This is a genomic window from Streptomyces sp. NPDC040405, assembly GCF_055595765.1.
Map to the genome: position 1 here is coordinate 131,262 of NZ_JBVIVI010000012.1, position 95,922 is coordinate 227,183.

Below are 95,922 nucleotides of genomic sequence, written 5' to 3' on the forward strand. Positions count from 1 at the left end.
TGGCGGACGCCACCCGCAGCAGGTCGATATGACCGCGCGTGGTGAGCAGGGCTGACGTAGACATGCCCTTGAAGCTAGCCAGCGCGTCCGACCTGGGTCAACGCCGTCTTGCCCCTCGGACCTTTGTTGCGGGAGTTTTACCACAGCACGTACGAGGATGGAGTCATGGCAACTTTCCGCACCCACACGCTCGACATCACCACCGGCACCTCGGAGACCGTCGCCGACCTCACCGCCGACTGCGAGGCGTATCTGCGCGAGGTGGCCCGGGGCGCCGACGGCCTGCTCAATGTGTTCGTCCCGCACGCGACCGCCGGTATCGCGATTCTGGAAACGGGTGCGGGCAGCGACACCGACCTCCTCGCCGCCCTTCGCGACCTCCTCCCCGCCGACGACCGCTGGCGCCACCGCCACGGCTCCCCGGGCCACGGCCGCGACCACGTCCTCCCGGCCATCGTCCCGCCCCACGCCACCCTCCCGGTCGTCGGCGGCACCCTGGCGCTCGGCACGTGGCAGTCGGTGTGCCTGGTCGATACGAACCGGGACAATCCGCGCCGTCAGGTCCGGCTGAGCTTCCTGGGCTGACGGCCGGACCGCACCCGTTCATGACGTGGCCGTCTCGCGGCTGCAGGGTCAGTGCTGGAGCGCGGCCTTGAAGACCACGATGACCAGGCCGAGGAGCAGGTTGGCCGCGCTGGCGATCAGGACCATACGGCGCGGGGCGCCGACGCGGACGGCGGCCACGGCCGCCCAGCCGACCTGCCCCGCCAGCGCGACACCGAGCGCCAGCCAGGCCGCGCCCTCGACCCCCAGCCCGAAGAGGGGACTGATCGCCACGGCGACGGCCGGTGGAACGGCCGCCTCGAGGATGGGCCGCTCGTCGGCGCACACGCGGCGGACTTCCTCCCGGCTCCCGGGCTCCTGCGCCATCCGGGCTCCGAAGAGGCGCGAGAAGACGTGCGCGGCCCAGAACACCACGCCCGTACACAGCAGGAGCAACACGAGTTCCAGCCGTGGATACGAGCCGAGCGTGCCCACACCGGCCACCACGGAGGCGGCGAGCAGCGAGCCGTACACCGCGCCGCTGTAGTCGACGTACGCGGCACCGGTCGGCGGCCTGCTCCGGGCATCATGCGCGGGGGGCTGGTGGGTCACACCCCCAGGGTCGCCGAGCGGGCCGCGTTCCGCATGGTCTACGCCGCCCGGCGGATGAGGTCGGCGGCCTTCTCCCCGATGGCGAGGGTCGCGGGGGTCGTGTTGACGGAGACGATCGTCGGCATCACTGACGCGTCCACCACCCGCAGACCCTGAAGGCCGTGGACGGTGAGGTCCGGGGCGACCACGGCGTCCGGGCCCACTCCCATCGCGCAGCTGCCCACCGGGTGGTAGTACGTTCCGGTGCCGCGCGCCAGGAAGGCGCGCAGCCCCGCCTCGTCCTTGACGTCGTCCCCGGCGAGCACCTCGCGCGAGCGCCACGCCGAGAAGGGGCTCGCGGCCGCGATGTCCCGCGCCACCTCGATGCCGTGCAGCATGCGCCGGACGTCCGACTCCTCGCCGAGGTAGTTCGGATCGATCAGCGGCGGCGTGTCCGGGCCGGCGTCGGCGATGCGCACCGAGCCCCGGCTCTCGGGCACGGTCGCCACCCCGAAGGTGAAGCTGTTCCGCGGCGCCCGCATGGCCGGTGGGTGGAATGGCACATGAATGAACATCAGCTGCATGTCGGGGCCCGCGGCGGACGCGTCGCTGCGCCACAGCATCGAGGTCTCGGCGTGGTTGGTGAGCCCGTCGGGGATCGGCTTGCTCGCCTCGTAGACGACCCCGCACAGCGGATGGTCGTGCAGGTTGCGCCCCACACCGCGCAGGTCGTGGCGGACTTCCACCCCGGCCTGCCGCAGTTCGTCGGCCGGTCCGATGCCCGACAGCAGGAGCAGCCGGGGCGAGTCGACGGCGCCGGAGCTGAGGATCACCTCGCCACGGGCATGCGCGGTGACCGGCTCACCGCCCCGCCGGAACTCCACGCCCGTACACCGGTCGCCCTCGACGAGCAGGCGGTGCGCGCGCGAGTCGGTGGAGACCGTCAGATTCGGCCGCTCCGCGCCGACCGGGTGCAGATAGGCGGTCGCGGTGCTCTGCCGTTTGCCGTCCGCGATGCTCAGGTCGTGCCAGCCGACGCCCTCCTGGGAGGCACCGTTGAAGTCGTCGGTCGTCGGGTGCCCGGCCGACGCGGCGGCATCGACGAAGACCTGCGAGAGCGGGTTGCCGTCCCGCGCCTGCGCCGGACGCATCGGGCCGCTGTCACCGCGGAGCTCCGGGTCCTTTCCGGTGGCGGTCTCCAGCCGCCGGAAGTACGGCAGGAGCGCGTCGTACCCCCAGCCCGTGCAACCGGCCGCCGCCCAGCGGTCGAAGTCGTCGCGGTGTCCGCGCAGGAACACCATCGCGTTGATGGCACTCGACCCGCCCAGCGTCCGGCCCCGCGGCCACGGCTGCGCCACGCCGTCGGTACCGGCCTGCGGCACGGTGGTGTAGGCGTAGTCGACCTCCGTGCCCCACAGCGCGGGTCAGGCGGGTGGCACGGCCAGCTCCGCCTTGGTGTCCGCCGCCCCGGCTTCCAGGAGCAGCAGTCGTACTCCTCGTGGCAGGACGTCTCGGACAATCTTCGCCCTTCGGTTGCCGGTGTGCTGCCTTAATGATCTTGTCAGCAGGACGGGGCCCGTGGCCAGCCAGGCGGCGGGCGAAACCATTCCGTCGCCCCACTCGTCTTCAGGGTCGATGTGGTGTTTCGATCAGAGGCGCCTCGGGGTGACATCAGGTCATATGGATGTCTATGGGAAAGGCTCCTGAAAGCGTGTCAGAGAGCTACAGGAACAAGACCGTTCGCTGGATCGCCGGGGCCGCGGTGGTGGCGGCGGTCGTGGGTGTCACGGGGTGCTCGAAGGAGGCGGAGTCCGACGGGGGGTCGAAGCCCGCGGCAAGCAGCTCGACCGGCAACGGGTCGGAGAAGAAGGGGGATGGTCCGGCGGACTCGCAGGCATCGGAGCCCCGCCAGGCCACGGCCGAGGAGGCGGTTGCCACCTGGACGACCGAGGTCGTCAAGGGCCAGCCGAAGAAGGCGTGCCTGGTGATGGCGGGCCCGGCCAAGGGGTCGTCACCCGGGCCTGTCGGTACCCCGTCGCGGTGTGCGAGTGACGAGCCCGAGGTGCGGAAGATGCAAGAGAACGTCGGGCGGCTCCGTGAGTCGTTCACGCCCAAGCAGTCCAAGGGCGAGCCGAAGGTGGAGGTCGCCAAGGTTCAGGCCGACGGCGACAAGGCGGAGGTCCACGGTGACAAGATCACCATCGATGGACAGACGCTCAACAAGGTCGTCCTGTCCAACTCCACCGGACTGAAGCCGGGACAGCTGGACGTCAAGGTCGAGTCCACCAAGATCAAGGACGCTTGGTACGTGACCAACTTCAATTTCGACATCGGCTGAGGCTGATACCGGTGCCGTGACCGGTGGCCTCTCCGCCCGCCTGCTTCAGGCGGGCGGAGAGGCCGTGGCCGGGCGGGGCTCGCCGCGGTAGGTGCCGAAGGACCACTTGTTGCCCTCGGGGTCGGCGATCGCGAACTCGCGGCTGCCGTACGGCTGGTCCTCGATCTCGCGGATGACCTTCACCCCCGCCGCCCTCAGCCGCTGATAGAGGTCGTCGACATGGTCGGTGACGACATAGGCGCCGAAGGTGCCCGGTCGCAGACACCATTCCGCGCTGTCCGGCTTGTGCGATCCGAGCATGATGGCGCCGCCCTCGGGCCAGTCGAGCTGGGCGTGCGCCACCCGGCCGCCGTCCTCGTACACGGCGGTGCGCAGGAAGCCGACCGTGTCGACGAGGAACTCGATCAGGGCGGGCGCGTCATGGGCCTGGAGCGTCGGCCAGACGCTCGGGGAGCGCGTTTGGGTTGCCATGGTGTTCATGCCTTTCACTCTTCGCCGTTCCGGTGCCCGCCCGCTTGGATATTCCGGCACTCTTCGGCCAGCCAGGCCGTGGGGCTGATGCCGGTGTACTGGTGGAAGTCCCGTACCAGATGCGAATGGTCGTAGTAGCCGCAGTCGGCCGCGACCCGCGCCAGATCGGGCGAGCCGCCGGTGGCGACGGACCGGACCACGGTGCCCTTGGCGTGCTCGAACCGCATCAGCCGGGCGGCCTGCTTCGGGCTCAGACCGGTCTCGGCGCGGAAGAGCGCCGTGAGCCGCCGGGGGCTGAGCGCCACGTGCTCGGCCAGTCCGCGCAGCGTGCCCGCGCCGCGGTGCCGGGCCAGCCACGCCCACGCTTCGAGGACCTCGCGCCGGACCGGCGGGGCCTCGTCGGACGCGGCCGCCCGCGCCCGCAGATACGAGCCGAGCAGGGCGAACCGCTCCTCCCACCCCGTCAGCTCCCGCAGCCGCTCGTGGACCTCTGCGGCCCGCACACCCAGGACATCGGTCCCCGGCACCACGAGCTGGTCCGCGAGCGCGCCCGCGGGCAGGCCGAGCAGCCTGCGCGCCGCCAGCGGATGCAGGGCCAGCTGCAGCCCGGCCTCGTGCTCCGGCTGGATGATGTATGCCGGGCTCTGGTGCAGTCCGCCCACCACGATGTCGGTCCGCACCGCATCGGCGCCGCGCGCCTGGTCCAGGGTGAGCCCGCTGGTCACCGGGCCCTCAAGCGAGAAGATCAACGTCAGCCAGGGGGAGGGCAGCCCCCGGTGCAGGGCCGGTGGCCGCCCGCCCGTGCGGTAGCCCACCGCGGACGCGACCATGCCGCCGAGCCGGGGCGTGAACCGTACGAACTCCTGGAACGCCTCGCCTTCCCGCCCTGCCTCGGCAGCCATGAGGCCAGTATGCGACGTTCCCCGCGCGGGCCGGGGGCCTACGGCTTCGCCCTGACCAGCCCGGTGTCGTACGCCGTGACGCGCTGCGCCCGCGGTGCCACTCGGACCGCCCGCGCCGACATCTCTCAGCGAGGACTCAGCGGACTCTCGGCGAATTCCCAGCTTGCTGTCGCGAAGTTCCCTGGTTGGGCCGCGAAGGTTCTGCTCCATGCCCCCTACATCTCGCGCCCTGAGCGTTGCTCATGGCTTCCAGCCCGCGGCCCCGTCCGGCTCCGCCGAGCCCTCCCAGGCGCACACCACCACCGTCGAGATCGTCGTTCCCGTCTACAACGAGGAGCGGGCCCTGCCCGGCTGCCTGCGCACCCTGCACGCCCGGCTGCGTGAGCAGCTGCCGTTTCCGTGGCGGATCACGGTGGCGGACAACGCCAGCGTCGACCGGACCTTCGAGGTGGCGACGGAACTGGCCGCCGAACTGCCCGGCGTGGAGGTGTTCCACCTGGACCGCAAGGGCCGCGGCCTGGCGCTGCGCACGGTGTGGGGCGCCAGCGAGGCCGACATCGTCGTGTACATGGACGTCGACCTGTCGACCGGGCTCGACGGGCTGCTGCCCCTGATCGCGCCCCTGGCCAGCGGCCACTCGGATCTGGCTATCGGCAGCAGACTGGCATCGGGCGCGCGGACCGTACGCGGGCCCCGTCGCGAGTTGATCTCCCGCTGCTACAACGGGCTGATCCGGCTGACCCATGGAGCCCGGTTCAGCGACGCGCAGTGCGGTTTCAAGGCGGCCCGCACCGAGGTGCTGCGCCCCCTGCTGGAGAAGACACGGGACGACGCCTGGTTCTTCGACACCGAACTCCTCCTGCTGGCCGAGCACAACGGGCTGCGCATCCACGAGGTCCCGGTCGACTGGGTGGAGGATGTGGACACCCGGGTCGACGTCGTCGGCACCGCCACCGACGACCTGCGGGGCCTGTACCGGATGGCGCGGCTGAAGGCGTCCGGCGCCGCCCGGGTCGCGCTGCCGCGCCGTCCCGCCCCGGCCGCCGAACACCCGGACGCGGTGCTGGCCCCCGGCACCGGCCGGTCCCGGTTCACCTGGGAGGTCGGCTGCTTCGTCGCCATCGGCATCGCCTCGACCATCGGACAGGCGCTGTTCTACTGGCTGCTGCGCGGCTGGTGGCCGCCCGCGGTGGCGAACCTGGTGTCGCTGCTGGTGCTCACCGTGCTCAACACCGAGGCCAACCGCCGTCTGACGTTCCGCTGGTCCGAGACCGGCGTGGGACGGGCACACCTGGGCGCGGGCGCCCTGTTCGTCCTGGGCTACCTCGTCACCTCCGCCGCCGTACTGCTGTACCGCCAGAGCAGCCCGGACGGCTCGACGGGCGCCGAAGCCCTCGTACTGGCCGCCTCGTCCGTGCTGGTCACCGCCGTGCGCTTCCTCGTGCTGCGGCTGGCCGTCTTCCGGCGCCCGTGAATCCCCGTACCCCCCACAGGAAAGCGAAGCGCACCATGACCCGAACGTCACCCGGGCCCCGCTGGGCCGCCCCGGCCGCACTCGGCGCGATCCTGCTGCTGGCCGCGGCCCTCTACGGCTGGGCGCTCGGCTCGCTCGGCTGGGGCAACAGCTACTACGCGGCCGCGGTGAAGTCGATGGGCCGCGGCTGGACCAACTTCCTCTTCGGCGCGTACGACCCGGCCGGGGTGCTCACCGTCGACAAGCCGCCCGCCGCCCTGTGGCCCCAGGTCATCAGCACCAAGATCTTCGGCCTGCACGGCTGGGCGATGCTCCTGCCCCAGGTGCTGGAAGGTGTCGCGGCGGTCCTGGTCCTGCACCGGACGGTACGCCGCTGGGCGGGCGAGGCCGCCGGGCTGCTCGCCGCGCTGGTCATGACGCTCACGCCCATCACGGTGGCGATCAACCGCGACAACAACCCGGACACGCTGCTGGTGCTGACCCTGGTCGCGGCGGCGTACGCGCTGACCCGGGCCCTGCGGACACCGTCCGGCCGGAGCGCTATGTGGTGGCTGTGCGGCAGCGGCTTCCTCGTCGGCGCCGGGTTCCTGACGAAGATGCTGGCCGCCTGGATGGTGGCCCCGGCCCTCGCGGCGGCGTGGCTGGTCGGCGCGGCCGGGAGCTGGCTCGTACGGGCGCGCCGGTTGCTCATCGCGGGAGCGGTGCTGGCGGTGTCCTCCCTGGGGTGGGTGGCCATGGTGGCGGTGTGGCCCGGTGACCGCCCGTACATCGGCGGCAGCGAGGACGGTTCGGCCTGGGACCTGGTCATCGGCTACAACGGGCTCGGCCGGATCTTCGGCGAGAACGGTGCCACCGGCGGTATGGGCGGGATCTCCTTCGGTGGCGCCGCCGGGCTCGGGCGGCTCTTCAACGACCAGGTCGGCGGCCAGATCAGCTGGTTGCTGCCGCTCTGCGCGGTGGCCCTGGGCGTGGCGGTGACCGTCGCGGTGCGGCGCCGACGCGGGAACACGGCCACGGGCGAGCCGCTGGACACCTCCGGGTGGGTGCTGTGGGGCACCTGGCTGGTGGTGTGCGGGCTGGTGTTCGCCACTCAGGAAGGCACGTTCCATCCGTACTACACGACGCAGCTGGCCCCCGCCGTCGCCGCGCTCACCGCGGGCCTCGCGACCGCGCTGGCCCGGGCGCACCGGGCCGGTGCCCGCTGGGCCCTGCCGACGGGGGCCGGGGCCGTGGTGGTCACGGTGGCCTGGGCGGTCGTGGTGATCGAGCGGCAGCCGTCCTGGAACGGCTGGCTGACCTGGCCGGTGGTGGCCGCCGGACTCGGCGCGGCCGCGCTTGTGCTGCTCGCGGGCCGACAGCACCGGCTGCTCCCGGCCGCGCTGGGCGGCGCCGTCCTGGCGGTGCTGCTGGCGCCCGGTGCCTGGGCGGTCAGCGTTCCCGGATCGTCCAGCGCGTCGGCGATGGGCGGCGCCAACCCCACGGCCGGACCGGCGCCGGCCGGGGGCATGCCGTTCGGCCCGGGTTCCCTCCCGGGCGGAGGCCCCGGGGGGATGGCGCCGCCCAAGGGGCTCGGCGGCGGCCCGGGCGGCATGCCATCAGGCTTCGGCGGCGGCCCGGGCGGCATGGGCGGCCTGGCCCGGCTCGCGGGCGCCACCGACCTCACCGCCGATCAGGGCAAGATCCTCGACTACGCGGTCGAGCACTCCGGCTCCGCCCGGATCAGCCTCGCCGTCGAAGGGGGTGCCATGGCCACGTCCGCGTACATCCTGAACAGCGACGCCACGGTCGTCGGCATGGGCGGCTTCACCGGCATCGACGACGCGCCGTCCGTCGACCAGCTGGAGACCTGGACCGGCCAGGGCGAACTGCGCTACGCCCTGGGCTCCGAGCCGGGTTCGCGCGGTGGCGTGGGCCCCGGCGCGATGGCGGGCGGCGCCGACAGCCCCGCCTCCCAGCGCTCCACGTGGCTCGGCGACCACTGCGCCAAGGTCCCGGCCTCCGCCTACGGCGGCAGCTCGGGCGGCGCCACCGGCATGATGGGAATCGGCACCACCCTGTACGACTGCGCCGCCAAGAACACGAAGTAAGCGACGGCAGAACGGACCACCACGCACCATGGCCGAGCAGCCCGCCACCCAGCTCACCCACCGCATCCTCGTCGTCGAGGACGACCCCGGCATCCGCCTGTTGCTGGAGTCGGCGCTGGGCCTGGCCGGATATCAGGTGAGCAGCGCCGCCACCGGCCGCGACGCCCTGCTGGAGGTCGAGCGTTTCCGCCCGGACCTCCTGCTGCTGGATGTGCTGCTGCCCGACCTCGACGGCTTCGAGATCACCCGGAACCTGCGCGGGGTCGGCGTGCGGACACCGATCCTGTTTCTGACGGCCCGTACCGAGACCGGCGACCGCATCGCCGGTCTCGGTGCCGGTGGCGACGACTACGTCGGCAAGCCGTTCAGCATCGAGGAGGTGCTGCTGCGCATCCGCGCCATCCTGCGCCGTACGGGCCACGATGTGCCGTACGGCGCGGGCGAGGACGACATCGAGGTGCTGCGCTACGCGGACCTCGAACTGGACGAGCGGGCCCACGAGGTCCACCGGGCGGGGCGGTACATCCCGCTGTCGCCCACCGAGTTCAAGCTGCTCGCCCTGCTGATGGAGAACGCGGGCCGGGTGCTGAGCAAGACCCGGATCCTCGACCGCGTCTGGGGCTTCGACTTCTCCGGCGACGGCCGCATCGTCGAAACGTACGTCAGATATCTGCGGCGCAAGATCGACCACCTCGATCCGCCACTGATCCACACGGAGCGGGGCGTGGGGTACTGCCTGCGCCTGCCGCGCGACCACACCCAGCGGACCGACGGATGATCCGTCTCGGTTCGCTGCGCGCGGGGCGGCCCGCATCGCTGCGCAGCCGTCTGGTGTGGGGTGCGGCGCTGCTGGCCGCCGTCGCGGTCCTCGCCGCCCAGACCGTTGGGTTCCTGGTGCTGCGCTGCTGGCTGCTCGACCGCGTCGACCAGCAGCTCGACGACTTCCACCTGCCCCCGCGGGCATTCCGCGACGCCGCTGCCGAGCAGCTGCCCCGGCCCCCGGACCCCGACTCCGTGACCCTGCCCTCCGACTTCCGCATCACCTTCTACGACGCCTCGGGACACCGGCACGGCCTCCTCGGCGGCGGCAAGGCCCCGGGTCCGGAACTCCCCGATTCCCTAGGGCAGTTGCGTCTGTCCGCAGGTCGGCCGTCCACCGTCTCGGCCCTCTCCGGTGACGGACGCTGGCGGATCGAGAAGAAGGCGGGATCCGGGCACACCTCGTACGTCGTCGCGCTGCCCCTGGACACATTCGACGGCGCCACCTCCAAACTGCTGTGGCTCAACGGCATCGTGCTGGCCGCCACCCTCACCGGCCTGATCGCCCTCAGCCGGTGGGTCGTCCGCCTCGGCCTGCTGCCGCTGACCCGCATGGAGCGCACCGCACAGGACATCACGGCCGGAGACCTGAGCCCACGGCTGCCGGACACCGACCCCCGAACCGAGACCGGCCGCCTCGGCACCGTACTGAACACCATGCTGGACCGGCTCCAACAGGCCCTGTACGAACGCGAGTTCTCCGAGGCCCGGCTGCGCCGGTTCGTCGCCGACGCCGGACACGAACTCCGTACGCCCCTCACCTCCATCCAGGGCTTCGCCGAACTGGCCCTGCGCCACGAGGGCCGGTCCGGCGCCGAACGGCGCGAGGGCGACCGGCTGATCGTCCAGAACGCCGAGCGCATCAGCCTGCTCGTCGACGACCTCCTGCTGCTGACCAAGCTGGACAAGGAACCCGACTACCGTCGCGACCCCGTCGACCTGCTCTCGGCCGCCGCCGACTCCGTGAGCGAGGCGGCACACCAGGCCCGCGGACACCCGATCCGGCTGGGCCCGCTCGGCACCGGGGCGGCCGCCGACCAGGAGGAACTGGACTTGGTCGAGACGACCGGCGATCCCCACCGGCTGCGCCAGGTCGTGGGCAACCTGCTGTCCAACGCGCTGCGGCACACCCCGCCCGGTACGCGAGTGGACGTACGCGTGGGCGCCGGGCGGGCCGGTCCCACGACCGGCGGCACGGATCGCCCCGGCCGGACGAGCCCCTCGCCACCGCTGCGCGCCGGAGAGCGGATCTGCGTGCTGGAAGTGGCGGACCAGGGGCCCGGTCTTTCCCCGGAAGCGGCCGACCGGGTCTTCGAGCGCTTCTACCGGGCCGACCCCTCCCGCTCCCACGAGCACGGCGGCTCCGGCCTCGGCCTGGCCATCGCCAGCGCCATCGCCGAAGGCCACGGCGGACGGCTGGAACTGGAGACCGCCACCGGAGCCGGATGCGTCTTCCGCCTCGTCCTGCCCGCCGCCGGGCCCGGCACGCACTGAGCCGGGCGTCAGGCCATCCTGTCGTGCCGGACGTCAGGGCAGGAGGGGTCTTGCCTCTGACAGCGGGTGACCAGCGGGCGGGAGATGGCGGCGGGCCCGGTGCCGTAGCGGATCTCCACCACATCGCGGACCGCCATCGCGCGCTCCAGATCGCCCCGCAGAAGCATCCGCAGCGGGGTGCCGTCGAGGCAGCCGCCGGTGCGGCGCTCGGGGGCCCGCTCGACGATCAGTGGCTGAGTGGTCATGGGCCGCCTCTGCCGCTGATCGGTTGCTCGTGGACCACCGGACCTCACATGTGCACCACGGGGGCCGCCTGGGCGTCGGTGGCGGGCGCGCCGCGCCGGTAGAGGAGAACGCTGATGACCAGCCCGGCGGCGAAGAAGACCGCCGACCACCAGTACGCGGTGGAGTACGCCTCCAGACCGGACTGGGCGAGGACGGCGGGGTCCTTGGGGTTCTTGCCGACCAGATAGTCGGTGGCGGCGCTGGTGGAGAGGGTGTTGAGCAGGGCGGTGCCCAGGGAGCCGCCGACCTGCTGCATGGTGTTGACGGCGGCGGAGGCGACCCCGGCGTCCTCGGCGCCCACACCGGCGGTGGCCAGGCTCATGGCCGGGGCCATCACCAGACCGAGGCCGAGCCCCGCCACGATCAGCGGCGGCAGGATGTCCGTGGCGTAGCCGCTGTGCAGGTCGAGGGCGGTCAGCCAGGCCATTCCGGCGGCGGCGGTGCCCATGCCCAGCGGCACCACCGGCTTGGGGCCGACGCGGGGGATCAGCACCGTGGTGGCGAGGGTCGAGGTGACCATGAGCGCGCCGACCATGGGCAGGAAGGCCAGCCCGGTCCTGATGGGCGTGTAGCCGAGGCTCTGCTGCAGGTAGTAGGTGAGGAACAGGAAGACACCGAACATTCCGGCGCCGCTGATCAGCACGGAGACGAAGGAGGCGCCGCGATTGCGGTCGAGCAGGACCCGCAGGGGCAGCAGGGGGTGCGCGGAGCGGGTCTGCCACCAGGCGAACACGGCGAGCAGGACGGCCCCGGCGACCAGGAAGCCCCAGGTGGCCGGGGAGCTCCAGGCGTGGCTTTCGGCGTTGGAGAAGCCGTATACCAGGCCGAACAGTCCGGCGGAGACGAGGACGGCGCCGGGGATGTCGATGGTGGCGGTCTTGTCGCGGCTGGTGCGGCTCAGCAGCAGGACACCGCCGACGAAGGCGACGACGGCGAAGACGAGGTTGACGTAGAGCGTCCAGCGCCAGTCGAGGTGCTCGGTCAGCACACCGCCGAGCAGCAGGCCGATGGCGCCACCGGCTCCGGCGATGGCGCCGTAGACACCGAAGGCCCTGGCGCGCTCCCTGGCGTCGGTGAAGGTCGTGGTCAGCAGCGACAGCGCCGCCGGGGCGAGCAGGGCGCCGAACATTCCCTGCGCGGCACGGGCGGCGACGAGCATCCCGAAGCCGCCCGCGGCGCCGCCCAGGGCGGAGGCACCGGCGAAGCCCGCCAGCCCGACCAGGAACGTCATCTTGCGGCCGAACAGGTCGGCTATGCGGCCGCCGAGCAGCAGCAGGCTGCCGAAGGCGAGGGCGTAGGCGGTGACGATCCACTGCCGGTTCCCGTCGGAGAACCCCAGGTCCTTCTGGGCCGAGGGGAGGGCGATGTTCACGATCGTGGCGTCCAGGACCACCATGAGCTGCGCCAGCCCGATGACGGCGAGGATCCACCAGCGGTGACGAGGCGGGCCGTCGGCGGACGGGAGGGGCGCCGTGGCCACGCCGACAGGCGCGTCGGCGGAGGTTCGAGGCATGACGGGAACTCCAGGAGAGGATGTGCTCTGACAGGTGTCAGATTAATGTGAATCTGACACCTGTCAAGTAAGGTCTTCGCAGGTCCATGGGATCGTTGCGGGCGTACGCCACGCAGATACGAGCAAGCAGCGACGGAGGCAATGGTGGGAGCGACAGCCGAATCCGCTCGACGGGCCGGGCGTCCCGGCGCGGACACTCCCGCGGTGCCCGAGGAGGGCAGCATCCTGCTGCGCGGGCTGGAGGCGTTCGCGGAGCTGGGGTACGACCGGGCTTCCGCGCGCGAGCTGGCCCGCCGCCTGGGCGTCAGCCACAACTTCATCAACGACCGGTACGGCTCCAAGGCGGCGTTCTGGCGCGCGGTGGTGGACGCCGCCCTGGGCGCGCAACTGGCGCGCATGCCGGAGGTGGACCCCTCGGATCCCGCCATCGACGATGCCGAGCGGCTTCGGCGGATCATCTCCGGCTTTTACAAGACCGCGGTGGACACGCCGCTGATCGGGCGGCTCTTCGTCGACGAACTCGGCCGGGACACCGAGCGGCTGGACTACCTGTACGAGCACTACATCGCGCCCACCCTGCAGACCCTCGTGCCCAGCATCGAGCGGCTCGTCGCCGCCGGGCGCATGGCGCCCGTCCCGATGGACGTGCTGTTCTTCGCCGTCGTCCCGCCCGTGTCGGGAATGCTGGACCTGCCGCTGGCGCGGCGCCTCGGCAGGCCCGAGGCGTCCTCCCCGGCACAGCTCACGGCCACGGCCGAGTCGTTGGCGGCCCTGGTGGTCAACGGGCTGCTCGCGTCGGGCCCGGTGGACCGTTCCTGAGCCTTCCGTGGCCGGTCCCGGCGCGGTACCCGCCCGCGCCGGGACCGGTGGTGCACGGATGGGTCAGCAGGCGGAGTTGGTCTGGGTGAGCAGGCCGAGCCGCCACGGCAACGTGTTGTAGTCACCGCTGGCGTTCGGGTTCATGCCCTGGTAGAGGTACTGGAGCTTGCATGGATTGACGGTGAGTGTCTGGTCGTTTCCGGCGCGGATCAGCTCGCCGTGGCTGATGTCCTTGGTCCAGGCGCCCGCGGGGAACGTGGTGGTGCCGGCCCGGGCGAAGGGGTTGCTCTCGGAGGCGGCCAGCGGTGTCCACGAGCCCGCGATGCTGCTGGAGGTCCAGGACCGGAAGTAGCGTTTGCCGTCCGATCCGATGGCCTCGACGATCAGCAGATACTGGTTGCTGCCCTGCACCTTGTAGACGTTGCTCGCTTCGAACAGGGCGTATTTGTTGGAGTCCTGGGCCGCGATGACGGTGTTGGTGAACCCGTTCGGGAACTGGGCCAGGGTGGTCTGCGAGCGGTACAGGTGCCCGTTGTCGTCGGACGAGAACAGGTAGCAGTTGGCGCTGTCACAGATCACCCACATGTCCACCCAGTAGCCGTTGCCGATGTTCTGTTTGATGATGTCGGGCATGGCGGAGTAGAAGTTCTTCGGCGCGCTCCAGCCGTTCGGGTTGCTGATGTCGCTGTTGGTGGAGAACGAGGCGTTGCCCGTCTGGTACACCAGATACCACTTGTTCTGCGGCGCGAAGAAGAACACCTGCGGCGCGGCCCGGTAACCGGTGCCGATGGCGCTGCGGTCCAGGTAGTGATGGGTGGCCGAGGCCGCCTGGGACCAGTCGCTGAAGCTCAGATACACCAGGTTGTACCCGGAGGCGCTGGCGACGCTGGCGAACACATGCCACTTGCCGTTGTGGTAGACCACCGTCGGATCCTTGAGCCCGGCGATGTTGTGGGTGGCGTCCGGCTTCGGGGACATCAGGACTCCGCTGGAGCTCCACTTGAAGCTGCTGGGCAGCGAGGCGGCGGGGGAGGCTGGGGCCTTGGCCGCGGCCTTCGCCGCGGGGGTGCCGCCCATCGCGGTCAGCGTGGCGTTGTACGCCGCCTTCTTGTTGCCGTTGTTGTCGAAGAGCAGCGGGTTCTCCCCGGCGCGCCAGGAGTCGCGGTCCCGGATGCCCCAGACGGTGATGCCGGTGCAGCGCGGGACGTTCATGCACGCCTTCGTCGTGTTCGCGTACGCGGTCGTCGGCGCCTGGGCGATGTCCAGCTCGGTGATCTGCACGTCCACGCCGAGGGCGGCGAAGCTGGACAGGGTGGTCTGGAAGCTGGCCGGGGGGCCGCCGGTGCCGAAGTGGGCCTGGAAGCCGACGCAGTCGATGGGCACGCCGCGCGCCTTGAAGTCGCGCACCATGCGGTACACGCCCTGGGTCTTCGCGGCGTTCCAGTCCTCGATGTTGTAGTCGTTGTAGCAGAGCTTGGCCGCCGGGTCGGCCGACCGGGCGGTGCGGAACGCCTCCTCGATGAAGCCGTTGCCCAGCAGGTTCTGGAACACCGAGGGGCGGTGCTGGCCGCCGCTGCCGTCGGCGAATGCCTCGTTCACCACGTCCCACGCGTAGATCTTGCCCTTGTAGTGGGCCATCGTGGTGGTGATGTGGTTGTTCATCACGCTGCGCAGGGTGTTGGCGTCGCCGATGCCGCTGACCCAGCTGGGCAGCTGGGAGTGCCAGACCAGGGTGTGTCCGCGTAATCGCTGGCCGCGTGAGGCGGCGCTGTTGGCGATCTGGTCGGCGGGCGCGAAGTTGAACGAGCCGCGGGAGCGCTCGATGGTGTCCCACTTCATCTCGTTCTCGGGGGTGACCATGTTGAACTCACGGCCCAGGATGGACGAGTACGTCCCGTCGCCGAGCTTCCCGGCGGCCACGGCGGCCCCGAAGTACCGCCCGGACTGGGCCGCTTGAGCGCCCAGCGTGGATGCCTTCGCGGAGTCGGTCGCGGCACCCGCGGTTCCGGCCAGTCCGGCCATCGTCATGGCGGTGGCGGCCAGCAGCCCGAGCACCGAGGCCCGGCGTCGGCCACGTCGTTTCGGAAGGGTCATGTTCTCTCCTTTGGGAGCGCTCCCATAAATGGTCGTTCGGATGCGGTCGTCTTCAGGGGGACATGGGGGTCAGGGGGTGGACAGCTCGAAGCGTGAGACCTTGACCGAGCCGCCGAGTGCCTGGGTGGCGTAGTTGAAGATCGCGTACCGGTAGCCCATGAAGAACCGCCAGTCGTTGCCCATCGTGAACGCGGGCCCGAGACGGGTGAACGTGATGCCGTCGGTGCTGTACGAGAAGGTGCCCGGCCGGGCCGCGCCGGGACGGATATCGGCGGTGGCGCGCAGCCATATGCGGGTGCCCGGGACCCCGGCGCTCGCCACCTCTGTGCCGGTGCCGGTGGTGTTCCAGCTGCCGTTCATGGTCAGGCCGTCGACCATCACCACTCGCGTCGTACCCCCGTCCCGCTTGAGGCCGATCCACGCGGAGGAGTCGCGCAGCAGTGCGAGCCCGGCCCGGTCGCCGTCGCGCAGGGCGGAGTGGTCGAGCTGGACCGTGGCGGTGGAGGTGGGGCCCTGGATCCGGTGGGTGAGGGTGTTGCGCGCCGCGTACAGGTCGTTGGTGACCGTCGCGGTGCGCAAGGTCAGGCCGTTGCCGACCGACCACTTGCCGTTGTCCGGGTTGTGGTTCCACTCCCACTTCGGCTTGAGGGTCGTCCCGTCGAAGGTGTCGACGCCGGTCAGCGGGGTCACCTGGCGGGGCGGAGCGGGGACGGCCGGGCTGGGGTACGACGCCCCCCAGGCGTTGTTCACCAGCTGGATGACGGGCCAGCCGTCGGAGGTCCAGGTGATCGGCGCCAGGACGGGGATCCGGCCGCCGGGGTAGGCGTCCACGAAGGCCATGTAGTACCAGGCGCCGTTCTGGGTCTGCACGAGCCCGCCCTGATGGGGGACGCCTCCGCCGGAGACCGGACCGCCGAGATCGAGCAGCACCTGCCGCAGCGTGTAGGGCCCGAAGGGACCGCTCGTCGACTTCAGGATGTACTGGCCGTTCGCGGGGCGGGTGAGGAAGATGTAATATGCCCCGTTTCTCCTGTAGAAACGGGCGCCCTCCAGCGTCCCGATGCTCGACGGCGTGCTGAACACCTGCTGCGCGCGGACCTGGGTGCGCCCGTCGGCGGAGAGCTGGGCGACGCTGATGGCGCTGTTGCCGTAGGCCACGTACATGGTGTCGTCATCGTCGATGAGCAGGCCCGCGTCGTAGTAGGCGTTGTTGATCGTCGTGAGCCTGCTCCAGGGCCCCTCGACGGCCGGGGCCGTGTAGAGGTACGACCTGGAGAACTCGATACAGCCGAGCCAGTAGAACGTCTTGTTCCGGGGCCGGTAGTTGAGGGTCGACGCCCAGATCCCCTTGACGTAGGCGCGCCCGCCGTTCAGGTCGTACGCGGAGCCGAAGTCGAGGACGGGCACCGAATGGCCCGCGAACTCCCAGTTGACCAGGTCGTACGAGCGCAGGATGGGCGCGCCCGGCGAGTAGTGCATGGTCGAGGCGGAGTAGTAGTAGGTGTTGTCCACCCGGATGATGTCGATGTCCGCGAAGTCCTGCCAGGTCACCGGGTTCGTATACGAGGCGGCGGCATGCGGGGCGGCGGCATTCGGCGTGGCCGCGGCGGCGCCGGAAGCGGAGGTGACGGGCACCGCCGCGCCCGCGATCAGGCCGGTGGCCGTCGCCATCGCCTTCCGGCGGCTGTGTTCCTGATCGAGCCAGGACATGTCGGATCGCTCTCCTTCGTCCGGGGCCTCTGGCCGTATCGGCGCGGTGAGTTCCGCTGGGCGGCGGGGTCCTCGCTCCTAGCATCGTGACATGAACACGACCCTCCATGGAAGCGCTCCCACGGCACGTTCCACGGGACGTTCCACGAGACCTCCGCGGCCCTATCCCGGCCCGCGAGAGCCGGGCCGCCGTGGGGAAAGGGCTTTCGGGGCGGTCCGTCGCCGCAGGGCGAATGCGGCGGGGACGACGGACGAGACCATGGCGAGCATGGCGCACGCGCCCACGGCCGCGCCGATGGCCGTCCAGGGCATCTGGATCGTGGTCCGCACCGACAGCAGGGCCAGGGCGCTCCCCATGCCCATCAGGTTGAGCCCGGCGACCAGCACACCCAGGACCGCGCCCACCGTGACCACCATCAGCGCCTCGGCGCCCACCAGCCGCAGCAGTTGCCCCGTGGTGGCCCCGGCCAGGCGCAGCACGCCGAGGTCGCGGACGCGGTCGGAGGTGGCCATGGCCATGGTGTTGGCCAGGGAGATGCCGGTGTAGAGGAGGGCGATGCCGAGGACGAGCAGGAGCCCGATCCGGCTGGTGTCCTTCGTCTCGGGATAACTCGCCGCCACCCATTGGTCCTTGGTGAGAACACGCCCGCCCGCGGAGTGCACCGCCGCCCGCAGCCCGGTGGCCACGGCGCTCGCGTCGGCGCCGCCCGTGAGGGTGACGTCGACCCGGTCGACGGTTGCGCCCGGGGCGTTGCGCGGGGTGACGTAGACGCCGTTGCCACCGGTGCCGGTGGCCATCACGGCGACGATCCGCAGCCACTTCCTGGTGCCGTCGCCGAGCCAGACGTGGACCCGTCGGCCCACGGTGTGCTGCTCCCACTCGCCGTTGACGATGATCGAGTCGTCGTCGAGGCCGCCCGCGTTCCCGGCTTCGACCGGCAGCCGGGCGGTGGCGGTGAGCGGGCCGGGGTCGGCGGCGCGGGCCTCGGATTTCACGAGGGACACGCCGTCCTCCAGAACGTAGACGGCGCTCGACGCGGTCGCGGACACCTGGGCGCCGGGCACGGTACGCAGCTTGCGCAAGGTCCCCGCGTCGAAACCCGCTTCGCCCGCCGGGGTGACGACGAAGTCGGCCGCCGTCCGCTCGCGGATTTCGGTGGCCTTCGCCTCGTTCAGCGTCGCGGTGGCGCCCAGGAGCGAGCCGGTGAGGGCGACCGTGACCAGCACGGGCGCCGCGATCGCGGCGGTGCGGCGCACACCGGCGGCGGCGTTCTCCCGCACCAGCATGCCGCAGGCGCCCGGGAGTTGGGCCGGGAGCCAGGCGATCAGCCGGGTCAGCGGGCGCACCACGGCCGGTGCGAGCAGCGCGACGGCGGTGATGAGCAGCATCGGCCGACTCACATAGGTCTTTCGGTGCAGCAGGTCTCCCGGGTCCGCCATCAGGGCCAGACACAGGGTGATGACGGCGGTCAGCAGAAGCGCCAGACCGGACAGCCACCGCCCGAGGGGCATCGTCCCGGTGTCCACGGACGCCTCGCGCAGTGCCTGGGCGGGGCCGGTGCGGCCCGCCCGCCAGGATGCGGCCGCCACGCCGCACACTGCGACGAGCAGGCCCGTCCAGAACGCCAGGTGGTACGGCCACATGTGGTCGCCGATGGTGAACCAGCCGGGCGCGACACCGCCGTCGACCACCCACCGGGCCAGCCGTGGCGCACCGTACGCGCCGAGCAGGCAGCCGGTGGCCGAGGCGAGGACGCCGACCATGAGGGCCTCGGCGAACACCATCCGGCGCAGTTGACCCGGGGTCGCCCCGGCCGTGCGCAGCAGCCCGAACTCCCGGCGCCGCTGGGCCACCGCGAACGCGAAGGTGGAGGCCACCACGAACACGGACACGAAGGCGGTGACGCCCCCGGCCGTGCCGAACAGGGCGTTCATCGCCATGAGGGCCTCGCGGTCCCGGTCCGGACCGGGGTCGGCGCGGCGGCGCGCGTCCCCGGTGAGGACCTGGACGCCGTCGCTGTCGCGCACCGCCTCGCGCACGGCCGCCGGGGAGGCGTCCACGACGAGCCGGACGCTGCGCGGTGCGAGGCGGGCGGCGCGCGCGTCGGTGGCGAAGACGGCGTTCTCGGCACCGCGCCCGTCGAGGGGCCGCCGTACGGTCCCGACGACCCGTACGGTCCCGGCGCCGGTCCGTACGCGCTCGCCCGGCTTCGCCCAGTCCCCGCTGATGACCACCTCGTCGGCCGCCCGGGGCGCGCGTCCCGCGTCGATCTCGTACCCGGCGAAGGCGGCGGTGGACCAGGGGTGGCCCACCAGGCCGCCCGGCCCGACCCGTGCCCGTACGGCGAACGTGCGGTCCTCGACCACGGGCCCGAGCTTCCGCAGTCTCGCCACGGCCGCGGCGGGAACGGCGCGCGGATGGGCGAGCTTCTGGACCCGGGTGCCGTTCGCGGTGCGCACCCGCAGCGTGTCGGCTCCCTGGACCACCACCGGCGCGGCGGCGAACCGTTCGGGTTTCCGGTCGGGCGCGTCCAGCGACGAGGCGAGGGCCAGGCCCATGACGGCGAGCAGCGCGACGCCCAGCGACAGGGCGACGAAGCTGCCGAGGAAGGTGACCCAGCGCGTGCGCAGGGTGCTCAGGGCGACGCTCAGCACGGCACGTCCTCCGAAGTGGTCATGCGCGCCGCGATGGCGTCGGCGCCCGCCCCGGCCAGCTCGCCGCCGAGCCGCCCGTCGACGAGGAAGACCACCCGGTCCGCATAGGAGGCGGCCACCGGGTCGTGCGTGACCATGATGACCGTCTGGCCCTCGCCGTCGACCATGCCGCGCAGCAGGGCCAGCACCTCACGGCTGGTCCGCGTGTCGAGGGCCCCGGTCGGCTCGTCGCCGAAGAGCACCTCGGGGCGGGTGATCAGGGCGCGGGCCAGCGCGACCCGCTGCTGCTGGCCGCCGGACAGCTCGGACGGCCGGTGCCGCGCCCGCTCGCCGAGCCCGACCTGCCGGAGCACCTCATGCACCCGGGCCGTGGCGGGACGGCGCCCGGCGAGCCGCAGGGGCAGTGCCACGTTCTGCTGGGCGGTCAGGGACGGCAGCAGGTTGAACGCCTGGAACACGAAGCCGATGCGCCTGCGCCGCAGCAGAGTCAGCTGGGTTTCGCTCAGCGCCGTCAGCTCGGTCCCGCCCACGGTGACCGACCCCGAGGTGGGGCGGTCCAGTCCCGCGGCGCACTGCAGCAGGGTCGACTTGCCCGAGCCGGAAGGGCCCATGACGGCGGTGAACGTCCCCGCGGGAAAGGAGAGCGAGACCCGGTCGAGCGCTGTCACCGCGCCGTCCCCCGAGCCGAACTGTCTGCTGACGGCGCGCAGTTGGATCGCGTCGTTGTTCATGTGTCCCCACCCGTTCTCGATGTCGAGGATGCCGAGCGCCACGAAACCGCGTGCGGCCCCCGTGGCGCAGTACGGCAGAACCGAGACTTCGGGTAGGGCCAGGCATACCTCCGGTACACCCACTGGACCGATGGCACCGGCCGGGCGCGCCTTCTACGGTGACCTCCATGCACCCTCGGAATGTGTGGCAGGCCATGTCCGGGCCGGGCTTCCTGCTGTCGTCGTGGCCGTGGCGTTCGGCCGGATACCTGCTCAGCGGCGCGGTGACCGGCGCGTTCGCCCTTGTGGGCATCGTGGCCACGGCCGTGGCCGGTGGCATTCTCGCCGTCGTGCTGGTGGGCCTGCCGCTGCTCGTCCTCGCCGCGCTCGCCGGAATCCCGGTGGCCTGGGTGGAACGGCGCAGGCTGCGTCTGATCGACCGGGACCCGGCGCCCGACCAGCACCGGGCGCCCACGGCCTATGGCCTGTGGGCCTGGCTGACGACCCGGCTGAGGGAGCGCGCGACGTGGCGGGAGCTGGGCTATGCCGTGCTGTTCGCGGTGCTGCTGTGGCCGGTCGACGCGCTCGTCCTCGCCGTGGCGCTGCTCGCCCCGCTGTCCGTGGTGGCGACACCGCTGCTGATGGCCACGGTCGGCGGCGGCCACGAGACGAAGGTGCTCAAGCAGTGGATGGTCACCTCCTGGCCGGTGGCCTTCGCCATCGCCCTGCTCGGACTGCTGCTCATGGGCCTGTGCGGCTACGTCCTGGGGGTCGTGGCCGGGGCCCGGGCCGCACTGACGCGTTTGCTGATCGCCCCGCGCGAGGAGGATCTGAAGGCGAAGGTCACCGAACTCGCCCGCTCCCGCCTGCGGTTGGTGGACGCCTTCGAGACGGAACGGCGGCGCATCGAACGCGATCTGCACGACGGCGCACAGCAGCGGCTGGTGGGGCTCACGATGACGCTCGGCCTGGCCCGCCTGGACGCCCCGCCCGGGCCGCTCGCCGACCAGCTCGCCGCGGCCCACGAGGAGGCGGACAAGGTGCTCGCCGAGCTGCGCGAACTCATCCACGGCATCCACCCCAAGGTCCTCGCGGACTACGGCCTCCCCGCGGCGGTCGCCGACGCCGCCGACCGCTCCGCGGTTCCCGTGGACGTGGCTCTGGAGCTGCCCGGACGGCTGCCCCAGGCGGTCGAGGCCGCCGCGTACTTCGTGGTCCGCGAGGCCCTCACCAACATCGCCCGGCACAGCGGGGCGAGCCGTGCGGAGGTGAGCGGCGCACACCGCGACGGACGGCTGTTCCTCCACGTGTGCGACGACGGCCGGGGCGGCGCGGACGCCGCCGCCGGAAGCGGGCTCACCGGACTCGGCGACCGGGTGGCCGCGCTCGGTGGCAGACTCTCCCTGTCCAGCCCGCCGGGCGGACCGACCCTGTTGCGTGTGGAGTTCCCTTGCGAACGGACCGACGCTTGCGCGTAGTACTGGCCGAGGACAGCGTGCTGCTGCGGGAAGGACTCGTCGGCCTGCTCGCCCGCTGCGGCCACGACGTGGTCGCGGCCGTCGGCGACGCGTCCGCGCTGCTCACCGCGGTCGAGGAGCACGCCCCGGACATCGTCCTGACGGACGTCCGCATGCCCCCGGGGTTCCAGGACGAGGGACTGCACGCGGCGGTCCGGCTGCGCGGGACGCGGCCCACCCTGCCCGTCCTGGTCCTCAGCCAGTATGTGCAGCGCACGTATGCCTCGGAGCTGCTGGACTCCGGCGACGGAACGGGCGTCGGCTATTTGCTGAAGGAACGCGTCGGCCGGGTGGAGGAGTTCGTCGACGCCCTGTGCGAGGTCGCGGACGGCGGCACGGTCGTCGACCCCGAAGTGGTACGCCAGCTGCTGCGCCGCCGCCGCGACCCGCTTCAGCGGCTCACCGCGCGCGAACGGGAGGTCCTGGCCCTGATGGCGGAGGGCAGGTCGAACGGCGCGATAGCCCGCCACCTGGTGGTGTCCGAGGCGGCCGTGGGCAAGCACATCGGCAGCATCCTCGGCAAGCTGGACCTTCCCCCGACCGATGCGACACACCGCAGAGTGCTCGCGGTGCTCACCTATCTGCGGGGGTGATGCGTGCCAAGGTCAGCTGCGCGGCCTGCCTCCCTCATTGGGTGGAGCGGCCGGGCGAGGGCCGGAAATTCGTTAGCCGCCGCTCGCCTCGCCCGGTACGGTCGCGGCAGTGTCCTCACTGCGGGGAGCCCTGAGATCCGCGCGCGGCCACCCCGGCAGTTCCTACGCCGAGAGCAGGTCTCGTCCATGGCATGTCGTATCAGTGAGCTCGTACTCGGTTGCCGCGACCCCGAGGTGCTGGCGCGGTTCTGGTGCGAGGTCCTGGACTTCGTGGTGCTCGATCGCGAGCACGACGGAACCCTGGAGATCGGGCCGCGCGAAGGGTTCGGCGGCCCGCAGCCGACGATCATCCTCAGCCGCAGGGACGAGCCGGAGCCCGGGAAGTCCCGGCTGCACATCGACGTCAACGCCACCGACCGGGACATGGACGCCGAGCTCGAACGGCTCCTGAAGCTCGGAGCGCGCCCCGCCGATATCGGCCAGACCGGGGACGAGCACTGGCACGTCCTCGCCGACCCCGAAGGCAATGAGTTCTGCCTGCTCAAGGCCCGCCTCGCGCCCCTCTGACAGCCCTCGTCGCCGACGGCCCTCGTCGGCAACGAGCGGCAAGGCAGCACCCGGGTGGTCGTGATCGGCCGTTGCCGATCACGACCTCGGGCGGGTCTCACGTGGCGTCGTTGTTGGCGGACGGGCCGAAGAACTCGACCTCGGCCACCGCGACCTGCTTGTCCGGCTCCGTGTACGCGGACTTGAGCACGAGCTGTGCGCTGACCACGTCCCGGGCGCGCAGGGAGAAGGTCTGCACCGTGCCGTCGTCCAGGTTCAGCCGGCGCGTCTCGGTCTTCCCGTCGGAATGCCTCAGCTTCACGTCGATCTGGCGCGGACGTGCCTGCTCGCGGCCCTCTTCCGGCTTCTTGGAGACTCCCGGGGTGATGACGACGTCGAGCAGGCGGGTGGGGTTGGAGAAGATGGCCTCCCACGCCTGGTTCGTGGAGTCGCCCGCGTAGCCGGTTCCCCACCAGGTGTTGGACTTGCCGTCGTTCGCCTTCTCGGGCAGGTGGCTGGAGTCGGAGTGCGAGGCCGTCGTGGTGCGCGGGTGGATGAGCGCGCGCTTGGAGAAGTGGTCCTGTACGGCGGCCACGGCCGGTCCGGTCCAGATCACGGCGCCGGCGACCACGGCCGCGACGAGGAGCCAGCCCACCACCAGGGACACCACGCCGCCCACGCTCCGGCGCAGCCGCGGCCGGTCGCCCGCGTACGGCACCTCGTCGCCGTACAGCCCCAGGAGGCGGCGCCACCAGGGGAGGCGGGGCCGCACCTGCGCGGCGGGGTCTTCGGCGAGCCGCATGGCGCACTGGCGGCAGAAGTGGCGGTGCGGCTGGTTGGCCGTGTCGCACCAGGGGCACGCGATGCCGTTCCGCGGTGCCTCCTCGGGGGCCACGGAGCGGGCGCGGGGCGCGTCGGCCCGCGGTGTTCCGGGCAGGACCGGGGCGACCTGATCGGCGGCGGGCTCCGGCGCCGACGGGTCCGCCACGGGGACGATCAGGGCGCGGGCCCGTTCGTCGGCGTCCCGCCCGGGCGTCGGGGCGGCAGCGGCGGGATCCGTCGCGGCGGCGGGGGCGGCGCCCGCCGCGGCGGCCGGTTCGGGCGCCGCGGCGGTGGTCGGCCGGGTGTCCGCCGCGGCGTGCGGCGCTTCGGCCGCCGCGTCGCGCGTGGTGTCCCGCGGCCGGGCGGCCTCGGGTGCTTCCGGTGCGGGTGCGGACGGCGTCGGCCGCTCCGCCCGCTGTGCCGTGGGCGTAGGCGCCGTGTCCTCCTCCCAGCCGAGGAAGGCTCCGCACTCGTCGCAGAACGACTGGTTGTCCTGACGGGCCGCGCCGCACTCCGTGCAGGTGCGGTGGGGACTGGCATTCACGATGGGGTGTTCCTCTCGATGCTCTCCGTACGTTCCACGCGCACGGTGTAGGGCAGGTGTGCGGGTCGGGCCGCGGCCACCAGGTCGTCAAGTCGCGTCGTGTCCACGGCGTCCGGATCCGGCACCCGGAGCACCACATGGACGCCGGGGCGCCGGTCGCCGGGGAAGGGACCGAGCGGGCGGGGCGACCAGGCCGCCCCGCCGCTCTCGGTGATCTCGGGCCGGACGCTGAACGCCGCCTGGACGGCGTCCCGCAGCCCGCTCCGGGTGCCGCGCCTGCGGTGCAGGTCCACCGCCGTGGCGACGGTGTGCCGCAGCAGGTGCTCCGGCTCGTCCCCGGTGAGTTCGGCACCGACCCATCCCGCGAGCCAGTCCACGAAGTCCTCGGGCGCCAGCGCGGGGGAGAAGTAGGCGTCCAGACAGTCGAGGACGTTCAGCAACGGCGCCAGCAGCGCGTCGAGGCCGCCGGTGAAGCGCTGCGCGAAATCGTCGTCGGCGAAGACGGAGGGGAGCCGCTCGCCCAGCGGGTGCGGCGACTCCAGCCCTTCGAGTGCGCCTCTCACGTCAGCCTCCCATCACGCGGACGCGGTGGTCGAACGGGAACACCAGCGACGGACCGGACAGCCGGATGCGGTCGGTGGCGTCGCCGCGCTTGCCGGTGAGCGGGTCGGCCGGGTGCAGCAGCACCTCGTCCACCAGCTCGACGCCCGGTACGCGCTGGAGCACCGCGAACAGCTCGCCCGCCTGGACCTGCCGCCCGAACGGCCAGCCGGTGCCGTGCACGCCACCGACCAGCGGGTCGAGGTAGGCGTACAGCGCGTCGAGCGCCGCCCTGCGCACCGTGTCCGCGTCGGCGCTGCGGTAGGCGTGCAGCGTGACCACCGCCGTCACGCCCTGGTAGTAGGGCGGGCCGACGGCCAGGCGGGTGCCGATCGCGCGGCGTTCGTCGAGGAAGCGGGTGATCTTGTCCAGCAGCTCGTCGCCGGGCACCAGTTGCTCGAAGCGCAGCCGCCCGCCGACGTCCGGAACCGCCTGGGGCACGACCAGGACACGTACGGCGTTCTCCCCGGGGTCGCCCCCGCCGGTGTCCGCCCCACCCCTCAGGGCCGTACCGTCCGCGCCACTGGTGCCCGCGGCGCCGCCCATGCCCCCCGCGGCGGCCGGATCCGCGGCCTGGCAGGAGATACGGGCGACCTCCGGGGCCGCCTGCCGGGTCAGCTCCTCGTAGTCGCGTCGCGTGACGGCCCGGTCCTGGGCGCGCAGCGCGACCGGTGCGCGGACCTTCGCCTCGTCGACCGTCTCGGCGTCGACCCCGCCGCGCGCCGCCTCGCGGTTGTCCACCCGGGCCACGTACGGGACCGAACTGCGCAGCACGCGGATGCAGTTGCGGGCCACGTTGCCGATCCGGCCGCCGCCCGTGCGGTAGCGGGTGGCCCGGATCGCCGCGCCCTTGGGCGGGACGGCCCCGTACTGCCGCAGGGTGCCGTCCGGCTGGCGCACCGCGGGGCCGAACGCCACCTCGCCGGTCGCGTGGTCGAGCGTGACGTGGCGGTCGTCGGGGCCGGACGCGGACAGGTGCGGCACCACGGTCCACGGCTGCCAGCCCGTCCCGTCCGACACCGCCAGCTCCAGTGCCGGATCACCGGCCGCCACCGGGGTGCGCGCCAGCCGCACGCGCTGCCCCGGCACACCGGAGGACTCGCCGAGCGATTCGTCGGCGACCGTCTCGGCGTGTGCCGCCCGCACCGTGCCGCCGATGGTGAACGCGGACGCGTCGCGGACCGTGGGCGAGGTGGTGTACGACGTCATGCCCGGGTCGGCCGCCACCACGCGGCAGCGCACCCAGCCCGCGTCGAACCGGCCGACGCGCGAGACCTCGTGGCCCGCCGGAATGTGCAGCACGACCTCGCCGGGACGGTTCAGACCGCCGGTGGAGTCCTCCTCCACCTCACAGGTGTGCCACCCCTCCGGCGTCCACGCCTCCCACACCAGCGGCGGGTTGCGCGGGTCCACGCCCACACCGTCGACCCGGCTGTCGAGGCGCAGGACGACGGCGCACGAGGGGACGGCGGTGTCGAGGCCCAGCAGCAGCACGTCGTCCGGCCTCGGGGCCTCGGTGAAGACCATCACGTCCTGGCCGTCGAGGATGTCCGAGGTGCACTCGGAGGGCGGCTGCCCGGGCCCCTGCGTCTGGATCCGGGTCAGCTCGCACGGCACCACCGGCAGGTCCTCCTCGGTGGCGAACACCACCGCGTCCTCGGTCTCGGTGCGCACCGTGGCCGCCTCAGTACCGGCGGGCAGACGCACCGTCTCCGGCTGCGGCGCTGACAGCCAGAAGGTGATGTCCGCGCGGGCGGCGGCGGGCGGGAAGAGGGAGACGCCGATCAGATCGAGGAACGCCAGATAGTTCTTCTCGGGCACCCGGTTGAGCCGGTACACGAGCTGGTCGGCCATGTCCGCGACCGTCTCGACGAGCGTCACGCCCGGGTCGGACACATTGTGGTCGGTCCACTCCGGGCAGCGCCGCTGGATGTGCCGCTTGGCGTCGTCGACGAACTGCTGGAAGCGCCGGTCGTCCAGGTGGGGTGAGGGCAGGGCCATCAGCGGTGGTTCTCCAAAGCGGTGTTGTTCTCGTCGCGCGGCCCCTCGCCGCCCGGTGCGTCGTCCGGCGCCTCGTCGTCCGGGCCCTCGTGGGAGGGGATGACGTAGAAGGGGAAGACCAGGCTGCGGGGGTTGTTGGTGCCGCGGATCTCGTACCGGACGTCGATCAGCAGCGCGGCGGGCTCGTCGGGCGCCGGTTCGACGCCCACCTCGCTCACCTCGATCCGCGGCTCCCAGCGGTCGAGGCAGGCCCGCACCTCGTGCCGGATACGGCCCGCCGTCGCCTCGTTGACCGGCGCGAACACCAGGTCGTGGATGGCGCAGCCGAACTCCGGCCGCATCGGCCGCTCCCCGGGCGCCGTCGACAGCACCAGCCGGATCGCCTCCTCGACCTCCCGTTCGCGCTGTACGAGGGCGATGCCCCCGGACGCGTCGGTGCGCATCGGGAAACCCCATCCCGCACCGACGAACTGCTCGCCCATGTCCGCTCCGTCCTTTTCGATCCGTACCCGCCGACGCTCGTTCCGCGGACTCCTCAGGGGACCGGCGGGACCGGTATCCCGTTCGCGGTGACCACACCCTGGAGCGCCACGGAGACCGCCCGGAACTGGGCCGAGGCGGTGGCCGAGAGCTGGAGGGTGCCCACCGCTTGCAGCGTGGCCGAGGCGCCCGCGCTCATGTTCAGCGCGGCGCCCGCCTGGATGCCGACCTGGCCGCCCGCCCGGACGTTCACTCCGCCACCGCCCCGGATGTTGACCGCGCCGCCACCGCGGATGTTCACCGCGCCCCCGGCCCGCAGGCTCAGGTTTCCGCCGCTCTTGACCTCGACGGCCCGGGTGCCCTCGATGGACACCTCGCCCCTGCTGTTGATCGTCACGCTCGTCCGGGTCTGGTCCAGATGGACGGTGAGCTTGCCGTTGCCCGTCTGCAGCCGGACGCCCTGCTTGGGCGGGGTCTGCCGGTCCAGCAGTTCCACGATGTGGCCGTTGCGCGAGGCGAGGCTGCGCCAGTTGACCCGGCCCCGGGTACGGTCCACCGGCTGCACGCCGTCGGGGTCGTCGGTCGGCTTGTCCTTCCCGTTGTACAGCCCGGCGAGGACGTACGGATGCTCCAGCGATCCGCGGTCGAACGCCACCAGCACCTCGTCCTCGACCTCCGGCAGCAGCAGCCCGCCACCGCGCACACCGCCGAACTGGGCCACCCGGCACCAGTCGCTCTCGTACGTGTCGGACAGCCACGGGAAACGCAGCTTGACCCGTCCCATCCGCAGCGGATCCATGATGTTGGTGACGATCGCGTTGACCACACCGGGAAGCTGCTCCGGGCCCCCGGCCCCGCCACCGCCCGAGGCCAGCCCGTACAGCGAACGGAACTGACGGCCCGTCACCGACACCCAGGTCGTGTACGGGCTGCCGCTGGCGAATACGTGGCGCACACCCGTCGCCGTGTACTTGCCCTCGAACGGATACCCCGCCCCGTTCAACGCCACCGGCAGGCCCGGCCGCAGATCCGGGTTGCCGGTGACCGCCACCTCCAGCTCGGTGAACGAGGACGCCACGTCCTCGGCCAGCGCCCGCGCCGCCTGCCCCACCTGCGACTGCGTCCCGTACGGCACGTCCGTACCGACCAGCTCCGCCTTCCCGAACTTGGCCGTGGCCTTGGCCGGGGTGAGGTCCGTCTTCACGTCCTGCGTGGTCCCCGCGCTCGCCTGGCCCCGCAGCGGCCGCTTCGTCTTCACGTCCCAGCCCCGGACCCGCACCGTCCGCGCCTGCCCCGCGGCGGTCACCCCGACCCGGCTGTGCAGCTCGTTGGTGCCGAACTCCAGGACGTAGGGGCTCCGCGAGGACGGGGTGGAGTCGGACGGCGCGCCGGACGCGGACACCAGGTCCGTGAAACACATCTTGCCGGTGTTGTCGAAGTACAGATGGACGTCGTTCTCCTGCGCCAGGCGGCTCAGGAAGTCCCAGTCGGTGATGTTGGGCTGGGTGGCCAGCTCGTACACCGAGCGCGTGCTGTCGATGCGCCCCGGGGTCAGGCGGTTGAGCGTCGCGACGCGGCGGGCGATGTCCCCGGCGGTCATGTTGGGGTAGCCCTCGACCCGGCGATTGCGCAGCAGCCGGTGGCCCGGGTCGAAGCCGCGCACCACCAGGGTCCGGCCCGCCCCGTCCTTGTCCACCTCCATCGCGGTGATCTCCCCGGTGAGCATCGCCTTGCCCTTGCGCCCGTCGGTGACCGGGAACAGCGCCGCCTCCGCGCCCATGGTGAGCTGCGGAAACGTCTTCAGTACGTCCCTGCCGACATCGCTGAAGGTGAGCTGGAACGCCGAGGGCACGTTGACACTGGAGTCCACCCAGCCATCGACCAGGAGCCGCGCCAGCCGGTCGGGCAGCGGGGCGCCCTCCACCTCCACGTGCAGCACGCTGGTGTACGTCTTCGGGCTCATCGCAGTGGTCTCTCGTCTCTCGGGGGCTCTGGCTGAACTGGCGTCGGGGGGTCGCTCATCCCCCGGTGTCGTTGATCGCGGGCAGCAGCAGTTCGGTGCCGGTCGCGAGGCGCATCGGATCGTCGATCCCGTTCGCCTCCGCGATCACCCGCCACGCCCCCGCCTCCCCGTACTCCCGCCAGGCCAGCGACTGCAGCGTGTCCCCGGCCACCACGCGGTGCACCCGCCGGGCGGACAGCGCGCCCGAGGTCGGGTTCTGCCCCTTCGTCGGCAGCGGCACCTCCGTCAGCGTCAGGTTGCAGGTCGCCCGCGTGGGCTCCCCGGTGGGGCTGAACAGGGTGTACGTGGCGCTGACGCTGTCCACGTGCGCCACGAACTGGACGGTGTTGAACGAGCCCCAGGAGAACCTGACCCACGGTGGCGAGGGGCGGTTGGTCGACAGCGTCGGCGGATACACCTCGCAGCACGACAGGAGCAGCTCCACCTTCTTCTGCACCTTCGAGGACCCCGGCTTCGCCGAGGCGTCGAGGAACACCTCCAGCTCCAGCGACGCCGGTTGCGCGCCCACGAACTCCGGCGGCGCGCCGCGCGAATAGCCTACGGACGGCTGGGCGTTCCACGACGCCGACCGCGTCAACTGCAGCTGGCTCGGGTTGAACTGGAAGTCCACCTGCGCGATCCGTCCGCCGAGCCCGCCCGCGAGACTCGTCGGCGGCTGGTGCACGGCGAGGGAGGCACGGACCAGGCTGGCCCCGCCGCCACGGGAGCCGATCGCGGGCATCAGGCCCCTCCGGCGTCGGTGAAGCCGTGATGCGTGATCTCCAGCGTCTCGGTGGCCACGGCCGGGCTGGCCGGGTCCAGGGACGGCCCCTGCCAGCGGATCGGCAGCACATCCACCAGACCCCACTGGGCCACCAGCGAACCGTCCGCGCGCAACGCGGCGATCTGCGCGGTGGGCCGCTGCACCCCGGTCGCCACGGACGAGATCCACGCGGCCACCTTCGCGGTGTCCGGCGTGAGCGGGCGGGTCAGCCGGATGGAGGAGAACGTCACCCGGGACGGGAGCTGCCAGACGAACCCGTTGTTGCCGCCTTCCTCCCGCTGCTCCACCTGAACCTCGGACGACAGGCCCTCGCAACCGTTGAACAGCCCGAGGTTCTGGCCGTCGATGGTCAGCTTGAAGTAGATGGTGGAGCCGGGGTCCTTGGTGCTGGTCATCGCTGGCTGATTTCTCCGGGAGGGGTGGGTTCGTACGGTGGTCGGTCCGGCGGGCTAGCGGCGGGGGTCGCGCAGTCGCCCCACCCGTTCGCGGTCGGCCCGCAGCTCGGCCCGCAGAAGCCGTGACAACGGCCCGAGCAGCCGCCGCGCCAACTCGTCCAGCTCGCCTGCGGATTGCTGTCGCGTGGCGGGCTTGGATACGGGCTCGGCGGGTGCCGTCTCCGCGGGGCGCGGTGCGGGCGGTGCCGCCGGGGCGGGCGCGGCCCGCTGCACCGGGGCGGGCGCCGGACGCGCCCCGGCCCGTGCCTTCGGTGCGGGCGCGGCGGCGGGTGGCCTGACCGATGGGGCCGCAGGCCCGGGTCCAGCGGCGGCGCTGCGCTGTACGGGGCTGCGCTGCACGGCCGCCGGAGCGTCCGCCGCACGTGGTGCGGGGGACGCGCGCGGCGCCGGACCGGGCCGTACGACGGGTGTGGGGTGCCGGGCACCGGCCGGTTGCTCCACCGAACGCGGCCTCACGGCAGGGGCCGACCCGCTGGCGGGCCCGGCGGGCGGCGTGGCGGCCCGTGCCGTCAGAGCGCGTGCCGTCGCGAGCGGCGAAGCGGTGGGTGCCGCCTCGGGCGTACGTACGACGCCGGGCCCCCGGCGGAGCTGGACCGGGGGAGTGGCGGCCGGGCCCCCGCTCGGCGCGGTTGAGGGCGCGACGTTCGGCGGCGGGGAGGGGGTGGGCTGTGCCGCCACCGGCCCGGTGCCCCGCTCCGGAGTCGGCGCCCCCACGGGGGCGGGCCCCGCGGTGACGGGAGCCCCCAACAGCGGGCGCTGACGCGGCGTCTCGGGCGCGGCCTGCGGGGGCGCCGGGGCACCGGCGCGCGGCGCACCGAGCCCCGCCCGCCTGCGCTGAACGCGCGGCGCGGCGGGCCCGGGCGCCTGCCGGGCCGGGCCGGGGTCCTGGGCGGCCCGCTGGGCCGGGGCGTGCGTCACCGGGTCCGGGCCTGCCGGACCGGGGGTCGCGGCGGCAGCCGACGGTTCGGCGCTCTCGGGCGCCGGGGGAGTGCCCGCCGCGGCTGTGCGGGCAGGGCCCGTTCCGGTGGGCTCTTGCCGCTGAGTGTTCGGCCGTGCCATGGCCTGCTGGACGGTGCCGAGGCGACGTGGCACCGCCTGACGTGGCGCGGTGGTCATCGCGGACCTGCCAGGCCCGCCAGGCGCGGTCGGGCGCGGCGCGGTGGCGCGCCGCACGGCCTCCTGGGCGGCGCCCGGCTGGGGCGTTGCGGTGTCATCACGGCGGCCGTCACTCGTCGTGGGCTGGGCCGTGCCGCGCGGACTGTCGCCAGGCGCGGGCTTGCGCTGCGCGGTGACTGCCCGTGGAACCCCCTGGGCGGCGCCCGGCCGGGCCGGGGACGTGTCGTCACGCCGTGGCGAACCGTCGTGATCCGTCGCAGGCCGGGGGCGTGCAGCGGCGGCGGTTGTCCGGCGGGTGGCGGCACCCGGTGGGGGCGTTACGGCGCCCCCGGGTGCGGGTGCGCGCGGCGCGGTGGTGTCGGCGGCGCCCGGCTGGGGCGTTGGCGCGTCAGGTTTGGGGTGTACGGAGGGGGACCCGCCGTCGTGGCCGTGCGGCGCCTTGCTCCCGGGTGCGGACTTGCGCTGCACGGTGGTGTCTGCGGCGGTGGTTGCCCGGCGGGCAGCCGCGCCCGGTTGCGGCGTTGCGGCGTTGTCGCGTCGGTCGTCACCCGTGGCGGGCTGGGTGCGTACAGGGCCGTGGGCCGCTGGGCTCCCGGGTGCGGGTGGCGGGGCGGTGTTGCCCGTGGCGTCACGGGTTGCGGGTGCGCGCTGCACGGTGGTGTCTGCGGCGGTGGTTGCCCGGCGGGCAGCCGCGCCCGGTTGCGGCGTTGCGGCGTTGTCGCTTTGGCCGTCATCCGTCGTGGGCCGGGTGCGTACAGGGCCGTGGGCCGCTGGCCTCCCGGGTGCGGGTGGCGGGGCGGTGTTGCCCGTGGTGTCACGGGGTGCGTGCTGCGCGGTGGTGTCGGCGGCGCTTGTCCGCCGGGTGGCGGTGCCCGGTTGGGGCGTTGCGGCGTTGTCGCGTCGGTCGTCACCCGTCGTGGGCTCGGTGCGTACGGCGGCGGGGCCGTGGGCCGCAGGGCCCTCGGTTGCGGGTGGTGGGGCGGTGTTGCCCGTGGCGTCACGGGTTGCGGGTGCGCGCTGCGCGGTGGTGTCGGCGGCGGCGGTGGTGGTCGGTGGTGTTGTGCCGGTGCCGTGGGCCGCAGGGCCCCCGGACGCGGGCGGCAAGGGTGTGCTGCCCGTGGCGGGGGCGCGCTGCACGGTGGCGTCCCCCGCAGCGGCTGGCCGCGGCGTAGTCCGGTGGGTGGCCCCCGGTCGGGGCGACTCGGCGTCGCCCCGTCGCGGCAGATCGCCGTTGCCCGCCGCGGGCGTGGGGCGTACGGCGGGGGATCCGCCGCCGTGGCCGTGCGCCGTGGGACCCCCGGTCGCGGCGGGGGCCGTCCCGCCCGCCCCGTTACCGGGCGCGGGTGCGCGCTGCACCGCGGAGGCCGCCGCGTCGCCGCGACCGGCCTGCGCCCAGGGGCCGGGGCCGGGCGGTTCCTCGGAGGCCGTCGGCGCTACCGGCATGGACGGAGGCGGGACGTCGGACGTGACCGGGCTCGGGGTGACCAGGTCGTGGACGACGCCCGACGGGGCCGTACGGGCGACCACATGGGCGGGGTCGCTGCGGAACGAGGGGTTCTGGTGCGTGCTCAGCCGGGACGCGAAGTCCCGTGCCGAGACGGTCCGCGGCGCGCCGAGCACGCGCTGCACCGGACCGGCCGTGGCCCACGCACCCGTGGCGCGAGTGCCGGAATCCGCGGCCGGACGCTCGGCAGGCGCCGCACCGGCGTCGGCCGTGCCGCCCCGCCCCGCGGGCGTACCGCGCCGCAGGGTGTTCCATACGTCCCTGATGCCCATGGTCAGCTCACCGGCTCCCCTCGGCGGCGGAGGCGCGGGCGACCAGCGCCGTGGCCTGCTCCACGTACCGGCCCCGGTCGCGGTGTTCGAGGTCGAGGATGTCCGCCATGCTCCAGTGGAAGTGGTAGGCGAGGTACGCGACCTCCTCGTGGATGCGCTCGGCCGCGTACGTCACGATTCCCCCAGGCGGCTCCCGGCCAGCTCGACCTCGAAGGACTCCTCGCAGTGCGGGCAGGCCACGGCCGCGCGGGTGTGGCCCTCGGCGTTGATCTGCCGGTAGAAGTCCTGGAGGAACGCCAGGTCGGAAGCGAACATGTTCTCCACGGTGCCGTCGTGCACCATGGGAAGCGTGCCCAGCCGGGTGATGACCCGGCCGAGCAGCACCACGGACAGGTAGGCGGGGTTCTCCTGCACCCGCACATCGCGCAGCGGGACCAGCTCGTCCCGCGCGGTGGCCAGGCGCATCGTCCCGGAGCGATGGACGGTGCCGCTCTCGTCCATGTAGCCGCGCGGCAGTTCGAAGGCGAACTCCGTACGCAGGGAATCCTGTTGAACGGGAGCCGGGGCCGGGGCCTCGGCGGGGGCGGCGTCGGCCGCGAAATCCGCGGCCGGGGCCGCCCCCTTGGGTGCCGAGCGGCGCATTACTCGATGACCAGTTCTTCGAAGACGATCGTGACCTGCTCGGTGAGCGCGGAGGCGTCTCCGGCCTTGACGCCGCTGGCCTCGACCTTGCTGCACCAGGCGTTGCGCAGGTTGTACCGCTTCACCGGGGCGTTCTGGTAATCCATCATGATGATGGAGGCGTTCTTCCGGGCGCTGCCCATGTTCCCCGAGACGGAGTTGTTGATCCACTGGGTGAATGCGGCGGAGGACGTCATACCGCGGGTGACCGTGCACTCACCGGCCTTCTTCACACCGGGCAGCTTCTTCGTGACGGGCTTGCCGTTGGCGGAGACCTGCTGGTATTCGATGACGTCCTGCTCGATGGACAGGCCGCTCACCTCCTGCAGGTACTCGACCATCACGCCGTCGATCTGCAGGCCGAAGTTGTGTGAGGTGAGGGCGTCACCGGGCTGGAGGGACATGCTGGGGCTTCCTCTGCTTCCTAGTCGTCATTCCGGGGCGGTCGAAGGGACGTCGGGCGCCCCTACTCGTCCAGTTCGCCGCCGCCACCGGAGAACTGGGCCAGCCGGAAGACCACGAACTCGGCGGGCTTCACCGGCGCGATGCCGATCTCGCAGACCACCCGGCCCACGTCGACGGACTCCTGCGGGTTGGTCTCCGCGTCGCACTTGACGTAGAACGCCTCTTCCGGGCTCGCGCCGAACAGGGCGCCCTCGCGCCACTCGTTCACCAGGAACGCGGAGATGTTGCGCCGGATACGGGCCCACAGCGCCTGGTCGTTCGGCTCGAACACCACCCACTGGGTGCCGACGAGGATCGACTCCTCCAGGTAGTTGAAGTACCGGCGCACGTTCAGGTACCGCCAGGCCGGGTCCGAGGACAGCGTGCGCGCGCCCCAGATGCGGATGCCGCGGCCCGCGAAGGCGCGGACGCAGTTCACACCGAGGGGGTTGAGCAGGTCCTGCTCGCCGCGGGTGATCTGCAGTTCGAGGTCGACGGCGCCGCGCAGGATCTCGTTCGCCGGGGCCTTGTGCACCCCGCGCTCGGAGTCGTTGCGCGCCCACACCCCGGCGATGTGGCCGCTCGGCGGGACGGTGCGGCCCTGGCCCGTGGAGGGGTCGAAGATCTTGATCCAGGGGTAGTAGAGGGCGGCGTACCGGGAGTCGTAGCCCGCGGTGTCCTGCCTCCACTCGCGCACCTGGCGGGCGCCCAGCCCCGGGGGCGGGTCGATGACGGCCATCCGGTCGCCCATCTGCTCACAGTGCGAGATCATCGCGAGCTGGACGGCCTTGACGGTGTCCAGGTCCAGGGCGCCGCTCTGGTAGGCCGCCATCAGGTCCGGGGCGGCGACCATGTTGATCTCGTCCAGGGCCTCCAGGCCGCCGAAGCCGGTGCGGTCGGCGGAGTCGCCGATGTACTGGGAGGCGCCCGCGCCCCCCTCCGGCGCGGGAGCGCCGCCGCGCGCCGCCGCGGCGGGGGACTTCGTCTTGGCGGGCGCGGCCAGGACGGCGCTCTGCGCGTCGGGCCGGGCGAGCTGCCCGCCCTGCGCGGCCTCCTCCACGGCGATGAGCCGGGAACGCTCCTTGACCTGGGCGACGACGTAGTTGCGCGAGTTCTTCTTCGCGCTCACCTCGAACGTCTCGGCCGTACGGTCACCGTCCTTGACGGTGAGCGTGAAGCGGTCCGCGGGCCCGTCCCCCTCGGGGTGCGCCACCTCGACGGTCAGCGAGCCGTCGTCGCTCGCCGAACCGGCGGCCACGGCGGCCACGTTGAACGAGCCGAGCGTGGTCGGCTCGCCCGCCGTGATCTGGGCGGGGGCGTTCTCCCGGGCGTTCTGGGACCCGCGTCCCGACGCGGCGCCCCGGCCGTCCGCCTGGTCGCTCGCGGCGCCGCCGACACGTACCACGTACGCCGCCGAGCCGCCGTTGTTGAAGAAGCCGTAGACGGAGTGGGCCAGGTAGTACCCGTCCGTGAACTCACCGAACGCCGCTACGTACTGGGACCAGTTGGTCACCAGCGTGGGCTCGTTGAGCGGGCCCGTCGGCGCGAGCCCGACGAAGGCGGCGACCGAGGTGCCCACTCCCTCGATGGGACGTGAGCCACCGGCGACCTCCTCGACGTAGACGCCGGGGGACAGGTACGTGGGCATGCGTGCTCCTCGAAGGACAATGCGGTGTACGAGACTGCGCAGCCCAGCGTCGGCGTTCGGCGGGCTCGGGGCGAGGGGTGGCGGTGCAGGGCCCGGGGCGGCGGCGGGCGTCCCCGGGGGAAGCGGCCGCTGCCCGGACGACGGCGGCCGGGTCCGCGCCGTCGCCTGGCGGAGCCGCCCGGCGGAGCCACCGGCCGAAGGCGCCCCGCTGCCCCTGCGGTCCCCGCGGACTTCCCGCGGTGCTTCCCCCGCGTGCGGTGACGGCGCCGGTCGCGCCTCCTTAGCGTGCGGGGCGTGAGCATCTGGACTTCCCTGGAACCCGAATCCGCCCCGGTAGAGGCGGGCGGCAGCACCACGGTCACGCTGCGGCTGCGCAACACGGCGGATGTCGTCGAGGAGTACCGCGTCGTGCCCGTCGGTGACCCGAGCCTGTGGTGTTCGGTGGAACCGGCCACGCTGCGGCTGTATCCGGGGGCGACGGGGAGTGTGGAGCTGACGTTCTCCCCGCCCCGTTCGCCCGAGGCCCGGGCCGGCGCGAATCCGTACGGTGTGCAGATCGTGCCGACCGAGAACCCCGAGCTGACGACGGTGGTGGAGGGCAATCTCACCATCGCGCCGTTCGTGGAGGCGAAGGCGGAACTGCTGCCGCCCACCACCCGCGGCCGCTTCCGCGGGCGCCCCAAGCTGGCGGTGGACAACTACGGCAACACCAAGCTGACCGCTTCCCTCGCGGGCCGGGACCAGGGCAGCGCCCTGGAGTTCGACGTGCGGCCCGGCGCGGTGCAGATCGAGCCGGGCCGTGCGGCGTTCGTGAAGGTGGGGCTGCGGCCCTCGAACATCCTGTGGACGGGGCAGAAGGAGAGCCACGCCCTGACCGTCGCGGTGCAGCGGTCGGCCGCCACTCCGATCGATGTCGCGGGCACGTTCGTGCAGCGCCCGGTCTTCCCGCGCTGGCTGTTCAGCCTGGGAGCGTTCGCCCTGGTCCTCGCCGTGGCGTTCGTCGGTCTCTGGCTCGCGGTCGACCGGACCCCGACCAGCAAGGCGCAGGAAGTGGCCGCCGCGACGCACAAGCCCGTGCACGAGGGCGACGAGAGCGACGGGGGCGACAAGGGCGACGAGGGCGGCGGCGAGGAGAAGCAGGAGCTTCCGAAGGCGCCCGAGACCACGCCGCCGCCTCCGGCCGCCCCGGCTCCGGCCCCGGCCGCCCCCGCGGGCGGACAAGGCAAGAAGGACGAGCCCAGGACCGGCACGATCGTGGGTACGGCGTCCAAGCGGTGCATCGAGGTGCCCGGCGACGCCAAACCCACCGAACTCCCGCAACTGCAGCTCTTCGACTGCCAGCCGAACGGTCCGGACGGGCAGAAGTGGACCATGGCGAAGAACGGCACCATCCGGTCGCTGGACATGTGCATGGACGTGGCGGACGGCCACCGGGAGGACGGCACGGTCGTCCGGCTCGCCCGCTGCAACGGTCAGCCCGCCCAGCAGTTCACCTACACCAAGGAACGCACCCTGGTGAATCCGCAGTCCGGCAAGTGCGTGGACCCCGCGGAGGGCAAGAACGACAACGGGACGAAGCTCCAGCTGTTCTCCTGCACCGGGCACGACAACCAGAAGTGGGAACTCCCCGCCTGAGGCCCCCGGCCCCCGTGGCGAGCCCGCCCCGGGACCCTCAGATGTAGCCCTCGCGCAGCGCGTACGCCACGGCGTGCGCGCGGTTGCGCAGCAGCTGCCGCGCCATCAGGTCGTGCAGCACGCTCTTCACCGTGCGTTCCGAGTACGCCATCTTGGTCGCGATCTCCCGGGTCTCCAGGCCCTCGGCCACCAGCCGCAGCACGTCGACCTCGCGGGGCGTCAGGCCGGTCGCCGGGGCGGCCGTTCCCTGTGCGGCGCTGCGCTGGAGCTGGCCGAGCCGCTCCAGCAGCCGTCCGAGGAGGTCCGGGGGAAGGTCGCCGTCCCCGCGGTGGGCCGAGCGCACGACCCGGGACAGGCGTTCCCCGGTCGCCTCGTGCCGCCACAGGATGGCGGACACCCCGCACTCCACCACGGTGAGCAGTTCCGCCTCGCGCAGCCCGTGGGCGACGAGGACCACCCGTGCCCCGCTCCGGACCAGGCGGCGCAGTGTGCCGAGAATCTCCTCATCGAGCGACTCCACCAGCAGCACCGCCACCGATGCGTCGCCTCGCGATTTCACCTCGACATCCGGCTGGTGGCGGATGAGTTCCATCGCCCCGGCCCGGGAGACCGGGTCCGCGGCGTGCACCGCCACCTCGATGGGCGGTGACATCGTCTGTGTCGGCATTGCCTTCGTTCACTCTCCCCGTTGGATGCGTCGTCTCCACTCACGTTCGGGTCCCGTGGTCGGCCGGGACTGTGCCAGGCAACCACATGGCCATTACAACGAGCAGGCAGTGCGACCGGCAGTCTGCGGCAGAACGCCGGTGCGAACTGCCGGTCTGCGTGGTGCGTCCGGGAAGGTGCCGTTTCCTCGCGTTAGGCTGACGAGAACCCATCTGTTCGGTGGGTGAACACCCACGGGGTGTCAGCAAGTGGTCGCAGCGGGGTGGATGAAGGACACATGGCCGGGCACGGATGTGCAAGGAACTACGGGGGGACGACGAGTGAGGGAGCGGAGGCGGCACGCGCGCCCGTCGGCGCTCTGGTCCGTGAGTGGCGTGAGGCCGCCGGTCTCACCCAGCGGGACCTCGCGGAAGAAGCGGGCGTCAGCGTTCGCGGGCTCCGCGACATCGAGAGCGGCCGCAGCCACAGCCCCCAGCGAAGAACGCTGAGACGGCTGGCCGACGCGCTGGGCCTCGACGACCGCGAGTGCCGCGCCCTGATGGGGCTCCGGAGCGCGCCGGACGCGTCCGAGACCGCCGCCCCCTGCACCCTCCCGGGCCGGTTCGCCGGATTCACCGGCCGCACCGCCGAACTGCGCACCATGCGCGACCTCGCCGAGCGCGCGTCCGCGGGCGCGCTCAGCGAGACGGCGGCCTGCGTCGTCTCGGGGCAGCCGGGAACCGGCAAGAGCACGCTGTCCGTACGGGCCGCCGAGGAGGCCGCCCCGCTGTTCCCCGACGGTCAGCTGGCGCTCGACCTCAGGGGCACGCGGGACGCGCCGCCCAGCCCGGACCATCTGCTGGGCTCCCTGCTGCGGACGCTGGGAGTGCCCGACGAGCAGCTGCCCGCCGACGGGGCGGAGCGGGAAGCGCTGTACCGGTCGGTCACCCGCGAACGGTCGGTCCTCGTTCTCCTCGACGACGCGGCGGACGAAGCCCAGGTGCGCCCCCTGCTGCCGGTGGGACCGCGCAGCTTCGCCCTGGTCACCTCCCGCCGCCCGCTCAGCGGTCTGCACGGCGTCGTCCGTCTGCGGCCCGGTCCGATGGCGCCGGACGAGTCCCTCGACCTGCTGCGCCAGGGCATGGGCACCGCCCGGCTCCGGTCCGAACCCGGCGCGGCCCGGGATCTCGCGGAGCTGTGCGGACACCTGCCCCTCGCGCTGCGTATCGTGGCCAACCGGCTCGCGGCGCGCCCCTCGTGGAGCCTGGCTCCGCTCGCCGAGGAGCTGCGCGACGAGGGGCGGCGGCTGGCCCGGCTGCACTCCGGCGACCTGAAGGTCTCCGCCGCCTTCGCGCGCTCCCGCCGCCAGCTCAGCCCGGGCACGCGGACCGTCTTCGACCGGCTCGGCCTCGTCCAGACAGCGGACTTCGGCGCCTGCGAGATCGCGGCGGCCGCCGGGTGCGACCGGCCCGGCGCGGTGGCCGCGCTGGAAGAGCTGGCGGACCTGGGGCTCGTGGAGCCCGCCGCCGCGTCCGGCCGGTACCGGCTCCACGACCTGCTGCGCCTCTACGCCCGGGAGCGGCTGGCCGAACCCGGCACCGCGGCCCTGCGCATGGCCCTGCACGGGTACCTCCGGCGGCTCCTGGCGGCCAGCCGGTCCCCCTGCGCGCTGGCCGAGGAAATCGCGCTGGCCCGCCGCTGGCTGGGGCGGGAACGGGCACATCTCGCCGTCGCGGCGGACCCTGGCGGAGCCGCCCCGCCCACGGGAGCCAGTACGGTCGGTACGGCGGGCGTCAGTACAGAGCGTTACCGCTCACCACCAGGCGTCCCGCCTTCCGGTACTCGCGCCGGGCACCTTCCAGCACGTCGTCCGTGCTCAGCAGGGAGCCCCGGTCGGCCGCGCGATAGCCCGCGGTGACCGCCGCTCCGCGGATGCCGCCGCCCGCCAGCTCGAATTCGGCGGCGCAGCGCCGCAGTTCCAGATCCGGCGCGCACGGGGCGTCCTTCAGAAAGCCCTCCCACAGGGCGAGCCGGTGGTCGGCGTCGGGGAACGGGAAGTCGACCACGAGGTCGAGGCGCCGGGTGAACGCCTCGTCGATGTTCCCCCGGAAGTTGCTGGTGAGCACGGCGATGCCGTCGAAGGACTCCAGCCGCTGGAGCAGATACGCGCTCTCCAGGTTCGCGTACCGGTCGTGTGCGTCCTTCACCTCGCCCCGCTTGCCGAACACCGCGTCCGCCTCGTCGAACAGCAGGACCGCGTCGGTCCGGTCGGCCTCTGCGAAGACGCGTTCGAGGTTCTTCTCGGTCTCCCCGATGTACTTGTCCACGAGCGCCGACAGGTCCACCACATAGAGGTCCAGGCCCAGGTCGGCGGCCACCACCTCCGCCGAGAGCGTCTTCCCCGTGCCCGACTCGCCCGTGAACAGGGCCACCACACCGCGGCCGCGCCCACCGCCCGGGCGCAGCCGCCACTCCCGCAGGACCCGGTCCCGGTGCCGCGCCCGGGACACCAGCTCGCGAAGGTGCTCCAGCGGTTCGGCGGGCAGCACCAGGTCGGACCAGTCCACGCCCGGCTCCACGCGCCGGGCATGGCGTTCGAGGGCGGGCGCGGACTGCTGGCGCGCCGCGCGTCGCACATGATCGGCGGTCAGCCGCCCGCCGTCCAGCGCGGCGAGCCCCCGGGCGGCCGCCACCGCCCGCCCGGCCCGCTCGGGGCCGAGGCGGAAGGCGGAGACGGCGGACGCGAGATCGAAGCCGACCTCCTCCTCCGCCGGAACCGCGTCCGCCCACGCGTCCGGGGCCGCCCCGGTGTCCGGGGCGTCGAAGGACGGTACGGGTACGGAGGCCCAGCCGGGGTCGAGCGGATGCGGGCCGAACAGCACGACGGGCACCGGCGCCGCCGCGGGCCCTTCGGAAGCGGCGCCCGGCGCCGTGGCGCACAACGCCCGTACCAGCGCCCCCGCCTCCCGCGGCAGGGGACCGGCCACCACCCCCGCACCCCGCAGCCGGGCCTCCCGCAGCAGCGGAGCCACCAGCCCCGCCACCTCCTCGGCGGACCGGGAGGACGGATCGAGGCGCAGTACGGGCAGCCCGGCGCCGTTCAGCGCCTCGGTCACCGGGCCGGACAGCGCCGCGGGCCCGGACTCGCGTACGTGGACCACCGCGGGGAGGGCCGCGGACGCCGCGGAGCCCTCGTCCCGGACCCGCGCGGCCAGCCCGCCGAGCCGGGCGAAGAACTCCTCGCCCGAGTCGCCCCGCGGCTCCCGCCCGGCGCCGGAGGCGTCGAACGCCGCCACGGCGCCCAGCAGTTCCGCGGCCGGGTCGTCGTCCCCGAGCAGATGGGCGACCACCCGCTCCGGCACCCGCAACGCCCGGCCCGGCAGCGGCCGGTCCTCGTCGGCGACGTCCAGCAGCCGGTGCCGTACGAGGGGTGCGGAGGGGTGGAAACGCGACCGGGCCGCGGCCGAGTGCGTGGGCAGCCCCGCGAGTTCGACGGCGAGGGAGACGCAGGCACGCCTCCGGCCCACGTCGTCGTTGAGGTAGCCGTACAGCGGCTCCAGCGACCGGTCCACCTCGGGGGCGGCCGCCACCAGCAGGATGTGCACGTCCAGCGGCAGCAGCCCGAACCGCGCCGCCACCTCGGCCACCCGGTCCCGCCCCGCGTGCTCCCCGGTCCGCCCGCGCAGGACCGGGGCGTAGCCGTCGTCGTCCGCCACCTGCTCCCGGACCGGCGGCGCGTGGAGCAGATGGTGCGCCGCCTCCGGCGAGACGTAGAGGCCGCGCATCGGGTCGCCCGCCGTCGGGTCGCCCTCGCCGCGCCGCGCCACGAGCGCCGCGATCCGCGTCCGCAGCAGCGCCAGCCGCGACAGCAGCGGCCCGGCCGGATCGGTGTCCGCGGCCGCGCTCACGACAGCTCCGTACGGGGGCCGGTGCGCAGCGCCGAGTCGTCGGGGGATCCGGTCGTGCTGCGCACCCGCACCCCTGCCTGGGTGACCGGGGGAGCGGCGTCGAACTCCGGCGACACCGGGAACGGGGTCGTCACGACCACGTCCAGCGACGGCTTCAACTCGCCTCCCAGCGCGGACCAGACGTCCGCGATCGACCGCGACTCCGCCGGTGGCACGGCCGCGCTCACCGGCACCGGGACGCCCAGCTCCGCCAGCACACCGCCCAGCGCCTCCGGTGGAAGGAACTCGTTGCGCAGCAGACACCCCAGTACGGCCGACAGCAGCCGGTGTTCGTCCTGCGGGTTCGCCGTCCACGCCGTGACCAGGTAGGAGAGCCGGAACCACCGGTAGGGCTGCCGGTGTCTGACCACGACGCCGCGGTCGTCCCGCAGCGCCATGGGGCCCCGCTCACGGCGGGACAGCTCTTCGCGGATGTCGTACAGATAGGCGTTGACCGCGGGCCCGGTGCGCCGCGCGGCCCACTCCCGGGTGGGCGCGTCCAGGACCAGTTCGGCGCCCGAACCCGTCAGGGGTGTCCGGAGGAGCCCGCGGAGCGCCTCGTCGATCTCGTGGATCACGTGCTGCCGCTCCTCGTGCCGGTGGTACGTCCTGCCCGCGGGCCGTGGCACCGGCCCGCGACCAGCCATCCTGCGCGACACCCGCGGGGTTCACCATGTGCGCGCGTTCGCCATCGGGGGCAGCGGCCGGTGTCCGTGCGTGCGGCTCACGTCGTCGTTTCGGCCGTGCGTACCGGGCGGCGGTCCTCGGCACGCTGCAGGGCACGGAAGTCTTCGAAGAAGCCGTAGCTCCGCGCGGGCTTCCCGTCCTCGCCCTCCTTGGCGGTCAGGTTGGAGTACAGGCTGTTCAGCAGCCACGGCTGCTTGTCGGGCCCGAAGTCCTTCACCATCGCCGGTGCCTGCGCCACGCCGTAGGTGGCCACGGCGAGCTTTCCGGTGTCACGGAACTTCTGGATCTGGTTCCTCAGGTAGTGCTTGTGGGTCTCGAACCACGGACTCATGGACAGGAAGTCCTGCCACTTCGCTTGCGAGAAGGGGAGCTCGGTCGCCTGCTTGATGACCTGCCACACCTTGGTGTCCGCGGGCAGCTGGTAGCGCCGGGCGAACGCGGCGGGGATGGTGTCGCGCAGGTGCTGCTGCCACCACAGGACCAGGGAGAACTCGGTGGCCAGGAACTTCTGGTCGCGGCGGAGCTTGGGAAGGATGTAGTCCAGGTACTTCTGCGAGTCCTCGATGGCGGCCACGTGCGGGTGGATGTCCACGCCCTCGATCTCCGGGGTGTCCCGGGTGAACTTCATCCACCGCTCGGTCGCCCCCGTACGCCATTCCGGCTTGTCGAGATGGTTGAGCGAACCCATGTACAGCCGTGTCCGGCAGCGGCGCCCGAAGTGCTTCTTCCGGTACGCGATGACGTGGCGCGCGACCCTCTCGTAGAACTCGTTCAGCCTCCCGTGGTGGTCCTTCGGCAGGCTTTCGATGAAGGGCTCGTTGGCGAGCGCCAGGATGTCCGCCTTGCCCATGACGGCGCCCAGCACCTTGTCCACCCGGGCCAGTTCGGCGTCCATGGCCGAGCTGTCCGCCGCGGGCATCGGGCGGTGGTTGTACGGGAACTTCAGCGACAGGACCGTGCCGTACCCCTTGTCGCGCGCGGCCAGGAGCGTCTTGATGGCCGCCTGCTCCTCCGGGGCCGTGCGGTCGATCTCCGGCATGGGCACGAAGCCGCGCAGCCAGCCCGCGGAGAGGTCCTCCAGCTCGGAGAACGTCATGGTGCTCGGGTCCTCGTTGAAGTTGGCCCCCAGCACACCGCCCGGGACGACGGCGCGGTGCCCGGACGTGCTCGTGCCGCTGTCCGCCTTTCCGTCGGATCCCGACGCGCAGCCCGCGGTGAGGAGGGCGGCTCCGGCGGAGGCACCCAGGAACCACCGGCGGGACAACGCGTCGCGTTGGGGGGAAGTTTCGGAAGGGACCGTGCGGTCGTTCTGTGTTCGCATACCCCCATCTCTACGGAAGGAGAAGGGGGCGGTGCAAAGGCGCGGGCCCGGCCCGGCCGTCCACGGGGAGCCCCGCTACGATCGGTACACCAAATGAGCCCGTTCCGGGGGAGGGACAGGTCATGACCGAGCCGACCGTGGCCGACCGCACCGACACACCCGCCGTCGCGCTGGGTCCCACCGCACTGGTCCTCGGCGTCATCTCCGCCGTAGGCACGTGGACGCCCTGGACCGTGTTCCTCATGTTCCCGTGGACGATCATCACCGGCGGCCTCGCCGTTGCCCTCGGCGCCATCGGCATCCACCACGCCCGCCGAGGTGTGGGACGTCTGTGGACCGCCGTCACCGGAACCGTCCTCGGCTCTCTCGGCCTCGCGGGCATCCTCGCTCTCCTCTTCGCGTTCAGCGGCTAGACCCCCGCCGGACGGCGAGACATCGGTGGGCTGACCCCCATTGTCGCGGCGCCTGCCTGACTCCACCTGCGCATATGCGAGGCGTTGATTTCAGATACGTCGGAGGTCTTCCCTTGCTGCTCCGACCCCTGCACCATGCCGGGTAGTTCACCACCAGGTATGGGAGGCACATACGTGACCCCGACAACAGGGAACGGGATCTCTCGAAGAGGTGTGATCGGCTCGGCGGCCGCCGTCGGCACCGCGGGCTGGCTGGCCGGATCCGGCACCGCCTGGGCCACGCCCCAGCAGTCCGGCGGGTCGGGAGACCTGACCGAACGCGTGGTCAGGGCCGCGTCCTTGCGGTGGCGCCGGATGCCCGGCGACTGGAAGGACGGCCCCTTCCTCGCCAACGGACTGCTCGGCGCGCAGGTCTACCGGGGCGAGACCCCCAACTCCGTGAAAGTCATGGTCAGCCACAGCCAGGTGCAGGACCAGCGACCGCAGTGGCGCGCCCCGTACGGCTTCTCCCGGCTGCCCATCGGCCACTTCGACCTCACCCTCGCCGGTGAGGTGACCGGCCTCGACTGGACCCTCGACCTCTGGGACGCCGAGCTGCGGGGTACGGTCACCACCACCCGGGGCAGCGTCCGCTTCTCGATGCTGGTGCACAACTCCCGTACCACGCTGCTGATCTCCACCCGGCCCAGCGCGGGCGAGCGGGCCGCGGCCTGGTCGTTCACATGGATGCCCGCCGCCTCGCCGCGCACCAAGGACAAGCCCGCCGACTACACGGGCAACCCCGACCCCCGCACCGGCTCCGCGGGGGACACCGGCTATGTGGAGCAGCCGCTCATCGCGGGCGGCGGGTGGACCACCGCCTGGCGCGAACGGCGCGTCGGCACCGGCAGGCTGCTCGCCGCGCACCTCGTCTACCGGTACCCCGGCGACCTGTCGCGCACCACGGAGCTGGCCGTCGCCGAAGTGGCCCGTACGCTGTCCGCCGACCCCGACGACCTGGTGCGCGAACACCGCGCCTGGTGGCACCGGTTCTACCGGCGCAGCCTGCTGTCCGTACCCGACAAGCGCCTCCAGGACTTCTACTGGATCCAGCTCTACAAGGCGGCCTGCGCCACCCGCGCCGACGGACCGTCGATGTCCGAGTGGGGGCCGTGGTATCCGGAGACCGGGGGCAGCTGGACCGCCGTCTGGTGGAACCTCAACGTGCAGATCGCCACCTGGCTGATCCAGGGGTCCAACCACCTCGAACTCGACTCCGTCACCTCCACCTTCAAGGACTTCGAGAAGCATCTGCCGCTCTCGGTCCCGCCGGAGTACCAGGACGGGCAGACCTACGCCCTCGCCCACCCCTCCGACTGGATGCTGCGCCCCGGCGCCAAGACCGTCGGCATCCCCGGCACCGCCACCAAGACCGACAACAACGGCAACCTCATCTGGGCCATGCACAACGTCTGGCTCAGCTACCGCCACACCATGGACACCCGCATCGTGCGCGACGTCCTCTACCCGATCCTGGTCAAGGCGGTGAACTTCTACGACCACTTCCTCCGCGAGGGCGGCGACGGCAAACTGCACCTACCGCTCACCCGCTCACCCGAGTGGGCGGACGCCGAGGACTGCACCTACGACCTCTCCCTGCTCCGCTGGGGCTGCGCCACGCTCCTCGACTGCCTGCGGATTCTCCGTACGGACCATCCGCGTGCCGCGCGCTGGCGCGAGATCGTGAAGCGCCTGGTGGACTACCCGCGCGACGCGACCGGCGTCATGATCGGCGCGGGCAAGCCGCTCACCGAATCCCACCGCCACTTCTCCCACATGCTGTGGCTGTATCCGCTGCACGAGCTGGACTGGGACCGGCCGGGCGACCGGGACATCATGCGGACCACCTTCGACCACTGGGTCAAGGACCGCGCCCTGTGGGCCGGTTACAGCTACGCCGCCGCCTCGTCGATGGCCTCGCGGATGAACCGCCCCGAGGAGGCCCTCGACTTCCTCACCTTCTTCACCGGCGGCAATGTCATCAACAACGCCTGGATGACCCCGAACACCATGTACGTCGAGGGCGGAAACCTGGGCATCGAGAGCCCGCTGACGGCGACGCAGTCGGTGCTCGACATGGCCGTGCGGAGCGAAGGCGGCGTGGTGCGGGTCTTCCCCTCCGTGTCGCGGCGCTGGCCCGACGCGTCCGTGGCCTCGCTGCGCGCCCAAGGCGCGTTCCTGATCGACGCGGACCGGTCGGGCGGCCGCACCCGGTGGGTACGCGTCCACAGCGAGGCGGGCGCGCCCCTGGTGCTGGACCACGGCATCCGCGGCGCCGTGGACGTACGGGACGAGCGCGGCAGGCTGCTGCGGTACCGGGAGACGGGGCCGGGCCGTATCGAGATCCCGCTCCGCCGGGACGAGACGGCCGTCGTCGCCCCGCGCGGCGCCCACCCGGACCCGGGCCCGCGCGACGTACCGGCCGTCGGTGACGCGCGGCCGTGGGGGCTGCCGGACTGAGCTATCGGTCCCCCTCGTCGGGAAGCCACTCCAGGGCGAACCAGAGGTCCATGCGGACGGCCGGGTCCTGGAGGTCGGCGCTGAGGAGTTCGGCGACCCGGGCCATGCGGTGGCGCACGGTGTTGCGGTGGACCCGCAGCTCGGTGGCGGTCCGGTCCCAGCTGCCGTGGAACGCCAGCCAGGTGCGCAGGGTGCTGAGCAGGACGGCGGCGCCCGGCGGACCGGCCCGGCCGAGCGCGGCGAAGCGGGCCCGGGCGAACTCCTCGGCGTCGGCGGGCGAGACGAGGCTGTGCACGGCCGGTGCGGTGGCCTCGTGCACCATCGTCGGCACATCGGCGGCGATCGCGCGCCGCAGCGCCCGTTCGGCCCGGGCGTCGGCGCGGGGCAGCTCGGCCGCGGGGGAGGGGCTGCTGAAGCCGAGGGTCCACCCGAGGGCGGCGGCCTGCGCGGGGGCGGCCGGGCGGATATCCGGTGCGCTGGGGACGAGCGCTCTCAGGGCCGGGCCGTCGATGTGCAGATAGGGGGTGCCGAGGGCCGTCCCCAGGGCGGCGAGCTGTGCGGGGTCCGCGCCCGCGCCCGGTCGCGGCTCCCGGGGCGACCGCCGGGAATCCTTCCGCGTGTCCTTCCGTCCCCTCTTCCGTCCGTGGACGACGACCCAGTGGTCGTGTGCCGGGTGTTCGGAGGGTACGAGGGCGGGCGCGACGTCGGCCGGGGTGGCACCGAGCATGAGCCGCACGAGGGCGCCGACGCTGTGGCTGTCGGTGTTCAGGGCGTGCCGAGGGCTGGTGAGCAGGGACAGCAGCACGGCCGCCGTGCTGGTCACCTGCCGGTGGACCAGGGGCGGGGCGGTGGCGGTGGCCTGCCCAAGGGCCAGCGGCGTAGTGCTGCCGTCGGCGCCGGGCAGCGTGTGCACGGTCAGATGAACGCCGTCGTGGTGGTCGGCCGCCGCCGCGGGAGGCGGCGCCCCGCCCGCGGCCCGGCCGGTGGCGGGGCGGGCGGCCGTACGGACGGCGAGGTCGCGCAGCAGGCCGGGGACGGGCTCCGGGGGACGGCGGCCCGCCCGGAACAGCTCGTTGCCCTGGCCGTCGAAGAGCACCGCCCAGGTGCCGGTGTGTGCGCTGAGCTGGGAGAGCACGGCCTGCAACGCGTCGGGACGGGCGGCGGCCGAGGCGAGGGCCGACTGCGCCCGGGAGACCGTCTTCAGATCGCGGTTGCGGGCCTCGGCGATGGCGGCGTAGGTCGCCCGGCCCACGGCGACGAACGGGGTGCGGGGCGGCAGCCGCAGCAGCGGCAGTCCGTGGCGGTCGCACGCGGCGACGAGATCGGCCGGAACCTCCTCGTGCACCGGGGCGACACCGAAGCCGAGCGCGGCGACTCCGGCGGCCACCACGCGCGCCACATACGTGTCGACGCCGTCCGCGTCGTGCGGCAGCCGCACCCCGGCGGTGAGCAGCAGCTCGCCGCCGACGAGGTACGGCGTGGGGTCCTCGATCTCGGTGGTGCCGACGGTGCCGATACGCCGGCCCTCGGCGGGCCCGGCCACCTGGCGCAGCCCCAGCGAGGCGTCGGCGAGCAGCACGCCGAGGGGGACGGACGCCTCATCGGCGGCCGGGTCGGCGTCGGTCGTACGGGCTGGCTCGCGCTCGGTCACAAGGCACGGATCCTCTCATCCCGCGGCGCCGCACCGGAGTATCGGATTCGTCCAATGGACGGTCTTCCGCGGGGCGAATCCTCGGGTTCAGCGCCAGTGTGCGCCGTGGATAGCGTCGTACGTCACCCCCACGACCGGAGGACACGCCCAGTGACCGCTTCGCCCACCCACCGCGACGACGAGACCGCCCGGAACACCGCCGCGGAGGAACTACGGCTGCGCCGCGAACTCGCCGCGGTCTACCGGCTGGTGGCGCACTTCCGCATGACCGACCTGATCTTCACGCACATCAGCGCCCGCCTCCCCGGCCCCGGACACCACTTCCTGATCAACCCCTACGGTCTGCTCTTCGAGGAGATCACCGCGTCGAACCTGGTCAAGGTCGACCTGTCGGGACACCCCGTCGAGGAGGCCCCGCACCCCGTGAACCCCGCCGGGTTCGTCATCCACAGCGCCGTCCACGCCTCCCGGCCCGACGCCCACTGCGTCCTGCACACCCACACCAAGGCGGGCTGCGCCGTCGCCGCCCAGGAGGGCGGCCTGCTGCCGCTCAACCAGATCTCCATGGAGTTCTACGGCAGGCTCGGCTACCACGACTACGAGGGCGTCGCCCTCAACCTCGCCGAACAGCGGCGGCTCGTCGCCGATCTCGCCGGCCACCCGGCGATGATCCTGCGCCACCACGGGCTGCTGACCGTCGGGGAGACCCCCGCCCAGGCATTCCTGCGCATGTACTACCTGGACAAGGCGTGCGAGATCCAGGTCGCGGCGACGGCCGGGGGCGCCGGGCTCGTCACGCCCCCTCCGGACATCTGCGAGCTGACCGCCCGTCAACTCGCGGGCGAGGACGAGAGTTCGGACTTCCAGGACGACAAGGCGTACGACCTGGCCTGGTCCGCGCTGCTCCGACTGGTGGAGCGCGTCGCCCCCGACTACAAGGACTGAAAGGCCCGGGTCCGGCGCCGGGCCCCCGCGGCTACCGGGCCGGGGTCAGGAGTGCGACGGGCCGGACTGGGCGTCGCGCTCCGCCTTCTCCGCCTGCTTCTCCTTGATCCGCGCCGTTTCCTTCCGCACCTCGGCCTGGGTGGCGCGCTCCTTCTCCAGCCACTCGGGACGCTCCTCCTTCAGGGCGTCGATCTGCTCGGTGGTGAGGGCCTCGGTGATGCCGCCGCGCGCGAGACCGGCGATGGAGGTGCCCAGCTTCGCCGCGACCACCGGCCGGGGGTGCGGGCCGTTGCGGCGCAGCTCCCGCAGCCACTCGGGCGGATCGGTCTGGAGGGCGTTCAGTTCGGCCCGCGAGACGACGCCCTCCTGGAACTCGGCGGGGGTGGCCTGGAGGTACACACCCAGCTTCTTCGCCGCGGTGGCGGGCTTCATCGTCTGGGTGGTCTGGTGCGACTTCATGGTGTCAAGGGTATCGAGCGCGGGCGCGGCCCCGGACCACGGCCTCGGACCGCGCGACCGGTAGCCTGGCGGGGTGACAGGCTCGGAAGAATCCCCTACGTTCCGGCTCGCGTATGTCCCGGGGGCGACGCCCGCCAAGTGGGTGCGGATCTGGAACGAGCGCCTGCCCGACGTCCCCCTGACCCTCGTCCCGGTATCCGCCGCCGAAGCGCCCGGGGCGCTGCGGGACGGCAGCGCCGACGCGGGACTCGTGCGGCTGCCGGTCGACCGTACGGTGTTCAGCGCGATCCCCCTCTACACCGAGACCACGGTGGTCGTGGTGCCGAAGGACCACCTCGTGACGGCGGTCGACGAGGTGACCGTCGACGATCTGGCCGAGGACATCGTGCTGCACCCCCTCGACGACGTGCTCGGCTGGGAGCGCCCGCCGGGGCGGCCCGCGATCGAGCGCCCCGCCACGACGGCGGACGCCATCGAGCTGGTGGCGGCCGGAGTGGGCCTGCTGATCGTGCCGCAGTCGCTCGCCCGGCTGCACCACCGCAGGGACCTCGCGTACCGGCCGGTCACGGACGCGCCCGAGTCGAGCGTCGCGCTGTCCTGGCCGGAGGACACGACCACCGACCAGGTCGAGGACTTCATCGGGATCGTCCGCGGCCGGACCGTCAACAGCACCCGTGGCCGTACGCAGCCTCCGGCGCAGCCGAAGCGCAAGCCCGCGGCGGGCAAGCCGGGGTCGGGGAAGGCGGCGTCGGGAAAGGCTTCCGGGAAGAACCCGCGGGGCCGTTCCGCGGCCCCCAAGAGCGGCGCTCCCAGGGGCGGCGCTCCCAAGGGCGGCGGCAAGCGCGGCAAGCCCCGCCGTTGACGACCCGCCGCTAGCGCCCCGCCGCACCGGCGCGCAGTCCGTCCATGACGAGGTCCAGAAGCCGCCCGGCGCGCGCCTGCCAGTCCCCGTGCGGATCGATCTGCCAGAGTCCGGCGATGGCGAGCATGAAGTCGTCGGGGGTGACGCCGGGGCGGATGGTGCCCGCCTCCTCGTTCGCCGTGAGCAGCAGTGTGAGGGCCGAGGTCAGCGGGCCGCGGCCCAGCTTGACCAGGCCGCCGTGCGCGCTGGTGGCCTTGTGCAGCGCGTCGGCCAGACCCGCCTTGGTCATGGCGTACTGGGCGAGGCGGTCCATCCACTCCCGCAGGGCCCGGTCCGGTGCGCGGCTTTGGAGCAGCTGGGCCGCGGTGTCGGCGACCTGCTGCACCTCGTAGCGGTAGACCTCCAGCACAAGGGCTTCGCGGTTGGGGAAATTGCGGTAGAAAGTTCCCTGTCCGACACCCGCCTTCTTGGCGATCGCGCTCAGTGGGGCGTCCGCCGAGCACGTCAGCTCCGCCAGTGCCACTGCCAGGATGCGCTCGCGATTCCGCTGAGCGTCCGAGCGCAGGCGTGGGTCCTTCCTCTCCGGCACTCGTCCTCCTTCCGGAATCGCCGGGCCGCCCTTGATGACCGGACAGCTGTCCGATAAGTTCATACCTGCCGGACAGTTGTCCGCTTAGGGCTACCTTACCGGTAGAACCAGCCAGTGCGCATGGCCGGTCCCTGTCGTATATCTCCCCAGCCCATCGCAGACCCTCGCGCACCAGTTACGCGAAAGAAGGCTGATCATGGCCCCATCGACGTCCAGCGCCATCACGCTGAACATCAACGGCGAGAAGCACACGCTGCCCGTCGACCACCGCACCACCCTGCTCGACGCGCTGCGCGAGCGTCTTGATCTGACCGGTACGAAGAAGGGCTGCGACCAAGGTCAGTGCGGTGCCTGCACCGTGCTGATCGACGGACGCCGGGCCGTCTCCTGTCTCCAGCTCGCGGTGGCCGCCGAGGGGCGGGTCATCACCACCATCGAAGGCGTGGCCGACGGCGAGGACCTGCACCCGGTGCAGCAGGCGTTCCTCGACCTCGACGGCTACCAGTGCGGCTACTGCACCCCCGGCCAGATCTGCTCGGCAATCGCCGTGATCGAGGAACACGCGGCGGGCTGGCCGAGCGCCGCGACCCAGGACGTGCGCCCCGAGGCGGGAGTGCAGCCGCTCACCGCGGAGGAGATCCGGGAGCGGATGAGCGGCAACCTGTGCCGCTGCGGCGCGTACGTCTCGATCGTCGAGGCCGTCGCACAGGCGGCGGAGGCCGCACAGCCGCCACCCGGCGACTCGGGTGACGGGATCGGCGCCACGGATGCGGAGGCAGCGGTATGAGGGAATTCGGCTACGAGCGCGTGTACGACGTCTCCGGGGCGGTGGCCCTGCTCGGCGACGACCCCGACGCGCGCTACCTCGGCGGCGGCACCAACCTGGTCGACCTGATGAAGACCGGGGTGGAGCGGCCCGCGCGCCTCATCGATGTACGTGACCTGCCCCTCGACCGGATCGAGGCCACGCCGGACGGCGGATTGCGCATCGGGGCGACCGTCACCAACAGCGATCTGGCCGCCCACCCCGATGTGCGGTCCCGCTACCCGGCGCTGGCCCAGGCCGTGCTGGCCGGAGCCTCCGGCCAGTTGCGCAACATGGCCACGGTCGGCGGAAACCTGCTCCAGCGCACCCGCTGCGGGTACTTCACCGACCTCGCCAAGCCGTGCAACAAGCGGGTCCCCGGCAGCGGCTGTCCCGCCATCGAGGGCGAGAACCACAACCACGCGATCCTCGGCGCCTCCGAGCATTGCGTGGCCACCCACCCCTCGGACATGGGGGTGGCGCTGGCCGCCTTCGACGCCGTCGTACATTACGAAACGGCCGACGGGCCGGGCGAGTTGCCGTTCGCCTCGTTCTATCTGCCGGTGGGGGACACCCCGCACCTGGAGACCGCGCTGCCGCCCGGCGCGCTGATCACCGGCATCACCCTGCCGCCCGCTCCGGTCGCGACCGTCTCGCGCTACCGGAAGGTGCGCGAGCGCGCGTCCTACGCGTTCGCCATCGGCTCGATCGCCGCCGCCCTGGACGTCCGGGACGGTGTCGTACACGAAGTGCGCCTGGCCTTCGGCGCGGTGGCCTCCCGGCCGTGGCGGGCCCACGCGGCCGAGCAGGCGCTGACCGGGGGACCGGCGACCGCCGAGGCGTTCGCCGCCGCCGCGGACGCCGAACTGGCGGCCGCCCGGACACTGCCCGGAAACGGATACAAGGTGACGCTGATGCGCAACCTCGTCGTGGCCATGCTGACCGAACTCTCCGAGGAGGCCGTCCGATGACCACGACGACCGGAACCGCCGCCGTCACTCCGTCCGTCGGAGCCGCCCACACCCGCGTGGAGGGCCGGGAGAAGGTCACCGGCGCGGCCCGCTACGCCGGTGAGATCCCCTTCGCCGACCTGGCCCACGGCTGGCTCGTGGTGTCCACTATCGCCCGTGGCCGCATCCGCTCGGTGGAGTCCGCGCCCGTCGAGGCGATGCCAGGCGTCCTCACCGTCCTGCACCACGGGAACGCCCCCCAGGTCGACGGCGAGTACGTCGGCCTGCTGGGGAAGCCCGACCCGACCGTCACGCTCTTCCAGACCGACCGGGTGGCCTTCGCGGGCTGGCCGGTGGCGCTGGTCGTCGCGGAGACCCCGGAGCAGGCCAGGGAGGCCGCCGAGGCGCTGGTCGTCCGGTACGACGAGGAGCCGCACGACGTCGCGTTCTCCGCCGACCACCCCGGAGCGCGCAAGCCGGAGGACCCGTCGGCGGAGACCGAGAAGGGGGACCTCGCGGCCGGACTCGCCGCCGCGACCGCCGTCGTGGACGCGGAGTACACGACCCCCGAAGAGCACCACGCCATGATGGAGCCGCACGCGGCCACCGCCCGCTGGGACGGCGGACGGCTGGAGCTCGTCGACTCCAACCAGGGCAGCATGTGGGTCGCCGACGAGCTGGCGAAGATGTTCTCCCTGGACCTGGGCTCGGTGCGGGTGCGGTCCGAACACGTCGGTGGCGGCTTCGGCTCCAAGGGCGTCCGCCCCCACCAGGTGGCCGCCGTGATGGCCACCACCGTCCTGCACCGCCCGGTCAGGGTGGTCCTGACGCGCCGCCAGATGTTCTCGGTCACCGGCTACCGCAGCCCCACGATCCAGCGCGTCCGGCTCGGCGCGGACGCGGACGGGCGGCTGTGCGCGTTCGACCATCAGGCCCTGAGCCTCACGTCGACCGTGCATGAGTTCATCGAGCGCAGCGCCGACTACGGGCGCGCGATGTACGACGCCGACGCACACCACACCGTCAACCGCGTGGTGGCGCTCGACGTGCCGACGCCGACCTTCGTGCGCGCGCCGGGCGAGGCGCCCGGCTCGTTCGCGCTGGAGTCCGCGCTCGACGAACTCGCCGAGAAGTGCGCCCTGGACCCGATCGCGCTGCGGGCCCGCAACGAGCCCGAGGCGGGCCCGGTCTCCGGGCTGCCGTACAGCACCCGCAGGGTGCTCGACTGCTTCGAGGAGGGCGCCCGCAGGTTCGGCTGGGCGGACCGCGACCCGCTTCCCGGGCTGCGCCGCGAGGGCCGCTGGCTGCTCGGGACCGGCACAGCGGCGGCCACGTTCCCGTCGAACGCCATGCCGTCCACGGCCGCGGTGACGGCCGAGGCGGACGGCACGTTCACGGTACGGATCACCGCGGCCGACATCGGCACCGGCGCCCGGACCGCGCTGACCCAGATCGCCGCGGACGCGCTGGAGGTCGAGCCGGGCCGCATCCATATGCGGATCGCGGACAGCGACTTCGGCCAGGCGATGATCGCCGGTGGCTCCATGGGCACCCGCTCCTGGGCCTGGGCCGTCACCTCCGCGGCGAAGGAGCTGCGCGAGCAGCTGGCCCTCGGCGGCGGCATCCCGGAGGAGGGGATCACCGCCCGGTCGGACACCGCCGAGGCCGTCTTCGCCCTCGCCAAGAAGGAACGGCACTCCTTCGGAGCGCAGTTCGCCGAGGTCGCCGTGGACACCGCCACGGGCGAGGTCCGGGTGCGCCGCATGCTCGGCGTCTTCGCGGCGGGCCGGATCGTCAACCCGCTGACCGCGCGCAGCCAGCTCATCGGCGGCATGACCTGGGGCCTGTCCATGGCCCTGCACGAGGAGGCGGTCCGGGACCAGGCGTACGGCAGCCATGTCGGCCCCGACCTCGCGGGCTACCACGTCGCCGCGCACGCCGACGTGCCGCCGATCGAGGTGGGCTGGGTGGACGACCCGGACCCGGACGACCCCGTGGGCATCAAGGGCATCGGCGAGGTCGGCATCGTCGGAGCGGCGGCGGCGATCGCCAACGCCGTCTGGCACGCGACCGGGGTGCGCCACCGGAACCTGCCGATCCGCCCCGACCGCGTTCTGCTGGCGGGCACCGCCCCGGGTGGGGACGGGGATGCTTGACATCGCCGACGAGCTGAACCGGTGGGTCGAGGAGGGCCGGGACTTCGCCGTCGCCACCGTCGTGGCGGTCGGTGGCAGCGCGCCACGGGGTCCCGGCGCCGCCCTCGCCGTCGATGCCGAGGGCACGGTCATCGGGTCGGTCTCCGGCGGCTGCGTGGAGGGGTCGGTGTACGACGCCTGCCGCCAGGCGCTGAGCGACGGCGAAACGGTGCTGGAGCGGTTCGGCTACAGCGACGATGACGCGTTCGCGGTGGGGCTGACCTGCGGCGGTGTGCTGGAGGTCATGGTCACGCCGGTACGGGCGGACGCGCCGGACCGGGAGGTGTTCGCGGCGGCGCTGTCGGCCGCCGCCCGCGGGGAGACGGCCGCCGTCGCCCGGGTGTCCCGGGGCCCGGCCGAACTCCTCGGCAGGGCGCTGTTCGTCCGCCCCGACGGCTCGTACCACGGCGGTCTCGGCAGCCGTCCGGAGCTGGACCGTACGGCGGCGGACGAGGCGGGCGCCCTGCTGGCCGCGGGTCGCACCGGCGCGTTCACGCTGCCCGAAGTGCCCGGACTCCCGGGCGGTCCGACGGTGTTCGTCGAGTCGAGCGTGCCGCCGCCCCGGATGATCGTCTTCGGGGCGGTGGACTTCGCCGCGGCACTGGCGCGCACGGGCAAGTTCCTCGGCTATCACGTGACCGTGTGCGACGCCCGCCCCGTCTTCGCCACCCGGGGCCGCTTCCCCGAGGCCGACGAGGTCGTGGTCGACTGGCCCCATCGCTATCTGCGGGGCACGGCGACCGACGGCCGCACGGTGCTGTGCGTACTCACCCATGACGCCAAGTTCGATATTCCGCTGCTGGAGGAGGCGCTGCGGCTGCCGGTCGCGTTCGTCGGCGCGATGGGCTCGCGCCGCACCCATGAGGACCGCACCCGCAGGCTCCGCGAGGCCGGGCTCACCGACCGTGAACTGGCCCGGCTGCGCTCGCCGATCGGCCTCGACCTCGGCGCCCGTACGCCCGAGGAGACCGCCCTGTCCATCGCGGCGGAGATCGTCGCGGCCAGACGGGGCGGCACGGGCGCGCCGCTGACCGGCTCGGGGACCCCGATTCACCGTGACGGGGAGGCCGGAGCACACGTGGCCGCCTGACGCCCGGAGGACCCGGCGAAGATCATTTCTGGATTGACAGCGATCCGGCGTGACGGAAAGGCTCGTCACGTCGTCCATCGCCTGAAAATCAAGGAGTGATCCTTCCCGGATGCCTTCGTACTACGTGGCTTCCGACATCGGTGGCACCTTCACCGACACTGTCGTGATCGATGACACCGGACGGGTCGGCCGGTACAAGTCCTCCACCGTCCCCGACAACCCCGCCGAAGGGGTGCTGGGCACCCTGGTCGACGCCGCCGAGGAACGCGGCGTCGGCCTGGCCGAACTGCTCATGGACGTCGAGATGTTCGCCCACGGCACCACGATCGCCACCAACGCCATGCTCGAAGGCCGCACCAAGAAGGTCGGCCTGCTCCAGACCCGCGGCTTCGGGGACACCCTGACGACCATGCGCGGGTTCAAGGGGACCGGGCTCGAAGAGGAGGAGATCAAGCGGTTCCGCACGCTCGTCAAACAGCCCCCGGTCGTGCCCCGTTCGCGGACCGAGGAGGTCACCGAGCGCATCGACTACGCGGGCCGGGTGGTCTGCCCGCTGGACGAGGACGACGTGCGGCGCGCCGTGGCGCGGCTGCGGGACGCCGGGGCCGAGGTGTTCGCCGTCTCGCTGCTCTGGTCCTTCGCCAACGACGCGCACGAACGCCGCGTCGGCGAGATCGTGGCCGAGGAGGTGCCCGGGGCGAGCGTCACGCTCTCCAGCGAGTTCCTGCCCAGGATCGGGGAGTACGAGCGCACCCTGACCACCGCGGTCAACGCGGGCCTGCGCCCGCTGCTGGGCGCGTCGCTGGACAGCTTCGACGCCACCCTCGCCAAGGCGGGCCTGCGGACCGGGCCGCTGCTCATGCAGTCCGGCGGCGGGCTCGCGACCTTCGCCGAGGCGGAGAAGCGCGCGGCGGCGGCCGTGATGTCGGGGCCGGTCGGCGGAGTGGTCGCCTCCCAGTACCTGGGCAGCCGCGACCAGCACCGCAACATCGTCACCACCGACATGGGCGGCACCAGCTTCGACGTCGGGCTGGTGCTGGACGAACGTCCCGTCATGTCCAACACCACGCTCATCGGCCGCGACCGGCTCGCCCTGCCGTCCGTGGCGGTACGGGCCATCGGCGCCGGGGCCGGTTCCATCGCCTCCGTACGCGGCGGGGTGCTGGTCGTCGGGCCCGAGAGCGCGGGCGCCCACCCCGGACCCGCCTGTTACGGGCGCGGCGGCGAGCGCCCCACGGTCGCCGACGCGGACCTGGTGCTCGGCTACCTCAACCCGGACAACTTCCTCGGCGGGCGGCTCACCCTCGACGTCGAGCGGGCCCGGGCCGCCATCGAGGAGCACATCGCCCGGCCGACCGGGCTGAGCGTCGAGCAGGCGGCCGAGGGCATCAAGACCATCGTGGACGCCAAGATGGCCGACCTGGTCCGCCAGGTGACCGTGGAACAGGGCTACGACCCGGCCGACTTCGCCGTGTTCGCGTACGGCGGCGCGGGCCCCCTGCACGCCTTCAGCTACGGCGCCGAACTGGGCTGCCCGCGGATCGTCGTCCCGCTCACCGCCTCCGTCCACTCGGCGTTCGGCATCGGCAGCTCGGACCTGACCATGGTCGAGGAGCTGTCCAAGCCCCTCCAGGCGCCGCCCGGCACCACCGACTACGGGGCCGCGCTGCCGCCGGACGAGATCGAGGCGGCCTTCACCGCCCTCCAGGACCGGGCCGCGCGGGGGCTCGTGGAGGCCGGTGCCGACCGGGACGCGGTGACCTTCACCCGGTCCGTCGAGATCCGGTTCCGGGCCCAGATCCACGTGCTGACCGTCGGCTTCGACAACGGCCCGATCACCGGTGCCGAAGTCGACGCCATGGTCGAGCGGTTCATCGACGCTTACGAGGGCCGGTTCGGCAAGGGCTCGGCGTTCCCCGAGGGCGGAGTGGAGATCACCACCTTCCGGGTCGTCGCGGCGAGCCCCGTCCCGCGCGCCGAACTCGACACCGGACGGCCGTCCCGGGGCGCCGGGGCCGTGGCCGCTCCGGGCACCCGGCGGGTGTTCAGCGGCGGCGAGTGGACCGACGCCGCCGTCTACCGCGCCGACCACCTCCACGAGGGCCTGCGCCTCGACGGCCTGGCCATTGTCGAGCTGCCGGACACCACGGTCGTCATCGGCTCCGGCCAGGAGGCCGTCGTCGACCGGCTCGGCGGCATCGTCATCCACAACCGCCCGTGAGCAGCGCCCCCGATCAAGGAGGAACGATGAACACCGCCGCACGCACGACCGCGGCCGCCGCTACGGGGACGGTCGACCCGGTCACCCACGAGGTGATCCGGCACAAGCTCTGGTCCATCAACGCCGAGGGCGCCACCACCGTCGAGCACGTCTCCGGCTCCCCGGTCGTCCACGCCACCGACTACAACTTCGGCATCTACACGGCCACCGGCGAGATGGCCGTCATCGGCACCTATCTGCTGACCCCGGTCTACACGGGTGCGATGGCGATCACGGAGTTCCTGCGCCGCTACGACGACATCGAGCCCGGTGACGTCTTCATCATCAACGACCCGTACATCGCCGCGATGCACCAGAACGACGTGCAGTTCTGCAGCCCGGTCTTCCGGGACGGCGAACTCGTCGCCTGGCTCGGCTGCATGGCCCACCAGGTCGACCTCGGCGGCATGGACCCCGGTAGCTGGTGCACCACCGCCACCGACGTCTACCAGGAGGGCATCCGGATCCCGCCGGGCCGGATCGTCCGCAAGGGCACCGTCAACCAGGAGCTGTGGGACACCATCGTCGCCAACTCCCGAATGGCCAACACGGTCGCCAACGACTTCCGCGCCTTCCTCGCCGGGCTGCGCGTCGCGGAGCGCCGCTTCCACCAGCTGTGCGACCGCTACGGCAGCGACCAGGTGCGCACCACCATGGAGCGCACCCTCGACCACAGCGAGGCCGATCTGCGGGCCATGCTGGAGGAGCTGCCGGACGGGGTGTACGAGCACACCTCGTACCTCGACCGCCCGGACGGTTCGGGCGACGACGGCGACCAGGGCATCGAACTGCTGGAGGTCCCCTGCCGGATGGAGAAGTCCGGCGACCGGCTGGTCTTCGACTTCTCCGACGCCAGCCCGCAGAGCCCCGCGTACGGCATGACCACCCGCGGCGGGCTGCTCGGCGCCGTGGCCACGCTCATGCTGTGCACCTTCGGCTCGGAGATTCCGTGGAACCACGGCATCATGCGCCCGGTCGAGGTCAAGGCACCGGACGGGCTGTGCGTCACCGCCGTCGAGCCGATGCCCGTCAGCGGCGGCGCCGCGGGCGCGAACTGGACGGCGACCTGCTCCGCGGGCGGCGCCATCGCGAAGATGCTCAGCTTCTCCGAGCGCTACGAGAGCTTCGCCTTCGGCCCGAGCGACGGGTCCTGGCAGCTGAGCCAGTTCGGCGGCGCCGACCAGCACGGACAGCCGTTCGCCTCCATGTACATGGACTCGCTGATGTGGGGCGGGCCCGCCTTCTCCTTCCGCGACGGGGTCGACGCGGGCGGCGCCATGGTCATCCTCGGCGGCGGCGCCACCGACGTCGAACAGCAGGAGATGCGGCACCCGCTGATGTACCTGTGGCGCCGTCAGGTCCCCGACTCCGGCGGCGCGGGCACCTACCGCGGCGGCAACGGCATCCAGTTCGCCCTCACCCCGATCGACACCCCGGAGGTGACGGGCGTCCTGGGCACCCACGGCGTCTCGCTGCCGAACCGCACCGGCCTCTTCGGCGGCCTGCCCGGCTCGTGCGCCCGCTTCGAGCGCGTCACCTCCGCCGAGCCGCTGGACCGGCTCGCGGGCGGGCAGGCCATCACCCGCCTCGGCGACCTCGACGGCGCCCACGAGACGCTGCCCGGCGTCTCCCCGGCGGCCCGCATCGCCCACGGCGACGTCTTCGAATGCACCGTCCAGAACGGCGGCGGCTACGGCGACCCGCTGCTGCGCGACCCCGCCCGGGTGGCCGCCGACGTCGAACGCCACGCGGTGACCCCGGAGGCCGCCACGCGGCTGTACGGAGTCGCCCTGACCCCGGACGGCGGCGTGGACGAGCCCGCCACGGAGGCCCGCCGGGAGCGGATCCGCGAGGACCGCCGCGCCCGCATGACCGCCCCGGCCGCCGGGACCCCCGCGCCCACGGGGATCCGTACGGTCACCGGGGAGCCCACCGGAAGCTGGGGCAGCGCCCTGCGCACGTTCCCCGGCCCGGACGGCCCGTCCGCCGCCTGCCGCCACTGCGGAGCCGGGCTCGGCTCCCTCGCGGACGGCTGGGAAGGTCTCGCGGGCCGCGTGCCGCTCGGCCCGGACGACCTGGGCCGGGACGTACGCGTCCACGACGCGCTCACCGTCGTCGCCTACGTCTGCCCGCACTGTGTGACGTCCCTGTGGGTCGACACGGAGCCGGTCGAGGGCAAGCCCTGGCGGGACTTCGCCGCGCGCGCCTGAGCGCTGAGCGGCGTACGACACAGAGGTGCCCCGGCCGGACTCCGGCCGGGGCACCGGGCGTGGCGGGTGATCAATCCTGCGAGGTGCCCGCGGGAAGCTGTCGCCAGGTCACCGTGGTGCGGGTGTGGAACGCCCAGTCGAGCATCTTCTTCGCGTCCGGGTACCGCTTGCTGTCGCCGAGGAGCACCCCGACGACCGTCCGGCCGTTCCGCTTGGCGGCGAACACGATGCACTTGCCCGCGGCGGTGCCGGTACCGGTCTTGATGCCGATGGCGCCGTTGTACGAGCCCAGCAGCTTGTTGCTGCTGTTCCAGTAGTAGGTCCTGGTCCGGCCGTTGGCCGCCGGGGCCTTCTGCTCGGTCTCGACCGACTTGACCACCGTGCGGAGCGTGGCGTTGCCGAGCGCGTGCCGCGCCAGCTTCGACAGGTCGCGCGCGGTCGTGTAGTTGGCGCCGTGCGTGGAGATGCCGTCGAACGAGTCGTACCGGGTCTTGGTCATCCCCAGCGCGCTCGCCTTCTTGTTCATCTTGGAGATGAACGACTTGGTGCGCTTGGCGGTGGTGCTCCCGCTGCCGAAGGTGTCGGCGAGGGCCATCGCGGCATCACAGCCGGACGGCAGCAGCATGCCGTACAGCAGCTGCCTGACCTTGAGCTTGTCGCCCTTCTTCAGGTCCGCCGCGCTGCCGCCGCTGGTCCTGATGTAGTCCAGGTACGCCTGCTTGACGGTGACCTTCTTGTTGAGGTTCACCCCCCGGGTGTCGAGCACCACGACCGCCGTCATGAGCTTGGTGATGCTCGCCATCTGGCGCTTGGTGTCCGGGCTCTTGCTCCACAGCTTCTTGTTCGCGCTGCTGTCGAGCAGATACGCGCCCTTGGCACCGATGCCGGACGGCCCGGCGGCGGCCGGTGCCGCCTGCGCGGCCGGTGCGGCGAGCGCCAGTGCCGCCGTGGACGCGATGACCGCCGCTCCCCAGCGGCGGACCGCGTTACCCCGATGTCTTCCCATACGCCTTCGCTCTCCTCAGATGATGGATGGGCGCTGGCATCGTCTCACCGGGCGGATAAGGGTGAGGCCTCAACTCCCCGATGTGACCCAGTCGTAGGCCGCCCGCGCGTCGAACTCCCCCTGCCCGCCGGGGAAGATCAGCCCGGCATGGTCGTACGCCGAGCCCCCGGCCGCGGCGTGCCCGGGGTACGGCACGGCGATGCACCGCATCCCGGCCCGCCGCGCCGCCTCCACCCCCGGCCCGGCGTCCTCGACCACCACACAGTCGGCCGGATCCGCGTCCAGCAGCCGCGCGGCCGCCAGGAACACATCCGGCTCGGGCTTGCCGCGCCCGACGTCCTCCGCGGAGACGTACAGCGGCAGCAGCGTGTCCAGCCCGGTGGCGGTCAGCGCCGCCTCGATCGCGGGCCGGGAGGACCCGGACGCGACGGCGATCGGATGCCCGGCGGAACGCAGCCGCTCGGCGAAAGCCCGCATCTCGGGAAAGACGGCGGTGGAGGTGCGCACCAGATCCAGGTAATGGCCGTTCTTGACGGCGAGCAGCTCGTCCACCGGCGCGTCGATCGCGTACCGCCCCCGCAGCGTCTCCAGCGTCTCGCGGGTGCCGATCCCGATGAACCGGGTGTGCTCCTCCCAGGTGAAGCCGGTGATCCCGTACTGCGCGAGCGTGCGCCGACCCGCCTCGAAGTAGTTCGGTTCGCTGTCCACGAGCGTGCCGTCGAGGTCGAAGATCACGGAAGGGAGGCGCGGTGCGGAAGTGCTGACATTCATGGGCACCAGCATGCCGGGTACGGACCGGCGCACCGCACCCGGCATGATCGTCTAGCGCCGGAACTCCGCGTCGGGGCAGCTGTCGGGGTCGTCCTGCTCGAAGAGCACGGGCTCCTGCGGAGTGCCGCTGACTACCAGGCGCTGGTCCTCCGTCGGCACGTCCTTGTCGCCGCCCCCGGCGAAGCTCAGTTCCACTTCGGGGATGAGCTCCCCGTTGGTGGCCTCTGTCGCCTCGTAGGCCCAGAAGCCGCGGCCGTGGAAGCGGCGTTCGTCGTCCAGGAACGGGTCGTACTTCCAGTGGCGTACCTCAAACCGTCCATTGGGATGGAGGGTGACGCGCATGCCGTCGGGGCCTCGGTAGGCCCCGGGCAGGACACTCTCGGACACCTTGGCGTTGGGCTGCAGGCATTCGCCCGACACGGCGTTCAGCACGCCGATGCACCCCACCGGAAATATCAGGCACATCAGTCCGATGAGCGTGAACCGGAACAGACAGTTGCGCCAGAGTTTCCGGAAGCATCCTGGCTTCTTGGCCTTTGTCACGTGATCAGCCTGTCAGTGCTCGGCCGGATCGATGCGCTCGGTCCAGACCATCCGTTCCTTGATGTCCGCCGTGGGCCCGCTGCCGTGGTTGAAGCCCTCCTGCCATTTCTGGTAGCCGGGCATGAACGACTCCACTCAACGACGTGATCAAGACCGGCGGCGGGTTCCCGCGGTCTGTCCCACGGCGTCGATCAGCGGCAGCATCCGGTGGCGTACGCGCTCCCTGAGCACCATCTCGGTGCGGGTGCGGAGCACCCCCGGCAGGCGGATCAGCCGCTGTACGACGTCCTCTAGATGCTCGTTGTCCCGCGCCACGGCCCGGGTCAGGAGATCACCCGCGCCCGTGGTCGAGAACACCTCGATGATCTCCGGGACGGCGGCCAGCGCGTCGCCCACGTCGTCCAGATGGCCCTGGGTGACCTCGATGTGCACGAAGGCCAGCACCGGGTGGCCGAGGGCGGCGGGGGAGAGCGACGGGCCGTAGTCGGTGATCACGCCCTCCCGCTCCAGCCGGTCCAGCCGCGCCTGGACGGTGCCGCGGGCGACGCCCAGGAGTCGGGCGTACTCGCGCACGCTGGTGCGCGGCTGCTCCAGCAGCAGCCGCAGGATCTTCGCGTCGAGCGCGTCCACCGCGTCCCCCGGTGCGGGCATGGGCCATCGGCTCCCTCGTGGTCGGTTTCTCCGGTGGGCGACTGTACCAATGGCTCAGCGGAAGGGAGATCGCTTGAGCCGATGGTGGCGGGGTGCTTCTCTTGTCGGCAGATGGCGTTGCGCTGGGCTGCGCCGGACGGCAAGGAAGCCGCCTCCGGGTCCCCGCAGCGCCTTTGTCATGCCCGGAGGGGAAAGGGAACAGGTCACAGCGGTGCTGCGCGACTTTCGAGGACGGATCACGTCCCCACGCCGGACGGTGGCGAGGACGTGCGCGACGGTGTTCGCGGCTCCGGATCCGGGGCTTCGGCGGCTGCGGATCGCGGCGCGGGGCGCCCTCGGCGTCGGCTCGGCGGTCGCCGCCGTGGCGTGGGCCGGGCTGTCCCTGCCCGCCGCGGTCGTGGGCGGGCTCGCGGCGCTCCTCGCGCTCTTCACGGTGGGGGACCCGACCGTAGGGCGGCAGGCCGTCACCACCGCGCTGCTCCCGGCCGTGGGCCTCCCGGTGCTGGCGCTGGCCGCCGTGACCCACCCGGTTCCGCCCGGGCGCGACGCCGCGTTTCTCGCGGTGGTCTTCTGCGGTGTCGCGGCCCGGCGGTGGGGGCCGCGCGGCAACGCCCTCGGAATCTTCGCGTTCATGATGTTCTTCGCGGCGCAGTTCCTGGACGCCGGGTGGCGGGAACTGCCCGTGCTGGCGGTGGCGGTGCCCATGGGCGTGGCGGTCGCCGCGTTCGTCCGGTTCGGCCTGTGGTGCGTCGAGCGGCGCACGCCCGGGGCGCCCGCCGCCGCGTCCGCGCCGCCCGGCAGGCGGGGCCTGGCGCGGCCCGCCACCCGGCTGGCATTCCAGGCGGCCGCCGCCTGCGCCTTCGCGCTGGCCCTCGGCCAGGCCCTCTCCGGCGAGCGCTGGTACTGGGCCGTCGGCACCGCCTGGTGGATCTTCGTCAACACCGCCTCGCGGGGCGAGACGCTGGTACGGGGCTTCCGCCGGGTCGTCGGCACTGTCAGCGGCATCGTGGCCGGGCTCGCCGTCGCCGTACCGCTGCACGGGGCCCCGGGGCCCACCGCCGTCCTCGTCGCCGCGTGCGTCTTCGGGATCTTCTACACCGCGCCGCTGTCATACAGCTGGATGGTGTTCTTCGTGACGCTGATGGCCGGGCTGCTGTACGGCCTGCTCGGCGTGCTGCACCCCGGGCTGCTCGCGCTGCGGCTGGAGCAGACCGCCGTGGGCGCGGCCGGGGCGGCCCTGGCCGTGGCGCTCGTGCTCCCGGTGACCACCCACGCCGCGACGGACGCGTGGGTCCGGCGTGCGCTGGAGTCCGTACGGTACTGCGCCGCCGACGCCGCACGGCGGCTCGCGGGCGACCCGGCCGCGGACCCCGCGCCCCACGTCGCCCAGCTGGAGGAGGCGCTCAGCGGCCTGCGGATGTCGATCGCCCCGCTGCTGCACCCGCTCAGCCCGCTGCGCGCCCGCCGGGCCCGGGCCCGGCAGGTCATGCTGGCCCTCGACGACTGCGCCCGCCAGGCGCACGGCCTCGCCGCGCTCGCCGCCGACCCGGTGGCCTCCCACGACGTCCGGCTGACCGCGGCGTGCGCGCGGGTCGAGGCGGCGGTGAGCCGTCTGACCGCCCCCGTCGTCCCGTCCTCCGCCGCCCCCGCGCCCGCCTCCGGGCCGTCGCCCCACCACCCGGCCACGGACCGGGCGCTGGCCCATCTGCACGACCTGGAGGCCGCCCTGACGGGCCTCGCGGACCCGCTGCGCGCCCCTGTGCGGGCCTGAGGGGACCGCGGTGGCAGTTCGACCAACCGGGGCGCCCTGACGGCGCGTCCAGCGCGGAATCGTCCATTCCAGAGTCCTGTTCCGGGCCGGGCTGTTAGCGTCGGCCGCAAGCGGAACCGCTGGAGAGGCAGCACGGTGAGCACGGAGCAACGGACGTACAGGGCGTACATCGGGTCGTTCACCGAGGCGGGCGGAGCCGGGGTCACCGTCGCGGAGGTCGACCGCGGCACCGGGGCGCTGACCGCGCGGTACGCCACGGACGAGGTCGTCAACCCCTCGTATCTCGCGCTCTCACCCGGCGGGGACGTCCTCTACGCCGTGAGCGAGACGGACGACGGCGGGGCCGCCGCCTTCCGGACCGGCGGCGACACCTCCAGGCCGCTCACCCTCCTCGGCGACCCGGTCCCCGTGCACGGCGCGGCGCCCACCCATCTCGCGCTCGTCGCCGGGCATCTCCTCACCGCCAACTACGGCTCCGGCAGCGTCAGTGCCCTGCCCGTCCGCGACGACGGCGGGCTCGGCGAACCCTCGGCGGTGCTGCGGCACGAGGGCAGCGGCCCCGACCGCGAGCGGCAGAGCGAGCCGCACGCCCACCAGGTGCTGCCCGACCCGTCCGGCGGCTGGCTGCTGAGCGTCGACCTCGGCGCCGACGCGGTCTGGGTGTACGAGCCCGCCGGGCCGCGGGCGCACCGGAAGGTCCGGCTGCGGGCCGGGAGCGGGCCGCGCCATCTGGCGTTCCACCCGCGCGGCGACCGCGCGTACGTCGTCAACGAGCTGGACCCGACGGTCACGGTGTGCCGCTGGGACGCGGCGTCCGGCACCCTCGAACCGCTCGGCGAGACCCGCGTCGTCCCGCCCGGCACGGAGACCGCCACCTTCCCCTCCGAGGCGGTGGTCTCCCCGGACGGCCGCTTCGTCTGGGTCGCCAACCGCGGCCACGACAGCGTCGCGACGCTCGCCCTCGACACCCCGGGCGACCGCATGGAGCTGGTCACCACCACGCCCTGCGGCGGCTACTGGCCGCGCGATCTGGCCCTCGATCCCTCGGGCAGCTGGCTCTACGTCGCGAACGAACGCTCGGGCGAGGTCACCTGGTTCGGTCTCGACCCCACCACCGGGGTGCCGAGCCGCGCCGGTTCGATCGAGGCACCGGCCGCGTCCTGCGTGCTCTTCGGCTGACCGCTCGGCTGACCGCATCGCGCGCTGACGGCTCGGCGCGCCGGCCGCAGGGGCACTGGCCGCGGGGCGTGGGCCGTGCGCGGGGCGGCGTGCCCCGCGCGTCGCAGGCACCTCGGCCGGAGGGACGATTCAGCGCAGTCCCGAGGACGCCGGAAGCGTGATGCCCAGCGCCGCCGCGTACTTCGACAGCACCAGCTTGCCCACGGCCGGGTAGGCGCCCAGCGCCTCTGCCGCGGCGCAGCCCGCTTCCTCGGCGGCCGCCTTGGTCAGGTCGGCGGACACCTCCGGGCCGATCAGGTACGGCGCGAGCGCGAGCCGGGCCGAACCGGCGGAGCGCAGCTGCTCGGCGACGCGGACCACGGCCCCGTCCTCGTCCAGCGCGGCGGCCATCACCGGCACGGCGAGCCGCGCGGAGAGCAGCATGCCGGTGATCCCACCGGCGTCGGCCGCCTCGCCGCCGCCCACGGTGGCCAGGATGATGCCGTCCGCTGCGGTCGCCACCGTGAAGAGGCGGGCCCGGTCGGCACGGGCGAGGCCCGCCTCCGACAGCCGGACGTGCAGCCCCTCGGCGAGCAGCGGGTGCGGGCCGAGGACGTCGGTGAGTTCGGCGGCGGAGCCGCTGTTCATGACGGCGTGCCGTATCCGGCGCAGCAGCGCGTTGTCCGGGCCCGCGAGGAGCGGGACCACCACGGCCGCCGGGCCGTCGGTCGGGATGGAGGGCGGCGGAGGCATCTCCGGGATCTCCTCGCCCGCGGCCTCGGCCTCGGCGATGGCCTGCGCCGTGGCGGCGGCGTCGGCCTTGGCGGCCTCCCGCGCCTGGCGCAGCCGCTCGCTGCGGTCCTGGGCTGCGCGCGCGAGCACGGCCTCGAGCTGCGGGAACTCCTCGTTCTCGCCTTCCACGTCCACATAGCCGACGTGGGCGTCGAGGCCGGGCAGCTCGGAGCGGGCGATGCTCACGACCTCCTCGGCCAGGCTCCGGGTGGCCGGTTCCGGGGTGCCCGGAACGGCCAGCACCAGCGGCGGTGCGCCCAGGGGTGCGGCCGCGGGCTCCGGGCGGCGGTGCCGTCCGGGCTGGCGGGGACGCGGCATTCGTACAGGCAGGCCGGACGCGGGCCCTGTGGGGGAGCTCATGGCGCCGCATGTTAGTCGCTCTATAGGGTTGGCTGTTCGGGAGGGGTGCGACTGGGCGTTTTCTGTCCCCTTTTGCCGAGCCTTGCTGTTCGTTGCTGTGCGGGGGGCGAACAGAGCTGCTCGTACAGCCGATAGAGTGTTCGTAATCCGGAACAGCCGTCCCGGCCATCGGTCATGGCCGTCGTTCATCCTCGGTGACGACGCTCAGCAGCCCCGCGTCCAGCGGCAGCCGCAGCTCCCCGGCGGCGAGCGCCGCCGCGATGCGCAGGGCACCGTCCAGCGGGTCCCCGGCCGCCTCGGTGACCCGGACCCCCGGCAGCCGCGCGGCCAACTCGGCGCGCAGGGGCGCCAGCAGGGGCGCGCCCATGCGGAAGAGGCCGCCGGTCAGCGCGACCTCACCCGGCTCCGGCGTGGAGACGGCGGCGGTGCCGCGCCGGGGAGAGACCGCCTCCGCGGCCTCGGCGATGTGGCGGGCGGCGTCCCGCAGGATCGCCTCCGCGACCGGATCGGCCCCGGCGGCGCACCGGCCGACCTCGGGCGCGAACGAGGCCAGCACGGCGGGCCGGTCGGGGCGCGGATACAGTTGCCCCGGCAGCTCGGCGGCCGGGCCGAAGACGGCCTCCAGCCGGGCCAGCAGCGGCCCTGAGCCGCCCGCGCGCCCGTCGTACGCGCGCATCGCGGCCTCCAGGCCGGCCCGGCCGATCCACGCCCCGCCGCCGCAGTCGCCCAGCAGATGCCCCCAGCCGTCGGCCCGCCGCCACCCGGGCGCGCGGTCGCCGGACGTATGGTCGCCGGACGTATGGTCGTCCGGGCAGCCCGATCCGCCCGTACGGTCACCGGCCGCGTCCCCGGCCGAGGGCAGCGGCACCGCGCCCAGCGCGATCAGGCCCGTGCCCGCGGCGACCACCGCGCCGGGCCGCTGGCCGAGCGCCCCGGCATAGCCGGTCACCGCGTCGGCCGCGAGCGCGAGGCGGCGCACCCCGAACTCCGCCGCGAGCGCGCCCGGCAGCGTCGCCCGCAGATCGTCGCCGAGCGAGGCCATCCCCGCGGCGCCCACGCAGACGGCGGCCGGGCGCGACGCCCCGGCCCGGCGCAGCAGCTCATGGGCGGCGGGCAGCACCCGCTCCAGCAGTCCGGCCGCGTCGATGCCCCGGTCGCCGACGGCGGCGGGGGTGGGGGAGGCCCAGGTCAGCGGCGTCTCCGCGGTGCCGCCGAGCGGGGCTCCGGCGCACGCCACGCCCACCCGTACGCCTGATCCGCCCGAGTCGATCCCGAGTACATGTGCCGTATCGCCCACCGGCTCAGCCGAACCCGCGCGCGTCCTGCTTGAGCGCGGTGTCCACGGTCAGGGCGGTGGCCACCACGAGGCTCAGCAGCGGGTCGGGAAGCTGACGGTGGATCTGCAGGACGTAGTTGTCCGCCGTCGTGAACATGGTCTTCGCCAGACCTTCCCAGGTCTTGGTGATCCGGGCGATCTCCGTCTCGGTGTGGTCGACGATGGAGAAGTTCCAGGCACGCCAGTTCTCCGCCTTGATGGCGCCGATCTGCTGGCCGTTGACCTGTATCCCGAAGTTGATTTTGCCGATCGCGTTCTGCTGGACGATCTCGCCGACCGGCTGGCCGTCCGGGCGCTCCACCAGCACCTTGGACTTGATGAACTTGGCCGGGCGGGTGAGCACCAGATGCGGCTGCCCGGCCGCGTCCCGGATCTCCAGCTTGTGCGTCATGAACTGGTCGAGGCTCGACACGAACCGCGCGACCTTCTTGAGCGTGCTCTGACCGACCTGGACCACCGACCCGATGGTCTGGCCGTGCTGGTCGAAGACGCTGTACTCGTTGGTCAGTTCGATCAGCTTGGCCTTCTGGTTCACCACCAGCACCGGCTCGGTGAACAGCGAGCCCCCGCCGCCCGCGGTCGGGTTGACGTGCGCCTGCTGCTGCACCTGGTGCTGGACCTTGGCCGGGTTGGGGTGCGGCTGGGCAGGCTGGACGGGCTGTCCCGGCTGGGGGGCGTACCCCGGCTGTCCGCCCTGCTGCGGCGGGAACTGGCTCGGCTGCTGCCCCGGATGCGTGTGCTCGGTCCACTGGGCGCCGTCCCACCAGCGCAGCTGGTTGGGAGTGCCCTGCGGGTCGGCGTACCAGCCCGCAGGGGTGTTCGGATGTGTCGTCATGGCGGGCAGACTACCCCTCGCCCACCTGGAAAGAAGCGCTCAGGGAAGGCGCCAGTCGACGGGTTGCGCTCCCTGCTGTACGAGCAGGTCATTGGCCCGGCTGAACGGGCGTGAACCGAAGAAGCCGCGGTCGGCCGACATGGGGGAGGGGTGCGCGGACTCGACCGAGGGAAGCGGCCCCAGCAACGGCCGTACGTTGCGCGCGTCGCGGCCCCACAGGATGGACACCAGCGGACGGCCGCGCGCGGCGAGCGCCCGGATGGCCTGCTCCGTGACCTCTTCCCAGCCCTTGCCGCGATGGGCAGCGGGGCGGCGCGGCGCCGTGGTCAGCGCCTTGTTGAGCAGCAGCACGCCCTGCCCGGTCCAGGGCGTCAGATCGCCGTTGGACGGGCGCGGCAGACCGAGGTCGGTGTGCAGCTCGCGGTAGATGTTCTCCAGGCTGCCGGGCAGGGGGCGCACCTCCGGCGCCACCGAGAAGCTCAGCCCCACCGCATGACCGGGCGTCGGATACGGATCCTGCCCCACGATGAGGACCTTCACCTCGTCGAAGGGCTGCTGGAAGGCGCGCAGCACATTCGGTCCGGCGGGCAGATAGGTGCGGCCCGCCGCGATCTCGGCCCGTAGGAAGTCACCCATCGCCGCGATGCGCTCTTCCACGGGCTCGAGCGCCTTGGCCCAGCCCGGTTCCACAATTTCGTTCAACGGTCGTGCAGCCACACCGCGTCACTCTAGTGGCTCAGCCCGTGGCGGTGTGCCCTCTCACCCGGTCACGGTCTCATCCGGTCACCGCCGCTCGCACACAGAGCACATCGGGAAGGTACCGGGCGATCTGCTGCCAGCTCTCGCCCTCGTCCGCGCTCGCGTACACCTCCCCGTTGCGATTGCCGAAGTACACCCCGACCGGGTCCGCGTCGTCCGTACGCAGCGCGTCCCGCAGCACCACCCCGTAGTGCGGCTCGCCCGGCAGCCCGGCGGACCGCTCTTCCCAGGACAGGCCCGCGTCCTGGGTGCGGAAGACCCGGCAGCGGTAGTCCGGCGGATAGCGGTCCGAGCCGTCGGACACCGGGAAGAGGTAGGCGACGCCGCCGCGCCGCGGATGGGCGGCGATAGCGAACCCGAAGTCGGCGGGCAGATCCTTGCCGATCTCCGACCAGTTCTCCCCGCGGTCGTCGCTGCGGTACACCCCGCCGTGGTTCTGCAGATACAGCCGGTCGGGATCGGCCGCGTCCTGCGCGATCTTGTGCACGCACTGCCCGAACTCGGGGTACTGGTCGGGCAGGAACTCCGCTCTGAGCCCGCTGTTCGACGGAGCCCAGCTCGCCCCGCCGTCCGTCGACCGGTACACCCCGCCCGACGAGACGGCCACCGTCACCGTGTCGGCGTCGCGCGGATCGGTGACCACCGTGTGCACCGCCTGGCCGCCGAACCCCGCGCCCCACTCGGGCCGCTGCGGGTGGTCCCACAGGCTCCGTACGAACTCGAACGTCTCGCCGCCGTCCTCGGAGCGGAACAGCGCGCCGGGCTGGGTGCCCGCGTAGACCACCCCGGGCGCGGCGGGCCCGGCCGGGTGCAGCTGCCACACCCGCTCCAGCGAGGTATCGGTCCCCTCCGGGAACCGCACCGCGGGCCGGGCGGGCTCGTGCCAGCTCTCCCCGAGGTCGTCGGAGCGGAAGACCGACGGGCCCCAGTGGGAGCTGTCCGCCCCGGCCAGCAGCCGCGGCGCGCCGGAGCGGCGGGTGTCGATGCCGACGGAGTACACCGCCTGCATGGGGAAGTGCGGCCCGGTGAAATCCCAGTCCGGGCCGGAGCGGCGGCGGCCGAGGAAGAGACCCTTGCGGGTGCCGACGGCGAGCAGAACATCGTCCATGACGGACTCACTCCTGGGGGCGTAGGGGAGGTGTGGGCTGAAGGAGGGCGATGAAGGATGTGTCCGACATCAGAGAGTCTGCACCCCGCCACCGACAATGGCCCATGGAGATCCGTAGTACGAAGGGTGTCAAACTACGATAATCTTCGTACAATGTGGTTCCCGGACGACACGGCGAGGGGCAGCAGTCGTGCAGACGCAGACCACACCTCAGGCGCAGACGACGGGCCGTTCGCTGGAGCATCCGCGACGCGAGGACATCCGCCTGGAGGGCGTGCTGCACGCGCTGTCCGACCCCATGCGGCTGCGCGTCGTGCGGACGCTGGCCGACGAGAGCTGCGATCTGTCCTGTTCGGTGTTCGACCTGCCCGTCAGCAAGTCGACCACCACCCACCACTTCCGGGTGCTGCGCGAATCCGGCGTGATCCAGCAGATCTACCGGGGCACCGCCAAGATGAACGCGCTGCGCCGCGCGGACCTCGACGCGCTGTTCCCCGGACTGCTCGACAGCGTTCTGGCCGCCGTCGCCCTCCAGGACGACCGGACGGGCGACCACGGTTGAGGCGCGCGCCGCTGTGTAGGTGCTCCGCCGTTCAGTCCTCCGCGCGGGCCGCGCCCAGCAGCCCCGTCCAGTCCGGGATCTTCACCTTCGTACGCCCCAGCGCCTCCCCGAGCGTCGCCTCCGCCGCCTCGATCCGCAGCCACCCGGTCCACTCCACCGGCTCCGCACCCGCCGCCCGCAGCGCGGCGAGCGGGTCCTCGGCCACCGGCCGCGCCGCCAGGACGTCCGCGTCGGCGAGCAGCGAGGCGACCGTCTCCTTGGCGCACGGACGGTTGGTGCCGATCACCCCGGTCGGCCCGCGCTTGATCCACCCCGCCACGTACTCGCCGGGCGCGGGCACACCGCCGCGCAGCACCCGCCCCGCCGCGTTCGGCACCGTGCCCCGCCGCTCGTCGAACGGCAGCCCGGGCAGCGGCACGCCCCGGTAGCCCACCGACCGCAGCACCAGCTGCGCCCCGATGTCCTCGAAGACGCCCGTGCCCGCCACCCCGCCCTGTCCGTCCGGCGCGGTCCGCTCGAACCGTACGGCGCGCACCGCGCCCTCGCCGAGCAGCGCCGCGGGCCGCAGGAAGAAGCGCAGCCGGATGCGGCGCGGACGGCCCATGGGAGCGCGCCGCGCCCAGTCGCGCAGCACCTCGACATTGCGCCGGTTGGCCGCGGGCAGCTCCGAGGGGTCGCCGTACGCCGGGTCCAGCGCCAGCTCCTCGGGCCGTACGAGCACATCGGCACCGGTCAGCGAGCCCAGCTCGCGCAGCTCCTTGGTGGTGAACTTCGCCTGCGACGGGCCCCGGCGGCCCACCACATGCACATCGGCGACCCGGCTGTCGGCGAGCGCGCCGAGGGCGAGATGGGGTACGTCGGTGGGCCGCAGCTCCTCCGCCCCGCGGGCCAGGATGCGCGCCACGTCCACCGCGACATTGCCGACCCCGACGACGACGGCGGAGCGCGCGCCGAGCGCGAAGGCGTCGCCGGGGGCGTCCGGATGGGCGCTGTACCAGGAGACGAAATCGGTGGCGGAGTAGCTGCCCGGCAGCTCCTCGCCGGGCACGCCGAGCCGCCGGTCGGTCGACGCGCCCACGCAGTAGACCACCGCGTGGTAGAGCCCGAGCAGCCGCTCGGGCACCAGCGGCGGGGGACCGACGTGCACATTGCCGAGGAAGCTGACCCGTGGGTGCTCCAGGACCGTGCGCAGGGTGTTCTGCAGCGACTTGATCTTCTCGTGGTCGGGGGCGACGCCGTACCGCACGAGCCCGTACGGGCAGGGCAGCCGGTCCAGCACATGCACCGACACCTCGGGGACGGCCTGCTGCTGGACGAGCGCCTGGGCGGCGTAAACGCCGCTCGGCCCGGATCCCACGACGGCGACGCGAAGCACGGAGGAGCTCCTTCCGCAGGCTGTCTCCAGCATCGCACCCGGCGGGCGGCGGCGTACGGCACTACGCGCCCGACGACGAAGACGAGTGACGGAAGGCGCTCCTGGTTTACGCGAGCCGCCGACGCAAGCCGCTCACGAGGCCCGCTCAGGTGCGCCGCTCAAGCGGCCCGATCCGGTGGCCCGCTCACGCGGCCCGCCCGGGTGGCCCGCCGCTCACCCCAGCCGCCGCATCCGGAGGATCTCGCTGCTCTGCTGGGCGATCACATCGGTGGCCATCTCCTCCACCCGGACGTTGTTGCCGCCCGTGAGCACGTCCGTGGCCATGGCGATCGCGCCCCGGTGGTGGGCGATCATCAGCTTGAGGAAGAGCGCGTCGAAGGAGGCCCCCTCGGCGGCGCGCAGCGCCTTCAGCTGCTTCGGCGTGGCCATGCCGGGCATATCCGCCATCCCGCCGTGCTCGTGCCCGCCGCCCGTCGCCCCGCCGCTCGTCTTCTGCCAGCCCCGCATCGCGTCGATCTCCGGCCCCTGCGCCGCCGCGATGCGCTCGGCGATCCGTCCGACTTTGGCCGATCTCGCACGGTCGGGGGCGAGGGCGGTCATGATCAGGGCCTGCCGATGGTGCTCGATCATCATGGCGATGTACGCGCGGTCGGCGGCGTTGGGGGAGTCGTCGTCGCCCGCCTTCGCCGCCTCCTCGGCCGACAGGGTCCGAGCCGCCTCGCCCGGCCGCCCCGGGGCGATCACCGCAGGCTTTCCGTCCTTCCCCTTCCCGGTGTCCGCCCTGCCGTCCTCCGACTCACAGCCGGTGAGGGTGAGCGCTGCGGCGACGGCCGCCGCCGCGCACGCGAGGGATGCGGCGTGAAGCCTCGTACGCCGGTGCAACACCATTGCCTCCAGGGGAAGTCGGGATTTCGACGGCGACCATGGGCGCCGTCTGTTGTGGTGTACATGAGAGGCGCGATACTGCCCACGTCCAATGAACCGTTCAACTCCGAGCGGGCGCACGGGACATAAGGGAGGACGCAGTGAAGCCGTGGGAAAGATCCCCGCAGCGGCGCGGATACCTCGGTGCGGCAGTCGCCGCCTTCGGCCTGGTGGCCTCGTTGCTGGCGGCGGGCCCCGCGGCCGCGACACCGGACCCCGGTGACGCGCCGCACAGCGAGCGGGTGACGAAGGATCAGGCATCCGGCACCAGGGCCGCCATCGAGAACGGCGAGATACCCGGGGTCGACGAGATCGTTCACAGCGACAACGTCAGTCACCTCACCAACATCCCCAAGCAGGACCTGAAGGGAACCAACTCGGACCTGGCTTTCCAGGGCAAGTACGCCTTCGCGGGCAACTACGACGGCTTCGTCGTCTACGACGTCAGCAGGCCGAAGCGCCCGAAGGTCGTCAGCCAGGTGCTCTGCCCCGGTTCGCAGAACGACGTCTCGGTCTCCGGGGACCTGCTCTTCCTCTCCACCGACTCCTCGCGCAGCGACAACTCCTGCACCAGCACCACGCAGCCCGCCACCGAGAAGTCCTCCTGGGAGGGCATGAAGGTCTTCGACATCAGCGACAAGCGCAACCCGCGGTACGTCGCCGCCGTCGAGACCTCATGCGGCTCGCACACCCACACCCTGGCGCCCGACCGCGGATACGTCTACGTCTACGTCTCCTCGTACGCGCCCAGCGAGACCTTCCCGGACTGCCAGCCGCCGCACGACGGCATCTCCGTCATCAAGGTGCCCCGCAAGGCGCCCGAGAAGGCCGCGGTCATCGACTTCCCCGTCCTCTTCCCGGACGGCGGCAACCCCGGCGGCCCGGCCAACCCGGGCGTCAGCAAGACCACCGGCTGCCATGACCTCACCACGTTCCCCAAGCTGAAGCTGGCGGCGGGCGCGTGCATGGGCGACGGCATCCTCCTCGACATCGCCGACCCCGCGAAGCCACGGGTCATCGACCGGGTCGAGGACAACGTCAACTTCGCCTTCTGGCACTCGGCGACCTTCAACGAGCGTGGAAACAAGGTCGTGTTCACCGATGAGCTGGGCGGCGGCGGGGCCGCGACCTGCAACGACGCGACCGGCCCGACGCGTGGCGCCGACGGCATCTACGACATCGTCGGCAAGGGCGACAAGCGGAAGCTGGAGTTTCGCAGCTACTACAAGATCCCGCGCCACCAGGCCGCCACCGAGAACTGCGTCGCCCACAACGGCTCGCTGATCCCCGCCAAGGGCCGCGACATCATGGTCCAGGCGTGGTACCAGGGCGGCGTGTCCATCTGGGACTTCACCGACTCCGACCGCCCCAAGGAGATCGGCTACTTCGAACGCGGCCCGATCTCAGCCGACACGCTGGTCAGCGGCGGCTCCTGGTCCGCGTACTACTACAACGGCCACATCTACTCGAACGACATGGCCAAGGGCTTCGACGTCCTGAAGATCGACGACCGGCGCACGGACAGCGCCCGGTCGGTCCGGCTGCGCGAGCTGAACGTCCAGACGCAGCCCGACTACCGCTGACGGCTCCCGCCGGGCGGCTCCCCGCCCGGCGGGACACCCAGCTCCCAGTCCAGCCCATAGCGCTGGAACAGCTCCGCCCGCAGCCGCTCCGGCTCCATCGGCGCCCCCGGCAGCAGCACCGCGACCACCGCGCCCATCAACTGCGCGCGCAGCAGCCGGTAGTCGGCCTCCGGGTCCGGGGAGCCGTAGCGGGTCACCGTGTCGCGCAGCAGGGCGCCCAGCCGCTGCTGCTCCGGGCACTGGATGAACCCCTCCGCCGTGAGGATCCCCGCCATGTGCGTGCGCATCAGCCGCGGTTGGTCCCGGGCGAGCCCCAGGATCGCGTCGATCGCGCGCGCCAGCAGTTCCCGACCGGCGTCCGCACCCTCCGGGCGCGGCTCGCGCTCCAGTGCCCCGGCCAGCTCCCTGTGCATCAGCCGGTGCACGGCGGTCTGCAGCAACTGGCGCTTGCCCGGGAAGTAGTACGAGACCAGCCCGCGGGCGGCCCCCGCCCGCTCGGCGATGTCGGCGAGCGTCGTCGCCTCGTAGCCGCGCTCACCGACCAGTTCGACCGTCGCCTGTAACAGACGGGCCCGGGACCGGCGGCGCAACTCCTCATTGACCGACGGGCTGCGGGGGGACATGCTGTAACTCCTGCGTTGGCTGGCTCCGAGCCAATATACTCAGCCGGCAGGGTTGCTGTCCGACGATCTATCGAGGATGGCTTGTTGCCGCCGCCGGTTCGGGCGACGCGGGGGATCGTCCGAACCGGCGGTTCGTACTTGTCGAGCGGCTCAAATCAAGCCCCTCCGGCGATTGAGGAGCGGGCCCCGTGGTCACCCGGCGGCGCGTCCGCTCTGATCGGCCGCGATGACCTGGTGCGCGAGTGCCACCAGGTTCGGGATGGCCGGGTGCCCCAGCCCCTCGCGCCAGGCGAGGACGACCGGAATGGCCGGAGCGTCGACGAGCGGGCGGAAGGCCAGCGAGGGATGGGTGTGGTGGCTCGGGGTGGCCGAGGTGGAGATTCCCACCGCGCGGCCCGCCGCGATGGCGATGATCCACTCGTCGGTGTTGGTCACCTCGATGGCCGAGACGGGCCGGGCCGACCGCGGCCACAGGTCCATCGACGTGGTGCCGGAGACGGTGTTGAGGGCGATCGGATGGGCGGCGAGGTCCGCCAGGGTGACCCGGGGGAGGGCCGCCAGCGGGCTGTCCGCGGGCATGACGACCACCCGCTCCTCCGACACCAGGAACTCCGTACAGAGCCCGGGCGCGGTGACCTCGCCGCGCAGCAGCGCCGCGTCGACCTTCCCCCGGGTGAGGCCCGCCGTGCGGTCGTCGATACGGAGCAGCTCCAGCGGAGTGCCGGGGTGCGTCTCGTCCCAGCGGCGCAGCAACGGGATGGTGCGCTCGCCGAGCGCGGCCCAGGGGTGGCCCAGCCGCAGCGGCCAGCTCCGCAGGCCCCGGGGGTCGAGCGCGGTCTCGACGGCGGCCAGGGCGGCGAGGGCCTTGTCGCGGAACGTATGGCCCTCCGCGGTCAGCTCGAGGTGATGCGTCGAGCGGTCCACGAGGCGGGCGCCGAAGTGATCCTCGACCTGGCGCAGCGTGCGGGAGAGCGCGGGCTGGCTCAGATGGAGACGGGCGGCGGCACGCGTGACGTTGCCCTCCTCGGCGATGGCGAGGAAGGCGCGCAGATGCCGCAGCTCAATGGTCATGCCCGGGAAGCGTAACCGCAGGGAACTCCGCATTTCCCACGGCCGGGGACGGGTTCCTAGCGTGAGGGCATGACATCCCCGGTGCACAGCTCCTCCGAGACGGCGACCGCTCCCGTCCTCCTCCGCCACGCCCCCGGCCGCGGCACGCTCGGCGGCGTCGGCCTGGTGCTGGCCGGTACCGTCTCCGTGCAGTTCGGGTCGGCCTTCGCCGCGCTGCTGTTCCCACGGGCCGGGGCGCTCGGCACGGTCGCCCTGCGGATCACGATCGCCTCGCTGCTGCTGCTGGTCATCACCCGGCCCCGGCTGCGCGGCTATACGCGCACCGACTGGGCGGTGGGCTGTGGGTTCGGCCTCGCGCTCGGCGGCATGAACATCCTCTTCTACCAGGCCGTCGACCGTATCCCCCTGGGTGCGGCGGTCACCATCGAGGTGCTCGGCCCGCTGCTGCTGTCGGTCGTCGCCTCCCGCCGCGCCGCCAGCCTGCTGTGGGCCGGTCTCGCCCTGGCCGGGGTGTACCTGCTGGGCCACGGCGGTTTCGGCCAGCTCAACGCCGCGGGCGTGGCCTTCGCGCTCAGTGCCGGGGTGATGTGGGCCGCGTACATCGTCCTCAACGCCCGTGCGGGCGCCCGCTTCCCGCGCCTGGACGGCCTGACGATCGCGATGACCGTCGCCGCGCTGGTCAGCCTGCCGCTGGGCGTCGGGGCATCGGGCGGGGCACTGCTGGAACCGGAGGCGCTCGGTCTGGGCCTCGCCATCGCGGTGATGAGCTCGGGCGTGCCCTACACCCTGGAACTGCTCGCCCTGCGCCGCCTGCCCGCGGCGACCTTCGCGGTCCTGACGAGCCTGGCCCCGGCCGCCGCAGCCGCGGCGGGCTATCTGGTGCTGGACCAGGGGCTGTCGCTGGCGCAGTGCGCCGCGATCGCGATGGTGGTCGCGGCGAGCGCGGGCGCGGTACGCACGGGCAACCGCTGAGCCGAAGCACCGAAATAGTGTGCCAAGCGGTGATCCAGTAAAGGTGGCCCGGGTGTTACGTTCGACCGCATGGCGGATGACGAATCCACGCGTGCGGCGCGCCTGCTGGATGCCCAGGCGAAGGCCGAGCGGCTCTTCGCGGAGATCGAGGAGCGCGGGCTGGTGGCGCCCGGCGAGGGGGAGCGGGCGGTCAGCGACCGGATCCGGGACCTGGCGAACGAGCTGTTCGGCACCACCCGGCACTGGCACAAGCGCATCGTGCGCTCGGGGCCGAACACGCTGATGCCGTACCGGGAGAATCCGCCGGACCGGGTGATCGGCGCGGACGACATCGTGTTCGCCGACTTCGGGCCGATCTTCGAGGAGTACGAGGCCGACTTCGGCCGGACCTTCGTGTTCGGGAACGATCCGGCCAAGCACACGCTGCGCGACGACCTGTTCCAGGTGTTCGCCGCGGGACGCCACTTCTACGGCGCCCACGCGGACGTCACCGGAGAGCGGCTGCACACCGAGGTCGCCCGCGTGGCCGCGGAGGCCGGGTGGGAGCTGGGCGGCTGGCACGCCGGACACCTGGTCGGCGAGTTCCCGCACGAGAAGATCGACGGCGCGGACACGGAGTCGTACATCACGCCCGACAACCACACCCCGCTGCGGCGCACCGACAAGGCCGGACGCCGCTGCCACTGGATCCTGGAGATCCATCTCGTCGACCGCGAGCGGGGTTTCGGCGGCTTCCACGAGCAACTGCTCACCCTGGGCTGACCCGCCGCCCGCGGCGAACCGCCGCGGCTGAGCCCCCGTCAGAAGGTGTCGAGCAACTGTCCGTACACGCCGAAGACGCCGACGGAGAGCGGGAACAGGGCGATGACGCCGAGGGATTCGGCGAGGTCGGCCGTCCGCCGCAGCCGGATCCGTACATGCTCGGGCGGCCGCACCGCCAGGACGAGCAGGGGCAGCACCGCGGCCGCGCACAGCACGGCGAGCGGTCCTGCGCCCCCGGTGTGCCGCAGCCATACGGCCACCAGACGTACGACCAGGACCGCCGCGGCCGCGAACACCGCCACGACCTCGGCGATCAGTGGGAAGGCACGTGCCCGGGAGAGCAGCACCACGGCCACGAGCGAGGCCAGCGCCACCGTCCACACGGACGGCTCGGCCGCCTCGGTGAGCAGCCAGCCGCCCACCGCGGCGGAGGCCGCGGTGACGATCGTCGCGAGGGCCAGACCGCGGTGCGTGGCCGCGAGCGCGTTGCCCACCTGATGGCGGCTGACGGAGACGCCCCCGGAGCGGCGGTCGTCGAGCGCGGTGAGCCCGGCCGCCATCAGGGCGAGCCGCGGCAGCAGCCCCAGGAGGATCACCGAGAGGACGGCCATCAGACACCCGAGCCGCGACGGATCGTGCTGTACGGCGGCGACGGCCTGCCATGCGACGGCGAGCACGGCCGTGGCTCCGGCGCCGACGAGCCCGCCGCGGCCGAGTGGCGAGAAGAAGCCGAGGAGGACCAGCGTCAGGACGACCGCTCCCGCCACGGCGGCGAACCGCGCGGTCCCCGGCCAGCCGTAGGCGTCGGCGGCGGTCCACGCGGTGATGAGCCCGAGCCCCCCGGAGGTGAGCAGCAGCGCGGTGGCGAGCCCCCGGTTGCCCCGGCCTGCCCTGGTGGCGATGACACCGGCCGCGACGAGGACGAACGTGACCGCGAGGAGGACGCCCGCGAGGGCGTCGAGCGCGAACTCGCGGTGGGCGAGCAGCGCGGAGATCAGGGAGAAGACGACGGTCGCCACGCCCGCGCTGACGCGGCGTACGGCCGGACGCCAGCGCCAGGCCCGCAGATCGAGATCGTCGGCGACCAGGTCGGTGACATCGTGCACGACGGGCGCGGGCGGCGCGGCATGCGCCCGTACGAGCCGCAGCACGGCCCCGTCCGCCACCTCGGCCGAGGCGAGCGTGGCGTCGTGCGGTAACGCGGAGCCGTCGGCGGTGATCAACTGCCGGGTCATCGGGCGCGATGCCGCCCGGTCGTCCAATAAGCGGAGGATGTCCGGCAGCAGCTGCCCGATCGGGCTGTCGGAGGGCAGGACGATGTCGGCCCGACGCCGTTCACCGACCAGTGTCACCCGGCTCAGCCGTGCCCGGGATGTCCGTGCTGTGCTCACCACTTGTCCCGGGCCCCGTGTCAGTCTTCGCTCACCAGCGCCCGCAAGGACGCCAGGTCACATGTGCCGGGCTCGTCCTCCTTCGGGGCACCCGCCAACTCGGCGAGGGCCTGGGAGGGGGACAGGCCCCGGTCGTACGCCGCGCGAAGGCGGTCCAGCCAGGTGAGCCCCGCCTTGTACACCTCGTCGTCGCCGATGCCCCGCGGCTCGAAGCTCGCGGCGCTTTCGGCGTCGGAGGCCCAGAGGTACCCGAGCACCCCGTGCTCGCCCCGCACGGCGACGTAGCGGACTTCGCCGTCCGCGCTGCGCTTGTAGCCGATGCGGCCGAATCCGGGCGCGTGCCGGAACACGCTGTACCGGTCGAGCACCTCGAAGCTGGACCACACATCGGAGGCGGCGCCGTCGTCGTCGAAGTAGTTCTCGACGCCGGTCTCGGTCGGCTTGCCGAAGCGGGTCGGGTCGTCCGGATCGGTCTCCATGCCGAGCTTCTCCGAGAGATCGCGGAGGGCTGCGGACAGCCGAGGAGCGTTCGCCGCGTACACGGTGGGCTGGGCCCGGCCCTTGAGGTCGTACGGCATCCAGGCGTCCGAAGACGTCACCAGGTTCACGGTGAGGTAGTCGAGGAACGCGGAGGCCCCGAGCCGGAACAGCCGCTCCTCGTGGTGAGCAGCCTCCCCGGCCAGGATCACCCCGGCGTTGTTCACGCGGGCGCCCACGCCCCCGACCTCACCCGGGCGCAGCGCCGCCCTGACCCGCGCGGCCAGCCGCTGGGCAGCCTCCGCCGACGGCAGCGGCTCGTCGACCACGAACTCTTCCCCGAAAAGCTCGCTGTTCGAGTCCCCGGCCTCGTGCACGGTCACCGACACCCTCGGAGGGCCGACCGCGAGCCGGTGGTCCGCCAGGACGGAATAGGCGGTCAGTACCGCGCGCAGGCAGGCGACGACCGTGTCCCCGTCCTGGCCGTCCTGCCCCCAGGTCCATCGGGCCACAGGAGTGGTAGCGATCACAGTGTTCCCTCCGGCATGAACTTACCGCGGGGCGGGATGTACATAACCCCATCCTCCACGCGAATGACGAACTGAACGCCTTTCTTACCGTAGACGTCCGTCAGGCGCTGTTCCGTCCTGAGGGCGAGGTGGTCGGCGAGCGTGCCCTTGGTGTCGACCACGAAGGTTTTGAAGTCCGCTCCGGAGTGCTCCAGCTGCTGCATGTTGTCGAAGATCTTCTTGACGACCTTCTTCGGGCTCTGAATCTCCTTGAACTGATAGCCGTGGACGTTGCCGTCCGCGTCGCGGGCCATGACATCGAGGTCGGTCTCACCGCCGGTCCGGACGCCGGGCTTGATTTCGACGTCTCCCTTGACCTCGAAGGAGATGTCACGGAGACCGCTCTCGTGCAGCCGGTTGCCGAGGCGGAGCTGCTCGATGCCGCCGGACATCTTGTCCGCGTGGCTCAGGCTGGAGACCACCTGGTCGTAACCGACGGCGCCCTTGAACTTGCCGGACGCGATGGTGTCGGCGATCTCCTGCCCGGCCGGGTCGTCGGCCAGATTGTTCAGGACGCGGTCGAGGTCGGCCGGTTTGACGGCCGAGCCGCGTAGCTGAGCACGGATCTGCTGCTCCGTGTCGCCGCCGCGCTGGAAGGGCCCGGATTCGTCGTGTGGCTTGTCCCAGCCATGAGGCTCGTCGCCGCCGGGCCCGCCAGGTCCATCCGGCCCATCCGGCCCATCCGGCCCGTCAGGTCCATCCGGCCCGCCCGGCCCGTCGCCGCCGGGACCATCCCCGCCGCCGGAGCTTCCGGGACCGTCCCCGTGGCCGCCCGCGGGATGTTCGTGGCCACCGCCGGTCCCGCCTTCGCTGTGACCGTTCCCGTGGCCGCTGCCGTGGCCGTCGTGCCCGCCGCTCGGACCGTCCCCGTGATGTCCGGTGGGCGGCTCGTGGCTGGCGGAGTGGCCGAGGTCGCCGGCGCTGCCTCCGGGCAGGTGGTCGCCCGCGTGGCCGCCGGGCAGGTGATCGCCGACTCCGACTCCCTGCGGATGGTCGCCGATGTGGGCGCCGGGGACGTTGTCTCCGGCGTGGGCTCCCGCGCCCACGAGAGCGGGCTCCTTCGCCGGGGTCTCCACCCGCGGGGTGTCGGCTCCAGTGGTGGAGCCGGGCGTACGGTCGACGGTGTCCGGGGGAGCCTGGCGGACGTCGTTGGCGAGGGAACCGTCCTGCTTGTAGATGTTCCCGTCCATGTCCATGTACCGCGGGGCGCCCTCGCCGGGCAGCTTGACCGTGTGCGGGGGCAGGACCGGGCCCCCGTCGGGCAGCTTGACGGCGCCCTCGGGCAGCTTGACCGCACCCTCGGGGAGAACCCCGCTGCCGGGCGGGTGCACGGTGCCGTCGGGGGAGAGGAATGAGCCCTCCGGGAGGGTGACCGTGCCCTCGGGGAGCTTGGGGAGGTCGATGTTCCCGATCCCCTTCAGCCCCTTGGCGATGTCGCCGATCTTCGACAGGCCCGCTCCGGCGCCCTTGGCGATGTACGTCATGGGGTCGATGACCCGGCCCGCCTTGCCTGCGACGGAGAGTGCCTTGGCGACCGCCCCGGCCTTTCCCGCGCCGGATGCGGCGCCGCCCGCGCCGCCGGTGAAGACGGTGGTGACGACGTTGAAGGTGACCGCGCCCGCCGCCCGGCCGGGGTTTTTGCCCCATTCGTCCCAGGCGACGAGGGCCTTGCCGGTCTCCTTCATCGCGGTACGCGAGTCACGTATCCAGGAGGGGAGTTTGTCGTCCGGGAGGGTCCAGAAGAGAGCCGACGCTCCGGGGATGCTGCTGATGACGAGGCCGGTGGCCAGTTGGGCGAGGCCCTTCCACGCCTGGCCCATGGCGTCCCAGCCGCCGAACCCCACGAGGGTGCCCAGGCCCTTGATGGTGCCCCAGACGCCGTCGACGATCAGACCGTCCCAGACGAACGACTTGACCCAGTGGCCGACTTCCCAGACGTGGTGCTTTTCCTCGACCGGGTCACCCCAGGGGAGCTTGGCGTTCTTCAGGTCGTCCGCGTTGAACCCGTACTGGTCCTTACGGTCCGATCCGTCGCCCGCGACCATCTGGGTGCCGCCGAAGAGAGCGGTGATCTTGTTGTGGCAGGTCCGCTCAGCTGCCCAGAAGGCTGCGACGGTGGCGGTGATGTCGTCGCGGAGCTGGTTGTGCTCGTCGACCTTGTCGCCGTCGTACTCCCAGTCGTCATCGTCCTTGTTGTCGTTGACGAACGTGGTCGCGTCGGTCTTGAGCTGGGTCAGCTTGGTGACCAGGGGACGGATCTCGGTGGCGTACTCCGACAGAGCGGTGGAGACCGTGCCCAGATCGTCGGCGAAGCCGTCGGCACGGTCCTTGACCGGCTGAGTGGTGGCGAAGAGCCGTTCGGCTTCGGGGGCCTTGTAGTAGGCGGACAGGCCCTGGAAGTGGCTGTGGACATCCGCGCCGGTGTCCCGGATATGCCCGGCGTCCGTCTTCAGATCGCCATGGGCCTTTTCCAGCAGTTCCAGATTGCCGGTGTACTGGGGAATTTCCTCAGGCTTGATCATCTGGTCTGCTTCCCCGGCTTCTTCGGATCCAGGTCCGGCGCGCTCAGGGTCTTGTCCTGGGCCTGCGCGGCCATGTGCAGATCGCCCTTGAGGTACTCGGTCGTGGCATCCATCGCCCCGTTCAGCGACTTGCCCGCACGCGCCGCGATGAACTTCAGATCAGGCGTCGTGTGCTCCGCGAACTGGGACAGGGCAAGCGCGACAAGGCCCCCCTTGGCCCCCTCCTTGCCGCCGCCACCCCCACCGTCGGCGCTGATGGTGCCCGCATGCTCCGCGGCCGACTGCAGATGCTTCCCGTACGACGTCGCATGCTTCTCGATCTTCGCGGCGAACTCGCCCGTCGTCTTCAGCACACCCGAAATACCCTGCGGTTGCAGGTCCCAGCCCGTCATGCCTTAGTCACGCCCCCGATGGCCAACCGCTACGAGATTCAGCCGATGTTGTCGACCGCGGACTTCGCGCGCGAAAGCGTGTGCTGCGCCGTCCCGTCGTTCTTCTCCAGCACCGTCTTCAGCAGCTGGATGATGCTCTTGACCTCCTGAGAGGCACGGTTCCAGCGCAGTTCCTTGCCGTGGTACTCATCCGCCACGCCATCCGCGGTGAAGTCGGCCATCGCCGCCTTCACCTGGCCATCGCGCGCCGTGATGACCTGCTCCAGCCGCGCGATCACCGACTGGATGTTGCCCTGGGCGTCCGCCGAAGCGCCCGTGTCGTACGAACGGCGGTCATTGCCAGCAGCCATCAGTCACACCCTCCCCGTCAAGTCCCGCAAAGATCAACGGCCGCCGAAGCGGGCCGCGTCGAAGTTCGCCGACGACATCTGCTGCCGCGCGTTGTCGCCCTGCTCCTGGTCACCCGTGCCGAACGCGGAGTCCATCCCCGACTGACCACCCAGGATCGACGAAAGCGAGCTCTGCAGCGACGACGCGATCTCGTCCGACCGCGCCTTGAAGGAGTCGAAGGCCGCCTTCCCTGAACCGTTGAACTTGCCCTCCAACGGTTCGGCGGCCTGCACCAGCTGGCGGATCAACGTCCCCAGATCCTCGCTCGACCCACGCGACTTCGACTGCAGAGTCGACAGCGCCTGGGCCCCCATGTCGAACTTCATGCGGCTCCCCCGAACTAGAAGGTGTGTACCGGCGTCATCTTCACAAGCCCGCGAAATCGCCGCAATGGAGAATCAGGGGACTGTGACATATGCGTGACACACACATCGGCCCGGTCGAGGCCACGGCTCGGGGTGGGTGCGGCCACGGCCCCCGGAAAGTCCGAGGGCCGTGGCCGCGTGCCCCTGCTAGGGTGCGCCGATGCCATCGGTCAAGCAGTTCCAAGTCACCTTCGACTGCGCGGAACCCGAGCGCGTCGCCCGCTTCTGGTGCGAGGTGTTGGGGTACGTCGTATCGCCGCCGCCGAAGGGGTTTGCCACTTGGGAAGATTTCGATCGCTCGCGGCCGCCTGAGGATCAGGGGTCATGGTTCGCCTGTACCGATCCCTCAGGCGTGGGCCCGCGACTGTTCTTTCAGCGTGTTCCCGAGGGCAAGGTCGTCAAGAACCGGGTGCATCTCTGCGTGCGAGTGGGCACCGGGCTCGTGGGTGAAGAACGCCTCGCCACGCTCGAAGCCGAGTGCGCACGCCTGCTCCCGCTCGGCGCGGTACGCGTGCGACTCCTGCACGACGAGCACGACTCGTGCATCGTGATGCAGGACATCGAGGGCAACGAGTTCTGTCTCGACTGACCATCCTTCGCGGGGCGGAGCCGGTCAGGGCAGGATCTCGACGTAGCCGTCGGTTCCGTGCACGCGGATCCGCTGCCCGTCCCGGATCTGCCGGGTGGCTTGCTCCACGCCCACGACGGCTGGCAAGCCGTACTCCCGGGCGATCACCGCGCCATGGGTCATCTGGCCGCCCACCTCCGTCACCAGGCCCGCGATTCCGACGAACAGCGGCGACCAGCTGGGGTCCGTGAAGGTCGTGACCAGGATGTCGCCCGCTTCGAGGTCGGCCTCCGCCATGTCAAGGACGACGCGGGCCCGTCCCTCGACGGTCCCGGCGGAAACCGGCAGGCCGATCAGGGCGCCGGTCGGCACGTCGTCGCGCCGGTACGCCCCGGTGACGGCCTCACCATCCGAGGTGAGCACCCGGGGCGGTGTGAGCGCGTGGTACGACCGGAACGCGTCCTTGCGCTGCTGGATGAGCCGGTCGTCCACCCGGTGCGAGCGCACGACGTCGTGGAATTCCTGGAACGTGAGGTAGAAGATGTCCTCCTTCGCGGGAAGCACATCGGCCTGTACGAGGCGCTCGGCCTCCTCCATCAGGGCCTGCTTGTAGACGAAGTAGCGGCTGACAATGCCGTACTTCGGGTACTCCCGGTACCCGATGAAGGCCCTGACCTGGTCGATCATCCGCTTGGCCGCGTCGGCCTTCCGGTCCCCGTCCGGCAGGTCCCGCAAGCGTGACAGCACGTCCTGTTCCTTCGCCCGCGCCTTCTGCCGCCCTTGCTCGAAGTGCCGCTCGGCGGCGCCCGCTTCGAAGTTCCTGACGTTGTCGAGGATCGCGGGCACGAGCGTGGTGGGGCGCTCGGTCCAACGTGGCCTCGTGATGTCGATCTCGCCGACGCAGCGCATGCCGTACCGGTCGAGGTAGTCCTCGATGGCATCGCGCGCTTCGGCCCCGCCCGCGACCTTCGCCAGCTCATCCAGGAAGTTCTCGTCCTCGACGCCCTGCAGGAACGCCACCACCTCGGGCCGCGGACGGATCACGTCCGCGACGTCGAGCAGGGCCAGTCCCATCTCCGACGTGATGTTGTCGGGGGCGGACAGCGTGAGCGTGTCCGCCGCGTTCTTCTCGCCCAGCCACTCCCGCAGCTTGTCGTTGAGCCACCAGGTGGCCTCCATCCCCGCCATGATCGCCTTCATGTTCAGCGGATCACCGAGGACGCGCTTGTGCTCCTCGAAGGCTTCCAGCAGGAAGTCGAACAGCGCCGGTCCGGTCTTCGTCCGGATGTCGCGCTCCAGGGCGGCGATGGACGCCTGGCTGCGCTCGATCAGCTCGGTGACGATGGCCGGATCGGCCGCGACCGGATCGCTGTCGACCGGGGCGGCACCGGCAGGGGTGGACGCACCGCCGACCGGCGGCCCGCCCGGACTCGCGTCCGGGAGCGACGGGACGAAATCGTCGCGGTCGAGGACGGTCTCCAGCGCGTCCCTGACCAGCGGATCGCCCTTCCCCATGAGCTCCAGGAGAGCGGCGCGGCTCGCGGGCGAGGCAAGGCGCCGGGTGACGTCGACGAACAGCCTCCCGCCCGCCTCGTACATCGGCGCCATCGCCGTCAGCTGCCACATGGAGAGCCCCAGGGGCTTCATGGGGTCCGTCATCATCTGCTGATGACCGACGGAGACGTAGAGGTGATTCTCCTGGTCGCCGCTCTCGGGGATGGGGAACAGCGTCGTGATCGGCCGACTCTGAACGATCTGGAAGTCCTCGTCGACCAGGCACCATTCGATGTCCTGCGGGCGGCCGAAGTGCGCTTCGATCCGCCGCCCGAGCCGCACGAGCCGCACGACCTGCGCATCCGTCAGCGCCGGCTGCTCCTGGCGCTGCGAGTCGATCGCCACTTCCTCCGTACCGCCGGTCGGCAGGGCCTGCACGGCACGCTCCTTGGCGGCGATCGTCCTGGCGACGACCTCGCCGTGCCGCACCGTGAAGACGTCCGGGTTCACCAGGCCGGAGACCATGGCCTCGCCGAGGCCGAAGCCCGCGTCCACGGTGGCGACCTTCCGGTTGCCCGTGAGGGGGTCGGCCGTGAACAGGATGCCGGACGCATACGGGAACACCATCTGCTGCACGACCACGGCCATGTGGACCGTACGGTGGTCGATGCCGTTCCGCTGGCGGTAGGTCACGGCCCGCTCGGTGAACAGCGAGGCCCAGCACCGGCTGACGTGCTGGAGGATCGCCGTCGGTCCCACGACGTTCAGGTACGTGTCCTGCTGACCGGCGAAGGAGGCCGTCGGCAGGTCCTCCGCCGTCGCGCTGGACCGGACGGCGTAGGCGGCTTGCTCGCCGGACCGGGCGAGCGCGTGGGTGATCGCCGCCGCGACATCGCCCGGGACGGCGATCTCTTCGATGGTCCGGCGAATCCGCGCGCTGAGCGTGCGGACCGCTTCCCGGTCGTCCGGGTCCACCCGCGACAACCGATCGAGCAGATCGTCGATCGACGGCGCTTCCGCCATGATCCGCCGGAAGGCGTCCGTCGTCACGCAAAAGCCACTCGGAACGCGGACGCCTTCGATCCGCGACAGCCCGCCCAGGTGCGCCCCCTTGCCGCCAACGATGGCGACCTGCCCCTCGTCAGCCTCTTGAAGGTCCAACACGTACTGCTCAATCACTGCGATACCTCCGAGGCAGTCCCACCCCTGTCTCCGCAGGCGGTGGCTTAGGCCGACGATTCTGCGCCGTGACCCGGGCCTTGCGGCAAGCCCCCCTGTGCGCTATAAGTTGAGAGTGGCAAGGAGAGCGCTCTCCTTGCCTTTGTTTTTGGTGCAGGCCCAGGCGCTTGGTGCAGGCTCAGGCGCGACGTCCCATCGGCCTGACGTCCCCTCGGCCTACGCATCATCCATCCGGTTCACTCCCGCCACGAGCTCCGCGAAGGCGCGGGCGGCGTTGCGCGAGGTGAAGAGGCGGGCGAGTCTGGCGCGGGCCAGGCCGCGCCGGAAGGTGCCGGAGTGGGTGTCGTCCCCGGCGTCGTGGAGGGTCCGGGTCAGCCAGTGGGAGAACTCCTGGTCGTTCCAGACGCGGCGGAGGCAGCGCTGCGAGTAGGTGCGCAGGCCGGTGTCGTCGTGATCGTGGACGGAGTCCCGGACGGCGCGGGCGAAGACGTCCGCGTCGTAGAGGGCGAGGTTCATGCCCTTGCCGCCCAAGGGGGAGACGATGTGGGCGGCGTCGCCGACGAGGAACAGGCGGCCGTACTGCATGGGGTCGTGGACGAGGCTGCGGAGCCTGAAGATCTCGCGGTCGGTGACCGGGCCGGGGACGAGGGCGGGATCGGCGAGCCGGATGCGCAGCGCTTCCCAGACGCGGCCGTCGGGCCACGCGCCGGGGTGGTCGCCGGGCGGGCACTGAAGGTAGTAGCGGCTGGTGTGCGGGCCGCGGGGGAAGTGGGCGGCGAAGCCGTGAGGACTGACGGCGAGGAGGGGGCGCGCCGGGGGCGGGGCGTCGGCGAGGACGGTGAGCCAGCCGATGCCGTGATCGAAGGTGTGGGCGGTGAGAACGCCGTCGGGGACGGCAGCACGGCTGATGCCATGGTCACCGTCACAGCCGGCGACGAAGGCGCACGTGATGGCACGGACAGTGCCGTCGGCGGTGCGATAGCGGACGGTCGGGCGGCTGCCGGTCAGGTCGTGCAGGGAGACGTCGGCGGCCCCGAAGCGCAGGTCACCGCCATCGGCGAGGTACGTGGCGGTGAGCTTCTCGACCAGCATCTGCTGGGTGCAGAGGCGGGCCCGGGGGCCTTCGGAGCCGTCGTCATCGGACACCAGGTGGCTCTCGCCGTCCACCCGGAACTCCAGGAGCCCCTCGGACGGGGGACCGCCGAGGACCTGGTCGGCCAGCCCCCACGAGTCGAACATCCGGACCGCGCGGGTTTCGACGACCCCGGCGCGCTGGCGCTGCGCCACGCCCTCGCGGGTCCGGCGTTCCAGAACCACGCAGTCGATGCCGCTGCGCCGCAGCAGGTTGGCGACGGTCAATCCGGCCGGGCCCGCACCGATCACCACGACGGTCGTGGACTCCGGCGACTCCCGCAACTCCGCAGGCTGCTCCGCCACTTGACCACCTCCCAGATAAGCCTAGCCATTCCCGGGCGGGTCCGCGCGGGGTGCGAGCCCGGGCTCCTGCGCCTCCTGCGCGGGCGTACGCCCGGCACGGACCGCAGCCACGGCCCGGTCGAAGGCGCTCCCGCACATTTACGCAGGGCGAGCGAGGCGTCTAAGTCCACATCCGCCGAGCCGGGGGCGGCGAGGGCCAAAATGCCACCTACGGCCTTGCGGCGAAATCTGAGCTCACGAAGGGGCGGTGCTCCGCCATCGTCGAGGAGACCCGAATGCGGATTTCAATGTCCAGTACGAGGGCGGCCTGTCAATTCAAGCGCTGGCCGCAGAGACTGCGCTCCGGGGGTATGACATGTGTCATTACCAGGAGGTGCCCCAGGTCACTGTCGGGCCAGTTGCTGGTCCTCGTAGGCTTCATGGCATGTTCAAATCTCACAACGCTGAACCAGAAGACGCCTGGGAAGGCGTCGTCACCGACAAATCCCGGGGCATGCTCGACGGCTCGAATATGTACCACTTCGTAGAGGTCAGCATTGCCGATGGCGAATCCGCGAAAGTCCGGATCAGCCGCCAGCTCTGGAAATCGATCGCGGTCGGCGATCGAATCGTCAAGCGACCGGGCGCCGACCCGGCCAAGGGGTAGCCGCCCAGGCGAAGCCTGATCGGCGCCCTCGCCGGGGATCTGGGACGAGCGGGGGCGACGTTGAAGAACGTCACGAGGGAGAACGATGCACGTGACGACCGACGACGAGCACACCAGAATCACCCCGCCGGAGACGAGGCCCGCCGACGACCCACTACTGTGACTCCAAGCGGAAGCCGCACCGGACCACACCCCGCAGATCCGTGTCACCACTCACCCGGACCCGATCACCATCTCCGGCATCACCGTGATGTGCCTCGCTTGCGGAGCACGCCGGGACTGGATGGTCGTCTGCGACGTCCCCGGCCGCATCTTCATCCGTTGCCGCTGCGCCCACCAATGGCACGAACCTGAACTCGGCCGCGCCGACTACGACCGCATGATCGGCGAGGGTTCGGGCAGAGCTACCCGAGCCTTGACGCTGTCGCCCGCGATGCCGGATTCGACGGCACCTACCTCCAGGAGTAGGACTGTGGTGCGGGCACGCTGAGCGATGCGCTGCCCATCCGAGATCGTCGCGAGAAGTTGCCCGACGAGGCCGTCACGGCACCGAGGCGATGCCCCCGTCGACGCGCAGGTTGATTCCGTTGATGTAGCCGGCCAGCGGGCTGACGAGGAAAGCGACCGCTGCCGCGATATCGGCCGCGGTGCCGAGCCTGCCGGTCGGGTTCGGGGCGTACTCGGCCACCACCAGCGGTTCCAACTCCGGCCAGTGTCCTGGCCAGCCTCGGGCGGCCGCTCCGTCTTCGAACATTTGCCGCATGCTGTCCGTGACGATCACACCGGGGCTCACCGTGTTCGCGGTGATGCCGGATCCGGCCAGATGCTGGGCCAGGCTGGTCGTCATGTTGACCACCGCCGCCTTCGCCGCCGAATACTCGACCATGTTCGGCAACGGAGTCGTCGCGGCCCGGCTGCCCACGTTGACCACCCGCCCCCACCCGCGCTCACGCATCCCAGGCGCCAGGGCCCGGATGAGCCGCACCGCGGATACGACGTTCCCGTTCACCGCGTCCAGCCACATCGCCGGCTCCGCGGTTTCCCAGTCATGCTCGGCGAAGGGGCCGGCGTTGTTGACCAAGATCTCCGCACCCCACTCGCGGGCCTGCTCGGCCACCGCCCCGGCGGCGTCCTCATCGGCAAGGTCACCCAGCACGACGTCCACCACTCCACCGGCGGCACGAAGCAGTTCCGCGACCTCGCCGACACGCGCCGGGTCGCGACCATGCACCAATACCGCGCACCCTTCATCGACCAGCCGCTCGGCCACCGCGGCACCGATGCCCCCGCTGCTTCCCGTCACCATTGCCCGTCGTCCCGCCAGGTCCAGGTTCATATTTCGGGAGGCTAGACCACGCCTGTGACAGCCGGTGCCGGCCAGCGATCCTCTGCCCGGCTCCCTGGGGCACTACCACCGGATGGGCTCAAAGATCCTTTCCCATGAGAACGCACATGGTCTCGTGGCGACGGATCACCCCATCAGGCCCTTCCTCGTCCCAGGCATCGGGTTTGCGGCCGTACGCGGCGTAGCCCAGGCGCGCGTACAGGGCGCGAGCCCGGGGGTTGTCCTCCTTCACGGCGAGTTCGGCCCTGCGAAGGCCACGGCTCCGGATTCTCTGTTCGGCGGCTCGGATCAGCAGCGTTCCCAGGCCGCAGGACTGCAGCGCCGGGAGCACGGCGAGCTGCCACCGCGTCATCATCCTGACCACCTTCGACCTCGACCGGTACGTCTGCGCGGCACTGTCCGCCGGGGCCAGCGGCTTCCTCCTCAAGGACGTCACCCCCGAACAACTGACCGCGGCCGTCCGCACGGTCCGCACCGGCGACGCCCTCCTCGCGCCCGCCATCACCCGCCGCCTCGTGCAGCGGTTCACCCGGCGCGGCGGCGACACCGCCGCCCTCCACCGCGACCTCGCCTCGCTCACCCCACGCGAACTGGAGGTCCTCGGCCTCCGCGACCGCGTCCAGGCCGTCATCGCCGCCTACGAGACAGGACTGGTCAGCGCGGGCGCACCCGAGGCCGCCCAGCAGCCCACCGAGCAGCCGTAGACCGCGTCCGGAACCCGCGTCCGGCTCATCGGCCCGTCTCGCCGAGGAGGGTGATGTCGAAGTGGGCGGCGCGGAAGGGGTTGTCGAAGCCGAGTTCGGCCGCGCGGGCGGGGTCGTCCACGGGGGCGAAGTCGCGTACGAGGCTTTCCTTGACGCCGAAGACCACATCGGAGTCGATGTACGGACAGTCCTCGGCGAAGAGGTGGGTGATCAACGGCCGGTGTCCCTCGGCGGTTACCAGGAAGTGCACATGCGCGGGCCGGTTGGGATGCCGGTGCGTGGCATTGAGCAGGCGGCCGACGGGCCCGTCGACGGGGACCGGATAGTGACGCGGGACGATGGAGCGGAACCAGAACTCGCCGTTGTCGTCCGTGGTGAACAGGCCGCGGAGGTTCCGGTCCGGCTGGACGTCGGGCTGCTGCACGTCGTAGAAGCCCTCAGCGTTCGCCTGCCAGACGTCGACCTGGGCATTGGCGAGCGGGTTCCCCGCCTCATCCGTGACACGGCCGGTGATCAGGCACTGCTCGCCCTTGCCGTCGAGGGCGATGAGGTCCCCCCCGCTCCCTGGGCGGTGACTCGACCATGTGGAAGGGGCCCAGGACGGTGGACTCGGTGGCCACTCCCAGGGAGCGATTGTTGATCGTCTCGACCAGCATGGAGAGGCCCAGGACATCCGACAGCAGGATGAACTCCTGCCGGACGTCGCTGCACGCCTGACCGGTCTCGGTGAGAAAGGCGACCGCCGCTTCCCACTCCTCGTTGGTGAGCTCGACGTCCTTGACGAAGTCGTGCAGATGCCGGACGAGGGATCCCAAGACCTGCTTCAGCCTCGGATCCGTGTCCGCTCCGAAGCTCGCGACGACGATCTCGGCGGACGTGTCCTCACTGAACAGCGAGGATTCATTCATCGCGGACCAACCTTCCATGCTGGGCGGGTACTCCTGTTGCACCAACGGGCCCCGCTTACCCGCGGGGTAATCGACCGTCCGCGCGGGCGGCGGCAAGGTGAGGGCCATCGGGTTCCGAGGCCGGCGCACTCCGGCTCGGGGCCCGGTCCTGACCAGCGCCCATTCCCTTGACGGAGGTTGATCGCCATGTCCGCAACGCACCTGGGCGGTACCGCACCCGCCGATGCCCACGCCGCCCGCCGCTGGCTGCGCCGCTTCCTGGCCCTCGACGCCGCCGTCACCGGCGCCAACGGCCTTGCCTACCTGGCCGCTTCCGGGCCCCTCGGCGACCTGCTCGACGTCGACCGGGTGCTGCTCGTCTGCACGGGAGCGTTCCTGCTGGGGTACGCGGCGGGCGTCGGCTTCCTCGCATCCCGCGAGCACCCGCCGACCCTGGCCGTGCGGGGTGTCGTGGAGGCGAACCTGGCGTGGGCGGTGCTCAGCATCGCGGCACTCGCGCTGTGGCTGTCGCCGTCCACCGTCGGGACCGTATGGATACCGCTCCAGGCCGCCGTGGTCGCGGGCTTCGCGGCGCTCCAGTACGGCGCGCTGCGAGCTTCCCGCGCGCGGCTGAGCGACATCGCCGACGCCCCCGCAGTATGACCCCGAGCGCCCGGTCATCCCGTCTGTGCGGCAGCTCCAGGAGGCTACGGCTTCCCTCCGTTGCTGTGCTTCCTGGACAACACCGTTGAGGCTGCGGGGAGGCTAGACTTCGGGTCAATGTTTCGCAAAGTCAGGTACGGCGCGGGGGGCCCGCGTTCGGACGATGGGGTAGCCAGTGCTTCTGAAAACGTTCGGCTGGTCGTTCGCGGTCACCGCGCTCGGCCTGGTCGCGGCCGTGTTCTACGGGGGGTGGA

At 72.3% G+C, this 95,922-nt stretch carries 84 protein-coding genes and 2 pseudogenes (1 of these 86 cut by a window edge); 32 read left to right on the forward strand and 54 right to left on the reverse strand.

Features of this window, described 5'->3' with window-relative positions:
* Positions 1–64: the 5' portion of a putative leader peptide gene (locus ACZ59A_RS36660; RefSeq protein WP_370593019.1), read on the reverse strand. 20 nt of this gene lie to the left of the window's left edge; the window shows 64 of its 84 coding nt (coding positions 1–64); it begins with the start codon at positions 62–64; the stop codon falls past the left edge of the window.
* Between the two features lie 101 nt (positions 65–165).
* On the opposite strand from ACZ59A_RS36660, the gene ACZ59A_RS36665 reads away from it, so the two are divergent.
* Positions 166–585, forward strand: a complete 420-nt coding sequence (locus tag ACZ59A_RS36665) for a YjbQ family protein (RefSeq protein ID WP_470967947.1) — start codon at positions 166–168, stop codon at positions 583–585.
* Between the two features lie 48 nt (positions 586–633).
* On the opposite strand, the gene ACZ59A_RS36670 is transcribed toward ACZ59A_RS36665, so the two are convergent.
* Complete coding sequence (locus ACZ59A_RS36670) at positions 634–1,155, reverse strand: hypothetical protein (RefSeq protein WP_470967949.1); 522 nt, start codon at positions 1,153–1,155, stop codon at positions 634–636.
* A gap of 38 nt (positions 1,156–1,193) precedes the next feature.
* Positions 1,194–2,516: a GMC family oxidoreductase gene (locus ACZ59A_RS36675; RefSeq protein ID WP_470967951.1), complete on the reverse strand. Its 1,323-nt coding sequence runs from the start codon at positions 2,514–2,516 to the stop codon at positions 1,194–1,196.
* A 329-nt stretch (positions 2,517–2,845) separates the two neighbouring features.
* Between ACZ59A_RS36675 and ACZ59A_RS36680 the strand changes: the two genes are divergently transcribed.
* Positions 2,846–3,472 carry a hypothetical protein gene (locus ACZ59A_RS36680; protein ID WP_470967954.1) on the forward strand — a complete coding sequence of 209 codons (627 nt, stop codon included), beginning with the start codon at positions 2,846–2,848 and terminating at the stop codon, positions 3,470–3,472.
* Between the two features lie 45 nt (positions 3,473–3,517).
* Here the strand turns inward: ACZ59A_RS36680 and ACZ59A_RS36685 are convergent, their stop codons facing one another.
* Positions 3,518–3,943 (reverse strand): VOC family protein, encoded by a 426-nt coding sequence (locus ACZ59A_RS36685; RefSeq protein ID WP_470967956.1) that lies wholly within the window; start codon positions 3,941–3,943, stop codon positions 3,518–3,520.
* Positions 3,944–3,957: 14 nt separating this feature from the next.
* Entirely contained in the window at positions 3,958–4,845 is an 888-nt protein-coding gene (locus ACZ59A_RS36690; protein ID WP_470967959.1) for an AraC family transcriptional regulator, read from the reverse strand.
* Positions 4,846–5,053: 208 nt separating this feature from the next.
* On the opposite strand from ACZ59A_RS36690, the gene ACZ59A_RS36695 reads away from it, so the two are divergent.
* The 4 genes from ACZ59A_RS36695 to ACZ59A_RS36710 are packed head-to-tail and all read left to right on the forward strand — an operon-like array spanning position 5,054 to position 10,719.
* Positions 5,054–6,319, forward strand: a complete 1,266-nt coding sequence (locus ACZ59A_RS36695; RefSeq protein WP_470967962.1) for a bifunctional glycosyltransferase family 2/GtrA family protein — start codon at positions 5,054–5,056, stop codon at positions 6,317–6,319.
* A gap of 35 nt (positions 6,320–6,354) precedes the next feature.
* Positions 6,355–8,406: an ArnT family glycosyltransferase gene (locus ACZ59A_RS36700; RefSeq protein WP_470967964.1), complete on the forward strand. Its 2,052-nt coding sequence runs from the start codon at positions 6,355–6,357 to the stop codon at positions 8,404–8,406.
* A gap of 28 nt (positions 8,407–8,434) precedes the next feature.
* Positions 8,435–9,184 carry a response regulator transcription factor gene (locus ACZ59A_RS36705; protein ID WP_470967966.1) on the forward strand — a complete coding sequence of 250 codons (750 nt, stop codon included), beginning with the start codon at positions 8,435–8,437 and terminating at the stop codon, positions 9,182–9,184.
* The gene (locus tag ACZ59A_RS36710) at positions 9,181–10,719 is read left to right on the forward strand and encodes a sensor histidine kinase (RefSeq protein ID WP_470967969.1); all 1,539 of its coding nucleotides are present in this window, start codon (positions 9,181–9,183) and stop codon (positions 10,717–10,719) included. Before ACZ59A_RS36705 ends, ACZ59A_RS36710 begins: the two co-directional genes overlap by 4 nt.
* 8 nt (positions 10,720–10,727) lie before the next feature.
* Here ACZ59A_RS36710 and ACZ59A_RS36715 read toward each other — a convergent pair whose 3' ends face one another.
* Positions 10,728–10,964, reverse strand: coding sequence for a hypothetical protein (locus ACZ59A_RS36715; RefSeq protein WP_470967971.1), 237 nt, complete (start codon positions 10,962–10,964; stop codon positions 10,728–10,730).
* 44 nt (positions 10,965–11,008) lie between these two features.
* Entirely contained in the window at positions 11,009–12,517 is a 1,509-nt protein-coding gene (locus tag ACZ59A_RS36720; RefSeq protein WP_470967974.1) for an MFS transporter, read from the reverse strand.
* 204 nt (positions 12,518–12,721) lie between these two features.
* On the opposite strand from ACZ59A_RS36720, the gene ACZ59A_RS36725 reads away from it, so the two are divergent.
* Entirely contained in the window at positions 12,722–13,336 is a 615-nt protein-coding gene (locus ACZ59A_RS36725) for a TetR/AcrR family transcriptional regulator (protein WP_470967976.1), read from the forward strand.
* 63 nt (positions 13,337–13,399) lie between these two features.
* Here the strand turns inward: ACZ59A_RS36725 and ACZ59A_RS36730 are convergent, their stop codons facing one another.
* From ACZ59A_RS36730 to ACZ59A_RS36745, 4 genes are all read right to left on the reverse strand, one after another.
* Positions 13,400–15,430 (reverse strand): glycoside hydrolase, encoded by a 2,031-nt coding sequence (locus tag ACZ59A_RS36730; protein ID WP_470967978.1) that lies wholly within the window; start codon positions 15,428–15,430, stop codon positions 13,400–13,402.
* A 69-nt stretch (positions 15,431–15,499) separates the two neighbouring features.
* A complete protein-coding gene (locus ACZ59A_RS36735) occupies positions 15,500–17,140 on the reverse strand; it encodes a glycoside hydrolase family 43 protein (RefSeq protein WP_470967981.1) in 1,641 nt (546 codons plus the stop codon).
* A 162-nt stretch (positions 17,141–17,302) separates the two neighbouring features.
* Positions 17,303–19,795 (reverse strand): FtsX-like permease family protein, encoded by a 2,493-nt coding sequence (locus ACZ59A_RS36740; protein WP_470967983.1) that lies wholly within the window; start codon positions 19,793–19,795, stop codon positions 17,303–17,305.
* Positions 19,789–20,526 (reverse strand): ABC transporter ATP-binding protein, encoded by a 738-nt coding sequence (locus ACZ59A_RS36745; RefSeq protein ID WP_470968145.1) that lies wholly within the window; start codon positions 20,524–20,526, stop codon positions 19,789–19,791. The genes ACZ59A_RS36740 and ACZ59A_RS36745 overlap by 7 nt, the downstream gene beginning before the upstream one ends.
* Before the next feature lie 167 nt (positions 20,527–20,693).
* On the opposite strand from ACZ59A_RS36745, the gene ACZ59A_RS36750 reads away from it, so the two are divergent.
* From ACZ59A_RS36750 to ACZ59A_RS36760, 3 genes are all read left to right on the forward strand, one after another.
* A complete protein-coding gene (locus ACZ59A_RS36750) occupies positions 20,694–21,983 on the forward strand; it encodes a sensor histidine kinase (protein ID WP_470967985.1) in 1,290 nt (429 codons plus the stop codon).
* Entirely contained in the window at positions 21,956–22,615 is a 660-nt protein-coding gene (locus tag ACZ59A_RS36755) for a response regulator (RefSeq protein ID WP_470967987.1), read from the forward strand. Before ACZ59A_RS36750 ends, ACZ59A_RS36755 begins: the two co-directional genes overlap by 28 nt.
* A 186-nt stretch (positions 22,616–22,801) precedes the next feature.
* On the forward strand, positions 22,802–23,182 hold the full coding sequence (locus tag ACZ59A_RS36760; RefSeq protein WP_470967990.1) for a VOC family protein: 381 nt from the start codon (positions 22,802–22,804) through the stop codon (positions 23,180–23,182).
* A 97-nt stretch (positions 23,183–23,279) separates the two neighbouring features.
* Here the strand turns inward: ACZ59A_RS36760 and ACZ59A_RS36765 are convergent, their stop codons facing one another.
* The 12 genes from ACZ59A_RS36765 to ACZ59A_RS36820 form a co-directional block, all read right to left on the reverse strand.
* Complete coding sequence (locus ACZ59A_RS36765; RefSeq protein ID WP_470967992.1) at positions 23,280–24,527, reverse strand: zinc ribbon domain-containing protein; 1,248 nt, start codon at positions 24,525–24,527, stop codon at positions 23,280–23,282.
* Positions 24,524–25,090 carry a phage tail protein gene (locus tag ACZ59A_RS36770; protein ID WP_470967995.1) on the reverse strand — a complete coding sequence of 189 codons (567 nt, stop codon included), beginning with the start codon at positions 25,088–25,090 and terminating at the stop codon, positions 24,524–24,526. Before ACZ59A_RS36770 ends, ACZ59A_RS36765 begins: the two co-directional genes overlap by 4 nt.
* Position 25,091: 1 nt before the next feature.
* Positions 25,092–27,128 (reverse strand): putative baseplate assembly protein, encoded by a 2,037-nt coding sequence (locus tag ACZ59A_RS36775; RefSeq protein WP_470967998.1) that lies wholly within the window; start codon positions 27,126–27,128, stop codon positions 25,092–25,094.
* The gene (locus ACZ59A_RS36780) at positions 27,128–27,610 is read right to left on the reverse strand and encodes a GPW/gp25 family protein (RefSeq protein WP_470968000.1); all 483 of its coding nucleotides are present in this window, start codon (positions 27,608–27,610) and stop codon (positions 27,128–27,130) included. The genes ACZ59A_RS36775 and ACZ59A_RS36780 overlap by 1 nt, the downstream gene beginning before the upstream one ends.
* A 53-nt stretch (positions 27,611–27,663) precedes the next feature.
* Positions 27,664–29,571, reverse strand: coding sequence for a VgrG-related protein (locus ACZ59A_RS36785; protein WP_470968003.1), 1,908 nt, complete (start codon positions 29,569–29,571; stop codon positions 27,664–27,666).
* Between the two features lie 55 nt (positions 29,572–29,626).
* Positions 29,627–30,352: a CIS tube protein gene (locus ACZ59A_RS36790; RefSeq protein WP_470968005.1), complete on the reverse strand. Its 726-nt coding sequence runs from the start codon at positions 30,350–30,352 to the stop codon at positions 29,627–29,629.
* Complete coding sequence (locus ACZ59A_RS36795) at positions 30,352–30,789, reverse strand: phage tail protein (protein WP_468046849.1); 438 nt, start codon at positions 30,787–30,789, stop codon at positions 30,352–30,354. Before ACZ59A_RS36795 ends, ACZ59A_RS36790 begins: the two co-directional genes overlap by 1 nt.
* Positions 30,790–30,843: 54 nt before the next feature.
* Complete coding sequence (locus ACZ59A_RS36800) at positions 30,844–33,741, reverse strand: hypothetical protein (RefSeq protein ID WP_470968008.1); 2,898 nt, start codon at positions 33,739–33,741, stop codon at positions 30,844–30,846.
* Positions 33,742–33,748: 7 nt separating this feature from the next.
* Positions 33,749–33,916 carry a DUF6760 family protein gene (locus ACZ59A_RS36805; RefSeq protein ID WP_468046851.1) on the reverse strand — a complete coding sequence of 56 codons (168 nt, stop codon included), beginning with the start codon at positions 33,914–33,916 and terminating at the stop codon, positions 33,749–33,751.
* Positions 33,913–34,383, reverse strand: coding sequence for a hypothetical protein (locus ACZ59A_RS36810; protein WP_470968011.1), 471 nt, complete (start codon positions 34,381–34,383; stop codon positions 33,913–33,915). Before ACZ59A_RS36810 ends, ACZ59A_RS36805 begins: the two co-directional genes overlap by 4 nt.
* Positions 34,383–34,826 carry a phage tail protein gene (locus tag ACZ59A_RS36815; RefSeq protein ID WP_468046854.1) on the reverse strand — a complete coding sequence of 148 codons (444 nt, stop codon included), beginning with the start codon at positions 34,824–34,826 and terminating at the stop codon, positions 34,383–34,385. The genes ACZ59A_RS36810 and ACZ59A_RS36815 overlap by 1 nt, the downstream gene beginning before the upstream one ends.
* Positions 34,827–34,888: 62 nt before the next feature.
* On the reverse strand, positions 34,889–36,514 hold the full coding sequence (locus ACZ59A_RS36820; RefSeq protein WP_470968014.1) for a phage tail sheath family protein: 1,626 nt from the start codon (positions 36,512–36,514) through the stop codon (positions 34,889–34,891).
* Between the two features lie 294 nt (positions 36,515–36,808).
* Here ACZ59A_RS36820 and ACZ59A_RS36825 point away from each other — a divergent pair, with 294 nt between their 5' ends.
* Positions 36,809–38,149: a ricin-type beta-trefoil lectin domain protein gene (locus ACZ59A_RS36825; protein WP_470968017.1), complete on the forward strand. Its 1,341-nt coding sequence runs from the start codon at positions 36,809–36,811 to the stop codon at positions 38,147–38,149.
* Between the two features lie 37 nt (positions 38,150–38,186).
* Here the strand turns inward: ACZ59A_RS36825 and ACZ59A_RS36830 are convergent, their stop codons facing one another.
* The gene (locus ACZ59A_RS36830) at positions 38,187–38,816 is read right to left on the reverse strand and encodes a helix-turn-helix transcriptional regulator (protein ID WP_470968020.1); all 630 of its coding nucleotides are present in this window, start codon (positions 38,814–38,816) and stop codon (positions 38,187–38,189) included.
* A gap of 276 nt (positions 38,817–39,092) precedes the next feature.
* Between ACZ59A_RS36830 and ACZ59A_RS36835 the strand changes: the two are divergent.
* Positions 39,093–39,341, forward strand: a pseudogene (locus tag ACZ59A_RS36835) (helix-turn-helix domain-containing protein); the annotation flags it as partial.
* 1,246 nt (positions 39,342–40,587) lie between these two features.
* On the opposite strand, the gene ACZ59A_RS36840 reads toward ACZ59A_RS36835, so the two are convergent.
* The 3 genes from ACZ59A_RS36840 to ACZ59A_RS36850 all read right to left on the reverse strand — a co-directional run bounded on the left by ACZ59A_RS36840 (position 40,588) and on the right by ACZ59A_RS36850 (position 44,749).
* Positions 40,588–42,702, reverse strand: coding sequence for an ATP-binding protein (locus ACZ59A_RS36840; protein ID WP_470968022.1), 2,115 nt, complete (start codon positions 42,700–42,702; stop codon positions 40,588–40,590).
* A complete protein-coding gene (locus tag ACZ59A_RS36845) occupies positions 42,699–43,319 on the reverse strand; it encodes a Pvc16 family protein (RefSeq protein WP_470968024.1) in 621 nt (206 codons plus the stop codon). The genes ACZ59A_RS36840 and ACZ59A_RS36845 overlap by 4 nt, the downstream gene beginning before the upstream one ends.
* 146 nt (positions 43,320–43,465) lie before the next feature.
* Entirely contained in the window at positions 43,466–44,749 is a 1,284-nt protein-coding gene (locus ACZ59A_RS36850) for a hypothetical protein (protein WP_470968027.1), read from the reverse strand.
* 122 nt (positions 44,750–44,871) lie between these two features.
* Here ACZ59A_RS36850 and ACZ59A_RS36855 point away from each other — a divergent pair, with 122 nt between their 5' ends.
* Both ACZ59A_RS36855 and ACZ59A_RS36860 read left to right on the forward strand, forming a co-directional pair.
* A complete protein-coding gene (locus ACZ59A_RS36855; RefSeq protein ID WP_470968029.1) occupies positions 44,872–45,162 on the forward strand; it encodes a hypothetical protein in 291 nt (96 codons plus the stop codon).
* 174 nt (positions 45,163–45,336) lie between these two features.
* Positions 45,337–47,661, forward strand: coding sequence for a glycosyl hydrolase family 95 catalytic domain-containing protein (locus ACZ59A_RS36860; RefSeq protein ID WP_470968032.1), 2,325 nt, complete (start codon positions 45,337–45,339; stop codon positions 47,659–47,661).
* A 1-nt stretch (position 47,662) separates the two neighbouring features.
* Here the strand turns inward: ACZ59A_RS36860 and ACZ59A_RS36865 are convergent, their stop codons facing one another.
* Entirely contained in the window at positions 47,663–49,312 is a 1,650-nt protein-coding gene (locus ACZ59A_RS36865) for a PucR family transcriptional regulator (RefSeq protein ID WP_470968035.1), read from the reverse strand.
* A 150-nt stretch (positions 49,313–49,462) separates the two neighbouring features.
* On the opposite strand from ACZ59A_RS36865, the gene ACZ59A_RS36870 reads away from it, so the two are divergent.
* Positions 49,463–50,257, forward strand: coding sequence for a class II aldolase/adducin family protein (locus ACZ59A_RS36870; RefSeq protein ID WP_470968038.1), 795 nt, complete (start codon positions 49,463–49,465; stop codon positions 50,255–50,257).
* A 45-nt stretch (positions 50,258–50,302) separates the two neighbouring features.
* Here ACZ59A_RS36870 and ACZ59A_RS36875 read toward each other — a convergent pair whose 3' ends face one another.
* Positions 50,303–50,716: a DUF5997 family protein gene (locus tag ACZ59A_RS36875; protein ID WP_470968040.1), complete on the reverse strand. Its 414-nt coding sequence runs from the start codon at positions 50,714–50,716 to the stop codon at positions 50,303–50,305.
* Between the two features lie 73 nt (positions 50,717–50,789).
* On the opposite strand from ACZ59A_RS36875, the gene ACZ59A_RS36880 reads away from it, so the two are divergent.
* Positions 50,790–51,578 carry a LysR family substrate-binding domain-containing protein gene (locus ACZ59A_RS36880; RefSeq protein WP_470968043.1) on the forward strand — a complete coding sequence of 263 codons (789 nt, stop codon included), beginning with the start codon at positions 50,790–50,792 and terminating at the stop codon, positions 51,576–51,578.
* 10 nt (positions 51,579–51,588) lie between these two features.
* On the opposite strand, the gene ACZ59A_RS36885 is transcribed toward ACZ59A_RS36880, so the two are convergent.
* Positions 51,589–52,167, reverse strand: a complete 579-nt coding sequence (locus tag ACZ59A_RS36885; protein WP_470968045.1) for a TetR/AcrR family transcriptional regulator — start codon at positions 52,165–52,167, stop codon at positions 51,589–51,591.
* Between the two features lie 196 nt (positions 52,168–52,363).
* On the opposite strand from ACZ59A_RS36885, the gene ACZ59A_RS36890 reads away from it, so the two are divergent.
* The 6 genes from ACZ59A_RS36890 to ACZ59A_RS36915 all read left to right on the forward strand — a co-directional run bounded on the left by ACZ59A_RS36890 (position 52,364) and on the right by ACZ59A_RS36915 (position 61,677).
* Positions 52,364–52,954: a (2Fe-2S)-binding protein gene (locus tag ACZ59A_RS36890; RefSeq protein ID WP_468046882.1), complete on the forward strand. Its 591-nt coding sequence runs from the start codon at positions 52,364–52,366 to the stop codon at positions 52,952–52,954.
* The gene (locus tag ACZ59A_RS36895; protein ID WP_470968048.1) at positions 52,951–53,943 is read left to right on the forward strand and encodes an FAD binding domain-containing protein; all 993 of its coding nucleotides are present in this window, start codon (positions 52,951–52,953) and stop codon (positions 53,941–53,943) included. The genes ACZ59A_RS36890 and ACZ59A_RS36895 overlap by 4 nt, the downstream gene beginning before the upstream one ends.
* Complete coding sequence (locus tag ACZ59A_RS36900) at positions 53,940–56,078, forward strand: xanthine dehydrogenase family protein molybdopterin-binding subunit (RefSeq protein ID WP_470968050.1); 2,139 nt, start codon at positions 53,940–53,942, stop codon at positions 56,076–56,078. The genes ACZ59A_RS36895 and ACZ59A_RS36900 overlap by 4 nt, the downstream gene beginning before the upstream one ends.
* Complete coding sequence (locus ACZ59A_RS36905; RefSeq protein WP_470968052.1) at positions 56,071–57,207, forward strand: XdhC family protein; 1,137 nt, start codon at positions 56,071–56,073, stop codon at positions 57,205–57,207. The genes ACZ59A_RS36900 and ACZ59A_RS36905 overlap by 8 nt, the downstream gene beginning before the upstream one ends.
* Positions 57,208–57,316: 109 nt before the next feature.
* Positions 57,317–59,428 carry a hydantoinase/oxoprolinase family protein gene (locus ACZ59A_RS36910; protein ID WP_470968055.1) on the forward strand — a complete coding sequence of 704 codons (2,112 nt, stop codon included), beginning with the start codon at positions 57,317–57,319 and terminating at the stop codon, positions 59,426–59,428.
* A 26-nt stretch (positions 59,429–59,454) separates the two neighbouring features.
* Complete coding sequence (locus ACZ59A_RS36915; protein WP_470968057.1) at positions 59,455–61,677, forward strand: hydantoinase B/oxoprolinase family protein; 2,223 nt, start codon at positions 59,455–59,457, stop codon at positions 61,675–61,677.
* A 70-nt stretch (positions 61,678–61,747) separates the two neighbouring features.
* Here ACZ59A_RS36915 and ACZ59A_RS36920 read toward each other — a convergent pair whose 3' ends face one another.
* The 4 genes from ACZ59A_RS36920 to ACZ59A_RS36935 all read right to left on the reverse strand — a co-directional run bounded on the left by ACZ59A_RS36920 (position 61,748) and on the right by ACZ59A_RS36935 (position 64,648).
* Positions 61,748–62,683 (reverse strand): D-alanyl-D-alanine carboxypeptidase family protein, encoded by a 936-nt coding sequence (locus tag ACZ59A_RS36920; RefSeq protein WP_470968059.1) that lies wholly within the window; start codon positions 62,681–62,683, stop codon positions 61,748–61,750.
* A gap of 69 nt (positions 62,684–62,752) precedes the next feature.
* Positions 62,753–63,454: an HAD family hydrolase gene (locus ACZ59A_RS36925; RefSeq protein ID WP_470968061.1), complete on the reverse strand. Its 702-nt coding sequence runs from the start codon at positions 63,452–63,454 to the stop codon at positions 62,753–62,755.
* Between the two features lie 51 nt (positions 63,455–63,505).
* Positions 63,506–63,997 (reverse strand): hypothetical protein, encoded by a 492-nt coding sequence (locus tag ACZ59A_RS36930; protein ID WP_470968064.1) that lies wholly within the window; start codon positions 63,995–63,997, stop codon positions 63,506–63,508.
* A gap of 147 nt (positions 63,998–64,144) precedes the next feature.
* Positions 64,145–64,648, reverse strand: coding sequence for an Lrp/AsnC family transcriptional regulator (locus tag ACZ59A_RS36935; protein WP_470968066.1), 504 nt, complete (start codon positions 64,646–64,648; stop codon positions 64,145–64,147).
* A 277-nt stretch (positions 64,649–64,925) separates the two neighbouring features.
* Between ACZ59A_RS36935 and ACZ59A_RS36940 the strand changes: the two genes are divergently transcribed.
* Positions 64,926–66,419 carry an FUSC family protein gene (locus ACZ59A_RS36940; protein WP_470968069.1) on the forward strand — a complete coding sequence of 498 codons (1,494 nt, stop codon included), beginning with the start codon at positions 64,926–64,928 and terminating at the stop codon, positions 66,417–66,419.
* A gap of 135 nt (positions 66,420–66,554) precedes the next feature.
* Complete coding sequence (locus ACZ59A_RS36945; protein WP_470968071.1) at positions 66,555–67,598, forward strand: lactonase family protein; 1,044 nt, start codon at positions 66,555–66,557, stop codon at positions 67,596–67,598.
* Between the two features lie 129 nt (positions 67,599–67,727).
* Here the strand turns inward: ACZ59A_RS36945 and ACZ59A_RS36950 are convergent, their stop codons facing one another.
* The 5 genes from ACZ59A_RS36950 to ACZ59A_RS36970 form a co-directional block, all read right to left on the reverse strand.
* On the reverse strand, positions 67,728–68,729 hold the full coding sequence (locus tag ACZ59A_RS36950) for a hypothetical protein (protein WP_470968074.1): 1,002 nt from the start codon (positions 68,727–68,729) through the stop codon (positions 67,728–67,730).
* Positions 68,730–68,901: 172 nt separating this feature from the next.
* Positions 68,902–70,026 (reverse strand): N-acetylglucosamine kinase, encoded by a 1,125-nt coding sequence (locus tag ACZ59A_RS36955; RefSeq protein WP_470968076.1) that lies wholly within the window; start codon positions 70,024–70,026, stop codon positions 68,902–68,904.
* A 4-nt stretch (positions 70,027–70,030) separates the two neighbouring features.
* Positions 70,031–70,900 (reverse strand): LURP-one-related family protein, encoded by an 870-nt coding sequence (locus ACZ59A_RS36960; protein ID WP_470968079.1) that lies wholly within the window; start codon positions 70,898–70,900, stop codon positions 70,031–70,033.
* A 39-nt stretch (positions 70,901–70,939) separates the two neighbouring features.
* A complete protein-coding gene (locus ACZ59A_RS36965; RefSeq protein WP_446465098.1) occupies positions 70,940–71,617 on the reverse strand; it encodes a uracil-DNA glycosylase in 678 nt (225 codons plus the stop codon).
* 58 nt (positions 71,618–71,675) lie between these two features.
* Positions 71,676–72,767 (reverse strand): WD40/YVTN/BNR-like repeat-containing protein, encoded by a 1,092-nt coding sequence (locus ACZ59A_RS36970; protein ID WP_470968083.1) that lies wholly within the window; start codon positions 72,765–72,767, stop codon positions 71,676–71,678.
* A 190-nt stretch (positions 72,768–72,957) separates the two neighbouring features.
* On the opposite strand from ACZ59A_RS36970, the gene ACZ59A_RS36975 reads away from it, so the two are divergent.
* Positions 72,958–73,329: an ArsR/SmtB family transcription factor gene (locus ACZ59A_RS36975; RefSeq protein WP_470968086.1), complete on the forward strand. Its 372-nt coding sequence runs from the start codon at positions 72,958–72,960 to the stop codon at positions 73,327–73,329.
* A gap of 31 nt (positions 73,330–73,360) precedes the next feature.
* Here ACZ59A_RS36975 and ACZ59A_RS36980 read toward each other — a convergent pair whose 3' ends face one another.
* On the reverse strand, positions 73,361–74,704 hold the full coding sequence (locus ACZ59A_RS36980) for an FAD-dependent oxidoreductase (protein ID WP_470968088.1): 1,344 nt from the start codon (positions 74,702–74,704) through the stop codon (positions 73,361–73,363).
* Between the two features lie 213 nt (positions 74,705–74,917).
* Complete coding sequence (locus tag ACZ59A_RS36985; RefSeq protein ID WP_470968147.1) at positions 74,918–75,589, reverse strand: DUF305 domain-containing protein; 672 nt, start codon at positions 75,587–75,589, stop codon at positions 74,918–74,920.
* A gap of 140 nt (positions 75,590–75,729) precedes the next feature.
* On the opposite strand from ACZ59A_RS36985, the gene ACZ59A_RS36990 reads away from it, so the two are divergent.
* Positions 75,730–77,211: an LVIVD repeat-containing protein gene (locus tag ACZ59A_RS36990; RefSeq protein WP_470968090.1), complete on the forward strand. Its 1,482-nt coding sequence runs from the start codon at positions 75,730–75,732 to the stop codon at positions 77,209–77,211.
* On the opposite strand, the gene ACZ59A_RS36995 is transcribed toward ACZ59A_RS36990, so the two are convergent.
* A complete protein-coding gene (locus ACZ59A_RS36995) occupies positions 77,202–77,834 on the reverse strand; it encodes a TetR/AcrR family transcriptional regulator (protein ID WP_470968093.1) in 633 nt (210 codons plus the stop codon). The two genes, ACZ59A_RS36990 and ACZ59A_RS36995, sit on opposite strands and share 10 nt — an antisense overlap.
* Before the next feature lie 192 nt (positions 77,835–78,026).
* A complete protein-coding gene (locus ACZ59A_RS37000) occupies positions 78,027–78,905 on the reverse strand; it encodes a LysR family transcriptional regulator (protein ID WP_470968095.1) in 879 nt (292 codons plus the stop codon).
* Positions 78,906–78,974: 69 nt separating this feature from the next.
* Between ACZ59A_RS37000 and ACZ59A_RS37005 the strand changes: the two genes are divergently transcribed.
* Positions 78,975–79,877 (forward strand): EamA family transporter, encoded by a 903-nt coding sequence (locus tag ACZ59A_RS37005; RefSeq protein WP_470968098.1) that lies wholly within the window; start codon positions 78,975–78,977, stop codon positions 79,875–79,877.
* Positions 79,878–79,946: 69 nt separating this feature from the next.
* Positions 79,947–80,639, forward strand: a complete 693-nt coding sequence (locus tag ACZ59A_RS37010) for a M24 family metallopeptidase (protein WP_470968100.1) — start codon at positions 79,947–79,949, stop codon at positions 80,637–80,639.
* 38 nt (positions 80,640–80,677) lie between these two features.
* On the opposite strand, the gene eccD is transcribed toward ACZ59A_RS37010, so the two are convergent.
* The 6 genes from eccD to ACZ59A_RS37040 are packed head-to-tail and all read right to left on the reverse strand — an operon-like array spanning position 80,678 to position 86,706.
* On the reverse strand, positions 80,678–82,033 hold the full coding sequence (eccD, locus tag ACZ59A_RS37015) for a type VII secretion integral membrane protein EccD (RefSeq protein WP_470968102.1): 1,356 nt from the start codon (positions 82,031–82,033) through the stop codon (positions 80,678–80,680).
* A 17-nt stretch (positions 82,034–82,050) separates the two neighbouring features.
* Entirely contained in the window at positions 82,051–83,037 is a 987-nt protein-coding gene (locus ACZ59A_RS37020) for a hypothetical protein (RefSeq protein ID WP_470968105.1), read from the reverse strand.
* Positions 83,034–85,598, reverse strand: a complete 2,565-nt coding sequence (locus ACZ59A_RS37025; protein WP_470968107.1) for a hypothetical protein — start codon at positions 85,596–85,598, stop codon at positions 83,034–83,036. The genes ACZ59A_RS37020 and ACZ59A_RS37025 overlap by 4 nt, the downstream gene beginning before the upstream one ends.
* Positions 85,595–85,990: a DUF6507 family protein gene (locus tag ACZ59A_RS37030; RefSeq protein WP_470968109.1), complete on the reverse strand. Its 396-nt coding sequence runs from the start codon at positions 85,988–85,990 to the stop codon at positions 85,595–85,597. Before ACZ59A_RS37030 ends, ACZ59A_RS37025 begins: the two co-directional genes overlap by 4 nt.
* A gap of 38 nt (positions 85,991–86,028) precedes the next feature.
* On the reverse strand, positions 86,029–86,340 hold the full coding sequence (locus ACZ59A_RS37035; RefSeq protein WP_470960688.1) for a pore-forming ESAT-6 family protein: 312 nt from the start codon (positions 86,338–86,340) through the stop codon (positions 86,029–86,031).
* 33 nt (positions 86,341–86,373) lie between these two features.
* The gene (locus tag ACZ59A_RS37040; protein ID WP_468049926.1) at positions 86,374–86,706 is read right to left on the reverse strand and encodes a hypothetical protein; all 333 of its coding nucleotides are present in this window, start codon (positions 86,704–86,706) and stop codon (positions 86,374–86,376) included.
* A gap of 199 nt (positions 86,707–86,905) precedes the next feature.
* On the opposite strand from ACZ59A_RS37040, the gene ACZ59A_RS37045 reads away from it, so the two are divergent.
* A complete protein-coding gene (locus ACZ59A_RS37045) occupies positions 86,906–87,334 on the forward strand; it encodes a VOC family protein (protein ID WP_468053535.1) in 429 nt (142 codons plus the stop codon).
* Positions 87,335–87,358: 24 nt separating this feature from the next.
* On the opposite strand, the gene rph is transcribed toward ACZ59A_RS37045, so the two are convergent.
* Both rph and ACZ59A_RS37055 read right to left on the reverse strand, forming a co-directional pair.
* Positions 87,359–89,986 carry a rifamycin-inactivating phosphotransferase gene (gene rph, locus ACZ59A_RS37050; protein ID WP_470968113.1) on the reverse strand — a complete coding sequence of 876 codons (2,628 nt, stop codon included), beginning with the start codon at positions 89,984–89,986 and terminating at the stop codon, positions 87,359–87,361.
* Between the two features lie 216 nt (positions 89,987–90,202).
* Complete coding sequence (locus ACZ59A_RS37055; protein ID WP_470968115.1) at positions 90,203–91,423, reverse strand: 4-hydroxybenzoate 3-monooxygenase; 1,221 nt, start codon at positions 91,421–91,423, stop codon at positions 90,203–90,205.
* A gap of 424 nt (positions 91,424–91,847) precedes the next feature.
* On the opposite strand from ACZ59A_RS37055, the gene ACZ59A_RS37060 reads away from it, so the two are divergent.
* Positions 91,848–92,069, forward strand: a complete 222-nt coding sequence (locus ACZ59A_RS37060; RefSeq protein ID WP_470968118.1) for a DUF7489 domain-containing protein — start codon at positions 91,848–91,850, stop codon at positions 92,067–92,069.
* 541 nt (positions 92,070–92,610) lie between these two features.
* Here ACZ59A_RS37060 and ACZ59A_RS37065 read toward each other — a convergent pair.
* Together ACZ59A_RS37065 and ACZ59A_RS37070 are read right to left on the reverse strand one after the other, a co-directional pair.
* Positions 92,611–93,405, reverse strand: coding sequence for an SDR family NAD(P)-dependent oxidoreductase (locus ACZ59A_RS37065; protein WP_470968120.1), 795 nt, complete (start codon positions 93,403–93,405; stop codon positions 92,611–92,613).
* A gap of 88 nt (positions 93,406–93,493) precedes the next feature.
* Complete coding sequence (locus ACZ59A_RS37070; protein ID WP_470968122.1) at positions 93,494–93,745, reverse strand: GNAT family N-acetyltransferase; 252 nt, start codon at positions 93,743–93,745, stop codon at positions 93,494–93,496.
* On the opposite strand from ACZ59A_RS37070, the gene ACZ59A_RS37075 reads away from it, so the two are divergent.
* Positions 93,633–94,118 (forward strand): transcriptional regulator, encoded by a 486-nt coding sequence (locus tag ACZ59A_RS37075; protein ID WP_470968125.1) that lies wholly within the window; start codon positions 93,633–93,635, stop codon positions 94,116–94,118. The genes ACZ59A_RS37070 and ACZ59A_RS37075 overlap by 113 nt on opposite strands.
* A gap of 25 nt (positions 94,119–94,143) precedes the next feature.
* On the opposite strand, the pseudogene ACZ59A_RS37080 reads toward ACZ59A_RS37075, so the two are convergent.
* Positions 94,144–95,026 (reverse strand): annotated as a pseudogene (locus ACZ59A_RS37080) (intradiol ring-cleavage dioxygenase).
* Positions 95,027–95,212: 186 nt separating this feature from the next.
* Here ACZ59A_RS37080 and ACZ59A_RS37085 point away from each other — a divergent pair.
* Positions 95,213–95,668, forward strand: a complete 456-nt coding sequence (locus ACZ59A_RS37085; protein ID WP_470968127.1) for a hypothetical protein — start codon at positions 95,213–95,215, stop codon at positions 95,666–95,668.
* Positions 95,669–95,922 lie beyond the last annotated feature (254 nt).

What these genes read in the sequence shown, in the direction of transcription:
- ACZ59A_RS36685 (WP_470967956.1), bottom strand. Translation starts at nt 3,943, where the DNA reads ATGGCAACCCAAACGCGCTCCCCGAGCGTCTGGCCGACGCTCCAGGCC.
- ACZ59A_RS36790 (WP_470968005.1), bottom strand. Translation starts at nt 30,352, where the DNA reads ATGCCCGCGATCGGCTCCCGTGGCGGCGGGGCCAGCCTGGTCCGTGCC.
- ACZ59A_RS36900 (WP_470968050.1), top strand. Translation starts at nt 53,940, where the DNA reads ATGACCACGACGACCGGAACCGCCGCCGTCACTCCGTCCGTCGGAGCC.
- ACZ59A_RS36760 (WP_470967990.1), top strand. Translation starts at nt 22,802, where the DNA reads ATGGCATGTCGTATCAGTGAGCTCGTACTCGGTTGCCGCGACCCCGAG.
- ACZ59A_RS36800 (WP_470968008.1), bottom strand. Translation starts at nt 33,741, where the DNA reads ATGGGCATCAGGGACGTATGGAACACCCTGCGGCGCGGTACGCCCGCG.
- ACZ59A_RS36810 (WP_470968011.1), bottom strand. Translation starts at nt 34,383, where the DNA reads ATGCGCCGCTCGGCACCCAAGGGGGCGGCCCCGGCCGCGGATTTCGCG.
- ACZ59A_RS36735 (WP_470967981.1), bottom strand. Translation starts at nt 17,140, where the DNA reads ATGTCCTGGCTCGATCAGGAACACAGCCGCCGGAAGGCGATGGCGACG.
- ACZ59A_RS36875 (WP_470968040.1), bottom strand. Translation starts at nt 50,716, where the DNA reads ATGAAGTCGCACCAGACCACCCAGACGATGAAGCCCGCCACCGCGGCG.
- ACZ59A_RS36665 (WP_470967947.1), top strand. Translation starts at nt 166, where the DNA reads ATGGCAACTTTCCGCACCCACACGCTCGACATCACCACCGGCACCTCG.
- ACZ59A_RS36700 (WP_470967964.1), top strand. Translation starts at nt 6,355, where the DNA reads ATGACCCGAACGTCACCCGGGCCCCGCTGGGCCGCCCCGGCCGCACTC.
- ACZ59A_RS36775 (WP_470967998.1), bottom strand. Translation starts at nt 27,128, where the DNA reads ATGGCCCTGCCCTCACCCCACCTGGACGACCGGCGCTTCCAGCAGTTC.
- ACZ59A_RS36905 (WP_470968052.1), top strand. Translation starts at nt 56,071, where the DNA reads ATGCTTGACATCGCCGACGAGCTGAACCGGTGGGTCGAGGAGGGCCGG.
- ACZ59A_RS36850 (WP_470968027.1), bottom strand. Translation starts at nt 44,749, where the DNA reads ATGCGAACACAGAACGACCGCACGGTCCCTTCCGAAACTTCCCCCCAA.
- ACZ59A_RS37030 (WP_470968109.1), bottom strand. Translation starts at nt 85,990, where the DNA reads ATGACGGGCTGGGACCTGCAACCGCAGGGTATTTCGGGTGTGCTGAAG.
- ACZ59A_RS36745 (WP_470968145.1), bottom strand. Translation starts at nt 20,526, where the DNA reads ATGAACAACGACGCGATCCAACTGCGCGCCGTCAGCAGACAGTTCGGC.
- ACZ59A_RS37060 (WP_470968118.1), top strand. Translation starts at nt 91,848, where the DNA reads ATGTTCAAATCTCACAACGCTGAACCAGAAGACGCCTGGGAAGGCGTC.
- ACZ59A_RS36925 (WP_470968061.1), bottom strand. Translation starts at nt 63,454, where the DNA reads ATGAATGTCAGCACTTCCGCACCGCGCCTCCCTTCCGTGATCTTCGAC.
- ACZ59A_RS36820 (WP_470968014.1), bottom strand. Translation starts at nt 36,514, where the DNA reads ATGCCCACGTACCTGTCCCCCGGCGTCTACGTCGAGGAGGTCGCCGGT.
- ACZ59A_RS36730 (WP_470967978.1), bottom strand. Translation starts at nt 15,430, where the DNA reads ATGACCCTTCCGAAACGACGTGGCCGACGCCGGGCCTCGGTGCTCGGG.
- ACZ59A_RS36920 (WP_470968059.1), bottom strand. Translation starts at nt 62,683, where the DNA reads ATGGGAAGACATCGGGGTAACGCGGTCCGCCGCTGGGGAGCGGCGGTC.
- ACZ59A_RS37035 (WP_470960688.1), bottom strand. Translation starts at nt 86,340, where the DNA reads ATGGCTGCTGGCAATGACCGCCGTTCGTACGACACGGGCGCTTCGGCG.
- ACZ59A_RS36830 (WP_470968020.1), bottom strand. Translation starts at nt 38,816, where the DNA reads ATGCCGACACAGACGATGTCACCGCCCATCGAGGTGGCGGTGCACGCC.
- ACZ59A_RS36690 (WP_470967959.1), bottom strand. Translation starts at nt 4,845, where the DNA reads ATGGCTGCCGAGGCAGGGCGGGAAGGCGAGGCGTTCCAGGAGTTCGTA.
- ACZ59A_RS37085 (WP_470968127.1), top strand. Translation starts at nt 95,213, where the DNA reads ATGTCCGCAACGCACCTGGGCGGTACCGCACCCGCCGATGCCCACGCC.
- ACZ59A_RS36960 (WP_470968079.1), bottom strand. Translation starts at nt 70,900, where the DNA reads ATGACGACACATCCGAACACCCCTGCGGGCTGGTACGCCGACCCGCAG.
- ACZ59A_RS37000 (WP_470968095.1), bottom strand. Translation starts at nt 78,905, where the DNA reads ATGACCATTGAGCTGCGGCATCTGCGCGCCTTCCTCGCCATCGCCGAG.
- ACZ59A_RS36915 (WP_470968057.1), top strand. Translation starts at nt 59,455, where the DNA reads ATGAACACCGCCGCACGCACGACCGCGGCCGCCGCTACGGGGACGGTC.
- ACZ59A_RS36695 (WP_470967962.1), top strand. Translation starts at nt 5,054, where the DNA reads ATGCCCCCTACATCTCGCGCCCTGAGCGTTGCTCATGGCTTCCAGCCC.
- ACZ59A_RS36750 (WP_470967985.1), top strand. Translation starts at nt 20,694, where the DNA reads ATGCACCCTCGGAATGTGTGGCAGGCCATGTCCGGGCCGGGCTTCCTG.
- ACZ59A_RS36710 (WP_470967969.1), top strand. Translation starts at nt 9,181, where the DNA reads ATGATCCGTCTCGGTTCGCTGCGCGCGGGGCGGCCCGCATCGCTGCGC.
- ACZ59A_RS36950 (WP_470968074.1), bottom strand. Translation starts at nt 68,729, where the DNA reads ATGAGCTCCCCCACAGGGCCCGCGTCCGGCCTGCCTGTACGAATGCCG.
- ACZ59A_RS36910 (WP_470968055.1), top strand. Translation starts at nt 57,317, where the DNA reads ATGCCTTCGTACTACGTGGCTTCCGACATCGGTGGCACCTTCACCGAC.
- ACZ59A_RS37040 (WP_468049926.1), bottom strand. Translation starts at nt 86,706, where the DNA reads ATGAAGTTCGACATGGGGGCCCAGGCGCTGTCGACTCTGCAGTCGAAG.
- ACZ59A_RS36890 (WP_468046882.1), top strand. Translation starts at nt 52,364, where the DNA reads ATGGCCCCATCGACGTCCAGCGCCATCACGCTGAACATCAACGGCGAG.
- ACZ59A_RS36995 (WP_470968093.1), bottom strand. Translation starts at nt 77,834, where the DNA reads ATGTCCCCCCGCAGCCCGTCGGTCAATGAGGAGTTGCGCCGCCGGTCC.
- ACZ59A_RS36715 (WP_470967971.1), bottom strand. Translation starts at nt 10,964, where the DNA reads ATGACCACTCAGCCACTGATCGTCGAGCGGGCCCCCGAGCGCCGCACC.
- ACZ59A_RS36895 (WP_470968048.1), top strand. Translation starts at nt 52,951, where the DNA reads ATGAGGGAATTCGGCTACGAGCGCGTGTACGACGTCTCCGGGGCGGTG.
- ACZ59A_RS36795 (WP_468046849.1), bottom strand. Translation starts at nt 30,789, where the DNA reads ATGACCAGCACCAAGGACCCCGGCTCCACCATCTACTTCAAGCTGACC.
- ACZ59A_RS36815 (WP_468046854.1), bottom strand. Translation starts at nt 34,826, where the DNA reads ATGTCCCTCCAGCCCGGTGACGCCCTCACCTCACACAACTTCGGCCTG.
- ACZ59A_RS36855 (WP_470968029.1), top strand. Translation starts at nt 44,872, where the DNA reads ATGACCGAGCCGACCGTGGCCGACCGCACCGACACACCCGCCGTCGCG.
- ACZ59A_RS36705 (WP_470967966.1), top strand. Translation starts at nt 8,435, where the DNA reads ATGGCCGAGCAGCCCGCCACCCAGCTCACCCACCGCATCCTCGTCGTC.
- ACZ59A_RS36720 (WP_470967974.1), bottom strand. Translation starts at nt 12,517, where the DNA reads ATGCCTCGAACCTCCGCCGACGCGCCTGTCGGCGTGGCCACGGCGCCC.
- ACZ59A_RS37065 (WP_470968120.1), bottom strand. Translation starts at nt 93,405, where the DNA reads ATGAACCTGGACCTGGCGGGACGACGGGCAATGGTGACGGGAAGCAGC.
- ACZ59A_RS37010 (WP_470968100.1), top strand. Translation starts at nt 79,947, where the DNA reads ATGGCGGATGACGAATCCACGCGTGCGGCGCGCCTGCTGGATGCCCAG.
- ACZ59A_RS37045 (WP_468053535.1), top strand. Translation starts at nt 86,906, where the DNA reads ATGCCATCGGTCAAGCAGTTCCAAGTCACCTTCGACTGCGCGGAACCC.
- ACZ59A_RS36935 (WP_470968066.1), bottom strand. Translation starts at nt 64,648, where the DNA reads ATGCCCGCACCGGGGGACGCGGTGGACGCGCTCGACGCGAAGATCCTG.
- ACZ59A_RS37005 (WP_470968098.1), top strand. Translation starts at nt 78,975, where the DNA reads ATGACATCCCCGGTGCACAGCTCCTCCGAGACGGCGACCGCTCCCGTC.
- ACZ59A_RS36970 (WP_470968083.1), bottom strand. Translation starts at nt 72,767, where the DNA reads ATGGACGATGTTCTGCTCGCCGTCGGCACCCGCAAGGGTCTCTTCCTC.
- ACZ59A_RS37025 (WP_470968107.1), bottom strand. Translation starts at nt 85,598, where the DNA reads ATGATCAAGCCTGAGGAAATTCCCCAGTACACCGGCAATCTGGAACTG.
- ACZ59A_RS36780 (WP_470968000.1), bottom strand. Translation starts at nt 27,610, where the DNA reads ATGGGCGAGCAGTTCGTCGGTGCGGGATGGGGTTTCCCGATGCGCACC.
- ACZ59A_RS36785 (WP_470968003.1), bottom strand. Translation starts at nt 29,571, where the DNA reads ATGAGCCCGAAGACGTACACCAGCGTGCTGCACGTGGAGGTGGAGGGC.